The organism is Synechococcus sp. A15-60 (assembly GCF_014280095.1).
Classification (GTDB): Bacteria; Cyanobacteriota; Cyanobacteriia; order PCC-6307; family Cyanobiaceae; genus Synechococcus_C.
Map to the genome: position 1 here is coordinate 1,104,112 of NZ_CP047933.1, position 102,141 is coordinate 1,206,252.

Annotated in this window: 145 protein-coding genes (2 of these 145 cut by a window edge); 77 read left to right on the forward strand and 68 right to left on the reverse strand. The window is 55.8% G+C overall.

What is annotated here, in order from left to right; translation table 11 throughout:
- The 8 genes from katG to nth form a co-directional block, all read right to left on the reverse strand.
- A protein-coding gene (katG, locus tag SynA1560_RS05915) for a catalase/peroxidase HPI (protein WP_186501406.1) crosses the window boundary here: on the reverse strand, positions 1 to 495 show its start. The gene continues 1,701 nt to the left of window position 1, outside the view; 495 of the gene's 2,196 nt are visible here — the first part of the coding sequence; it begins with the start codon at positions 493 to 495; its stop codon lies off the left edge, out of view.
- Positions 496 to 571: 76 nt separating this feature from the next.
- Positions 572 to 1,096, reverse strand: a complete 525-nt coding sequence (locus SynA1560_RS05920) for a DUF1993 family protein (RefSeq protein ID WP_186501407.1) — start codon at positions 1,094 to 1,096, stop codon at positions 572 to 574.
- Positions 1,097 to 1,120: 24 nt separating this feature from the next.
- Positions 1,121 to 1,957 (reverse strand): PfkB family carbohydrate kinase, encoded by an 837-nt coding sequence (locus SynA1560_RS05925; protein ID WP_186501408.1) that lies wholly within the window; start codon positions 1,955 to 1,957, stop codon positions 1,121 to 1,123.
- A 2-nt stretch (positions 1,958 to 1,959) separates the two neighbouring features.
- Positions 1,960 to 2,556 (reverse strand): hypothetical protein, encoded by a 597-nt coding sequence (locus SynA1560_RS05930; RefSeq protein WP_255477088.1) that lies wholly within the window; start codon positions 2,554 to 2,556, stop codon positions 1,960 to 1,962.
- 24 nt (positions 2,557 to 2,580) lie between these two features.
- Positions 2,581 to 2,850, reverse strand: a complete 270-nt coding sequence (locus SynA1560_RS05935) for a hypothetical protein (RefSeq protein WP_186470698.1) — start codon at positions 2,848 to 2,850, stop codon at positions 2,581 to 2,583.
- Positions 2,851 to 2,908: 58 nt separating this feature from the next.
- Entirely contained in the window at positions 2,909 to 3,145 is a 237-nt protein-coding gene (locus tag SynA1560_RS05940; protein WP_186470699.1) for a chlorophyll a/b-binding protein, read from the reverse strand.
- Between the two features lie 65 nt (positions 3,146 to 3,210).
- The gene (gene thiD / locus SynA1560_RS05945; RefSeq protein WP_186470700.1) at positions 3,211 to 4,014 is read right to left on the reverse strand and encodes a bifunctional hydroxymethylpyrimidine kinase/phosphomethylpyrimidine kinase; all 804 of its coding nucleotides are present in this window, start codon (positions 4,012 to 4,014) and stop codon (positions 3,211 to 3,213) included.
- A gap of 14 nt (positions 4,015 to 4,028) precedes the next feature.
- Positions 4,029 to 4,682: an endonuclease III gene (nth, locus tag SynA1560_RS05950; RefSeq protein WP_186470701.1), complete on the reverse strand. Its 654-nt coding sequence runs from the start codon at positions 4,680 to 4,682 to the stop codon at positions 4,029 to 4,031.
- Positions 4,683 to 4,760: 78 nt separating this feature from the next.
- On the opposite strand from nth, the gene SynA1560_RS05955 reads away from it, so the two are divergent.
- Genes SynA1560_RS05955 through SynA1560_RS05965 form a run of 3 tightly spaced genes read left to right on the forward strand, consistent with a single transcriptional unit; the run spans position 4,761 to position 5,701 of the window.
- A complete protein-coding gene (locus SynA1560_RS05955) occupies positions 4,761 to 4,985 on the forward strand; it encodes a hypothetical protein (RefSeq protein WP_186470702.1) in 225 nt (74 codons plus the stop codon).
- A gap of 48 nt (positions 4,986 to 5,033) precedes the next feature.
- Positions 5,034 to 5,417 (forward strand): hypothetical protein, encoded by a 384-nt coding sequence (locus tag SynA1560_RS05960; protein ID WP_370523191.1) that lies wholly within the window; start codon positions 5,034 to 5,036, stop codon positions 5,415 to 5,417.
- A gap of 53 nt (positions 5,418 to 5,470) precedes the next feature.
- On the forward strand, positions 5,471 to 5,701 hold the full coding sequence (locus SynA1560_RS05965) for a hypothetical protein (protein WP_186501409.1): 231 nt from the start codon (positions 5,471 to 5,473) through the stop codon (positions 5,699 to 5,701).
- Here the strand turns inward: SynA1560_RS05965 and SynA1560_RS05970 are convergent.
- A complete protein-coding gene (locus SynA1560_RS05970) occupies positions 5,698 to 6,234 on the reverse strand; it encodes a rhomboid family intramembrane serine protease (protein WP_186501410.1) in 537 nt (178 codons plus the stop codon). The two genes, SynA1560_RS05965 and SynA1560_RS05970, sit on opposite strands and share 4 nt — an antisense overlap.
- Before the next feature lie 152 nt (positions 6,235 to 6,386).
- Here SynA1560_RS05970 and SynA1560_RS05975 point away from each other — a divergent pair, with 152 nt between their 5' ends.
- A complete protein-coding gene (locus tag SynA1560_RS05975; RefSeq protein WP_186501594.1) occupies positions 6,387 to 7,922 on the forward strand; it encodes an NAD(P)/FAD-dependent oxidoreductase in 1,536 nt (511 codons plus the stop codon).
- Between the two features lie 6 nt (positions 7,923 to 7,928).
- Here SynA1560_RS05975 and SynA1560_RS05980 read toward each other — a convergent pair whose 3' ends face one another.
- Positions 7,929 to 8,228: a hypothetical protein gene (locus SynA1560_RS05980; RefSeq protein ID WP_186470705.1), complete on the reverse strand. Its 300-nt coding sequence runs from the start codon at positions 8,226 to 8,228 to the stop codon at positions 7,929 to 7,931.
- A 114-nt stretch (positions 8,229 to 8,342) separates the two neighbouring features.
- Here SynA1560_RS05980 and SynA1560_RS05985 point away from each other — a divergent pair, with 114 nt between their 5' ends.
- The gene (locus SynA1560_RS05985) at positions 8,343 to 9,008 is read left to right on the forward strand and encodes a methyltransferase domain-containing protein (protein ID WP_186501411.1); all 666 of its coding nucleotides are present in this window, start codon (positions 8,343 to 8,345) and stop codon (positions 9,006 to 9,008) included.
- Here the strand turns inward: SynA1560_RS05985 and SynA1560_RS05990 are convergent.
- Positions 8,994 to 9,221: a TIGR02450 family Trp-rich protein gene (locus SynA1560_RS05990; RefSeq protein ID WP_186470707.1), complete on the reverse strand. Its 228-nt coding sequence runs from the start codon at positions 9,219 to 9,221 to the stop codon at positions 8,994 to 8,996. The genes SynA1560_RS05985 and SynA1560_RS05990 overlap by 15 nt on opposite strands.
- Before the next feature lie 103 nt (positions 9,222 to 9,324).
- Here SynA1560_RS05990 and SynA1560_RS05995 point away from each other — a divergent pair, with 103 nt between their 5' ends.
- Positions 9,325 to 9,996 carry an SDR family oxidoreductase gene (locus tag SynA1560_RS05995; RefSeq protein ID WP_186501412.1) on the forward strand — a complete coding sequence of 224 codons (672 nt, stop codon included), beginning with the start codon at positions 9,325 to 9,327 and terminating at the stop codon, positions 9,994 to 9,996.
- 34 nt (positions 9,997 to 10,030) lie between these two features.
- Here SynA1560_RS05995 and SynA1560_RS06000 read toward each other — a convergent pair whose 3' ends face one another.
- Positions 10,031 to 10,195 (reverse strand): hypothetical protein, encoded by a 165-nt coding sequence (locus SynA1560_RS06000; protein ID WP_186470709.1) that lies wholly within the window; start codon positions 10,193 to 10,195, stop codon positions 10,031 to 10,033.
- Between the two features lie 259 nt (positions 10,196 to 10,454).
- On the opposite strand from SynA1560_RS06000, the gene SynA1560_RS06005 reads away from it, so the two are divergent.
- Entirely contained in the window at positions 10,455 to 11,585 is a 1,131-nt protein-coding gene (locus SynA1560_RS06005; protein WP_370523193.1) for an NAD(P)-binding protein, read from the forward strand.
- Between the two features lie 232 nt (positions 11,586 to 11,817).
- Here the strand turns inward: SynA1560_RS06005 and SynA1560_RS06010 are convergent, their stop codons facing one another.
- Both SynA1560_RS06010 and SynA1560_RS06015 read right to left on the reverse strand, forming a co-directional pair.
- Complete coding sequence (locus tag SynA1560_RS06010; RefSeq protein ID WP_186501414.1) at positions 11,818 to 12,222, reverse strand: DUF1499 domain-containing protein; 405 nt, start codon at positions 12,220 to 12,222, stop codon at positions 11,818 to 11,820.
- A 67-nt stretch (positions 12,223 to 12,289) separates the two neighbouring features.
- The gene (locus tag SynA1560_RS06015; RefSeq protein ID WP_186470712.1) at positions 12,290 to 13,222 is read right to left on the reverse strand and encodes a bestrophin family ion channel; all 933 of its coding nucleotides are present in this window, start codon (positions 13,220 to 13,222) and stop codon (positions 12,290 to 12,292) included.
- Between the two features lie 59 nt (positions 13,223 to 13,281).
- Between SynA1560_RS06015 and SynA1560_RS06020 the strand changes: the two genes are divergently transcribed.
- Together SynA1560_RS06020 and SynA1560_RS06025 are read left to right on the forward strand one after the other, a co-directional pair.
- Entirely contained in the window at positions 13,282 to 14,604 is a 1,323-nt protein-coding gene (locus tag SynA1560_RS06020; RefSeq protein WP_186501415.1) for a Rieske 2Fe-2S domain-containing protein, read from the forward strand.
- 23 nt (positions 14,605 to 14,627) lie between these two features.
- Positions 14,628 to 14,897 (forward strand): cupin domain-containing protein, encoded by a 270-nt coding sequence (locus SynA1560_RS06025; RefSeq protein WP_186470714.1) that lies wholly within the window; start codon positions 14,628 to 14,630, stop codon positions 14,895 to 14,897.
- A 775-nt stretch (positions 14,898 to 15,672) separates the two neighbouring features.
- Here the strand turns inward: SynA1560_RS06025 and SynA1560_RS06030 are convergent.
- Positions 15,673 to 15,894, reverse strand: coding sequence for a hypothetical protein (locus SynA1560_RS06030; protein ID WP_186501708.1), 222 nt, complete (start codon positions 15,892 to 15,894; stop codon positions 15,673 to 15,675).
- Entirely contained in the window at positions 15,845 to 16,093 is a 249-nt protein-coding gene (locus tag SynA1560_RS06035; RefSeq protein ID WP_186470715.1) for a DUF1651 domain-containing protein, read from the reverse strand. Before SynA1560_RS06035 ends, SynA1560_RS06030 begins: the two co-directional genes overlap by 50 nt.
- Positions 16,094 to 16,168: 75 nt before the next feature.
- Between SynA1560_RS06035 and SynA1560_RS13755 the strand changes: the two genes are divergently transcribed.
- The 5 genes from SynA1560_RS13755 to SynA1560_RS06055 all read left to right on the forward strand — a co-directional run bounded on the left by SynA1560_RS13755 (position 16,169) and on the right by SynA1560_RS06055 (position 17,979).
- Positions 16,169 to 16,300 carry a hypothetical protein gene (locus SynA1560_RS13755; protein WP_255477090.1) on the forward strand — a complete coding sequence of 44 codons (132 nt, stop codon included), beginning with the start codon at positions 16,169 to 16,171 and terminating at the stop codon, positions 16,298 to 16,300.
- A gap of 459 nt (positions 16,301 to 16,759) precedes the next feature.
- The gene (locus SynA1560_RS06040; protein WP_186501595.1) at positions 16,760 to 17,077 is read left to right on the forward strand and encodes a DUF3303 domain-containing protein; all 318 of its coding nucleotides are present in this window, start codon (positions 16,760 to 16,762) and stop codon (positions 17,075 to 17,077) included.
- Positions 17,078 to 17,146: 69 nt separating this feature from the next.
- Entirely contained in the window at positions 17,147 to 17,338 is a 192-nt protein-coding gene (locus SynA1560_RS06045; RefSeq protein ID WP_186501416.1) for a hypothetical protein, read from the forward strand.
- A 126-nt stretch (positions 17,339 to 17,464) separates the two neighbouring features.
- A complete protein-coding gene (locus tag SynA1560_RS06050; protein WP_186470717.1) occupies positions 17,465 to 17,659 on the forward strand; it encodes a hypothetical protein in 195 nt (64 codons plus the stop codon).
- A 131-nt stretch (positions 17,660 to 17,790) separates the two neighbouring features.
- Positions 17,791 to 17,979, forward strand: a complete 189-nt coding sequence (locus tag SynA1560_RS06055; RefSeq protein ID WP_186470718.1) for a hypothetical protein — start codon at positions 17,791 to 17,793, stop codon at positions 17,977 to 17,979.
- A 412-nt stretch (positions 17,980 to 18,391) separates the two neighbouring features.
- On the opposite strand, the gene SynA1560_RS13760 is transcribed toward SynA1560_RS06055, so the two are convergent.
- The gene (locus SynA1560_RS13760) at positions 18,392 to 18,526 is read right to left on the reverse strand and encodes a hypothetical protein (RefSeq protein ID WP_255477091.1); all 135 of its coding nucleotides are present in this window, start codon (positions 18,524 to 18,526) and stop codon (positions 18,392 to 18,394) included.
- A gap of 345 nt (positions 18,527 to 18,871) precedes the next feature.
- Between SynA1560_RS13760 and SynA1560_RS06060 the strand changes: the two genes are divergently transcribed.
- Positions 18,872 to 19,168, forward strand: coding sequence for a Dabb family protein (locus tag SynA1560_RS06060; protein ID WP_186501417.1), 297 nt, complete (start codon positions 18,872 to 18,874; stop codon positions 19,166 to 19,168).
- Between the two features lie 16 nt (positions 19,169 to 19,184).
- Here SynA1560_RS06060 and SynA1560_RS06065 read toward each other — a convergent pair whose 3' ends face one another.
- From SynA1560_RS06065 to SynA1560_RS06075, 3 genes are all read right to left on the reverse strand, one after another.
- A complete protein-coding gene (locus SynA1560_RS06065) occupies positions 19,185 to 20,627 on the reverse strand; it encodes a glycoside hydrolase family 13 protein (protein ID WP_186501418.1) in 1,443 nt (480 codons plus the stop codon).
- Between the two features lie 490 nt (positions 20,628 to 21,117).
- Positions 21,118 to 21,285: a hypothetical protein gene (locus tag SynA1560_RS06070; RefSeq protein WP_186470721.1), complete on the reverse strand. Its 168-nt coding sequence runs from the start codon at positions 21,283 to 21,285 to the stop codon at positions 21,118 to 21,120.
- Positions 21,286 to 21,523: 238 nt separating this feature from the next.
- Complete coding sequence (locus tag SynA1560_RS06075; protein ID WP_186501419.1) at positions 21,524 to 21,814, reverse strand: hypothetical protein; 291 nt, start codon at positions 21,812 to 21,814, stop codon at positions 21,524 to 21,526.
- 79 nt (positions 21,815 to 21,893) lie between these two features.
- Here SynA1560_RS06075 and SynA1560_RS13765 point away from each other — a divergent pair, with 79 nt between their 5' ends.
- The 6 genes from SynA1560_RS13765 to SynA1560_RS06100 all read left to right on the forward strand — a co-directional run bounded on the left by SynA1560_RS13765 (position 21,894) and on the right by SynA1560_RS06100 (position 25,485).
- A complete protein-coding gene (locus tag SynA1560_RS13765; RefSeq protein ID WP_255477093.1) occupies positions 21,894 to 22,019 on the forward strand; it encodes a hypothetical protein in 126 nt (41 codons plus the stop codon).
- Positions 22,020 to 22,067: 48 nt separating this feature from the next.
- Positions 22,068 to 22,235, forward strand: coding sequence for a hypothetical protein (locus tag SynA1560_RS06080; protein WP_186501420.1), 168 nt, complete (start codon positions 22,068 to 22,070; stop codon positions 22,233 to 22,235).
- A 374-nt stretch (positions 22,236 to 22,609) separates the two neighbouring features.
- Entirely contained in the window at positions 22,610 to 22,837 is a 228-nt protein-coding gene (locus SynA1560_RS06085) for a zinc ribbon domain-containing protein (protein ID WP_186501421.1), read from the forward strand.
- A 666-nt stretch (positions 22,838 to 23,503) separates the two neighbouring features.
- Positions 23,504 to 23,923 carry a hypothetical protein gene (locus tag SynA1560_RS06090; protein ID WP_186501422.1) on the forward strand — a complete coding sequence of 140 codons (420 nt, stop codon included), beginning with the start codon at positions 23,504 to 23,506 and terminating at the stop codon, positions 23,921 to 23,923.
- A gap of 259 nt (positions 23,924 to 24,182) precedes the next feature.
- Positions 24,183 to 24,911 (forward strand): AhpC/TSA family protein, encoded by a 729-nt coding sequence (locus tag SynA1560_RS06095; protein WP_186501423.1) that lies wholly within the window; start codon positions 24,183 to 24,185, stop codon positions 24,909 to 24,911.
- The gene (locus SynA1560_RS06100) at positions 24,901 to 25,485 is read left to right on the forward strand and encodes a pyridoxamine 5'-phosphate oxidase family protein (protein WP_186501424.1); all 585 of its coding nucleotides are present in this window, start codon (positions 24,901 to 24,903) and stop codon (positions 25,483 to 25,485) included. The genes SynA1560_RS06095 and SynA1560_RS06100 overlap by 11 nt, the downstream gene beginning before the upstream one ends.
- Here the strand turns inward: SynA1560_RS06100 and SynA1560_RS06105 are convergent.
- Positions 25,475 to 25,945: a hypothetical protein gene (locus tag SynA1560_RS06105; protein ID WP_255477094.1), complete on the reverse strand. Its 471-nt coding sequence runs from the start codon at positions 25,943 to 25,945 to the stop codon at positions 25,475 to 25,477. The genes SynA1560_RS06100 and SynA1560_RS06105 overlap by 11 nt on opposite strands.
- A gap of 48 nt (positions 25,946 to 25,993) precedes the next feature.
- Here SynA1560_RS06105 and SynA1560_RS06110 point away from each other — a divergent pair, with 48 nt between their 5' ends.
- The 3 genes from SynA1560_RS06110 (at position 25,994) to SynA1560_RS06120 (ending at position 28,547) form a co-directional block, all read left to right on the forward strand.
- Positions 25,994 to 27,229 (forward strand): glutathione S-transferase family protein, encoded by a 1,236-nt coding sequence (locus tag SynA1560_RS06110; protein WP_186470728.1) that lies wholly within the window; start codon positions 25,994 to 25,996, stop codon positions 27,227 to 27,229.
- 158 nt (positions 27,230 to 27,387) lie between these two features.
- Positions 27,388 to 27,678, forward strand: coding sequence for a hypothetical protein (locus SynA1560_RS06115; RefSeq protein ID WP_255477095.1), 291 nt, complete (start codon positions 27,388 to 27,390; stop codon positions 27,676 to 27,678).
- The gene (locus SynA1560_RS06120; protein ID WP_186501425.1) at positions 27,678 to 28,547 is read left to right on the forward strand and encodes an NAD(P)-dependent oxidoreductase; all 870 of its coding nucleotides are present in this window, start codon (positions 27,678 to 27,680) and stop codon (positions 28,545 to 28,547) included. Before SynA1560_RS06115 ends, SynA1560_RS06120 begins: the two co-directional genes overlap by 1 nt.
- On the opposite strand, the gene SynA1560_RS06125 is transcribed toward SynA1560_RS06120, so the two are convergent.
- Positions 28,525 to 28,740 (reverse strand): chlorophyll a/b-binding protein, encoded by a 216-nt coding sequence (locus SynA1560_RS06125; RefSeq protein ID WP_186470730.1) that lies wholly within the window; start codon positions 28,738 to 28,740, stop codon positions 28,525 to 28,527. The genes SynA1560_RS06120 and SynA1560_RS06125 overlap by 23 nt on opposite strands.
- Positions 28,741 to 28,826: 86 nt before the next feature.
- Here SynA1560_RS06125 and SynA1560_RS06130 point away from each other — a divergent pair, with 86 nt between their 5' ends.
- Together SynA1560_RS06130 and SynA1560_RS06135 are read left to right on the forward strand one after the other, a co-directional pair.
- Positions 28,827 to 29,246, forward strand: a complete 420-nt coding sequence (locus SynA1560_RS06130; protein ID WP_186501426.1) for a nuclear transport factor 2 family protein — start codon at positions 28,827 to 28,829, stop codon at positions 29,244 to 29,246.
- Positions 29,247 to 29,490: 244 nt separating this feature from the next.
- Complete coding sequence (locus SynA1560_RS06135; protein ID WP_186501427.1) at positions 29,491 to 30,012, forward strand: DoxX family protein; 522 nt, start codon at positions 29,491 to 29,493, stop codon at positions 30,010 to 30,012.
- A gap of 18 nt (positions 30,013 to 30,030) precedes the next feature.
- On the opposite strand, the gene SynA1560_RS06140 is transcribed toward SynA1560_RS06135, so the two are convergent.
- On the reverse strand, positions 30,031 to 30,186 hold the full coding sequence (locus tag SynA1560_RS06140) for a hypothetical protein (RefSeq protein WP_186501428.1): 156 nt from the start codon (positions 30,184 to 30,186) through the stop codon (positions 30,031 to 30,033).
- Between the two features lie 47 nt (positions 30,187 to 30,233).
- On the opposite strand from SynA1560_RS06140, the gene SynA1560_RS06145 reads away from it, so the two are divergent.
- Positions 30,234 to 30,416 carry a hypothetical protein gene (locus tag SynA1560_RS06145; RefSeq protein WP_186470733.1) on the forward strand — a complete coding sequence of 61 codons (183 nt, stop codon included), beginning with the start codon at positions 30,234 to 30,236 and terminating at the stop codon, positions 30,414 to 30,416.
- 14 nt (positions 30,417 to 30,430) lie between these two features.
- Positions 30,431 to 31,075, forward strand: coding sequence for an SOS response-associated peptidase (locus SynA1560_RS06150; protein WP_186501429.1), 645 nt, complete (start codon positions 30,431 to 30,433; stop codon positions 31,073 to 31,075).
- 3 nt (positions 31,076 to 31,078) lie between these two features.
- On the opposite strand, the gene SynA1560_RS06155 is transcribed toward SynA1560_RS06150, so the two are convergent.
- The 3 genes from SynA1560_RS06155 to SynA1560_RS06165 are packed head-to-tail and all read right to left on the reverse strand — an operon-like array spanning position 31,079 to position 32,246.
- Positions 31,079 to 31,573: a WbuC family cupin fold metalloprotein gene (locus tag SynA1560_RS06155; protein WP_186501430.1), complete on the reverse strand. Its 495-nt coding sequence runs from the start codon at positions 31,571 to 31,573 to the stop codon at positions 31,079 to 31,081.
- Positions 31,574 to 31,578: 5 nt separating this feature from the next.
- On the reverse strand, positions 31,579 to 31,749 hold the full coding sequence (locus SynA1560_RS06160; protein WP_186470736.1) for a hypothetical protein: 171 nt from the start codon (positions 31,747 to 31,749) through the stop codon (positions 31,579 to 31,581).
- Positions 31,749 to 32,246, reverse strand: coding sequence for a hypothetical protein (locus SynA1560_RS06165; protein ID WP_255477096.1), 498 nt, complete (start codon positions 32,244 to 32,246; stop codon positions 31,749 to 31,751). Before SynA1560_RS06165 ends, SynA1560_RS06160 begins: the two co-directional genes overlap by 1 nt.
- Before the next feature lie 132 nt (positions 32,247 to 32,378).
- Here SynA1560_RS06165 and SynA1560_RS06170 point away from each other — a divergent pair, with 132 nt between their 5' ends.
- The 3 genes from SynA1560_RS06170 to SynA1560_RS06180 all read left to right on the forward strand — a co-directional run bounded on the left by SynA1560_RS06170 (position 32,379) and on the right by SynA1560_RS06180 (position 33,947).
- The gene (locus SynA1560_RS06170; protein ID WP_186501432.1) at positions 32,379 to 33,185 is read left to right on the forward strand and encodes a prohibitin family protein; all 807 of its coding nucleotides are present in this window, start codon (positions 32,379 to 32,381) and stop codon (positions 33,183 to 33,185) included.
- A 320-nt stretch (positions 33,186 to 33,505) separates the two neighbouring features.
- Positions 33,506 to 33,673: a hypothetical protein gene (locus SynA1560_RS06175; protein WP_370523194.1), complete on the forward strand. Its 168-nt coding sequence runs from the start codon at positions 33,506 to 33,508 to the stop codon at positions 33,671 to 33,673.
- Positions 33,674 to 33,788: 115 nt separating this feature from the next.
- Positions 33,789 to 33,947, forward strand: coding sequence for a hypothetical protein (locus tag SynA1560_RS06180; protein WP_186470740.1), 159 nt, complete (start codon positions 33,789 to 33,791; stop codon positions 33,945 to 33,947).
- Here the strand turns inward: SynA1560_RS06180 and SynA1560_RS06185 are convergent.
- Positions 33,938 to 34,315 (reverse strand): DCC1-like thiol-disulfide oxidoreductase family protein, encoded by a 378-nt coding sequence (locus SynA1560_RS06185; RefSeq protein ID WP_186470741.1) that lies wholly within the window; start codon positions 34,313 to 34,315, stop codon positions 33,938 to 33,940. The genes SynA1560_RS06180 and SynA1560_RS06185 overlap by 10 nt on opposite strands.
- A 140-nt stretch (positions 34,316 to 34,455) precedes the next feature.
- Here SynA1560_RS06185 and SynA1560_RS06190 point away from each other — a divergent pair, with 140 nt between their 5' ends.
- Positions 34,456 to 34,758: a TIGR03894 family protein gene (locus SynA1560_RS06190; protein ID WP_186501433.1), complete on the forward strand. Its 303-nt coding sequence runs from the start codon at positions 34,456 to 34,458 to the stop codon at positions 34,756 to 34,758.
- 2 nt (positions 34,759 to 34,760) lie between these two features.
- Here SynA1560_RS06190 and SynA1560_RS06195 read toward each other — a convergent pair whose 3' ends face one another.
- A complete protein-coding gene (locus SynA1560_RS06195) occupies positions 34,761 to 36,221 on the reverse strand; it encodes a glycosyl hydrolase family 57 (protein ID WP_186501434.1) in 1,461 nt (486 codons plus the stop codon).
- A gap of 669 nt (positions 36,222 to 36,890) precedes the next feature.
- On the opposite strand from SynA1560_RS06195, the gene SynA1560_RS13930 reads away from it, so the two are divergent.
- Both SynA1560_RS13930 and SynA1560_RS06205 read left to right on the forward strand, forming a co-directional pair.
- Entirely contained in the window at positions 36,891 to 37,103 is a 213-nt protein-coding gene (locus tag SynA1560_RS13930) for a hypothetical protein (RefSeq protein ID WP_186470744.1), read from the forward strand.
- Between the two features lie 118 nt (positions 37,104 to 37,221).
- Positions 37,222 to 37,377 carry a hypothetical protein gene (locus SynA1560_RS06205; RefSeq protein WP_186470745.1) on the forward strand — a complete coding sequence of 52 codons (156 nt, stop codon included), beginning with the start codon at positions 37,222 to 37,224 and terminating at the stop codon, positions 37,375 to 37,377.
- Here SynA1560_RS06205 and SynA1560_RS06210 read toward each other — a convergent pair.
- On the reverse strand, positions 37,374 to 37,898 hold the full coding sequence (locus tag SynA1560_RS06210) for a hypothetical protein (protein ID WP_186501436.1): 525 nt from the start codon (positions 37,896 to 37,898) through the stop codon (positions 37,374 to 37,376). The two genes, SynA1560_RS06205 and SynA1560_RS06210, sit on opposite strands and share 4 nt — an antisense overlap.
- Positions 37,895 to 38,053 carry a hypothetical protein gene (locus SynA1560_RS06215; protein WP_186470747.1) on the reverse strand — a complete coding sequence of 53 codons (159 nt, stop codon included), beginning with the start codon at positions 38,051 to 38,053 and terminating at the stop codon, positions 37,895 to 37,897. The genes SynA1560_RS06210 and SynA1560_RS06215 overlap by 4 nt, the downstream gene beginning before the upstream one ends.
- Before the next feature lie 145 nt (positions 38,054 to 38,198).
- Between SynA1560_RS06215 and SynA1560_RS06220 the strand changes: the two genes are divergently transcribed.
- Together SynA1560_RS06220 and SynA1560_RS06225 are read left to right on the forward strand one after the other, a co-directional pair.
- Positions 38,199 to 38,453: a hypothetical protein gene (locus SynA1560_RS06220; RefSeq protein WP_186470748.1), complete on the forward strand. Its 255-nt coding sequence runs from the start codon at positions 38,199 to 38,201 to the stop codon at positions 38,451 to 38,453.
- Between the two features lie 207 nt (positions 38,454 to 38,660).
- Positions 38,661 to 39,593: an N-acetylmuramoyl-L-alanine amidase-like domain-containing protein gene (locus SynA1560_RS06225; protein WP_186501437.1), complete on the forward strand. Its 933-nt coding sequence runs from the start codon at positions 38,661 to 38,663 to the stop codon at positions 39,591 to 39,593.
- A gap of 75 nt (positions 39,594 to 39,668) precedes the next feature.
- Here SynA1560_RS06225 and SynA1560_RS06230 read toward each other — a convergent pair whose 3' ends face one another.
- The 3 genes from SynA1560_RS06230 to SynA1560_RS06240 all read right to left on the reverse strand — a co-directional run bounded on the left by SynA1560_RS06230 (position 39,669) and on the right by SynA1560_RS06240 (position 40,987).
- Entirely contained in the window at positions 39,669 to 40,103 is a 435-nt protein-coding gene (locus SynA1560_RS06230; protein ID WP_186501438.1) for a secondary thiamine-phosphate synthase enzyme YjbQ, read from the reverse strand.
- A 272-nt stretch (positions 40,104 to 40,375) separates the two neighbouring features.
- The gene (locus SynA1560_RS06235) at positions 40,376 to 40,651 is read right to left on the reverse strand and encodes a Nif11-like leader peptide family natural product precursor (RefSeq protein ID WP_186501439.1); all 276 of its coding nucleotides are present in this window, start codon (positions 40,649 to 40,651) and stop codon (positions 40,376 to 40,378) included.
- Positions 40,652 to 40,840: 189 nt separating this feature from the next.
- Positions 40,841 to 40,987: a hypothetical protein gene (locus SynA1560_RS06240; RefSeq protein WP_370523195.1), complete on the reverse strand. Its 147-nt coding sequence runs from the start codon at positions 40,985 to 40,987 to the stop codon at positions 40,841 to 40,843.
- A 299-nt stretch (positions 40,988 to 41,286) separates the two neighbouring features.
- Here SynA1560_RS06240 and SynA1560_RS06245 point away from each other — a divergent pair, with 299 nt between their 5' ends.
- Genes SynA1560_RS06245 through SynA1560_RS06255 form a run of 3 tightly spaced genes read left to right on the forward strand, consistent with a single transcriptional unit; the run spans position 41,287 to position 42,747 of the window.
- Positions 41,287 to 41,463 (forward strand): hypothetical protein, encoded by a 177-nt coding sequence (locus SynA1560_RS06245; RefSeq protein WP_186470752.1) that lies wholly within the window; start codon positions 41,287 to 41,289, stop codon positions 41,461 to 41,463.
- A 22-nt stretch (positions 41,464 to 41,485) separates the two neighbouring features.
- Entirely contained in the window at positions 41,486 to 42,004 is a 519-nt protein-coding gene (locus SynA1560_RS06250; protein WP_255477097.1) for a nucleoside deaminase, read from the forward strand.
- A 5-nt stretch (positions 42,005 to 42,009) separates the two neighbouring features.
- A complete protein-coding gene (locus SynA1560_RS06255; protein ID WP_186501440.1) occupies positions 42,010 to 42,747 on the forward strand; it encodes a hypothetical protein in 738 nt (245 codons plus the stop codon).
- Between the two features lie 53 nt (positions 42,748 to 42,800).
- Here SynA1560_RS06255 and SynA1560_RS06260 read toward each other — a convergent pair whose 3' ends face one another.
- Genes SynA1560_RS06260 through SynA1560_RS06270 form a run of 3 tightly spaced genes read right to left on the reverse strand, consistent with a single transcriptional unit; the run spans position 42,801 to position 44,556 of the window.
- Positions 42,801 to 43,520 (reverse strand): alpha/beta fold hydrolase, encoded by a 720-nt coding sequence (locus tag SynA1560_RS06260; RefSeq protein WP_186501441.1) that lies wholly within the window; start codon positions 43,518 to 43,520, stop codon positions 42,801 to 42,803.
- Positions 43,521 to 43,570: 50 nt separating this feature from the next.
- The gene (locus tag SynA1560_RS06265) at positions 43,571 to 44,374 is read right to left on the reverse strand and encodes a PhzF family phenazine biosynthesis protein (protein WP_186501442.1); all 804 of its coding nucleotides are present in this window, start codon (positions 44,372 to 44,374) and stop codon (positions 43,571 to 43,573) included.
- Positions 44,371 to 44,556, reverse strand: a complete 186-nt coding sequence (locus SynA1560_RS06270; protein ID WP_186470756.1) for a hypothetical protein — start codon at positions 44,554 to 44,556, stop codon at positions 44,371 to 44,373. The genes SynA1560_RS06265 and SynA1560_RS06270 overlap by 4 nt, the downstream gene beginning before the upstream one ends.
- Before the next feature lie 88 nt (positions 44,557 to 44,644).
- Here SynA1560_RS06270 and SynA1560_RS06275 point away from each other — a divergent pair, with 88 nt between their 5' ends.
- Entirely contained in the window at positions 44,645 to 45,310 is a 666-nt protein-coding gene (locus tag SynA1560_RS06275; protein WP_186470757.1) for an SDR family oxidoreductase, read from the forward strand.
- 49 nt (positions 45,311 to 45,359) lie between these two features.
- Here SynA1560_RS06275 and SynA1560_RS06280 read toward each other — a convergent pair whose 3' ends face one another.
- Genes SynA1560_RS06280 through SynA1560_RS06295 form a run of 4 tightly spaced genes read right to left on the reverse strand, consistent with a single transcriptional unit; the run spans position 45,360 to position 52,885 of the window.
- Complete coding sequence (locus SynA1560_RS06280; protein ID WP_186501443.1) at positions 45,360 to 46,985, reverse strand: TolC family protein; 1,626 nt, start codon at positions 46,983 to 46,985, stop codon at positions 45,360 to 45,362.
- A gap of 28 nt (positions 46,986 to 47,013) precedes the next feature.
- Complete coding sequence (locus tag SynA1560_RS06285) at positions 47,014 to 49,209, reverse strand: peptidase domain-containing ABC transporter (RefSeq protein ID WP_186501444.1); 2,196 nt, start codon at positions 49,207 to 49,209, stop codon at positions 47,014 to 47,016.
- Between the two features lie 8 nt (positions 49,210 to 49,217).
- On the reverse strand, positions 49,218 to 51,446 hold the full coding sequence (locus SynA1560_RS06290; protein WP_255477098.1) for a peptidase domain-containing ABC transporter: 2,229 nt from the start codon (positions 51,444 to 51,446) through the stop codon (positions 49,218 to 49,220).
- Positions 51,443 to 52,885, reverse strand: coding sequence for a hypothetical protein (locus SynA1560_RS06295; RefSeq protein WP_186501446.1), 1,443 nt, complete (start codon positions 52,883 to 52,885; stop codon positions 51,443 to 51,445). The genes SynA1560_RS06290 and SynA1560_RS06295 overlap by 4 nt, the downstream gene beginning before the upstream one ends.
- A 351-nt stretch (positions 52,886 to 53,236) precedes the next feature.
- On the opposite strand from SynA1560_RS06295, the gene SynA1560_RS06300 reads away from it, so the two are divergent.
- The 3 genes from SynA1560_RS06300 to SynA1560_RS13940 all read left to right on the forward strand — a co-directional run bounded on the left by SynA1560_RS06300 (position 53,237) and on the right by SynA1560_RS13940 (position 54,506).
- Entirely contained in the window at positions 53,237 to 53,578 is a 342-nt protein-coding gene (locus tag SynA1560_RS06300; RefSeq protein ID WP_186470762.1) for a hypothetical protein, read from the forward strand.
- 230 nt (positions 53,579 to 53,808) lie between these two features.
- The gene (locus SynA1560_RS13935) at positions 53,809 to 53,949 is read left to right on the forward strand and encodes a hypothetical protein (protein ID WP_370523196.1); all 141 of its coding nucleotides are present in this window, start codon (positions 53,809 to 53,811) and stop codon (positions 53,947 to 53,949) included.
- A gap of 74 nt (positions 53,950 to 54,023) precedes the next feature.
- The gene (locus SynA1560_RS13940; protein WP_370523197.1) at positions 54,024 to 54,506 is read left to right on the forward strand and encodes a J domain-containing protein; all 483 of its coding nucleotides are present in this window, start codon (positions 54,024 to 54,026) and stop codon (positions 54,504 to 54,506) included.
- On the opposite strand, the gene SynA1560_RS06310 is transcribed toward SynA1560_RS13940, so the two are convergent.
- On the reverse strand, positions 54,488 to 55,327 hold the full coding sequence (locus SynA1560_RS06310) for an alpha/beta hydrolase (RefSeq protein WP_186501448.1): 840 nt from the start codon (positions 55,325 to 55,327) through the stop codon (positions 54,488 to 54,490). The genes SynA1560_RS13940 and SynA1560_RS06310 overlap by 19 nt on opposite strands.
- A gap of 75 nt (positions 55,328 to 55,402) precedes the next feature.
- Positions 55,403 to 55,591 (reverse strand): hypothetical protein, encoded by a 189-nt coding sequence (locus SynA1560_RS06315; RefSeq protein ID WP_186470765.1) that lies wholly within the window; start codon positions 55,589 to 55,591, stop codon positions 55,403 to 55,405.
- 191 nt (positions 55,592 to 55,782) lie between these two features.
- Between SynA1560_RS06315 and SynA1560_RS06320 the strand changes: the two genes are divergently transcribed.
- Positions 55,783 to 55,989 carry a hypothetical protein gene (locus SynA1560_RS06320; RefSeq protein WP_186470766.1) on the forward strand — a complete coding sequence of 69 codons (207 nt, stop codon included), beginning with the start codon at positions 55,783 to 55,785 and terminating at the stop codon, positions 55,987 to 55,989.
- Positions 55,990 to 56,225: 236 nt separating this feature from the next.
- Here SynA1560_RS06320 and SynA1560_RS06325 read toward each other — a convergent pair whose 3' ends face one another.
- Entirely contained in the window at positions 56,226 to 56,432 is a 207-nt protein-coding gene (locus tag SynA1560_RS06325; protein ID WP_186470767.1) for a chlorophyll a/b-binding protein, read from the reverse strand.
- Positions 56,433 to 57,118: 686 nt separating this feature from the next.
- Positions 57,119 to 57,757: a DUF3598 family protein gene (locus SynA1560_RS06330; RefSeq protein ID WP_255477099.1), complete on the reverse strand. Its 639-nt coding sequence runs from the start codon at positions 57,755 to 57,757 to the stop codon at positions 57,119 to 57,121.
- A gap of 116 nt (positions 57,758 to 57,873) precedes the next feature.
- Here SynA1560_RS06330 and SynA1560_RS06335 point away from each other — a divergent pair, with 116 nt between their 5' ends.
- Complete coding sequence (locus SynA1560_RS06335) at positions 57,874 to 58,284, forward strand: phage holin family protein (protein ID WP_186470768.1); 411 nt, start codon at positions 57,874 to 57,876, stop codon at positions 58,282 to 58,284.
- Positions 58,285 to 58,392: 108 nt separating this feature from the next.
- Here SynA1560_RS06335 and SynA1560_RS06340 read toward each other — a convergent pair whose 3' ends face one another.
- A complete protein-coding gene (locus SynA1560_RS06340) occupies positions 58,393 to 58,770 on the reverse strand; it encodes an AbrB family transcriptional regulator (RefSeq protein ID WP_186470769.1) in 378 nt (125 codons plus the stop codon).
- 941 nt (positions 58,771 to 59,711) lie between these two features.
- On the opposite strand from SynA1560_RS06340, the gene SynA1560_RS13690 reads away from it, so the two are divergent.
- From SynA1560_RS13690 to SynA1560_RS06360, 4 genes are all read left to right on the forward strand, one after another.
- Complete coding sequence (locus tag SynA1560_RS13690) at positions 59,712 to 60,650, forward strand: hypothetical protein (RefSeq protein ID WP_186470770.1); 939 nt, start codon at positions 59,712 to 59,714, stop codon at positions 60,648 to 60,650.
- A 44-nt stretch (positions 60,651 to 60,694) separates the two neighbouring features.
- Complete coding sequence (locus SynA1560_RS06350; RefSeq protein ID WP_186501450.1) at positions 60,695 to 60,919, forward strand: hypothetical protein; 225 nt, start codon at positions 60,695 to 60,697, stop codon at positions 60,917 to 60,919.
- 363 nt (positions 60,920 to 61,282) lie between these two features.
- The gene (locus SynA1560_RS06355; RefSeq protein ID WP_255477100.1) at positions 61,283 to 61,939 is read left to right on the forward strand and encodes a phycobilisome rod-core linker polypeptide; all 657 of its coding nucleotides are present in this window, start codon (positions 61,283 to 61,285) and stop codon (positions 61,937 to 61,939) included.
- A gap of 91 nt (positions 61,940 to 62,030) precedes the next feature.
- A complete protein-coding gene (locus SynA1560_RS06360; protein ID WP_186470773.1) occupies positions 62,031 to 62,192 on the forward strand; it encodes a hypothetical protein in 162 nt (53 codons plus the stop codon).
- A gap of 170 nt (positions 62,193 to 62,362) precedes the next feature.
- Here SynA1560_RS06360 and SynA1560_RS06365 read toward each other — a convergent pair whose 3' ends face one another.
- Both SynA1560_RS06365 and SynA1560_RS06370 read right to left on the reverse strand, forming a co-directional pair.
- The gene (locus SynA1560_RS06365; RefSeq protein ID WP_186470774.1) at positions 62,363 to 62,503 is read right to left on the reverse strand and encodes a hypothetical protein; all 141 of its coding nucleotides are present in this window, start codon (positions 62,501 to 62,503) and stop codon (positions 62,363 to 62,365) included.
- 274 nt (positions 62,504 to 62,777) lie between these two features.
- Complete coding sequence (locus SynA1560_RS06370) at positions 62,778 to 63,188, reverse strand: hypothetical protein (protein ID WP_186501451.1); 411 nt, start codon at positions 63,186 to 63,188, stop codon at positions 62,778 to 62,780.
- A gap of 417 nt (positions 63,189 to 63,605) precedes the next feature.
- Here SynA1560_RS06370 and SynA1560_RS06375 point away from each other — a divergent pair, with 417 nt between their 5' ends.
- Positions 63,606 to 64,433, forward strand: a complete 828-nt coding sequence (locus SynA1560_RS06375; protein ID WP_255477101.1) for an SdiA-regulated domain-containing protein — start codon at positions 63,606 to 63,608, stop codon at positions 64,431 to 64,433.
- Between the two features lie 207 nt (positions 64,434 to 64,640).
- Positions 64,641 to 65,600 carry an SDR family NAD(P)-dependent oxidoreductase gene (locus tag SynA1560_RS06380; protein ID WP_186501453.1) on the forward strand — a complete coding sequence of 320 codons (960 nt, stop codon included), beginning with the start codon at positions 64,641 to 64,643 and terminating at the stop codon, positions 65,598 to 65,600.
- 12 nt (positions 65,601 to 65,612) lie between these two features.
- Here the strand turns inward: SynA1560_RS06380 and SynA1560_RS06385 are convergent, their stop codons facing one another.
- Positions 65,613 to 66,164 carry a hypothetical protein gene (locus SynA1560_RS06385; protein WP_186501454.1) on the reverse strand — a complete coding sequence of 184 codons (552 nt, stop codon included), beginning with the start codon at positions 66,162 to 66,164 and terminating at the stop codon, positions 65,613 to 65,615.
- A gap of 159 nt (positions 66,165 to 66,323) precedes the next feature.
- On the opposite strand from SynA1560_RS06385, the gene SynA1560_RS06390 reads away from it, so the two are divergent.
- The gene (locus SynA1560_RS06390) at positions 66,324 to 66,617 is read left to right on the forward strand and encodes a 2Fe-2S iron-sulfur cluster-binding protein (protein ID WP_186470779.1); all 294 of its coding nucleotides are present in this window, start codon (positions 66,324 to 66,326) and stop codon (positions 66,615 to 66,617) included.
- 13 nt (positions 66,618 to 66,630) lie between these two features.
- Here SynA1560_RS06390 and SynA1560_RS06395 read toward each other — a convergent pair whose 3' ends face one another.
- The 3 genes from SynA1560_RS06395 to SynA1560_RS06405 form a co-directional block, all read right to left on the reverse strand.
- The gene (locus tag SynA1560_RS06395; protein ID WP_186470780.1) at positions 66,631 to 66,795 is read right to left on the reverse strand and encodes a hypothetical protein; all 165 of its coding nucleotides are present in this window, start codon (positions 66,793 to 66,795) and stop codon (positions 66,631 to 66,633) included.
- A 118-nt stretch (positions 66,796 to 66,913) separates the two neighbouring features.
- Positions 66,914 to 67,021, reverse strand: a complete 108-nt coding sequence (locus SynA1560_RS06400; protein WP_186470781.1) for a DUF4278 domain-containing protein — start codon at positions 67,019 to 67,021, stop codon at positions 66,914 to 66,916.
- A 171-nt stretch (positions 67,022 to 67,192) separates the two neighbouring features.
- Positions 67,193 to 67,498 (reverse strand): hypothetical protein, encoded by a 306-nt coding sequence (locus tag SynA1560_RS06405; RefSeq protein WP_186471063.1) that lies wholly within the window; start codon positions 67,496 to 67,498, stop codon positions 67,193 to 67,195.
- Between the two features lie 240 nt (positions 67,499 to 67,738).
- Here SynA1560_RS06405 and SynA1560_RS13945 point away from each other — a divergent pair, with 240 nt between their 5' ends.
- Positions 67,739 to 68,431: a hypothetical protein gene (locus tag SynA1560_RS13945; protein WP_186501455.1), complete on the forward strand. Its 693-nt coding sequence runs from the start codon at positions 67,739 to 67,741 to the stop codon at positions 68,429 to 68,431.
- Positions 68,432 to 68,483: 52 nt separating this feature from the next.
- Positions 68,484 to 68,648 carry a hypothetical protein gene (locus SynA1560_RS06415; protein ID WP_222930230.1) on the forward strand — a complete coding sequence of 55 codons (165 nt, stop codon included), beginning with the start codon at positions 68,484 to 68,486 and terminating at the stop codon, positions 68,646 to 68,648.
- Between the two features lie 61 nt (positions 68,649 to 68,709).
- Here the strand turns inward: SynA1560_RS06415 and SynA1560_RS06420 are convergent, their stop codons facing one another.
- On the reverse strand, positions 68,710 to 70,011 hold the full coding sequence (locus tag SynA1560_RS06420; protein ID WP_186501456.1) for an MSMEG_0569 family flavin-dependent oxidoreductase: 1,302 nt from the start codon (positions 70,009 to 70,011) through the stop codon (positions 68,710 to 68,712).
- Positions 70,012 to 70,191: 180 nt separating this feature from the next.
- Here SynA1560_RS06420 and SynA1560_RS06425 point away from each other — a divergent pair, with 180 nt between their 5' ends.
- The 13 genes from SynA1560_RS06425 to SynA1560_RS06485 all read left to right on the forward strand — a co-directional run bounded on the left by SynA1560_RS06425 (position 70,192) and on the right by SynA1560_RS06485 (position 79,077).
- Positions 70,192 to 70,674, forward strand: a complete 483-nt coding sequence (locus SynA1560_RS06425) for an MSMEG_0572/Sll0783 family nitrogen starvation response protein (RefSeq protein WP_186470784.1) — start codon at positions 70,192 to 70,194, stop codon at positions 70,672 to 70,674.
- Positions 70,675 to 70,696: 22 nt separating this feature from the next.
- Positions 70,697 to 71,695, forward strand: a complete 999-nt coding sequence (locus SynA1560_RS06430) for a Nit6803 family nitrilase (protein WP_186501457.1) — start codon at positions 70,697 to 70,699, stop codon at positions 71,693 to 71,695.
- Entirely contained in the window at positions 71,688 to 72,776 is a 1,089-nt protein-coding gene (locus tag SynA1560_RS06435) for an MSMEG_0568 family radical SAM protein (RefSeq protein WP_186470786.1), read from the forward strand. Before SynA1560_RS06430 ends, SynA1560_RS06435 begins: the two co-directional genes overlap by 8 nt.
- A 2-nt stretch (positions 72,777 to 72,778) precedes the next feature.
- Positions 72,779 to 73,447 carry an MSMEG_0567/Sll0786 family nitrogen starvation N-acetyltransferase gene (locus SynA1560_RS06440; protein ID WP_186501598.1) on the forward strand — a complete coding sequence of 223 codons (669 nt, stop codon included), beginning with the start codon at positions 72,779 to 72,781 and terminating at the stop codon, positions 73,445 to 73,447.
- Entirely contained in the window at positions 73,444 to 74,421 is a 978-nt protein-coding gene (locus SynA1560_RS06445; protein ID WP_186501458.1) for a sll0787 family AIR synthase-like protein, read from the forward strand. Before SynA1560_RS06440 ends, SynA1560_RS06445 begins: the two co-directional genes overlap by 4 nt.
- 52 nt (positions 74,422 to 74,473) lie before the next feature.
- A complete protein-coding gene (locus tag SynA1560_RS06450) occupies positions 74,474 to 74,755 on the forward strand; it encodes an MSMEG_0570 family nitrogen starvation response protein (RefSeq protein WP_186470788.1) in 282 nt (93 codons plus the stop codon).
- A 28-nt stretch (positions 74,756 to 74,783) separates the two neighbouring features.
- On the forward strand, positions 74,784 to 75,251 hold the full coding sequence (locus SynA1560_RS06455; RefSeq protein ID WP_186470789.1) for a nuclear transport factor 2 family protein: 468 nt from the start codon (positions 74,784 to 74,786) through the stop codon (positions 75,249 to 75,251).
- 4 nt (positions 75,252 to 75,255) lie between these two features.
- Positions 75,256 to 76,038, forward strand: a complete 783-nt coding sequence (locus tag SynA1560_RS06460) for a DUF3050 domain-containing protein (protein ID WP_186501459.1) — start codon at positions 75,256 to 75,258, stop codon at positions 76,036 to 76,038.
- A 4-nt stretch (positions 76,039 to 76,042) separates the two neighbouring features.
- A complete protein-coding gene (locus tag SynA1560_RS06465) occupies positions 76,043 to 77,692 on the forward strand; it encodes an FAD-dependent oxidoreductase (RefSeq protein ID WP_186501460.1) in 1,650 nt (549 codons plus the stop codon).
- 38 nt (positions 77,693 to 77,730) lie between these two features.
- Positions 77,731 to 78,123, forward strand: a complete 393-nt coding sequence (locus SynA1560_RS06470) for a DoxX family protein (protein WP_186501461.1) — start codon at positions 77,731 to 77,733, stop codon at positions 78,121 to 78,123.
- Positions 78,124 to 78,179: 56 nt separating this feature from the next.
- Positions 78,180 to 78,413, forward strand: coding sequence for a Nif11-like leader peptide family natural product precursor (locus SynA1560_RS06475; RefSeq protein ID WP_186501462.1), 234 nt, complete (start codon positions 78,180 to 78,182; stop codon positions 78,411 to 78,413).
- A gap of 230 nt (positions 78,414 to 78,643) precedes the next feature.
- On the forward strand, positions 78,644 to 78,874 hold the full coding sequence (locus SynA1560_RS06480) for a DUF2973 domain-containing protein (protein WP_186501463.1): 231 nt from the start codon (positions 78,644 to 78,646) through the stop codon (positions 78,872 to 78,874).
- Positions 78,875 to 78,876: 2 nt separating this feature from the next.
- Positions 78,877 to 79,077: a hypothetical protein gene (locus tag SynA1560_RS06485; protein WP_186501464.1), complete on the forward strand. Its 201-nt coding sequence runs from the start codon at positions 78,877 to 78,879 to the stop codon at positions 79,075 to 79,077.
- Between the two features lie 74 nt (positions 79,078 to 79,151).
- Here the strand turns inward: SynA1560_RS06485 and SynA1560_RS06490 are convergent, their stop codons facing one another.
- Positions 79,152 to 79,883 (reverse strand): Coq4 family protein, encoded by a 732-nt coding sequence (locus SynA1560_RS06490; RefSeq protein WP_186501465.1) that lies wholly within the window; start codon positions 79,881 to 79,883, stop codon positions 79,152 to 79,154.
- 180 nt (positions 79,884 to 80,063) lie between these two features.
- Here SynA1560_RS06490 and SynA1560_RS06495 point away from each other — a divergent pair, with 180 nt between their 5' ends.
- Positions 80,064 to 80,201 (forward strand): hypothetical protein, encoded by a 138-nt coding sequence (locus SynA1560_RS06495; RefSeq protein WP_186501710.1) that lies wholly within the window; start codon positions 80,064 to 80,066, stop codon positions 80,199 to 80,201.
- A 47-nt stretch (positions 80,202 to 80,248) separates the two neighbouring features.
- Positions 80,249 to 81,205 carry an NAD(P)-dependent oxidoreductase gene (locus SynA1560_RS06500; protein WP_186501466.1) on the forward strand — a complete coding sequence of 319 codons (957 nt, stop codon included), beginning with the start codon at positions 80,249 to 80,251 and terminating at the stop codon, positions 81,203 to 81,205.
- Here the strand turns inward: SynA1560_RS06500 and SynA1560_RS06505 are convergent.
- A complete protein-coding gene (locus tag SynA1560_RS06505) occupies positions 81,181 to 81,903 on the reverse strand; it encodes a bifunctional 2-polyprenyl-6-hydroxyphenol methylase/3-demethylubiquinol 3-O-methyltransferase UbiG (RefSeq protein ID WP_186501467.1) in 723 nt (240 codons plus the stop codon). The genes SynA1560_RS06500 and SynA1560_RS06505 overlap by 25 nt on opposite strands.
- A 203-nt stretch (positions 81,904 to 82,106) precedes the next feature.
- Here SynA1560_RS06505 and SynA1560_RS06510 point away from each other — a divergent pair, with 203 nt between their 5' ends.
- Together SynA1560_RS06510 and SynA1560_RS06515 are read left to right on the forward strand one after the other, a co-directional pair.
- A complete protein-coding gene (locus tag SynA1560_RS06510) occupies positions 82,107 to 82,382 on the forward strand; it encodes a DUF1651 domain-containing protein (RefSeq protein WP_186471066.1) in 276 nt (91 codons plus the stop codon).
- Between the two features lie 364 nt (positions 82,383 to 82,746).
- Positions 82,747 to 83,475 (forward strand): tetratricopeptide repeat protein, encoded by a 729-nt coding sequence (locus SynA1560_RS06515; protein WP_186501468.1) that lies wholly within the window; start codon positions 82,747 to 82,749, stop codon positions 83,473 to 83,475.
- A 157-nt stretch (positions 83,476 to 83,632) separates the two neighbouring features.
- Here SynA1560_RS06515 and SynA1560_RS06520 read toward each other — a convergent pair whose 3' ends face one another.
- From SynA1560_RS06520 to SynA1560_RS06530, 3 genes are all read right to left on the reverse strand, one after another.
- Positions 83,633 to 84,100 carry a hypothetical protein gene (locus tag SynA1560_RS06520; protein ID WP_186501469.1) on the reverse strand — a complete coding sequence of 156 codons (468 nt, stop codon included), beginning with the start codon at positions 84,098 to 84,100 and terminating at the stop codon, positions 83,633 to 83,635.
- 158 nt (positions 84,101 to 84,258) lie between these two features.
- Positions 84,259 to 84,597, reverse strand: coding sequence for a Nif11-like leader peptide family natural product precursor (locus SynA1560_RS06525; protein WP_186501470.1), 339 nt, complete (start codon positions 84,595 to 84,597; stop codon positions 84,259 to 84,261).
- Positions 84,598 to 85,657: 1,060 nt separating this feature from the next.
- Positions 85,658 to 86,122, reverse strand: coding sequence for a hypothetical protein (locus SynA1560_RS06530; protein ID WP_186501471.1), 465 nt, complete (start codon positions 86,120 to 86,122; stop codon positions 85,658 to 85,660).
- A 197-nt stretch (positions 86,123 to 86,319) separates the two neighbouring features.
- Here SynA1560_RS06530 and SynA1560_RS06535 point away from each other — a divergent pair, with 197 nt between their 5' ends.
- The 3 genes from SynA1560_RS06535 to SynA1560_RS06545 all read left to right on the forward strand — a co-directional run bounded on the left by SynA1560_RS06535 (position 86,320) and on the right by SynA1560_RS06545 (position 87,809).
- Positions 86,320 to 86,493 carry a hypothetical protein gene (locus SynA1560_RS06535; RefSeq protein ID WP_186470808.1) on the forward strand — a complete coding sequence of 58 codons (174 nt, stop codon included), beginning with the start codon at positions 86,320 to 86,322 and terminating at the stop codon, positions 86,491 to 86,493.
- 26 nt (positions 86,494 to 86,519) lie between these two features.
- Positions 86,520 to 87,227 (forward strand): response regulator transcription factor, encoded by a 708-nt coding sequence (locus tag SynA1560_RS06540; RefSeq protein ID WP_186501472.1) that lies wholly within the window; start codon positions 86,520 to 86,522, stop codon positions 87,225 to 87,227.
- 333 nt (positions 87,228 to 87,560) lie between these two features.
- Positions 87,561 to 87,809 carry a hypothetical protein gene (locus tag SynA1560_RS06545; protein ID WP_186501473.1) on the forward strand — a complete coding sequence of 83 codons (249 nt, stop codon included), beginning with the start codon at positions 87,561 to 87,563 and terminating at the stop codon, positions 87,807 to 87,809.
- A gap of 299 nt (positions 87,810 to 88,108) precedes the next feature.
- Here the strand turns inward: SynA1560_RS06545 and SynA1560_RS13780 are convergent, their stop codons facing one another.
- The 3 genes from SynA1560_RS13780 to SynA1560_RS06555 all read right to left on the reverse strand — a co-directional run bounded on the left by SynA1560_RS13780 (position 88,109) and on the right by SynA1560_RS06555 (position 89,596).
- The gene (locus SynA1560_RS13780) at positions 88,109 to 88,240 is read right to left on the reverse strand and encodes a hypothetical protein (RefSeq protein ID WP_255477104.1); all 132 of its coding nucleotides are present in this window, start codon (positions 88,238 to 88,240) and stop codon (positions 88,109 to 88,111) included.
- Between the two features lie 437 nt (positions 88,241 to 88,677).
- Positions 88,678 to 88,914 carry a Nif11-like leader peptide family natural product precursor gene (locus SynA1560_RS06550; RefSeq protein WP_186501474.1) on the reverse strand — a complete coding sequence of 79 codons (237 nt, stop codon included), beginning with the start codon at positions 88,912 to 88,914 and terminating at the stop codon, positions 88,678 to 88,680.
- A gap of 343 nt (positions 88,915 to 89,257) precedes the next feature.
- A complete protein-coding gene (locus SynA1560_RS06555; protein ID WP_186501475.1) occupies positions 89,258 to 89,596 on the reverse strand; it encodes a hypothetical protein in 339 nt (112 codons plus the stop codon).
- Between the two features lie 165 nt (positions 89,597 to 89,761).
- Here SynA1560_RS06555 and SynA1560_RS06560 point away from each other — a divergent pair, with 165 nt between their 5' ends.
- Entirely contained in the window at positions 89,762 to 90,076 is a 315-nt protein-coding gene (locus tag SynA1560_RS06560) for a hypothetical protein (protein WP_186501476.1), read from the forward strand.
- Positions 90,077 to 90,091: 15 nt separating this feature from the next.
- On the opposite strand, the gene SynA1560_RS06565 is transcribed toward SynA1560_RS06560, so the two are convergent.
- Genes SynA1560_RS06565 through SynA1560_RS06575 form a run of 3 tightly spaced genes read right to left on the reverse strand, consistent with a single transcriptional unit; the run spans position 90,092 to position 92,172 of the window.
- Complete coding sequence (locus tag SynA1560_RS06565) at positions 90,092 to 91,354, reverse strand: cytochrome P450 (protein ID WP_186501477.1); 1,263 nt, start codon at positions 91,352 to 91,354, stop codon at positions 90,092 to 90,094.
- Positions 91,355 to 91,393: 39 nt separating this feature from the next.
- Complete coding sequence (locus SynA1560_RS06570) at positions 91,394 to 91,921, reverse strand: YqhA family protein (RefSeq protein ID WP_186470815.1); 528 nt, start codon at positions 91,919 to 91,921, stop codon at positions 91,394 to 91,396.
- A gap of 11 nt (positions 91,922 to 91,932) precedes the next feature.
- Entirely contained in the window at positions 91,933 to 92,172 is a 240-nt protein-coding gene (locus tag SynA1560_RS06575; RefSeq protein WP_186470816.1) for a hypothetical protein, read from the reverse strand.
- A gap of 76 nt (positions 92,173 to 92,248) precedes the next feature.
- Between SynA1560_RS06575 and mfd the strand changes: the two genes are divergently transcribed.
- Together mfd and SynA1560_RS06585 are read left to right on the forward strand one after the other, a co-directional pair.
- On the forward strand, positions 92,249 to 95,791 hold the full coding sequence (gene mfd, locus SynA1560_RS06580; protein WP_186501478.1) for a transcription-repair coupling factor: 3,543 nt from the start codon (positions 92,249 to 92,251) through the stop codon (positions 95,789 to 95,791).
- Positions 95,792 to 95,886: 95 nt separating this feature from the next.
- Positions 95,887 to 96,051, forward strand: coding sequence for a hypothetical protein (locus SynA1560_RS06585; protein WP_186501479.1), 165 nt, complete (start codon positions 95,887 to 95,889; stop codon positions 96,049 to 96,051).
- 153 nt (positions 96,052 to 96,204) lie between these two features.
- Here SynA1560_RS06585 and SynA1560_RS06590 read toward each other — a convergent pair whose 3' ends face one another.
- The 5 genes from SynA1560_RS06590 to ispG form a co-directional block, all read right to left on the reverse strand.
- Positions 96,205 to 97,932 carry a glycosyltransferase gene (locus SynA1560_RS06590; protein ID WP_186501480.1) on the reverse strand — a complete coding sequence of 576 codons (1,728 nt, stop codon included), beginning with the start codon at positions 97,930 to 97,932 and terminating at the stop codon, positions 96,205 to 96,207.
- Positions 97,933 to 98,153: 221 nt separating this feature from the next.
- Positions 98,154 to 98,879: a DUF4079 domain-containing protein gene (locus SynA1560_RS06595; protein WP_186501481.1), complete on the reverse strand. Its 726-nt coding sequence runs from the start codon at positions 98,877 to 98,879 to the stop codon at positions 98,154 to 98,156.
- A 1,003-nt stretch (positions 98,880 to 99,882) separates the two neighbouring features.
- Positions 99,883 to 100,110, reverse strand: a complete 228-nt coding sequence (locus SynA1560_RS06600; RefSeq protein WP_186501482.1) for a Nif11-like leader peptide family natural product precursor — start codon at positions 100,108 to 100,110, stop codon at positions 99,883 to 99,885.
- Positions 100,111 to 100,460: 350 nt separating this feature from the next.
- Positions 100,461 to 101,813 carry a S41 family peptidase gene (locus tag SynA1560_RS06605; RefSeq protein WP_186470822.1) on the reverse strand — a complete coding sequence of 451 codons (1,353 nt, stop codon included), beginning with the start codon at positions 101,811 to 101,813 and terminating at the stop codon, positions 100,461 to 100,463.
- A 37-nt stretch (positions 101,814 to 101,850) separates the two neighbouring features.
- A protein-coding gene (ispG, locus tag SynA1560_RS06610) for a (E)-4-hydroxy-3-methylbut-2-enyl-diphosphate synthase (protein ID WP_186470823.1) crosses the window boundary here: on the reverse strand, positions 101,851 to 102,141 show its 3' portion. It continues 945 nt past the right edge of the window; the window shows 291 of its 1,236 coding nt (coding positions 946-1,236); its start codon lies off the right edge, out of view; it ends in the stop codon at positions 101,851 to 101,853.

Sequence of the window (102,141 nt, forward strand, 5' to 3'; positions counted from 1 at the left end):
GCCCATCGACTCGAGCGCCACATTGCCCGTGAGGATGATCAGATCTGCCCAGGAAATGGCGTTGCCATATTTGCGTTTGATCGGCCAGAGCAGACGTCGTGCTTTGTCGAGATTGGTGTTATCAGGCCAACTGTTCAAAGGCGCAAAACGCTGGTTGCCATGACCGGCCCCTCCGCGGCCATCGCCGCTTCGGTAGGTGCCAGCGCTGTGCCAGGCCATACGGATGAACAGAGCCCCGTAATGGCCCCAGTCAGCGGGCCACCAGTCTTGGGAATCCGTCATCAGGGCCCGAAGATCGGCCTTGAGACCCTGATAATCAAGGCTTGCGAAGGCTTGTGGATAGTCGAAGTCATCTCCAAGTGGATTGGAGGCGGGATGATGCTGATGAAGGATGCCCAGGTTGATTTGATTGGGCCACCAGTGATCGTTTCTGGTTCCTCCGGCGGGCGTTACGGCACCGGTATGACCACTGAAGGGGCATTTCATGTCAGCCATCAGACGTTTTAAATCAACGCTCTTCAGAACCGTATTCAGAGCTTCTGAACCTGGCCATTCATGGCAACGATGTTCATCACGTTGATTTCATCCCCAGGAAATCTGCTTTGCCGATCGCTGTGCCGTTGTGCCGCAAGATGGCGTATGCCATGGAGCAGTGGAAGTAGACGTTGGGGAGCAGGAAATCAGTGAAGAATTCCAGGGCTTTGAACTCCAACTGGCCGCCGCCGAAGCTGCTGGGGATCGGCATAATCACGGCGCGTTGTTCTCCGCCGAGAAAGGCTTCGGCCGGTAGAGCCCGCAAGGCGCAGAGGGTGGAGTCAACGCGGTTGATCAGGCCCATAAAGCTGGCTTCGCTGTCGGGCATTGACGACGGTTCTTCGCCGATCAGCCGCGCCGTGCCTCGGCGGGCGATGTCTGTGGCTGCCTGCACCTGTTGCTGCAGATCAAACATGTCCGGATAAAGCCTGCTCGACAGCAGAACCGACTCAGGAATCTGCCGTTGCTCGAGATCCAGGCTGGCTCGCTCCAAGATGTCGCGCAGGTTGGTGAGCACCCGTTCCAGCTGGGGGATCACGAGAGAGTGCAGATCGGTGCTCATCGCAGAACCCTGGATGGTCCGGTTCTAGCCGTAGGGGCCAAAGCGTGTGGCACAAGCTGCACCACAACGAGCCCCCAGTGCAACGGCATCGTTCACCGACCAGCCAGCAGCTAGCCCCGCTGTCACCCCTGCAGCAAAACTGTCGCCGCATCCATAAGACTCCACCATCGGAGCAGGGAGAGGTTCGGCGCTGAAACGGCCTCCAGGGATGAGCAGTCCGCCTGCGTCGCCCTCTGTGGCGATCTGCACCGTGGGGGTTGGCTCCAGGGATCCTGGCGGCAGTTGCTCACCGGGGTCGAGGCCACTGCCGATGAGGGCATCCAGTGGCAGGGAGGCTTCTTGCAGCACGGGTAAGCGCAGTCTGGGTGTCGCCGTCAGCACCTTCGCTTGACGAGCAAGCCGCAGCCCATCCGCATCGGTCGCGGACACAAACACTCCGTCGCAGTCCGCGAGCTGGTCCCAACTGAGTGCGTCATGGGCCATGGGAGTGAGGCGGTCGCCGATCACGGTGATCGCCCGGTCTCCTCCAGGATCCATCAGGCTGATCCCTCGACGGCTTGGCCCGTCCCGCCAAGCCACGACGGGTTCAACTCCTAGCTCCTTCAGGCGTTGAACGCTGCGTTCTCCAATCGCATCACGCCCCAGTGCTGTGAAAAAAAGCACCGGCCGACCGGTTAGACGCGCCAGTTGCACGGCGACCACAGCGCCCGCACCGGCTGGCTCCTCGAGGGAACGGCTTGCCCGACTGATGCAGCCAGGTTGTGGCAGGGCATCCACCTCCAGAAACGTGACCCACTCTTGATGTCCCACCACCGCCAGGCGCAGAGATTGCAGGTCAACGAAGGATGGTGTGGGAGTCATCGCTAGGGAATGGGCAGCAAAGATTTGGCGGCATCGCGGAGTTGCACGCTGATCTTGCCGCCGACCGAATCCACTTTCACGCCGCCATACACGTTCAAGCGCTCTCCATCTGGGGTCGCGACCATCAGCGCTTCACCGTCCTCACCGTGCACCATCACGGGTTGGGTGACCTCATTCACCGTGACGGGACCAGAGAGCGCGACATCCCCTTCCACCTGCACGGGCTCGCTGACCGCGACGCCCTTGGGCACAGCAACATCGCCAGCAACAGGAAGCGTTTTAGCGGCCTGGATCATCAAGGGTTCCTCACCCTTGACTCGCACGGGCGCCGTGAGCTGATCCACCGTGATGCCACCGACCAGCTGCACGGGCAGTGGCTGGCTCAGAGGCAGACCAATGGGGATGGGCTGGCGCAGGATCTGAATCGCTGCCACCGCGACGGCCCAGGCGGCCAAGGCCACGGCCAATGGCCAGCGGCTCGCCATCAGCAGAACGAACCAGCGCGGGTCTGCGCTGGATGAAGAACGGTCGCTGGGGTCGGCCATGGCGTGCTCTGGGCTAGACGGTCCGGTTTTAACGGGTTCTCGCACCAGAGCCATGGAGGAACGGCCACTTCGGCCAGCTCAGAGTTCGTATTCCTCTTCGAATTGGCTCAACAGGCCTTTGTAGAGCGCCAGGGTGCCCTCACTCTCTTCAGTGACGCCATCGGTGACGTAGAGCTGGGCGAGGTGAGTGCAGGCGGCGTGGACTCTGGAAAAAGCTTCGGCGTATTCGTTCTGGATGTCCTCTTCGCGAATGTCTCGGATCATGGCCGAGACAAATTCCACCTTTTTCTGGGCTGCTTTGATCTCACCCTCCATGTCTTTGCTGAGTTTGCGCCGCTTGCGAGCCATGTCTCCGATCTGACAGCCCTCAACCCTAGGGGTGAGGGCTGCTGAGTCTGCAAACGAATCAGAAACAGAACGGAAGGAACTTGGTGCTGCAGGCGGCGTAGCCATCCACCAGTGGACCGAGGCCGATCTGATGGATGATTCCCTGTCCGGTGATGGCTTCGGTGATCACGCCGATCACAAACCCGAGCATGGCGGCACGGCCGTTGAAGCGCTCAACACGCTCCAGCTGCTCGGCATGGATGGCATGGTTGGCGGAATCCTGAAACCACTTCTCGCTGGCTTGTTGGCTGGCCATGCATTAAACGCGAATATTTAGAAGTGTAACGGAAGGTTGTCTTTTTCTCGGTCGATCCCCTTTTGCTAGCCCGAGACCCAATGACAGATTGGTCCCTGGCCATGGCCGATGGCCAGAGGTTGCCTGAGGCCTTGTTTGACGTAGTGGCGGGCTGCGTCAATCGCATTGGCGAGCGTGTCTCCATGGGCCAGGCAAGCGGTGATCGCTGCCGAGAGCGTGCAGCCGGTGCCATGGCTGTGGGGGGTATCGATCCAGTCCCCTGCAAGCCAGTGTGGTTGTCCGTCGTACAGCAGATCGCGTCCGCCGTGGGTCCGGTTGCTTCCGCTTTTAATCAGCACCGCTGATGGCCCCTGGTCATGGATGACGGCCGCCGCTCGTTCGACGGAACTGGCGTCATTCAGCTCAAGACCGCTCAACAACCGCGCTTCATGGCGGTTGGGCGTGAGCACAGTCGCCTGAGGCAGCAGCTCGTTGCGCAGGGCTTGGATTGCCTGTTCCTCCAGAAGCACAGCCCCGGTGCGGCTCACCATCACAGGGTCGATCACTTTCGGGATCGTCAACGGCTTGAGCATCGTCGCGGTGGCCTGGATCAGCTCGATATTCAGCAGCATCCCAGTCTTGAGCGCGTCAATGCCTAGGTCTTTCTGCACGGCGTCGAATTGCGCCTTCAAGCCCACGGTTGGCAAAGCATCCACCCGCTCAACACCGCAGGTGTTCTGCGCCGTCACGCAAGTGATGGCGCAGCAGCCATGCACGTGGAAGGCCATGAAGGCACGCAGATCAGCCTGCAGCCCAGCGCCTCCACCGGAGTCGCTTCCGGCAATGGTGAGGGCGATCGGTGGTTTGAGATGGTTGGGCCGCGTGGTCATCGCTGCTGGTGGCGTCAGGGTTTGTTCCAGATCACCGGTTTGCGCCGGTTGGGGTACAGCTCCTTGCACAGAGGACACACCCTGCCGTCGCATCCTCTGGCTGTGCAGTATTCCCGTCCGTAAAAAATGATCTGGAGATGCAGTCGATTCCAGTGTTCCTCGGGGAACAACGCTTTCAAATCCCGTTCTGTTCGCGCCACGCTCTCACCGCTGCTTAGCCCCCATCGCTGGGCGAGCCTGTGGATGTGTGTGTCAACTGGAAACGCCGGAACTCCGAAGGCTTGAGCCATCACCACGCTGGCGGTTTTATGCCCCACTCCGGGCAATGCTTCCAGTTCCTCGAAGCTTGCAGGCACCTGGCTGCCGTGCACCTCCACCAAGATGTGCGCCAGTTTGTGCACGTTGCGCGCTTTGGTTTTGGCCAGTCCGAGCTGTCGGATATGGCCAAGGATGGCGTCCTCGCCGAGTGCTGCCATGGCTTCAGGGGTTGGCCCCGCTTCGAACAGTGCTGGCGTGACTTCATTCACCTTTTTGTCGGTGCACTGCGCACTGAGCAGCACCGCGATCAGCAAGGTAAAAGCATCGCTGTGATCGAGTGGAATCGGTGGTTCCGGGTAGTGCTCACTTAGTCGATCCAGCACCAGGGCAGCCCGTTCACGCTTTTTCATGACCTTCCTGATCGGGTTGCCATGATTGCAGCGTTTGAACAGGAGTGAGAGATTTGCCGCAGTCCAGGCCCTTCAGCCATGGCCTCCGCACAACGCAAGAGTCGTTCCGCATCTGAGCAGGCTTACCTGCGAGTTGTGGAGCGAGAAGAGAAGGCTGAAGGTGACGGGTCGCAAGCGCGCAAGACCGACGATCCCGGACCCAGCGACTCCAAGCCAAAACCACCGGAGCCTGCGCTGCCCGCAGACGACGTCGGCGACCTGTTTCGCCAGCACAGCCATCAACAGTCGATGGAAGGGGGCTGAGCTTGCATTCATGGGGTTACTGCTGAAACACCGCAGCACAGTGCTCTGTTGCGATTGGAAGATGGTGTGAATCACGACAACGGGGTTGCTGTGGCTGCCTACAACCCGTTCAAACGTCGTGATTTGGCCATGCTCACCACCAGCACTCGGCTGAAACTTCAAGCCATCCTCAGGCGCTTGGCCACAGGAACCAGCGTCAGCCTCGAGGAACGTGTTTACCTGCAGAAATTCGCGGACTGCGATCGCACCGTGGCGTCGTGGTTACGACAGGCCCGTCGACAACAACTCGCCGGGCACCCTTTCAGTGGCATGGATGGTTTCCTCAACGAGCTTGATCTCGGTGCTTCAGAGCCCAATCAGGAGCATCGGCCGGATCGCGATGATCTCGGCGATTGGTTCGGAGGAGCGGATCCCTGGTTGAGGCGCGACTGAAAGGTTCTGCTGCGAAGGTTCTTCTAACGTCAGGGCAAGCGGTTTTCCTTTCTGTGAACAGCACGGTGCGCGGGGTCATCTACGTCTCGGTCTGGGTGGTGGTTTGGGGCACTGCTTCGTCACTGGTGGATTGGGTGTTGCTGAATGCCGATCTTTATGAGACCGGTAGCTTTGGCCAGGCCGCCACATTCACCGGCTACGGCGCTGCTGCAGCGGTCTTGGCCGTCAAGCTCTCGCAGCGGTTTTTGGTTCAGGCCCCAGACGATGACGCGAGTGCCGATTAATCCTTGAGCTCTCCAGGTGAGCGTCTCACCGCCAGAGCAGCGATCAAACCTGCGACAAACCCTGACGCGTGGCCGATCCAGCTCACGCCGGCTGGAGAGGCCCAGGGCAGCAACCCCGGCAGAGCGCTTCCATAAAGCAAGACGGCCACCATGCTGAGAAGAATCGCGAGCGGACGTCGGTCCAGGAAACCAATCACCACAAGAAAACCCAGCAGCCCGTAGACCACGCCGGATAATCCATGGGCTCCCACAGGCCATACCAGCCAGATCGGGATCTCCAGAAGAATCACGGAGATCCAAACGGCGAGATAAGCCTGGGTGCCTCTGGCGAGCACCAGGTAGCTGAGCGGCAGGAAAACGAGGCTGTTCGCCACGAGGTGCCCCAGACCGGCATGGCTGAATGGGGCCGTGAATAAGGTCCACCATGGCGTGCCGGGACCCATGGCCAGATTCCAGCGTCCCGCGAACAGCAACTGGTCCAGCAGCTCCTGGAGCCAGGCCAATCCCAGCAAAATCAGAGGGAGTGCTATCACAGCGAGCGGACTGGCTTCTGCAAGGCGATCATGACCACAACGGACAACAACGTGAAGTGAAAGGCTATGGATCGCCATCCGTGCCAGTGCGCTGACGGCAGATGAACGGTGCGACCGGCTATGACCAGGCGAGTGCGCCAAGCGGGTCATCGATGACCACCAGAGAGCAGGTGATCGTGATCGGCAGCGGAATTGGTGGATTGTGCTGTGCGGCGCTGTGTGCGCGGTCAGGCCTCGATGTTCTTGTCTTGGAGGCCCACGGCCATGCTGGTGGCGCTGCCCATGGCTTTGACCGGCAGGGATTTCAGTTCGAATCCGGACCGTCTCTTTGGAGTGGTCTGGGCCGTTGGCCCAGCAGCAATCCCCTGGCTCAGATCCTCAGAGCGCTGGATGAACCCCTTGAGGTGATTTCCTACCGCGAATGGGACGTTCTGTTTCCAGAAGGCCACTTGAGCATTGGCGTGGGCGCAGATGGCTTCGAACAGGTGGTTGCAGATCTGCGCGGTGCAGAGGCGGTCGAGCAATGGCGTCGCTTTGCCGAGGTTCTCAAGCCGATTGCCGCTGCAGCGGATGCCTTGCCTCTTCTGGCGCTTCCTCCCGGTGGACTCGATGGTCTGGGTCCATTGCTGCGTCGCAGTGGAAAGCTGCTGCCGCACTTGCCGGCGTTACGCCATCTCAGTGGCGCCTTCGGGCCTCTAGTGGATCGTCACCTGCGGGATCCTTTCCTCCGGCACTGGGTGGATTTGCTTTGTTTCCTGATCAGCGGCATGCCAATGGCCGACACCAACGCGGCGGCGATGGCCACGTTGTTCGGCGAGTGGTTTGATCCTGAGGCCAGCCTTGACTACCCCAAGGGAGGCAGTGCCTCGGTGGTGGCCGCGCTCGTGAGAGGGCTCGAAAAGTTTGGCGGCAGCCTGCGTCGTGGTGCACGCGTGGAGCGAATTTTGGTGGATGGTGATCGTGCCGTCGGCGTTGAGCTTGTGAACGGGGAGCGGATCCATGCCGATCATGTGGTGAGCAACGCCGATGCCTGGAGCACAGCCGCTCTTCTTCCAGATTCCAGTGCACCCGCTTGGCAGAAGCAGCGCCGGCAGACACCGGCCTGCGGATCGTTCCTGCACCTTCACCTCGGTTTCGATGCGTCAGGTCTCGATGACTTGCCCATTCACACCGTTTGGGTTGGGGACTGGGAGCGGGGCATCAACGCCGAGCGCAATGCGGTGGTGGTTTCGATTCCATCGGTGCTTGACCCCTCGATGGCACCACCAGGTCATCATGTGCTGCATGCCTACACACCGGCCAATGAGCCGTGGGAGCACTGGAGCGGCTTGGAGCACAATTCAGCTGACTACGAGCGGATGCGTGAGCAACGCTGCTCGGTGTTTTGGCATGTGCTCGAGCAGCGCATTCCAGATCTGCGCAGTCGTTGCAAGCTCGTGATGGAAGGAACCCCGCTGACCCATCGGCATTTTCTTTCGGTGCATCAGGGCAGTTACGGTCCGGCGTTGTCGGCAGCCCGAGGTTTATTTCCGGGTTTTCAGACCCCGGTGAAAGGGTTGTTGCACTGTGGCGCCAGCACGTTTCCCGGGATCGGGATCCCACCGGTGGCCGCCAGCGGTGCGATGGCGGCCCACGCCATTGCCGGCACGGCAGCTCAGAAGCAGTTGCTGGAGAGCTTGTCCCTCTGAGGCTGCTCAGCCAGAGCGGCGACCGCCGGCGAGAAGTGTCAGCACGGTGAGACCACCCAGCAGCACGCCTCCGGCCGCGGCAATCGCGACAGCGATCAGAGGTTGGTCCTTCACGGGTTGCTCGAGACGGGGGCGCAAGGTCTCATCCAGTTCATGCAGCTTGGCGTCGAGCTGCTTCTGCAGAGGATCGATGGCTTGCACCACGTGCTCACGCACGGTGCGAAGTCCAGTGGTGGCGGTCAGTTCTGGCTCGGCGACGGCGGCTTGACCGTTGCTGGAGACCTCATGCTCATAGGGAGGAACCATGGCAATGACACGGTGAGGGTTCCTCCTTTCACTAGCTACGGAGTTGAGGGTGGGGACGCGCTTTGTTGATGGTTTCTTTAGGTTCCGGTTGTCTTTGAACAGCAGGCCTTTCCCATGGTCGTGCCGGTGTTGAGCGACAACGAGCGTTACAAGCTCGATGGCAGTGATGACGCGCTCTTCTACAGCGAGCCTCGATTCGTCCAGCATTTGGATGAAGGGTTTCGCTACCGATTGACCCGGCTCTACCGAGACCGCATTCCCAGCTGCGCTGTGGTGCTGGATCTGATGAGCAGCTGGGTGAGTCATCTGCCCGACGATCAGCGTTACGAGCTGGTGATCGGCCATGGGCTCAATGCCCAGGAATTGCAGGCCAATCCACGGCTGGATCGGCATTGGGTGCAAAACCTCAACCTCGACCAGAGGCTGCCGCTCGAAGATGACAGTGTTGATTACACGTTGATCGTCGCCGGCTGGCAGTATTTGCAACAGCCGGAGGCTGTGGCTGCAGAGTTGTTGCGCATCACCCGCCCCAAAGGCCAGGTCATCTGCGCGTTCAGCAACCGCATGTTCTTCACCAAGGCACCGCAGATCTGGACAGATGGCGACGACCGTGATCACCTCCGCTACGTGGCCGAGGTGCTGATGGCCCAGGGGTGGTCTCAACCTGAGCTGATCGCTGAGGAAACTCAACGGCCAGGTCCACTGGGTTGGATCGGAGGCAAGGGCGATCCGTTTTTTGCGGTGATTGCAGGAAAACCGTTGCCTTCAGTCGCTCTCTGATGGCTCCAGGGAGATGCATTGCCACCCGCTTTGCCAGAGCTTGGTGTCGCGCAATTCGCTCCAGAGCAGACGCAGACGGACTTCAGGGCTAAGAACCGACACCAGCTCCACCCAGCGTTGAGGGCCACGTCCGCCCTGGAGCACCAGTCGAAAGTGCCGTCGTCCTGACCGCGGTGCGGCGCTGGTCCAGGCCTTCGCTGGCTTCCAGGTCACTTAGCGTTCTTGCATCTTTGGGTGTTCATGATGCTGGCGCATTGACCGACAGCGTCTGCATGGCACCTGGAGACTTGTTGAGACCGATTCCAAACAGATACAGATGAGCGCTCGCACCATCGCCGTCAGCGGCGCTTCCGGCAAAACAGGTTTCAGGATTGCGGAGGAGATTCTCGCGGCCGGTGATCAAGCCAGACTGCTGCTGCGCCCCGAGTCGACGATTCCAGCTTCGCTAGAAGGTTGTGAACAGCATCGCCTCGATCTGATGGATGGTGAGGCCCTGGATGCCTCTCTACAGGGAGTGGATGCGCTGGTGATCGCGACCGGTGCACGCCCCTCCGTGGATCTGACGGGCCCCATGAAGGTGGATGCCTGGGGCGTCAAGCGACAGGTGGAGAGCTGTCAGCGGGTGGGAGTCAAGCGCGTGGTGCTGGTGTCGTCGCTGTGTGCCGGACATTGGCGACACATGCTCAATCTCTTCGGCTTGATCTTGGTGTGGAAACGCGTCGGTGAGCAATCCTTGGAAACGAGTGGTCTGGATTGGACGGTGATTCGTCCAGGAGGTCTGTCAGAACGGGAAGAAGGTTTGGAGCAAGAGGGTGTGCTCTGGACAGTGGCTGATCAGCAGACCAGCAACTCCATCCCCCGTCGTCTCGTCGCGCGCTGTTGTCTGGAGGCTCTGGACACACCCGCGTCCATTGGCAAGATTCTCGAGGTCACCAGTTCCGCAGAACAACCTGTGCTGAGCCTGAATCAGGCCATGTCTTGGTCATGAGGTGATGGAACTGCTCTCCACGGCAGTGGATCCATCAGCGCGGTTCGCCTGGTGCTGATGGCGGATTGGGGGTGGGCTGTTCGCTGTCCATTCGATCCCTGCAGGTGGAGCACAACAGATGTCCCTTGCGTTTCCAGAACACTTTCATCGAGCGTTCAATCGACTGTCCGCACATCAGGCACTGAAACAAGGGGGACATCGGCCAGGAATCATTGCCTCCAGCTTGTGTGTTGCGAAGGACCTGATCTGTTCGTGGCACACCTTTGTGCTGGAGAGCGCATGCCAGCTCAGTTGAGTATCGATTCCTAGAGCGTTGAAAGCACGCCTATGCGATGAAAGTCTCAACGGAGTTCCACTCCGGGACGCTCTTGGGAAGGAGCAAGACGGGCCGCCACCCGTCTTTTTTTGCGCCGTCCCTCAGACTCTTTTGGATCCGAGCAGGAGTCCGGGATTTGAAGGTGGTTGATCTGGCCGTAATCGGCGCTGGCCTGTCCGGCTGTGCCCTCGTGGCAGCCTTGCAGCGGCGTGGCTGGAAGGGATCGATCCTGCTCCTCGAGGCAGGTCGGGGACCCGGAGGTCGCTGTGCCACGCGACGACGTCGTGAGGACGACCGCTGGCGTCTTGATCATGGTTCTCCCACGCTGAGTTTCACGCAAGCTCCGCAGGGTGAATTGAACGACCTGATCGCGGGTCTGCAGGGAAGCGATGTCATCCGCCCCGATGACGCCCCTGTGGTTGGTGTTGATCACCTTGGGCGACAAGTGCCGTCACCAGACCATTTGCTCTTGAGCGGTCCTCGCTGGCGCGGTACTCCCACCATGGCGACCGTTGCTGAAGCGTTGCTCGCCCATGGAGGTGAGGCTGTGGAAGCCCGCTTTGGAGAGAGGATTACAACGCTCCGTCATGACGGTTCTGTCTGGCATCTCACCGGCGGTCACCACGCCAGAGCTCTTGTCCTGAGCGGCACGTTGCTGGCGCATCCCCGTTCGCTGGCCATGCTCGGTTGGCAGCATGTGCCTTTACGTGAGGCCGTTGCGGTGGGATTCGATCCCCAGCTCGACGCGGCGCTGCACCAGATCGCCGGCCTGGACGCCAGCGTGCGCTGGAATTTGATGTTGGAACTTCCAAAGGTCTCCAGCAACCACTTGCCGCGACAGATTTGGTTAACGGCTCAAGCCCAGGAGCGATTTGGTGTGGAACGTCTCGTTCTGCACACCCAACAGGACCAGCGTCTGGGTCTGGTGGTTCATGGACTCGACGATGGCGCAGTGATTACGCCGGATTCGCAGCCTGAGCTGCTTCGGCGTCATGAGCAGCAGCTGATGGAGGCGGTATCCGACCTGGTTCAGCCCTGGTCTGCACTCAGCAACGCTTTGGCTCAAGCACGATCGCTGGGGGTGATGCGCTGGGGTGCTGCTCAGCCCTTGCATCAGGGGTTGTCAGCGGATCTGCAGTGGTGTTCCGAAGCGAGAGTTGGCTTTTGTGGCGACTGGATCGCAGGTCAAGGTTTCGGAATGGCCGAAGGTGCTCTTCAGAGTGCTTTGAATCTGGCCGAACGCATTGCATGCTTTTCGATCGCAGAGACATGAACAATTCATCACAGGATTTTGAAGCTGTGGTGGTCGCCATGCCGTTCCCGCGTCAAAACAGGTCAAATGGTGTTGATCATGCAACGACGTTTTCAGCCTGTCCGGCTTCATTCCAGCGTTCATGACGACGACCCCTGTCAGTGCAACGACTGCGTGGCGCTCCGAGGCCGATTGGCCCAGATGATGGATCAACCCGGCGGCTGGAGACTTGAATCCCGTTCAGCAGCACAGATCAACGGGAAGGCAACACGTCACTGAGGCGTTGTAGTCGTTGCCCATTGACTCCCAGATCGGAGTCTCCAAGCCGTGAAATGGAGCGGGCCTCCAAGCTGTCCGTCTGGGATGCAAGCAGCTCAACGTCGTCAACAAAACCGAAGATCTTGCTGCTGAATGTGGCGTGCAGGTACGTCGCTTCGCGCTCAACAATTGTTGCGGAGGGGTCTGCCTCGATTGCTTCAGCCAAGGTGGCTAAGGATGTTTCGGCGTCGTTGACGGGCCAAATGGCGCTGGCGCAATGCGCCGGTCCAGGGCAAGGGCTGAGATGTCCGGCTTGGATGCCCAGGTCAGTGGGAACGGGGCCGACGAAATGGAAGAGGGCCAACACCAGCGGGAGCGTGATCGTTGAAAGAAACGTCATGGAAGGTCGGTGGTGGAGAAGTAGGGCACTGATGGCTCAGGAGGGATCGTTCAACAACGGCCTGTGATCAAGTCCAGCGCACCGGGTCGCTGGACTTGAGGTGTTGCACGTGCTCGGTTGCATGGTCCAGCAGATCGCGGCTGATGGTGAGACAGATGCTGTCGATCGGGAGCGAAAAGCTGCTGCCGTCGGAATCAAATGGACCCTCCACATAAGCGCCGATGCGCTCCGCCATGAGGAACATCATCACGATCACCACACCGCCAACGCGAGCGTGAATGGTGGGTTCGAGGTCATGGAAATAAACCAACAACAAAACACCAAAAAACCAGGACAGCAGTCGCACGAACACGTCGTAAGACGGAGGTAGCGGGGTGTTGCGAATCCTTTCCAGGCCTCCGATGGCATCGGTGCAAGCGTTGCCAAGGGCCATGAGCTGCATCCGTCCAAATCCATCGATCAACCCCTCGCGGTGCAGGTCACCGATCCACACGCCACGGAGCGCGCCGAGCTGACGAAGGCTGGTGCTGCTCGGCAGCTTCAGATCCTTCAACAACTGGTCTTGGAAGGCGCGCAGATCGCGATGCCAGAAATTGCGCAGTTGGAAATTCAATTGCCACACCGTGGCCACTTGTAGACGCAACAGTTTGCGTTCCAGGCGTCCAGACGGTCGGCTGCTGTCGAGGTGAGCTCGCAAGGTGTCAGCCCATTCGCGACTGACATTCACCACACTGCCCCACAGTTTGCGAGCTTCCCACCAGCGTCCAATCGCTTGGGTGTTGCGGAAACCGATGAAAATCGATGCGGCGATGCCCAGGATCCTCACCGCGCTGGCACTGCCCGTCCAGCCGCGTGGAACCAACCCGTTGGCCACCAACACGCTGATCAGCAGCAGGAGAAGGAGGTCAAATCGCATGCGCCACACCAGTGTCAGCATGACCACGCCGTAGTCCCGGCGCCGAATCGCTGGAGGGTGTCCGTAATCTCCGAGCTCAATCATGGGTTCAGTCGCGGCAACTCCCTTTCTCCGGCGATCATGACTGCCGCTGTGCTTGGCCGATGCATTCCACCTGGACAGAGCAGTGGTGGCCTGTGGCATACCTGCGCGATCTCCAGCGCCATCGCCCCAACCGGTTCACGCTGCTCGAGCGCGATCTTGTGCTCTGGTGGGATGCCCAAGCCAGTGATTGGCGGGCCTTTGAGGATGTCTGCCCACACCGCCTGGTGCCTCTGAGTGAGGGACGGATCAATGCGGCCGGTCAGCTGGAGTGCCCTTATCACGGCTGGAGTTTTGATGGAGAAGGGCATTGCTCCCGGATTCCGCAGATGCAGGAGTCCTGCTCTCCGGGTGGACGCCGTGCGAGCTGCCGAACCCTGCCGACGGCATCCGCCCAGGGACTCCTGTTTGTTTGGAGCGGTGACCCCGATGGGGCCCGCGTGGAGGATCTTCCGTTAGTTCCCTTGCTCCAGGAACAGGGAGAGGGTTGGGCTGATGGCTGGATCGTTCAGGACACCTTCCGCGATCTGCCGATGGATGCAGTCACTCTTCTTGAGAATGTTCTCGATGTGAGCCACGTTCCTTTTACCCATCACCAAACCGTCGGCCGGCGTGAGAATGCTGCTCCGGTCGAAGCGGTGATCTCGTCTGAGAGTTGGCGTGGATTTGAAGCGCTGTGGGAAGAGGGGCCAAGACGCGGAAAGCTGGGTTCACAGCTCACGCAGTTCCGGGCACCGCAATTGATGTGGCATGACCTGAATGCCAAGGGTTTCGCGCGGATTCTCACCGTGGTTTACGCCGTGCCCATCCGCCGTGGTGAATGCCGTTTGTTTGCTCGCTTCCCCTTTCAGTTTTCGTCATTGTTGCCGCGGATCCTGATCGGACTGCGGCCGCGTTGGTTGCAGCACATTGGCAACCACAAGGTGTTGGAGGATGACCAGGTGTTCCTCCATTGGCAGGAACGTGTGCTCGAGGCCGCTGGCGGGAGCTCTGAGGCCCAACGCGCCTTCTACTTGCCGACCGCTTCGGACCGTTACGTAGCCGCTTTGCATCGCTGGGTGAACACCCATGGAGGCGAGCCCTTCGCTGGACAGGCTCTCCCACCACGCCAAGCGGTGGAGAGCTTGATGGATCGATACCACAGTCACACCGTGCATTGCCGCAGCTGTTCCACAGCCTTGATCTGGGTCCGGCGACTGCAGCCTTGGTGTTGGGGACTGTTGTGGATCAGTGCTGTGTTGGTCGGTTTGGGTCAGCTGGGGTGGCTCAGCTATCTGGGGCTTGGATTGGCCTTGATCGCGTGGGTCATGGAGCAGCGCTTCAAGCGCTGGGAGCGTGGCCTGACGCTTGGTGACGGGCAGGCTCCGCGCAATCATGGTGGTTAAACGACGCGGGAGGTGCTCCAGCGATGATCCGTGTGACCGCCAACTGTCCGGAGAGCGTGATCCTGGCTCTAGGTGCACGAGATTGGCCCGTTTGGGCTTGTGAAGTCAGTGTCTTTCCATGGCATTACGATCAACGTGAAACCTGTCTGTTGCTGGAGGGAGACGTGACCGTGACTCCAGATCGAGGTGAGCCGGTGCGATTTTCTGATGGTGATCTGGTGGAGTTTCCTGCTGGACTCTCCTGCACCTGGGAGGTGCATCATCCGGTCAGGAAGCATTACCAATTCGGTTGATCGCGGCATGGTCTGGGGTCTTTGCCGCACGCTTCGATCGTGTCTACGTTGCAACAGATCCGATGGCACAGATCACGTGCTGATCACGATTGACGATGGCGATTCCTGAGCGCACGCGATTTCGGATTTTTGCTCTCGGCTTTTTGTTCTGCTGGGCATTTTGATTGCGCTTGCCTTCCCGATTGGCATCTCCGTGATCATGGGTCTGATCTATTGCTTTGACAGCAACACGCTGCGTTGCACCGATGCCTTTGTGCTGATGTTTGCTTTCTTGGGCTGCTCATTACTGAGTGCCTTGGGAGCATCCAGCATGTGGACCAAGGCCAGCCGCCTTCGAGCCAAAAGCTGATCGTTTGTATCCACGACGCTTATCAGTACAAACACCTAGTCACAGAGCTTTACAAAGTGACTAGCGTGCTTCGCATAACTTCATGGGCAATGCGATGACCGATTACACGTCTGCCATCTATGGCCTAATCGCGTTTGTCGCTGTGATCACAGCTGGAGTTGTTTACGTGCTGGCCCAGCCGACAGATTTACCCTCCCTGAAAAATTCCAAGGACCCGCGATGAGTCGTGATGCACGCATCCTGACTCCAGAGTTTCAGTTGTAAACATGGACAGTGACTTAATGGAAATTTTCACGGCAATTGCGATTCTTCCTTTTATTGCTGCCTTGGCGATTGGTGCTCGAGAGGCAGAAAAAAATGACCGCTAGCGCGCCATGTTGACGTTGCTTTTCTGTGGCGCCCTGGCGTTGTTCAACGTGGCCTTGATCAGCTTTGTTCTTTTCTTTGGCCGGCATTTTCCTTGAAACTGCGTTGCGCGTGCAGCAGTTGAAGTGCCGTCAAAGTGGAGTTCATCGCAGCTGGGTTGATTTGGTTTTGATCGGATAAATGATGGGTATTTGTTGATGCTGTGTCGTCTCTTGTTGCAGTGCGGCATGATCTAAATATCGGCGTCTGCATTCCATTGGGGGCAACATGGCTGCCAACCAACGCGCAGCAATTCGCGCCAGAGCAGGTCTGCAGTCGATTCTCGTAAGTGCAAGCGGGTGGTCAGGAGAGGATGCTGGTCTGGAAAAGGTCGCCCTGAATCCACGAACACCCTGGGGTCGCGTTTTTGGCTCTTTTCATCATCGTGGAACCGCTTCGTTTCCTGGGTGCGGGGGTCCTGGATCCAGCCGTGACGGGACATCGCTTGCGTGGGGTGATGAGGGATTCACGCATCCACTCCTCGGCCTTAAACGTTGCATAGGGCGAGCTGGGAGCCATGGATCCGCTGCTGATACACCTGTTCTATTCGGGTAGTACGCATGTGTCAATGCACATGGCTGCTCCGTTCCACGGTTGCCTCAGTTGCTCGGTGTTGGCGCTGATGGTTTGCGGGGTGGTGCAGGCCTGAATGGGCAATCCGCGCATCCGGCGCCGCAGCAGCCTCGTTGGCTTGTCTTCATCAAGTCACCCTAGAAACCAATGGGATCACAACGCCTGGCGTTTCCGCTTTTCACGGATTGGTCAACCGTGTGAGCAAGATCACAGCTGAGGTTGATCGTGATCAGGACCGGGATTCTTGATTCCTACGAGAGTCGGTGTGTACAGCACGTCTTGGCATGCAAGACCACACAGGAGCCAGAACCATGCGAGCGATCCATTGCTGGTTTTGAAGCCAGCTGCCGGGGAGCCTGACGCTCAATTGATGAGCTGAAAGTTATACAAAACCCTCTATGGGAAAGACAGGGCAGGTCGTGTGGTTTCCTGATCGATCCCCCGGCATCACTTTTCGATCAGCATCCCCATCCCGGGATGATCCGTGGCAAATCCTGCTGCTGTAGCTAAGGAGAAAACACCTGGCTTGCAAACTGTGCAGCACTATCTGATCGTCTGGACGTTTCCGACCGTGGAAGGCGCCTGGCACTCATGCCCTGGTTTTGCGGACTACATCAATGCTGGTGGTCCTGGTGACAGGTTTGATGGCTTCGAGTTGAAATATCGCGTTTGTGAGCCCATCAGCGGAAGTGGTGTTGCCATCGCCGTAGCCACTGATATCGGCAAGGTTTGGGCTCACCTGGGTCCTTGGATCAAAGGCTTCGGCATTCAGTTTGAGGTCACGGCTGTCGTTTCCGATGCCGAGTTCGCAGCTCTCTGGCCTGGTGTCGAAGCGGCGGCGGAGGTCGAGTGATCTGGCGTGCCTTGAAGCCAATCGTTTGGTTCAGGGCCACCGTTGGAGCATGATGAAGAGAATCGAAAGGTGACCGTCATGCTGACCGGTGGTCCGTCTTGCCCTCTCCATTTAGGAACCCTCGATAGTCCCGATTACTGGACTGATGATGCGTTGATGGCGGCAGTTCGCCCTTTGTCGGCGACTGAGTTGCATCGCATGGCTCTAGGTCTGCAGCAACTGAAAGAGCGTCGCGATCAGTTTGATCCAGCACAGTGCTGAGATGATCAATGCTGAAGCTCTCGTCCCTGAAGATGGCTCCAACATCTGTGAATCAAAACTCAGTATCAATAATCACCTGACGATCTTGCACATAAGGATTACCAAGAGAGCACATGCTTGATTGAGATGACGCGTTTTGTGATGCGAAACGGGGATGTCTTCGAATCATCGAAGGATCCGCGCCATTTTGATGCGTATTGCTACCGCAAGGATGGCGTCGAAGAGACGTGCATCATGTTGTCGGATCAATCGGAGATTCAATTTCTAATGCAGATGGGCAATGATGCGCATCTGAAATTTGACGCCGTCGAGTTGGGCTAACGGCTTTTGCCAGTCTGCTGCGCTGGCTTGTGTCGGTGGCGGGGGCACTTTGATGTGGGTCAAAGCACGTCTTGTGCCGTTCTTCGATGTCGTTGCTAGCAGTGAAGGTGTGAGTGATGTTGGAGTGAGTGATGTTCTGCATTCAACGGCAGGAAGCCCCCGATCAATGGGTGCAGGAGCTCTGTTTCAAGACGGAGTTCAAGGCCTACATGTGTGCTCGGACCAAGTCCTTGGCCACGATGAACACCTACCGAGTGATTGATCCTGTTCTCAACGAAGTGACAACGGTTGTGCGCGAAGGCAAGGGGTTGACTCACTAGGGCGAGCGCCATCCCTCTCCTTGGGTGGTGCTTTCAGAGCTCGACGACGTTGAATCGTCGTCATTGAACGTGCTCGTTTCGGAGGTGCATGTGATGCTGCTCCATGTCAACGCAGGTCATGGAGTGATGCTGTGGTCGATATCGACATCCCTTGCTGTGTTGAGATTGTCTGATTGATTGCAGGGAATCTTTCCGACAAGGCCTTCATTTTCGGTTGGCCATCAAGTGTGTGGAGATCCCCCAGCTTTGAAGATCTTGCGTGGTCTCTTGACGAGCAACGTCAAAGCCCTGGGTGGGGCGTCTGACTCTTCACCAGTGATCAGTCAAAGCAGTTGATGTTGTTGATTGGGGCCTCCAGCCAGGCCAATGCTTGGATCGATAATGAATTGAGTCGCCGTGCTCCTGGCTGGAATCAGTCACCTGTGACCGGAAGAGCGGCGTCCTTCGGTAAATCGCCTTGGTGGATTTCACCCAGCATGATGCCGATGCCTGCACCCGTCACGGTGATCATTGCAGCCACTAGCAAAAGCCAATGTTTCGCTTTCATCGACCATCAGAGCAGTGGTTTGTTGGGACAGCTCTCCTGAGGGCAAGAGAGCGACACATTTCGTTTTAGCCGCACTAAACGATTTTTTCTCGCCCAGACGTCTTTCAGCACACAGTTTCGCTGTGATCGTTGGCAGGCTGATGGCATGAAGAAGCCTCCGGATTCCTTGTGAAAAGGTGGATCTGATGGTTTTGCCGTCGCAACGACGGCTTGGGGTGGGTAGGACCGATCGTTCTGGCTTGCGATGCTGTGACCATTACCGTCTTGATTCATGTGGTCGTCTATTTCGCTGGATCCAGTTGTTCTTTGTGCCTACGGTGAATCAGCCTCCATCCAGGTGTCATCGTGATCAGGCATCTTTTGCTGTTGCAGTTCAAGCCCAATGCTGACCAAGATCGTATTGATGCAATGTTTGGTCAGTTTGTTCGGTTTAAGGCCAGGATTGATGGCATTGAATCGATCGAGTATGGTACCAATCAAAGTCCTGAAAATCTAAATAAAAGTTATACGCATTCTGTTGTGGTGACGTTCTCAGATTTGTCGGCTAGAGATCATTACTTGGTTCATCCAGATCACAAGGCTCTCGAGGCTGTCTTGCTCGATCTTTTGGCTGATCTGATTGTTTTTGATCTTGAAGCATGAATCCTGGGTCATTCGCTTAGGAAGGGTTTGCAAGCACGACAGCGGATTGCGGCGAAAGACAGGGCGATGCGGTGTCTTCATCACAGCTCCACAACGTCTTGGCAGTGGTTTGGGCTGCGGGTAACGCCAATGGGTGGATTCGGCTTCGATTAATCCACACCTCAAGGCCTTCAGCCTGTGCAACTAACCCATCAGTTCCGACGGCTCTCCAGCTCAGATCTCCCTGCCGCAAGACCGAATACGTTCGTCTGAGATCGGCCAATTCCTTGAGGTAAGCCCTGAAATCGGCATTCCAGGCTTGTTCCCACGGGAAAGCTTCTCGGCAGGCTGGTTCTGGCCCGCTGGAATGTTCTGAATCGGGACCGCCAGCGAGACCTGTTTCTGTGCCGTAGTAAAGGCAAGGCGCTCCGGGTTGCAGAAACAGCAATAACAGCGCCAGCTTCATCGCTTTCAGATCGCCATTGAGGCTGTGCAAGGCCCTCGGCACATCGTGACTATCGAGAAGATTCATCTGCGCGCGGTTGACCTCTGGCCTGTAGGAACGCGTTGTGTTGCTCCAGATATCGAGTAACTCCTCGCTGCTGCGGGCCTGGAGGGGATACTCCGGATTTTGGTAGCCCTGCCTTAAGGCGTTGTTCCCCGTCCAACCGAGGGTGCTCCAGCCGATTCGGTAATTCATCACTCCATCGAAATGCTGCCCTTGAAGCCACGAATGGGCATCGCCCCAGATCTCTCCGACGATCCACGCATCAGCATTCACAGCTCGTACGACGCGCCGGAACTCCACCCAGAAATCCTTGGGTACTTCATCGGGGACGTCCAGACGCCAGCCATCAATTCCCTTGTCCAGCCAATGGCGCGCGACCGACAACAGGTAGTCCTGAACCGCTGGGTTGCTGTGATTGAACTTGGGCAGGTCTGCGATGGACCACCAGCAGTCGTATCCACAGTCTTCCCCTTCTCGCGGATAGGGGTTGATGGGCCATTTTCTGATGTGAAACCAATCTCTGTAGGGCGACGCTTGACCGTTCTCCACAACGTGATGGAACGCCCAGAAGCCCCGTCCGCAGTGATTGAAAACACCGTCGAGCACAAGACGCATCCCTCTGGCATGCACTGCAGTGATCAGGGCATCGAGGGATGCATTGCCACCCAAGAGGGGATCAACTTGCATGTAGTCGTAGGCGTGATAGCGGTGATTGCTTGCTGAACTGAAGATGGGTGTCAGGTAGAGGCAGGTCACTCCCATCGACTGGATGTGATCCAGTGCATCGATCACCCCGTAGAGATCGCCACCATGGAACCCCTGTTCCGTCGGGTCGCATCCCCAAGGTTTGAAAACAAGGTTGCGCTGTTCACTGACGCGTCCACTGCGGCGGAAGCGATCGGGGAAGATCTGATAGATCACAGCTTCTTCTACCCAAACCGGTGGATTGTTGAAGGTCGCCACTGCCTGCAAAAGTTTGCGTCCTGATGAGCTTTGGTTAGCAGCTCATCCAATCGACGGCCATAGGACCTGTCGTCGATCGCCGATCGACTTGTGGAGTGGATGAAATGCTTCACCTTGGCAAGCTGCAGGTTCAGTGGACTGCATTGCGCTGAAAACATCCCACCAGCAAAAAAACCGTGCCGGACAAGCGGTTTCGCGGTGCCAATGAGCGCCGTTACCCACTCACAATGGATCGAAACCAACGTCGCTCTGAGACGCCCCGAATCGTGGGGAATGAACGGTGCAGCATCAGAATTCCTTCAGGTTGATGAATTTGTCCAAGGAGATCCGCTGTGAACCCATCAAGTTGCTTTTGGCGTTCGCAACGGTTGCTCAGGCCGTGGTCCCGTGCACCATCGGATCAGCAACGAATGCCGCTCCTCAGCCAGAAAAGGCGGAGGCCGCCCCTTCCGGTTGGAAGAGACGGCCTAGCTCGCTCGTTTGTGCATCGTTCAACCCATTACGTCGAGTGGAAGGAAAGGGTCGAAGCTTCTGGCTTGAGGCGCCCTGGGGCCATGCGCTCGCAGTGTTGGGTCGAGTTCTCCGAGGGCACCTGAAGCGATGCGAGTGGAGCGTCGATTGGCGTGGCGGACCATTGCGTGCCGACCAAAGGACCAACCCAGGTCATGGTTGAGACTGTTGGAGCAGGGGCCAGAAAGTCAGGCTGCTTCTGCAATCTGCGCCGGTGGAGTGTCGGCTGTCATCAGCACCTCCGATCTCGATGGACTTACTTTCCACCCTTACGGGCGACTTTGGCATCGGTCGAATCGCGCATTGCTTTCTGCGCGCAAACAATCAAAAGTGGGTGTGGCGTGCACAGAGATTGTCAGGCTTTGCGCGTCAGACCACATTGCAGGGCCTCGAGCTCAGCGCCTTGCGCACAGAAATCCATTGCGGCGGGCTTGGTTCAGATTCCATTCCCCCAGAACAGGAATGGCTTCGCCTGTTCCAAAGCTTCGGAACGGCCAGTTCGGCTGCGTGTTGCAACGATCCTGGTCGCAGACGCAGAGATAGGTGTTGGCAGTGTTGCCATTCCGGCGCCACTCGTTGAAGATCCACGACAGCGGCACATTGCGTTGTTGAAAGGCTTTGGTGGCCGGCTCCTGCGCCCGGGCAACCGAAACAGCGAGTCCTGAGAGTGACAATATCGCTGCCACGCTCATGACACGGACTGGCAGGAACGTTTTCTGAGGCATGACGGATGAGCAAGCGTGGAGACGACATAGGTCTTTGGTCTTGCTCGCGTCAAGGCAGGCGGAGATCAGCGATGTGCTCGGCATCAGCATGGAACTGTTCCGACGATGCATTCGCGGCGTTGCGGTTGGCGCCAGAGCTGACAGTTGGATTAACCCGGGTGGCTGAACTGTTGCCGCAACAGGGCTACAACGAGGTCACGCTGTGGTTTCCTTGATGGACAAACTCGAACGCTTCAAGCTGCTCTCCAATTCCATGCCAATCGAGAAGAAAGTCGAGCTGTATCAGCAGTTTGTTGCCACTCCAGAAGCAGGGATTGAACGCTTCAATGAATTGGCTGCTGCAGCAGGGCTTCGGTTGGATCAAGCAGAGGTCTCTGAATGAACCAAAGCGATCGACATCGAGGATGAGTTCGATGAAGTTGATTTGGATGCTGTGTCGCTAACTGCGATTCTTGGTGGACAATTTATCGATTCCAGTAACCCTTCGTCGGGTTTTATTGATCTTGCTTAATCGCGAGCATTCAGGAAACAATTGCGTCCCATGCGCAAGTGGCTCTTTGGTGGATCACTTCAGCGCGTTTGACCTTTCGATGCCGCTGTCGGCCGTTGCGTTGATCAGGCTCTAGCTTCACGCTTCAAGGAGGCAGCACCACCGACATCAGGACAGCGAAATTCAGAACGCTCAGTCAGTTGTCGAGCAATCAAGGTTGCAAGCCATGCCGATGGTGACTATAAGAAAGCATCTCCAAAAAAAGAATGACACCTTCTGTCGGATTTTCTACTGGTTACGTGTGCAGCGAGTGTGGCTGTACTTCCTACGAGACTGGCCAGATTCGTGTCTCCGGTGGATTCTGGAGCAGCTTCTTTGACATAGGTAATAGGCGCTATAACGCAGTCACATGCACCAATTGTGGTTACACTAAGTTTTATCGGAGATCGGTGAGTGGAGTGCAGAAGGTTTTTGATTTCCTTGGTAGCAACTAATAAGCGGCCGTCGACAATTCATTCGTGCTCTATCCGTCTTTGTCTCCCTTCCTTCTAGACCAACTCAAACGCAATGCCGATAGAAGTGAGAAATCCAAATGTCAGCTAGAGGAGCATCGTCCAGATGCATAATCAATGCGCAACTGGCTCTTAGGTTGATGAATTCTGGCTGTTTCAGTTGTGGATACCGACCCTTGCTATAACCAAATGAATCTTTCACGTCCTTGAATGTCAGAAGAGCAACTCAAGGCTGCTTCGAACACGTTAAAACCGTACTAACCTTCTGAAGAATCTAAAGCAGCTGCTGACGCTAACGCTGTGATGGTGATTGCAAGGGAGGCAGGATTCTTGATCTCTACCGGTGATTTGAAAAAAGCTGATTCAGCTCCTTTCAATGAGGAGCTGGAAGACGCGGCGGGTGGTGCTCAAGACTCGGTACCGGTCTGTAGGTGCTGGGGCATGCAAATTTAACTTGGCTATAGTGCAATTCTATTCAATTGTTGCAGATGCATCTGTCGAACCTTGCCTCGATCAGGCTGAAGCTCAGCGCGATTTTGCGTCAGAGATTGAAGGGAGATGCATCAAGAATACCCATGTGATCAGTTCTGGCGAAACACACATAGACTCCTAGACAAGATGACCTATCTTCGCTCTTATCTCAACGACATGCTCAAGAAGCATCCTCGAGGAGAGGACTTTAAATTGATTCGCAAGGCAGCAAGGAGAGCAGGGAATCTTCATCCTCGTGAAGCAACTGAATTGGAAACTGTGTCCCTCGGCATCTTGCAGCTTGTCTCACTATTCTTTCCATTGTTTTGGACCGCTTCTTTTTACAATTCGAATTTCAGACTTCCCGATGACAATGCCTCTCCGGCTCCTCCTGATGAAAAGAAACTGCGAGTCTTCGCGGATTTAAAAATACAAGTTTCAGAATTTATTCGATCATTGGACAACAGTGAAGAGTCGCAATGGCTTGCTCAATATATGGTGGACGAAGGGGCTGCTTGCTGTGATGTCGTTCAAGACATGTTCAAGGAATACCTGGCGAATTGCCAGATGTCTGAATCCGATGAAGGCAACAAGTAATCACCACTCATCAGCAATGCAAGTAACGTTGAAACGAGGAATTTCAGCTGATTGCTAGCAACACTTCAACGTCAGTCGGATGCTGACTTACGACTAAAACCAACACCGGCGATGGACTGCGAGATTCAGTCCCGGCCGCCGTGTCACCAGGGCTGGATCGCGTGCACGTGGAATTGGCAGTCACCCGAGTGGATGCCGATTTTTGCCACCCTGCCGTTGATAGCAGCCCTTTTTTGTTAACCGGGTTGTCAACGCACCGATGAAAGCGCCTGAAGCACTGATCAGACGAATTGGCAAAAACCCTGACGGAGCTGCTAAACGGTTAGTTGTGCTGTTAACGCAGCTGGGCGACTTCGACTCGATGGAATATGCCCAGGCGTTGGTGCCGGCGCTGCCCAGGCTCGAGCAGGCCGGCATCCGTCCTCTAGCCATCGCCATTGGTGATCAGGCAGGAGCCGATCGTTTCTGCGACTTCACGGGTTTTCCGCCAGATCTGCTGCAGATCGAGCCTGATCACCAGTTGCATCGTGCGCTGGGCCTTTCAGCGGGGCTTCAGGCACCCGGAGGTCCCTGGCCGTCGTTGCTGTTGATGTGCGCCGGCATTGGTTCTCCTGGAACCTTGAAGGAGGTGTTGCGGGGTTATACCGGTGATCGCTCTGCACCACAGCGCTTCGATGATGATGAGCAGGTGACGACCGGGGTCCTGCCATCCTTCCCCGCCGCCTTGTTTCGGCGTGCGGGGGGAGGGGGCTTCCAGCGTCCGTTTGAACTGGCCACGGTTCGTCTGCGCAACATGAACGAAGTGCTGCGGCACTGGGGCACCTATGTGCCCGATGATCGTTTCATCACGCAGCGGGGAGGAACATTCCTTCTCGATGACGACGACTCACTCCTGTACGTCTATCGCGACCGAGGCATTCTTGGATTCTCAGAGTCGATGGCGCGGCCGCTGGCCTTTCTTGACCCCTGGCTAAACGATGCCCGTTGATCAGGGTCGTGTGGACCCAATTCCTCCATGGAGACCGTTGCTGCGCGGAGCGCGCCAGCGTGAAGGACGCGCCGCAGGATCGGGCTGGCTGCAATTGGCCAGCGTCGCTCACGACGGCACACCCCGGGTGCGCACGTTGGTGTTTCGGGGTTGGAGCCCATCGGGTGATCTGGAGCTGCTCACGGATGCCCGCAGCGAGAAACCTTCTGAACTGATGCATCAGCCTCAGGTGGAGCTGTGTTGGTTGTTCCGCAAGGCACGAGAGCAATTTCGGTTGCGTGGCGCGGCGGCGTTGATCACCCCTGAGCAGGACCCCACAGGTCTGGCGGATCATTGGCAGAAACTCTCTCCCCCCGGTCGCAGTGTCTGGGCTTGGCCGAATCCTGGGGAGCTTTTGTCTGAAGCAGGGCCGTGGCCTCGGGATGTGGTCGACGGCGAAGCTGTTCCGCCACACCTGTTGCTCTTGCGTATTCACCTGTCTCAGGTGGAGCAGCTTGATCTGAAGCCTCACCCGCATTGTCGCCGCCGTTGGCAGCGTCACGACCACTGGTGTGAACAGCGGCTCAACCCTTGAGGGTCCAGAGAGCTAAGCCACCACCACGGCCACGGGCTGCCATCCATCCGTCGTTGCTGCGACTGATCAAGGCAAAAAAGGGCTCACGGCCTTGTGTGGGGCTGGGGAGCATTCGTTTCAGCAGCGTGAGCTGTCCAAGCTTCAGTTCCACCTGCTCGAACTGAAACACCAGCAGCGGGCGCCTGCCGCGCAGATGGCCAGGCCCTTGAAACTGCAGGCAGAGCGGCCCCAGGTTCACAGCATTGCGTAGCTGAAGATCAGCGTTTCGGCCTGCTGAGATGTCCAGACAGGCTCCAAGGCTGCGCAAAAACCAACCACTCAGGGCGTTGGTTTCTTGGCGACCTCTGGGCCAGATCGTCGTCAGCTGCCAGCAGCCAAGGATGTCCTCGCATTGGAGGCCAGTGCCCCGGTGACGGGCCCGATCTTCAAGGTCCTGCAGCTGGCGGTGATCGATGGTCACAGGCGATTCACTTCAGCGGTGATCATGCAGTGATGATCCGAGACTCTCATGGTTGCCCTCAATCCCGCCACGGCTCTGAGCTGGTCTGAGTTGGAGGCCATGGCACCGCCCGCTGCGGAGCGGGTCGAAGGACCTGCCAATGCGCAAGCCACTCTGCGTCTCTTTGGTCAGCCTGAATCGACGGTGCGCGTCACGCTGTTTCGGGATCACCATGCTTGGTGCCCCTACTGCCAGAAGGTTTGGCTTTGGTTGGAATTTCGCAGGATCCCCTATCGGATCCGCAAGGTCACCATGCGCTGTTATGGGCCCAAGGAGCCATGGTTCACAGCCCTAGTTCCATCGGGGATGCTTCCAGCGCTGGAACTGGATGGGCGGCTGATTACGGAAAGCGACCGGATTCTTGAGGCACTCGAGACGACTTTCGGGCCCGTTGGTGCTCCGATGGGTGATCGCCGCGTGCGCGCCTTACGTGATCTTGAACGGTTGCTGTTCCGGGCCTGGTGCCTCTGGTTGTGCACACCAGGCCTCAATGAACGCCAGGAACGTCAGGCCCGCGACCAGTTTCAGGCTGTGGCACGACAGATGGAGGACGCCCTTGCGGCCGGGGGTGGCACCTGGTTGGATCCCGATGCCCCTGAGGGATCAACCCCGGGCACGGCCGACCTGGTGTTCATCCCCTATGTCGAGCGCATGAACGCGTCGTTGGCTTATTTCAAAGGATTTGCGCTGCGCCAAGCGCATCCGGGAATCGATCGCTGGCTCTCGGCGCTTGAACAACTGGAGACCTATCGCGGTACCCAGAGTGATATGCACACGCATGCCCATGATCTGCCGCCGCAGATGGGTGGATGTTGGGCGGATGGCAGTGAGGACCAGCGCACCATGGCTGCTGCTGTGGATGCTGGGCAGGGGCTCGGTGAGCTGGAGAGTCGCTGGGCTCCGGCGCTGGCTGAAGGGCTGCCGCGAGAGCGGGCGCTGGAGCGCGTGCTGCGTCATCGGAGCACGCTCTTGGCGCGCAATCCCCTTGGCGACGGGTTTGACCAGCCCCTGCGAGCGGCACTCACGGCTTTGATGCTGGGTCGGCCGGTGTCTCCCGAGCCTGGATCGGCTGCCGCCTTGCGCTACCTGCGTGATCGCATCTCAGTGCCTCGAGACATGCCGTTGCACAGTGCCCGTGCACTCAGGCGCGCTCTGGAGTCCACCGCTGTTCTGGATGGGGATCAGCAACCGGCACCGCTCCCGTTCGAGCATCGCTTCGATCAAGACCCTCGTCCGTTTCTTTGATCAGGCTCACGCCGAGGGTGCAATTGATGGCACTTCATTGGTGAACCAACGCTGTAGGCCCAAGCTCCGTCGACCGCATCACCTTTCGTGCCGGAGGGGTGACATGCCATGGGAGGACCAGGCACCTTAACCCGGTGCTTCGATGCCACCGTTCCACCATGCGGCGCCGATCTGATAGCCGTTGCTCAATCAAGCAAGGTGGAGACTCCTCGATGGATGGGCAACGCATGCCATGTGATGGTGTCGCAACGAAGACCGCCTCGACCTCGAGTGGTGAACGCGGGCGCAGCACCAGCAAGTGCAGACCTGGTCAACAGACCTTGGCGTTGCCTCTCTCCGGACGGTTGGATGCGCAGAAGTTGAAACGGGCGCACAAGCGTCTTGCCGTTCAGCTGAACCAAGCGCGTGACGTGCTGCTGCAGGCCCAGAAGGAGGTTAGTCCTATCTGATGACAACCATCGCGCTATTGGGCACCGGTCGTCTCGGTGCCGCCATTGGTCATCGCCTCCTGGAGGTGGGGATGTGCCTCAAGGTGTGGAATCGGGATCCTGATCGCTGTCGATCGCTGGTCAGTGCCGGAGCACTGCATTGCGACAGCCCTGCTGAGACGTTGCTGGATGCCGACACCGTGGTCACCGTGCTTCGGGATGGTCCGGTGACCTCTGCGGTTGTGCAGTGTCTTGGGCCGCTGCAAGGGCGCACTGTGATCCCCATGGGCACCATGGGGATCAGTGAAAGCGTGCGCCTCTCAAAGGACGTCAAAGCGCAGGGCGGCTGCTACCTGGAAGCACCGGTGCTGGGCAGTCGCCCGGAAGCGCAGAAAGGGACGCTGCTGGTGATGGCTGGCGGTGATCCAGAGGTTTTTGAGCTTCAACGTCCCTTGTTGCAGCAGCTTGGTTCCGATCCGCTGCACATGGGCGAGGTCGGTACTGGAGCCGCCGCAAAGTTGGCGCTCAATCAACTCATCGCCAGCCTGACCCATGGGTATTCGCTGGCCCTTCGACTTGTGCAGGCATCAGGTCTGGAGGTGGAGCGTTTCATGGAGGTGCTACGTCCCTCCGCTCTGTATGCACCAACGGTGGATAAGAAGCTCGGGCGGATGCTGACGGAGCACTACGGGGATCCCAACTTCAGCACCAGCCTGTTGCGAAAAGATCTGAATCTCTTTTTGCAGGAATCCAAGCGGGCTGGCGTCGATGCGTCTGCCCTGGAGGGGTTGGCGCTGCTGCTGCAGCGCGCTGAAGGTACGGATCTGGATGCAGGCGATTATTCGGCGCTGCACGCTCTCACCAAGATCAACTCAGATACCAGCGAATGAGACCCATCACTTGACCAGCCGGCCCATGGCCGGTGGCGAGTTCACCCACCACAGCGGCTGCGAAGCCGACCATGGCCGTTCGCCCGTTAAGGCGCTCCACGAATTCCAGAGCGGAGGTGTTCCAGGGGCGTCGGGTGGTCAGGCTTTCGCCAAAAGCCTCGATTGGTTCGTAGTGATATTGCGGATCAGCCATGGGGGCAGTTGCCAGCGGAGCAGTGGAGCTTATGCAACAGAGCCGTTGATCTGAATAAGGTTTTGATCTGAGGATGTTTTTATGTTATGAACGCCGATCGTCTCCGCACTCTGTTTACCAAGCCCTACGGCATGGCTGCTCCGACCGAGGCGCAATGGCGTGAGCTTTACGACGACAACGTTCATTTCCAGGATCCCACGCAAGAGCGCACGGGCATCAAGGCCTACATCGAGGCTCAAGAGGGGCTGATCCAACGCTGTGACGACGTTTATTTGGTTCCGAGCTCTATCGCCGTGGAAGGCGACACAGCCTTCATTGAGTGGGAAATGGGGCTGAAGATCAAAGGAATCGAATTCATTTACCCCGGTGCCAGCCGCCTACGCATCAATGGCGAGGGCAAAGTCTGCGATCACCGCGACTACTTTGATTTCGTTGGGCCCACCTTTGAGCCTGTGCCGGTGATCGGCGGGTTTGTGCGTTGGCTTTACAAACGCTTTGTGGACTGACTGCGACTGAACTTCCAAAACGCCAGGGTGGTGGTCGCAGCACCGAAGCCCAAGAAGAGCGTTATGAGGACTTCACTCGTCATGTCAAGCGCCCGTTACCTAATTTCATTATGGTCGTCTGCGATCCCGAGCGTGGATCCCAGAGTTAGTAGGTAGTTTTACTCATCTTGTTCTGATCCCGCCGCGCGAGCTCGCGGAAGGGCGTGGTGAATCCTTAATTTTTCGTCATTAAGTTTTTGCTGTTGTGCTCAGAGCTGTCCTTTCAAAGCCATTTCTCGCTGACGCTGGCCTCTTGATCCTCCGCGTCTTTACCGGTGTTCTGTTGATTCACCACGGCTACGAGAAGCTCGCCAACATCGAGAACTTCGCTGATGCTTTCGTTAGGCCCTTGCATCTGCCGTTCCCGATCACCCTTTCTTACATCGCTGCCTTCTCCGAGATTGGTGGCAGCTGGCTGATCATCACCGGTTTGCTGACCCGCTTCGGAGCCTTGGCCATCTTCGGAACGATTTCCGTGGCCATCTATCACGCGATCGTGACGTCCGGATTCAATATCTATCTCCTTGAGCTGCTTGGTCTTTATGTGGGTGCAGCGGTTGCCATTTTGGCCGTTGGTCCAGGGCGTTTCGCCATCGATGAATTGATTCTCCGCCGTTTCGACCCCGATGTTCGGTCTCAGACTGATCGTCTCGAAGCTGCCTTCGCTTCCACCGAGCGTGCAACAGGTAATTCCAGCACCTCAGTTGTTCCCGATGGTGTGAGCTGAAAGTCTGCCAACCCTGCTTCAGTACACCGACTGAGGCAGGGTGAAGCCACTTTGCATGTGCTCGAAATCAAGCAAGACCCAAGTCAACCAAATCACGAGTGCAAGCACCCCTGAGACCGCAGCAAAGCGAGCCGCGTTGCGTGCGAGTAGTTCCAGCAGGCTGATCTCCTTCATGGACGATTGGTATCGATTTTCATTGTGCTCGATTTTGGGGAGTGCTGATGGCTTTTGACCTCGACACTCCTACTGCCAGCTTGCTGGTGTTTGGTGTTGCCTTCGCAGCTCTGCAGGTGTGGTGGATCGGAGCTCTGCTTCTGCGGAATCGTCGCCATCGAGGGGAGCGTCCCCTAAGCAGCGAACAGTTTCGCCGTGATCTTGAACGTATCTTTCGTCAAGAGTCCTGAAAGGTTGCTGCGACATGTGCGGCCGTTTCGCGTTGTCCAGTCCCGTTGGCGATCTTCCGCACCCCTTGCGTGAGCGACTGGATGCTGAGCATCGCCGTCATTATTCTCCGCGCCAACTGATCTCTCCAGGCGAACCCGTGTTGGCTTTGCGTCGTGATCAGGCAGGTCCTGAGGCGGCTTTGATGCTTTGGGGGTTGATCCCGAGCTGGAGCAAAGATCCCACGAGGGGCCCTAGACCCATCAATGCTCGCTCCGAAACGGTGGCGGACAAAGCCAGTTTTCGTGGTGCCTGGAGACATCGTCGCTGTCTGATTCCAGCCAGTTCCTTTCTGGAGAAAGGCCGCAGAATCCAGCGTGTCGACGGCCAGCCGTTCTGGTTGGCTGGCCTCTGGGAGCGTTGGCTGGGAAGCGATGGCAGTGAAGTCGACACCTGCACGATCCTCACCACCACTCCGAATGCCCTGGTGAAACCTTTTCACCCGCGCATGCCCGTAACGATCCCCCAAGGTCTGGAGGAGGCCTGGATGGCACCTGCTGATGGGCATCAGCTGCGTGCGCTGGAGCCATTGCTCAACCCATGGGACCCATCGGAATGGCAGTTGGTGGAACCAGAGTCTCAGCAAGGACAACTGTCGCTGCTGGGATCCATGGGGTTGTGATCATCACCGCACGTCGTTTTGAAAGAAAGCTCGCCAGTGCAGCTCCTGCTGACACGCTTCAGGGGTCCCTTCTTGGGGGAAGCTGGCGATGAAGTCTTTGTCGTGAGTGGGCTGGTAGGGGCCTTGCTTGAGTTCGAAGATCACGGAGTCAGGTTCAAGAGCCACCAGGGTGTGGAACTGATTCTCCGCCAGTTCGATGCCCTTGACAGGACCGGCGGCGCGCAGGATTTCTGTCTCGAGTAAAACTCCATCCTCATTCAGAACGAGCAGGCCGATGGCGCCCTGCAGCACAAGAAAGCACTCGAAGCCGGATCCCTGCTGCTCGCGACAATGGCGATGCGGTCGCACGTAGGTGCCTGGCTGCAGCACATTGAGAAATCGCTGGACCACATCCTTGTCCTGATGCAGGTTGTGGTTGCATCGCAGCCGATCACGCTGACGCGACTGCTCCGCCACTTGATTGAACAGCGATTGATCCAGACGCTTCAGATCAGCCATGGCCACTACCAACGTTCTTCTCTGAGACGACGCAAGGTGTTTCTGGGCATCATCCGGTTGTCGCGCAACGTGGGCTTACTGAGTTCCGATCGTCGAGCCCTTGGGTGAAAGCTCACCATCACCATGCCAATCAGCAACAGCAGAATCACTGCTCCTGCCCGGAGAGCCTGAAACATCAGCTGCTTGCGTCGGACGATCCCAAATCAGAACGCACCACACCCTGTTCAAGGGGCAGCAGCTCTTCATCGTCGGCCGCACGGCTGCGCACCGGGGCATTGAAACCACGCGCTCGCGGGTTCTTCACTTCGAAAGGCCCAGGGGTGCCGGCGGGGATGGCCAGGCGAAGGGCAAAGGGATGATCGCCAGGGTCGACGTCACCGATCGAGCCGACGCGCGTACGGTTCTGCAGCACCGGTTCACCGCTTCGATCAAGAATGCGCGCGTAGACGTCTGTATCAACGATTGGATTGCGACCTGGATTGTGGACAGTGCCGCTGAGCACATAACAGCTGGCACCTTCTGGGCTGGTGATGTTGGTGCGTCGACTGAGACTGCTGGTGCTGGGCTGAGCTCCAGGGTCAGACGCGTCGCATGGCATCAAGGCCACCGCATCGAGACGCAGGTCAGCTGCCCAGGCCGGAGGAGCGACCAGAAGAAGCGCAGCGATCAGCAAGGAGGCCAGGCTTCTCACAGCGGCAACGGAGCTTGATCTTTGGACGCTATCAGGGTTTGGGCGGCCCAGTCAGCAGTGTCGCTTCACGGTCGCTAGAAGAAGTCCACAGTCCGCGCACAGCTCTTTCTCCGCATGCAGAGTCCTTCGTCGATGCGATCGGTCAATCCTGGTGGACCTGAAGGAGGCCTGGTCGTGATTGTCGCCATTGTGCTGGCGGCACTTCTGCTCTTGGGGCAGGCGCTTTTTGTGGTCCCTGCTGGTGAGGTGGCCGTGATCACCACTCTGGGAAAAGTAAGTGGGGCTCCTCGACAGCCGGGACTCAACGCCAAGCTTCCTTTGGTGCAACAAGTGTGGCCCTTCAGCATCCGCACGCAGGTCAAGCCTGAGAACTTTGCGACCCTCACCAAGGATCTGCAGGTCATTCAGGCCACAGCAACGATCAAATATGCCCTGCGCCCTGATGAAGCAGGCCGTGTCTACAGCACCATCGCCAGCAGTGATCGCGACGTTTATCCGCGCATCATTCAGCCGTCCCTGTTGAAAGCGCTCAAGTCCGTGTTTTCGCAATACGAGCTGGTGACCATCGCCTCGGAGTGGAACGACATCTCTGCATTGGTGGCCTCCACTGTCGCCGACGAGCTGGATCAGTTCGACTACGTGAAAGTGGTTGGTCTTGATCTCACAGGCCTGGAAATCGCCGAGGAATACCGTGCCGCCATTGAGCAAAAACAGATTGCCGAGCAGCAACTGCTGAGGGCGCAGACCGAAGTGAAGATTGCTGAGCAAGAAGCGCTCCGCTACGACACGCTCAACAAGAGTCTTGATGACCAAGTGCTCTACAAGCTTTTCCTCGACAAATGGGATGGGCAGACCCAGGTGGTTCCTGGTCTGCCGGGGGTGGCTGGCGGGACGCCACCCGTGATTGTCGGCAGGCGATGACGGGCCAGATGTCGTCATGAAGCGGCGAGCCGCCACCGGGATCGCTCTCGTGTTGCTGATGGGGGTGATCACGCACTGTGCGGCTCACATGCGCGTGAGGGTTCGCCATCGCGTCCTGCCCCAGCGAGGCCCAGGTCTTTTGGGTCCACCACCAACACAGCGACTGCCAAGACAGCCATCGCGCCAACAGCGATCCCCCAGTCCACGGGGGACTCTGATTTGATTCGACAAGGTTCGGGGAAGAAAAACCGATGGAATTCCTTCTCTGCTCTCTACGGGGTTAGCCGTGGGGAACCCCCCTTTGGAGGTTCTTCATGTCCATGAAACAGCTGGAGTCATTCCTGGCCCGAGCCAACGGCAATGACGACATCCGCCGTGAAGTGGAGCGGTGCGGCGGTGACACCGCTTGCGTCGCCAAGGTTGGTTTGCGCCACGGCCACAAGTTCTCAGCAGCGAATTACACCCGCTGGCAACGAGAGCACGGATGAACCACAGGCCGCCTCCGGGTCAGGAGGCGGCCATCGTGTAACGGCACCTTCACGCAGCTCACGGCTGACCTCCTGAAGTCTCTAAAACCTGTGAGTCTTGAAATGCGAATGGTCCATGGAGAACAGTTTCAGCCGGGAATTGGCTCGTTCGCTGGCTGTGATGCTTTTGGAGATGCACGCTGAGCTCGAGGAGTTCGCTTTTCAGATGGATCGAGCACCACAAGTGATTCCCACTGGCAGCACCTTTGCGGTGGAGTCCCAGGCTCAAGCCTGATCAGGGTCGAGCGGTAGCCCTCGCCACCCCAGAGCGAGCTGTCGAGCAGCGAGGAGCCCTGGATACAGAAGATTGGCTCTTCGGGGATTCCGGAACAGGCCATGGAGCAATTGCAGCAGGGGATCACTCGGAGTCAGGTGTTGGCACAACACAGCAATGGCGTCGCTGCCATGCCAGATGCGTTCTCCTTCCATCAACACAGCTCCATTGCTGAGGTTGAAGCCTCGGCGGCGCAACATTCCTCGCAGTTCGTGGTCACTGCGTCCATCGCGGATGGTCAGATCAGGCAGCCCTCCGAGTAATTCACTGCGGCGTGCGAAATGACGGCAGAAGGGGCAGCCACCGTCGTAAACGAGTGTGATTGGCATCGCGACATCCTGGCTGCTGGAAAGCTTTTGCGTGGATGTTCTGGCCGTCTCTCAGCTTGCAGAGCCAGGCGGCGTTTCCGAACGGCTGCACCCCAAACAGTAAGTTGATCCGATCGACTTATCCGATCGCATCGGCTCGAATGGCAGACAAGGAACTCCTCAGAGAGGTAGCGCTTGAGCTCTGGGGCTCAGTCAAGAAGCTGCGTCCAGGACTGCCCAGGGAGTCACGCCTGGAACTCACGCTCAAGGCCCTGATGGTGATCGGTGATCTCCAGGATCAGGTGCAGGCCGCTGTCGTTGTGGGGGTGATCGCCGAGCAGGAACCCCCTGAAAGCGAGCCCCAGGGTCAGGATATGACTCAAACCGCTGATTCAGGCTCAGAGGTGGAGCAAACTCCGGACGGCCGTCGTGTGGTGCGTCGTCGTTCCCGTGCTGCTGGCTGAGTTCAGGCGGATCGCGCTGCTAACAGCAGAGATTCACCACGGCGGTGAATCTCTCGGGCGAAATCGGTCCAAAGCCCTTGTCCCCAGTATCGGAAACAGCTGGTCTCCAGCAGCAGCAGATGCAGCAGCGCATCTCGGTAGAGGTCTGTCGTGGTGATCGATGGCTGTTCGGAGTGCCGCGTATCGAACACCTGATGGAAGGTTGCGCTGAGCTGTTGCATCGGCTCGAGCACGTTCTCGTATCCCCTGACCCAACTGAGGTCATTGGTCCATGAGGCTCCCTCCATGGCCAGGGACTGGTCCTGCTTTTGCAGCGCGGCAATGGCGTCGTTGAGATTGCTTGGCTTCGTTGCCGCGCCGAGATGGGTCCAGAGTTTGTGTTGATGCACGGCCTGGATTTGGGGCAACGCATCCCATGACACCTGCAAGTCGTCGAGTGCCTGCAGGTATTCACTGCCATTGAGGGCCGCTGTGGCCACGCCTTGATCGCGGATGCGACGGTTTGCCTGTCGGAATGCATCCGGAAACTCATTCATCATCACGCCGCCGTTTTCGCCATCTGCGATCTGGGTGACCAGCGAAGGCACTTGCACGCCTCCGATGCTTTGACGCTCAAGCCCAAGTGCTTCTGCGCACGGTTGCATCTGGCCAACGAGTTTGGTGTCTGATCCCTGGGTCTTGATCAGGGCGATCATGCTGACTTCGTCGCCTGTGGATGAGCGAGCCATGAGCCGATTGGGCACATAAAGCTGGTGTGCGCTCAGCGTCGAGCCATCCCGTTGTTCAACGCTGTGTTCTTGAATCATTAACCACCGGTATCCCGCATCGCGCAGGGCATGGAGCAGTGCAAACAGGGTGTCGGGATGGTTGGGGAGATGCATTTCTGGCAGTGAAAAACCGCGAACGCGGCGAAGGGCATCGTTTCCGAACAGCCGGGCGAATTGGTGCTGCCAGGCCCTGATCTGCAAGCTCAGATCGGGGATGGGTGTGGATGGCGCGACGGCATGTCCCCAGAAGCTGCCGAGCCATTCCACATGCTGTTGCATTGCGTCATCACAGGCGAGAAATCGCAGAGATTGAATGATGTCTTCTCGTCCCATCTGCGCAAGCCCCCAGAGGAGATTGCCGGAGTAATCGAGCATAATTCTTGGCTCACATCCTTCCTCGATCAGTTCGGGAATCAGATCAGCCATGCGCCGATAGCAGTGCGCAAAGGCTTCAGCGTTGTGGTTATCTCCTTCGTCTGAATGATCGAACATGTATTGCAGGTGAGAGATCAACTCTCCATGAGGGCCGGCTGGCACCGTTGGCTGATGCATGTGGAGGGCGCACGCGAACGCCGAGCGCAAATGCCTTGTGTCGTGGCTCTCTGATGCCTGCCAGAAGTATTCGCGGTTCTGCATTAAGGATTGGATGGACTGTTCTCGTCCGCAGATTGATAAATAATCAGATTGTTCTGCCATGGCGGATGAGGTGTTGAGTCCTTAAATCGTGCAAATTTTGCTCATGAATAGACCCCCAGGATTCAGTGTTGGCTCTGAATCCTGGGGGTTGTTGCCAGCCAGATTGGCTGGTCTCGGATGACCGCCCCATTCCGATGAATGAAACGGCCTAGCTCGCTCGTTGATTCATTGGCTTCCTGTCTGATGCTGAGGGTGAATCCTTGGTTGAATCCGTTGCGAAGGACAGTGAATGAAGCAAAGGAAAGGGTGAGCAGAAGCGAACAATTCGGCTGTGGGCGCCTGGGGCCAGGATCCAGTGGGATCAGAACTGCATGGATCTGTGATGGTGATCCTGACTGGTGCAGTCTGGCGTTGGTTGGGGGAGCGCTGGAGCAGGGGCGAACAGTCGAAAGGCTTCTCAGGCTTGCTCAGGTGGAGTGTCAGCCGGCATGCGGTACCTCCTGTTGTCTTTATTCAGTGTTGATGCTCTGATCTGATGAGGCAATCGGTGCAATCGCGCATTGCTGTTTCACATCAGCTGGGTGATGGTGAAAATGCTGTGCTTGATGGATTCGCGGCACATCAGGCCTCTGGATTGTTGCAGGGCTTAGATGATTGAAGGCTTGGATGTGTGAGCTGGTACCGTGCCGGTGATGGTCAGCTGTATTCCGGAGCCCAGCCGGCTTCTTGATGCCACGTTGGTGTCCACAATCTGCAGCGCCTGGTCAGGTGCTCTCCATCGGCAAGACGTTGCTGACGCAGCCGACACGCCACCAGCGTGTGGCAATGGGCATCGACGCCGTGGGTGAAGTGCTGGCATGTCATGCAGGCTTCACTCCCACGGAACGACAACAGCTCATGCTCGTCCACAAAGGTCCATTCCTCCATCCCGTCGATGCATAGTACGTCTGTACTAGCCGAGGATCGGGTTTGAGGTCAAGTGCCGATGCACGAGATCCGTCTTCGTCAAGAAATGGAAAGCAAGGTTGTGAGCTACTGGGAATGATCCGAAGCTCCGTTGATGGGATTGCTTCACTGTCCGCTCTGCATGGGCCTTGCCGTTCTCTCGGCGGTTCGTTTTATGGCCCACGTCGTGCTGGCCCTGCAGCTGGAGATGCAGCGCACCCAACGAACTTCGCACCCAGCTGATCTGCTGGGCACCATTTTCGGGCTTTAGGTCTTGCTGCACTTGGCTGTTGTCTCGCCTAGAGCACTTTCGGCTTCCTTCGGGCGCACTGAAGTCAAGACGTCCTTGATGTAGTCCATCCCCCAGTCGAGTGTGTGCACCGGTAGGTCGTAGCACTCGGCAAACAGTCGACGCCGAGCGCTTTCCAGGCGTTCGTGGCCGATCGCTTCGAGATTGGCTCTGGAGGCCCGGAAAAATTCGCTGCGATTTGCGCTGTCGTTGCGTTTGATCCCGTTCACATAAAGCGTTCGGATCTCAATGAGAAGCTCCTGCGTGGTGCTGTCGAAGCGAAGAGTTTGTTGTCCTAGGGGGATTTCCATGCCTTTGATGCAACGCATTGAGAACCGCATTGCCCTGCGGGTGTCCTCGGCATTGAGCGCATCGGCATGGCCCTCCCGAAAGCGGAGCTGGATCATCCCGTTGCTGCACTCCAACACCCGGAGGATGGCCAGTTTGTCCAGTTCGGCAGTCGGGATTTGGCGAAGCAGCACCGGCCAGCGGCCCTCGCTCATCGCTCCGACACCACCCACGCCGTAGCTGCGCGTTGTCGCAAGTACAAATCAGCGAGTTCACGAGCCAGGGACTGGAGCTCGTGCACATCGGTGGTGGAATCGATCATCCGCTTGAGCGACTCGGATTCGAACTGCTGAGAGAGGTTCAGCTGCATGGCACAGCAATTTAGTTTGCGTATCTTAAAAAAACTTCATGGCCTGTCGTGTCGGCTTGGTTGTTGGGGTTTTCGGTCATTCGGCGTCGGATTCGCGGTTGGCGCGTCAGGCCGACAGGATGTAACAAGTTCGTTACAAAGAGTCATGACGTTGGGGGAGCTCTTTTTGAAAAGCCTGTCGAGTGGCGTGATCACGCAGGGTGAGGTCGACTGGCTGGCGTCTCATCAGCATGAGTTTTCACGCCACGAAGAGGCCGCGGCGATTCGTCTGGGTCGGTTGATGGATGAGGGGGTGGTGAATCTCGGGTGTCGGGTGACGCCTCAATGGCTTCATCACCGCGACGTGCTGGAGCACTGGATTGAGCCGCTTGGTCGCCGCCGCCATGCTGTTCAGAGCTGATTCAATCCTGATTCCGCTGCCGAACCCATTGCTGATGCGTGCGAACGCGTTTGCGTTTTGGGTTGTCCGATTCAGGCTCGGATGCATTTCATGAATCAGTGAAATGATGGGCAAGTTGGGTGCTGTGGTCGGAGTTTTGCCTTGGTCGTCGACTGTGTTGTTGGTTCGGTGGTCGGCAGGCCTGACTTTGCCCTATTGCTTCCTTCCATGAAACGTTCTCGGTGGCCCCTGAGCGCTCTGATCGTTGCGATCGGGATTTGGTCATCTGGGTCCGTTGATGCTGCTCAGACGCGATCGAATGCAGCAACGACATCTGCCGACGGCATCGCGTCGAACACGCTCAGCCTTCAGATCGGCAGCAATATTGAGGTGATTGGTGATACGCGCAATCGCTTCGCGACGCGACGTTCGTTGATTGCGGGTTTGTCGGTGAATCAGGCCATGGCACGCCTTGCTGAATCGTTTGTCGGCAGCCCTTATCTCGCCATGTCTCTTGATGTTGATGGTGCTGAAAAGCTGCGTCTCGATCTCACGCAATTTGATTGCATGTTGTTTGTTGAGCAGCTTCTGGCTTTGGCATGGTCGCAGTCTTTTGATCAGTTCTCTGCGCGCACGCAGAGCTTGCGCTATCGCGATGGCGATGTTTCCTATTGCAATCGTTGGCATTATTTCCAAGACTGGGTGGATTCAGCTGTCAAGCAGGGAATGCTGGAGGCTGATTTCGCGTTAGAAGGAGAGGTTTCGCGATCATTGTCCTTGAATTTCATGTCATCCAATCGCGCTCTTTATCCCAAGTTGCGATCGAATGTTTTGTTCGATTGCATCAACGCTCTGGAAAACTCCCATCGGGTTCAGCAGCGGTTCATTCCACTAAGCGCCATTGAATCCGTTCTCCCCAGTCTTCAATCCGGTGATCTGTTCGCGATCGCAACCCGCGTGGAGGGCCTCGATGTCAGTCACACCGGTGTGTTGGTCAGGTCAGGATCAAGAATGGATGCCATCCATGCTGCCCCAGGCGAGGGAGTGATGCGTTCCCCTGGGGTGGCCCGCTACCTGCGTTCGGTCCCCGACGCCATTGGTGTGGTGATTGTGAGACCCGCAGCCTCGGCAATCGGCACCCAGCATTCAGACAACGTTTGAGGTGAGTGATGCTCGCCTTGCCGTCTTCGTTCTGACATGGAGCTGGGGCCTCGGTCGAGAAGATGCTGCACAGTCTCACGCCGAAAGCCACTGCAATGACACCTTGCGTTGCCGTGGTCCATCCAGTTCCACCAGCAGCACGTCCTGATACTGGCCCAGTTGCAACTCTCCATTGCAGACATTCACGGTCACTTGGTTGCCCAGCAGCAAAGCCTGCAAGTGCGCATGGGCATTGCGTGGCTCATCGTCAGGGATGCCTGGGCGAAGATGCAGGTCGTCATGCTTCCAGTCATCGCCCGGAGGAGCCATCTGGCTGAGCCACCGTTTCAGGTCCATCAGCAGCCGTTCCTCCAGTTCGTTGATGATCACGGCAGTGGTGGTGTGCTGGCCTGACACGACCACAGCGCCATCGCGCTCACCATGCACTTGCACGAATCGACGCAGCGCTGCAGTAAGTGGCAGATACTGAAAAGGTGCCTCGGTGCTGAGGCTGAGGAGCTGGGAGGTCATGCCGTCATGCTGGCCTCTGGTCTGAATGATTGCTCCAGGAAATCCCACATGGCTCTACTTCCCCGCTGACATTGGAGGATGTGGAGCTACAGCCTGGTCATAGCAACGGTCGGTAGTGATGTCTGTATCTAATAAAAAGTCCGCTAAGAGTGCGGGCGATGGTGCTAGGTATCGGAGGCTGATTGATGGGATTATTGGCGTGATTGAAGTAATTAAAAACCCCTGTCAATGCAAGGGCTTTGAGGGCGTAGGCTCAACAACCACCCCAATCATTAACAATTGACATTCGCCTTTGTTGGGTTTGAAAAGTGACAAATTACGGCCGACCTCCGAATGCAACGTCCACCAGCTGCACCTTCCAGCTCCTCATCTGACACTTCTCCCGTTGTCGATTGCATTGATTGAATATCTTCCGCAGTAATTGCAAACCCTGCGTCATTGGCGATTTCAAGAGCAGCTTCAGGTGAGGCTGCTGCATTGAGCTCTTCCTGGAGGTTGGTGTCGACTTTGACCTTCTCTAAGAAGGCTTTGAGTTGCTCTTCTGACATAGGAGGGCGTGGAGCTACAGGCTGGTCATAGCAACGGATAGCTGCAGTGACTTTGGCTAATACTTACTGCGCTCAATCGTGCCAGGTCTAGGAGGCAGGTGAGTGGGCTTTTGGGTGTAATTGCAGAAATAAGTCGCGTCAATGTAGGAGTGTTAAGTGTGTAGACTGGTCCACAGCTAGCCTAATTGTTCACTGACACATAGAGTCACCAAACCAACACCATCTATCCCGTTGTGCATCATTACCAGCGGATGCACTTTCCAGTTCTTCATCTGAAATTTCTGATTGAGCTTTCTTCAAGTCATTAGCAGAGATGCTAAAGCCAGCCTCTGTCACAATCGCAAGAACTGCGACTGAAACCCGGCCCTCATCGGATGGCCCGCTCCAATGTCTTGAAAGCCTTTAAGTCGGTGCCGGGAGCTAATCCGCTGCCCGGCAAACGGACCCTACGCAGTTGCTGAGCTAACGCCAAGAGCTTGGGCACTGTCCGTAGTGCTCATCCACTCGCCTGCTGTTAAAAGGGGCTACGCATGTTGTTGCGTGGATTGTGCGCAGTTTCTGCGCTGCGCGTATTTGCCAGCGTATAGATGTCGTCACGGATCCTTTAATTCCTGTTCCTTACTAGGTTTTCGAGTATGGCTCTCATCCCCCGCTGGCAATACATGACAGAGGAGAGCAAGGCGTTGGTGAAGCGTGGTGTGGTGAGCCTGCTGGTGCTGCTCGTAGCCGTCTTGGTGTTGCGAGCTTTGTTGCCTTGGGTGCTGGTGGCACTGATTGTCTGGTTTGTGTGGTCGTGGGCGCGTCGGCGTTGATTGCCACCGCTTGCCGCTCTAGGTGGCCTTGGCCACTCTGTGGCGAGAGGTTGGCGACAGCATGGTCTCGGATCAGGATCAGGCGCTGATGCGTGAAGCGATCCGTCTGATGCGGGACGCTGGCGTGGTGCACAAGACAGGTGGGCCCTTCGGTGCTGTGATCGCCAAGGACGGACAGATCGTGGCCGCAGCTGGAAATAGCGTTGTGAGGGATCTCGACCCCAGTGCTCATGCTGAGGTCAACGCCATTCGGGCGGCTTGTCAAACGCTGGGGACCTGGGACCTCAGTGGTTGTGTGTTGTACACAAGTTGTGAGTGTTGTCCGATGTGTTACGCAACGGCGTATTGGGCTGGCATCCGTACTGTTTTCTATGCCGCGGCTTGGTCGGATTACAGCGATTTGTTCTCCGATCAGGAGATCAATGAGGACATGCAACGGGCCAAAGACAAGCGCGAAATCAAGCTCACGCAGATTCTTCAGGGTGAGGCGTTTGACGTCTGGAAGGAATTTCGTTTGCTCCCTGATGGGGCTCGCTACTGAAGGCGATGGCTTTCTCGAATGACTCGGAATGGCTCGATTCGGGTGATTTCGTTTACACCATCCACAGTGTGATTCCTGTTGAGAAAAAGCAATCTTTTGAGCTCTTGCAGCATCAAATGAATGAGGCGGCCTGTGGTTTTGATGGATACTGCGGACAGTCGATCTCATTTCAGGACAAAGACGATGGACAGCATGTGCTGGCCACGACACGGATCGTTTTTCAAACCCTCAATCAATGTTTGCATTGGTTGGACAGCCCAGAGCGGCGGCGTTTGCTGCACCAGGCCGAAACTCTGATGGATTACCGCTATCACGGGACGCTTGAGGCGGATTCTTTTGATCAGTGGATTCAGGCGAGACAGCTTGAAAAGGTGCCAGTCTGGAAGGTGAATCTGCTGGTCTGGCTGGCCCTCTATCCGTCAGTCATGGTGTTGATCTTGCTGGGCAATTCAACCCTTGCGACACTCCCGCTGCCGTTGAATATGTTGGTCAGCAATTTCATCACCGTGCAGCTGACTGGGCATTTTCTAGTGCCTCGGCTCAGTCGTCTGTATGAGAACTGGTTGCACACGTCTTCAACGCGCTTCACCTGGTTAGGCATTACATCTGTTCTGCTGGTGCAGCTGTTTTTGTTGACGCTGTTTTCGCAATGGCCGGGAATGCCTTGGGATGCCTCAGACCTCAGCCCCCATGGGTTTGTGCTGAGCGTTGTTCAATGCGTGTGTTCATGGAATCTCGGCTGATCACCACCTCGTCAGACCATGGAGAGAGTTGGTTGACGTGGGATGCATCGACGTCAACCTCTGCCGAGAAGAGCCATGAGCACCTGCGCGAGCATGTCGGGTTCTGACAGCATCACATCGTGACCAGCTTCAAGGATGCGCGTGGTGCCCCCCAACCGCGCCGCATACAACAGGTTGCTCTCCAGCCCTAGGGCCTGGTCGTCCCTGCAGGCGAGGTAATGCCTGGGGCAAGTGAGGGTGGACAGGTCGAATGGGCTCTCTTCCAGGTACACGCCTAGAGGCTGGGGTGTCAGTCGGGCGTGATAAGCAGCGGCTTGGCTCTCATTCAGGTCGTTGAAAAACAGCTTGCGTGTGACGTCCGCATGCAGGGAGATACTTTGATCGTCTGATGCCTCCGCAAGTTCGAAGTAGCTCGGACGACGGCTCTCCGGAATACGGTCGATGGCTCGTTCTCCGGGCTTGAGCACCAGTGCGGCCACCATGACCAGCTGATCGAGAGCGATCGGCGCTGTTGCCATGGCTTCAGCGATGCCGATGCCGGCCAGTGAATGGCCGACGAGAACTGGGGGTTGAGGTCCGCACCGCTCCAGTTGATCGCGGATTGCTTCGCCGTAAGCCTGCAAGGTCACTTGATCGCGCGGCGTTGGATCTTGCCCATGTCCTGGCAGATCGAAACTCACCGCTTGATGACCTTCACGCCGGAGTACTTCAGCACAAGCGTCCCAGCACCAACTGCCATGAGATCCACCATGCACGAGTAAGAACACAGCCATGGACTCTCAGGTCAAACGTTGCATGAAAATTCTGATGTGATCGGTTGGGATCAGCTCGTCAGTGATGCATCTGAGAGGTCAATGAAACCATTCAGAAAAGGCATCACTTCCCCTGTGATCCTCACGCGCTCGCCAGCGAGTTGGCAGTGAAGGGATCCACGCCGCTTCGACAGTTGCCGAGCATCAAGGGTGCTGCGTCCCAATCGCTCAGCCCAGTAGGGAATGAGGCTGCAGTGGGCTGATCCGGTCACGGGGTCTTCATCAATCCCAATCCCCGGTGCGAAAAATCGGCTGACAAAATCCACTTCATGGCCCTGAGCCGTCACGATCAACCCCCGACCGGGCAGTGATGCCACAACTCCAAGGTCTGGTGTCAGCCCCTGAACCGTTGATTCATCGGCGACAACAGCGATCAGGTCTTCTCCAAGCAGGCAGGCCAATGGGGTGACCCCCAGAGCGTTGCGTATCCCTTCCGGTGGATCGCAGGGCTTGGCGCGTTGGATTGGAAAGTTGAGCGTAAGACCTTCACCCTGACGCTCAACGACCAGTTCTCCGCTGTTGGAATCGAACTGAATCTGATCAGATTCATGGTCTTGCTGAAACAGCACGTAGGCGGCGCCCAGCGTGGCGTGACCGCAGAGATCCACTTCGCAGCTGGGAGTGAACCAACGAATCCTGTAGCACCCGTCAGCTTCCACCACAAAGGCTGTTTCAGAGAGGTTGATTTCCGCTGCGATCGCTTGCATCAGTGCGTCGGGTAGCCAGGCATCCAACATGCAGATGGCAGCCGGATTGCCTTCAAATGGGGCATTAGCAAAGGCAGCCACCTGCTGGATGGGAATGGCCTGGTTCATGACGTCTGCTTGCTTTGACGGCGTTCCACCTGTGTGAACACGAGCCAGGCCAGGGTGGCCAATCCACCTCCGGCCCAGTCATTGCGCAGCAGTTCCACGAGAGCAACCGTGCTCGCTGCAATGCGAAGACCGCGTAACAACAGCTGTTTGAGCGAGGGTGCTGAAGGTGTGTTCTGATCCATCCAACTGATGGCTCTTTGAGCCTTCTTTAAAACACTGGATCCTCCTTGCCTCCACCCGAGAGGATGGTTGTTTTCACCTGACGCATTCATGTCAACGTTTCTAGTCACCGGCTCTAACCGGGGGATCGGTTTCGAGTTTTGTCGACAACTGCAGCGGCGCGGGGATCAGGTGATCGCTGTGTGCCGTGAGCCCTCAGACGAGCTTCAGGCACTACCTGTACGCATTGAAGCCGGTTTGGATCAAACGTCTCGGGATGCACCCGATCAACTGGCTCGCAGGCTTGAAGGAACGGTGTTGGATGGTGTGATCCTCAATGCCGGAATTCTGGAGACCATCGCTTTCGATCAGCTGGATCCTGATGCCATTCGCCGCCAGTTCGAGGTGAATGCTTTGGCTCCGCTGATGTTGGCTCAAGCTCTATCTGAATTGATGCCGGCAGGTTCCAAGTTGTCGCTCATGAGTAGCCGGATGGCGTCGATGGATGACAACACGTCTGGTGGTTCCTATGGCTATCGGATGTCGAAAGCAGCTCTGAATAGTGCAGCAAAATCACTGGCCTTTGACCTGAAACCGCGTGGCATTGCTGTAGCAATTCTGCATCCTGGATTGGTTCGAACACGCATGATCCGCTTTAATCCCAACGGAATTTCTCCAGAGACCGCTGTTCGAGGACTGCTGCAAAGAATCGATGCGCTTTCCTTGGAAACGTCAGGAACATTTTGGCATGCCAATGGTGAGATTCTTCCCTGGTGACCCGGCTAAAAGCATCAAACGAGACCGAAGATTTTTATCTCTTCTGGACTCATTGAAGACCTGTTTGGTTCAGGAGCTGATCGGCAATTCCTTCCGCATCTTGAGGCCAAATAGCTGTTTCACGATATAACGTTGATAGACGTGTATTGTAATTCTGAATCGAAAGTATTTTTGAGGTAATTGCGTCTTGATATTGTTGAGCTAACTGATTAAGTGCTGTGATATCAGTGAGACCTGCATTCATTCGGGCCACTGCTGCAACATATGCAATTTTAGACGAATCAGCTGCTGCTTTCGCAGTCATGAACTCAAGCGTTGCAGAATCAAGAGCATTGATTGTCGTTCTCACGGTTTCAGTGGCACGATTACGAAACGATTCTGCTTCAAATTCAAACGCTTTGGATTGATTAAAGTCAAAGGATGCATTGGCATCATTGACGCCACCCTGATAAAACGTCCATCGAAATCCAATCAACGCGGAAATATCATAGTTCGAATCTCTAGACCAAACACTGGTTGTTGTGTAGCTATCTCCATTGATTCCTGCCCCAGAGCTCTCTAATTCAACGTCTTGATTGCTGTTGAGCGAGCTCTCACTCCCTAGATAATTTGCGTTGGCAGATAAATATAGCTTAGGAAGCGTACTATTTAATTGTGAAATGCCACTCCATTTTGATCCTTCGGAGAGTTCAACTGCTTGAAGGACTCGATCATTATTTAGCCTTGCCAATGCAATTGATTCATCGAGACCAAATGGCCAGTCTGCTTGAAATTTGCTTTCTCCTTTGGTGATAATAAAGGTTTCTTCGGGGAGTGAAACGAGTCTAGCCAGTGTGCTAGAAAACTCATAATAGGATTGGATAGACTGAATCAGTCGTGAGAGAGTGTTGTAATACGCTGCATAACTTTGGCCCAAATCCTGAAGGCTGACACGACCTGCATCGAATCTGGCTCTTTGGACTTCAGCGGAGAGCTTCTGCGATTTAGCAATGATCGTGTACGAGGTAATGAGATCTTTTTGGGCTAATAATTGGTAGTATGTCGTTTGTATTTGACTGACGAGGTCTCGAGAAAACAAATAAAATCCATAGCGTTGAGCGGAGTAAGACGCTGAAGCTGAATTGATGGTGGGTTGCCGGCTAAAGTCAAGAAATTGCCAAGTCACCTCCGCCTGAACCCGACTCGTTGCTCGCGAGTTGGTTGTGTCTGTCGTTCGACTCCTTCGAATGGTTCCAAGCGGATTCGATTGAGATGGATCAGTCTCCTCTCGACGGTCGTTGAATGATTCGCCTCCATTGATGGTGAAGCTTTCGCTGGAAATGGAAGCAGTTGGATTCCAGGATCTGGTCGCTGCGGTCAGTCGATCTCGGCTGGATTCCAGATCACTCAGTTGTTGTTTGATTTCTGGGTTATTCGCAAATGCAAAATCGATGCACTCCTTCAGCGTGAATGACCTCGCATCTGGATAGTTTGTGCTCTTATTTAGAAAATTTTCGACTTGTTGCCAGTGTTGGGTAGAAATTGTCTGTAAAAGCTCTTTTTTAAAGAATCCTTCTGGTGCATCACTCAGTTGATCTAGGTTTATGGATAAATCATACGCATGAGAAGTAGACGCAAGTGGGACCAAACAAAGTGCCGCTATCGAAGCTTTGAAGGCTATCTTGATCGATAACATGGTAAAGAAAAGATTTCGTCTCATTGGATTAATCCACCTCTGTTCCTTGTGAGCGGTATTTTTGCATCACCTCCTTCATATAATTGGAGTTTACAAGGCTGTTTTCGAAAGATCCTTCGAATTCGATTTTACCCTTTTGAAGAACAATAATGTGATCGCAGCTTTGGATTGCTGTGATCCTGTGTGCAACGACGATGCGACTGACGCCAATATTTTTCAAGTTTTCGACGATAACGCGTTGGGAATAATTATCAAGCGCCGATGTCGATTCGTCTTCTAATAAAACCTTGGGTTCGCGTAAGAGAGCACGGGCAATGCCTAGGCGCTGCCTCTGGCCTCCAGAAATATTACCAGCACCCTCGGACAAGATTGTCTCTAATTTCATGGGCAAAGCATTTATTTCTTCTGACAGATTAACAAGCTCAAGTGTTCTCCAGATTGTTTCATTTGATTCGCTCAAACCAGATGTTAAAGCATCTTTGATTGATGAAACTGGAAGAACAGTTGTTTGAAGGATTGTTCCCATCTGTGACCTGAGATGCTTGATATCAAGTTCTGATAATTCGTGCCCATCGATAAAGATTGATCCAGATTGAATTGGATAAAAACCTAAGATGATAAGGATAATCGTTGACTTACCACATCCGCTGGGGCCAAATAAAACATTAAATTGATTAGGGTAAAGCGTGAAACTTACTTTGTCTAAAATTATATTGTCAGACCCTGGATAAGAAAATGTGACATCTTTAAATTGAATAAGACCGTTAAGAGTGATTTGCTTTTTAATGGTATTCAAACCCTCTTCTTGTTTTTGATGAATTAGCGGCATAGCCCGCTTGAAATCGACCCAACCTTGACCCAAAACCGTATTAAATAGATCAACAAGCTGTGTAAACTTCGTTGAAAAACTAGAAAAGGCGCTCGAAAAAATAATAAAAGTGGATGCCTGTAATCCGAGTTCGTTGATATCACTTGAATTGAGTAACCGGTAAATTAAAACTGCGTAAATCAAAGACAAGCCAAAATTATTTAAAAAGCTCGATATGATTGAATTGTAGCTAGAAAGAAGATTGACATTAAAGCGAAGAGAAGTGAACGAGAATATTGATTTACTCCATCGTTCGATAATTGATCGTTCACTCCCAGAGGTTCTAATTTGTGCAATATTATTCAATGATTGCAATGTCTCATCATAGAAATTAGCTTCTTCTTCAACGAAGCTTTTTTCGTAAACAATTTGACGTCTGAAAATACCAGTTTGTATGCCTGCAATGGTGATGATCAATCCAATCGCAAAAATACTAAGTTGCCAATCATAATTAATCATCAATCCCATGAAGCCAATCAAAGATATGATATTGATGACTGTCGATAGCGCTGATGATGATAATGACCTAAGTAGGCTGTTGACTGAAGTAACACGCGATGATAAGTCGCCAATCTTATACTGATCTAAAAACGAGATGGGATAAGAAAGAATTCTTTGGTAGATTGGAATCTGAATCCTGAGACTTAATTTTTGTGTAAATCGAAGTAAAAAGAACGACTGTAGCCATGTCATCAACGATGAATAGAGAGCAATCACAACAGTGATTATGAACGTTGAAATGATCCAACCGATGTTTCCGCTTGGAACAACGTCTCCTACCACTCTGGATGTGATGATTGGTGAGAGAAGTGATAGCCCTGTGACGAAAACTGAGATTAAAGCAGCGAATATAAAATCTCTCTTGACAGCAGGGAATGAAAATTTGAGGAGTTCCCAAAAAGTATCGAGATTTTCGGGAAAGATTGGGAAAATTTCGTAAACAGTTTGATCATCTTCTTGCTCAAACTTTTTTCCGTTAATGTAGGTATTTAGTGTCGTATCGAAGATCTTTGTTTTTGATCCAATTTCATGGATAATAACGAGTGAGCCATTTTTTTTATTGATAGTAACGAGAGGAATCTGTTCATATTTACCGTAGTCAAGACTAATGTTTGAAGGGCGATAATAGAACCCATTAGACTCTAATAAATCTTCAAGAGTGTTACGCGACTGGATTATTTGCTGTTGGTCAAGACCGAATAACTCCCTGAGTTTATTAATTAAGTTGTATGCTTCATCTTCGATAGTGCTCTTATTGAACGACTCATGATCCTTTTGAGTTGACACATCCAGGCTAAGCAATGACTGAATTGCTTTTGATGATGCTTGGATCTCATTGAAATTATTATTTGCCATCATAGTGCTCAATCTTCCTGATCGATGAGTTGTTTGAAAAGTGAATTATCAACTTTCAACAACTCGTTGGGGTGACCAGATTCTTTGATGTATCCTTTGTCTAAAACAACAACCTGATCAGACAGCTTTGCAGTAAGAAGTCTGTGTGCGACTGCAATCACGGTCAAATTTAAGTTCTTGATGTTTTGTATAACCATTCGCTCAGTTGGCACGTCTAATGCACTTGTAGCCTCATCAAGAAAAAGTATATTGGGTGCGGTTAGTAACGCTCTAGTAATTGAGAGACGTTGTAATTGTCCGCCACTTAAACCGTTGCCATTATCGCCCAAATATTGAGAGTATCCTTGAGGCATATTCATCACAACGTCGTCAAAACAAGCGATTTTTGCTATTTCCCTGACATGATCAAGATCGTAGTTATCGTTATACATGGTTAAATTGTCATAGATTGTTCCGCGGAATATGTTGGTTTCTTGCGAAACATAAGCGAACGACCGCCGAATTGTCTCATCGTCATATTCCATCCAGTCATGATCACCGTAGAGAATCTGCCCTTTAGAAGGTTGATAGAGACCAACCAAATTTTTGATGAGGGTCGATTTCCCCGACCCACTTGGGCCAATGATACTAATTAACTCTCCATCCTTTATTCTTATATTGATGTCAGTTAAAACATTTGGAGACAAGGGTGAAAATGTCTGATCTACGTTAATGACGCTAATTGATTTTGGCTTGTTAATTTTAAGTTGAGTTTGCTTGTTATCAGATTCGAAATTAAGCTTCGAATCAACTAATTGTGATTTGTACTGATCAAGGGATCGCACCTTGGGGTCATTTTCAACCAATCTTAAGTCTTGAAGTCTTCCAAGCTCAGCTTCAGCTTGCTGGAGTTGATCCAAAAGATTTGAAACGCTGAGTAGAGGGCCTGTGATTTCGTTGCGTAAAACTTGGAAAGCCATAAATCCAGCCAAATTCATGCTTCCCTGCATCACCAAAAAACCTGAGAAAGCAATCGTTCCGTAGTTATAAAGTGTATTTGATAAATCTGTGAGAAAGTCAAAGGAATTCATTTTGCTCTGAACCTCTTGGCTTTTCTCTAAAATGGGACTATAAAAATCTTGATACGTCGATAAATATCTGTTTTCAAGTCCCGATGCTTTGATCGTTCTTGTATCACTCAGCATTCTCACTGTGATGCCATAGACTTTGCCTAATTCAACCTGAATTGATCGATTTGAATCAATTAACATGCTGGCAGCAATCGCTGCTAGTGTAATGTTAACCAGTACATAAATTAGAGATATGACCGTCAATTGCCATGAGATTAAAAGTAAAAAAGGGATGATTAAAGCAGCTCCGATCAGGCCCAGGACGAATATTAGGAACTGATTGATCAATGTGTTGGCAATGTTCTCAGACAGTTTAAGTCTGCTTGCGATGTCACCAATGAATCGACTCGTGTAAAATTGATAGTCGACTGATAATATTTTGAAGGATATTTCGACAGATAATCGTCTTTGAATGGAGAGAGCAAGTCGTCGGACGACATTCAATTGAACACTAGTCAGAGACGCTGCCAGAATGACCATCAACAATGACAACCACATAATGGGAAGCCCAAGTTCATACCTTTGGTCCCCTAAAAATGATTGAACAAATGCACCCGATAATCCAGGTGTTGCAAGTGATGTCACGAGCAGCGCAGTGGATATCAATAAGAGAAAATAAATCGAAACTTGATAGCCTCCTATAATCGGCAGAAAGTTGAGAATTTCCCGCTCGGGCCGCCCTGATTTCTCGAAAGTATCTTGCTTGTTAAACTGTAAGAGTAAACCTGAAAATTTATTGCTCAGCTCCGTTTCACTGACTTTGTATTTACCTCCACCAGGATCAGCAATGCGTAAAAACTTTCCATTCGTGCTTTCAAAGACGACAAAATGGTTGTAATTCCACCAAGCAATGCAGGGAAAATCTACTTTTCCATCTAGGATTTCTCTTGGTCTTTGTTTGCCTACTTTTACATTGAGGCCGTAGTGAATTGCAGCTTTCTTGAGGTTTAACATATTGCTACCATCTCGACTGACTCCGCATTGATAACGAAGATCCGATAATGGCAAATACTTACCAAAATATTGGAGAATCATTGATAATGATGCTGCTCCGCATTCAACCATCTCGTATTGAAGAACGAGTGGAACTTTCCTTCGGAAGAATGCTGGTATTAGAGTTTTTTTCATGGCTGATTAAGTTCTAAACGGATTAACTTATCCGGAGGTGCGATCCCGATTATTTCTCTGAGTGCTGGTATCAGCATTTGGATTGGCGTGCTGACTCTGGTCGTGATTTGGGTGGAGAGTAAAAACCCTTCTCTTGGAGAGATCGGAGGGTTACTTCTGTTATTCCAAACATATCGACCACTTTTGTCGCGCACGATTGAATTGGTCTCACCGTCGAGGATCGGTACCGATGCTGTTGTGCTCGCTTCCTTGCGTAGTTTTGTGAGATCTCTCGTTTTTAATCTCACATTCACCTGGTAAACACTTCCCTGTGGGCTAACCACAGTCGCCAGGCCTTGAGAATTCAACCTCGAAGCCAGTGTTGCTGTGGTGAAAGGGATTGATTCAAGTGAGTCTATTTGACCTTTGATTCCACCGATTTCGGCTGAACTAAAGCCCAAAGGCGTCAAAATGACTTCTTGGCCAATGTCCACCTGAGTTGCAGCACGCTGATCGATAAAGACAGGGATTACGGATGGCTCTGAAACATTTGACCAACTGACGGTCATAATTTCTGAACCAGGTTGAACAAAGTCCCATTGACTTGATGTAAATGATTGAACATAGGCATCATCAAATGCAAATACTACAGAATCTCTCAGGAATTGAGATAATGAATCGATTAGATTTGATTGTTTATTCTTAATTTCAAGCTCTAGACGTTGCAAATTTGATGACAAGTCAGAGACTGCAATTCTCGATTGCGTTGTTTCGGCAAGGGCTTGATTCAGCTCGAGTTGAGATACGAAACCCTCTTTTACGAGTGGTCCGAGTGGTTGTATCAGCGCGTTCTGTGACTCCTCAACTTCTTTACTGAGCGCTAAAGACTCTTGATTGATTTTGATTAGATTTTTGTAATTTGAAATCGACCTCTTAAGGCTGTGGAGATTGTTTTGAAGTTCTTGCCTTGCAGACGGTTGGTCGATGATTGCAACAATATCGCCTTCGTTCATTTTGACAGTGTAGTTGCCACCTGTTTCAAGCCCACCACTGAATAAGCTCATTGGCATACGGCTTGTTTGGAGTTGATTCAAATAGTCGAGGATCTGTTCGGTCAATACAACTGATTCTTCAAATGTTGTGGTTTTGCTGTTGGTGTTAAATGCGTAGGCTCTTTGGGACCAACTTGGAATCACATATTCAACTTCTTTGGTCTGTTTGTTTTGTGTAAACGGGAGAAGGATCCTCCCTGCTGATTGAGACTGATAAGTGAAAAGACCGTCAACTGGGGCGAGAACGCCAAGTCCATTGACCTGCACTGGGATTGGTGCTGTGAAACCCCAAACTGCAGTTATCCCTGCTAACCCTATAAAAATTCCTCCAGCAATGACATTGGGAGAATTGAGAACAGCAGTTGTCGAAATCTTCCTAGGCACTTTATTTTGCAGCTTGTTATCCATGCAGAAGACTAATTTGCGCTTGGCTGCAAAGCCATTTTTTTTATTTTAGCAGAGAATATTGCGCCTGCAAGCTTGCTTGCTCTCCTTTTTCTTTGCCGTCATTGGTTGTTGTCTCATTCATTAAGGTTGAATTTCTTGCTTGTTTTGTATTGCTGACTTTTGGCGCCTTGTTTTTAGTTGTTGCTTTCTGGAGGCACAGGCTTTGATAAGTTTGTTTTCATTCTCTAGCGATTCACTGCAACCCTGAATTTTTAATCTTTTTGGGATAGATATTATAGTATCCATATTTGCATGTGTCACTGAGCTGTTGTTCGTCCTGTCCCCTTCGTTTTTGAGTACAAAAACCCTTGCGTGCGTCTTTATATTTGGTTTAGAACTGAGACAATAACCCTAGAGGAGGAAGTGAAAATGCTTTCTCTTGCCGCATTCAGCCTTCTGGTCTTGCTGAATCTAGTAGTGCTCGATCATCTTGCCAGCAAGATGGTTCGGCGCTACGGAGAGTGGCGTCAAGCCAAGCGATTTGTTGGCGGGCATCCTGAAATGCAGGGTGTTGATCTTCAGAATGACCCCTTGGTGCATTACACAGCGGATGCCGCCCTAAAAGCTTTCGTTCTCGATAATGAAGACCCTGGCGAAGATCGTCCCTTCATGTCTGGTCTTTCTGGCGATTTTGAAGACATTGACTACGACTGAGTCGGCCTTCGTTGCGCAGTAGCTTCCACCAACGCTCTGATGAGCTTCCATGCTGTGCTGATCTTCGGCCTTTAATGCCAAGCTGGAGGCCTTCGACGCTGAATTGAGGCTTGGCCTCATCACCATGGGTTTTGATCCTCGTGATTGGTCAGCGACATCTCATGACATCCCAACCGGGAAGGCTCGCGGCGAGCGTGTAACGAGCAACGTTGAAGCCCTCCTGCGCGAAAATGATTCCCTTCGCCGTGAAGTTCATCGCCTTGAGCTGGAGCTTGATCGTTGTCGACGTCGCCAATGGCAACGACCGCGGCGAGAGCCTTTCTCACGTGAGTCATGGCAGCAGTCGTCAACCCAGTCTCCGCCGAGAGTGACAGCGACGCAGGTTCAACGTTGGGGTGCTTCTCTTGCTGATCAGAGGGGCTGGACCGAGCTGAGAGCCACTGGCTTGGTTGCACTGATCGATCAGCTCAACCGTGACAGCTTTCATGCTCAGCTGACGTTGCAGCAACGGCTTGATCGCTTGGTGACTGGATTGGGGACCGACCTTTTTGCTGCTGTTGGTTCTCGTTCCAGCAAACGTTCCATGGCCGTTCTGGCTGCGTTTGCCCTGTATGGCGTTCGAGCGAGTGAATGGTTGGATGAAGATCCTGCCCGGGTTGTGGAGGACCTGCACCAACGCCAACGACGTGAGCGAACAGCCAGGTCCGGTCGCCGAACACGCAGTGATCAACGCAGAACCGACCGCGATTGGCGCGAACGGGATCCACGAATGGACGCGTTGTCTGTTCTCGGCCTTGACGCGTCAGCGACGCAGGATGTGATCAAGCAGGCATTTCGCCAGCTTGTGAAGCAGCATCATCCGGATGTGGGTGGATCAGCTGAATCCTTCCGACGCGTGAATGATGCTTATCAACTGCTGATGTCTTGAAGCCACCTCTGCACGCAGTTCACACATTGCTTGGTTGACTCGTAGGGCAAAACGTTGCGTCCGTCGATGGTCTGAATCACAGCATTGTTCAGTTTGGAGTTGTAAATGTTCAGTCGCTCCTCAACATCGTCCCAGCTGCTCGAGCGACCAATCCCTGTCGCTGAACGGCCAAAGACCACCAGGAACGGGACGTTGACTGCTGTGAGAGCGGGTTCCCAGCCACGTCTCCAGAATCCCGCCAGAAAGGAGAAGACGGCCCAGCGGGTGTCCATCTTTTTTGAACCCTCATGGAGTGTCTCAATCCACTCCTCATCCACATCATCCTGACAAGCAAACAGATTGTTCTTTGAAAAGCTTTTTAGAAAGCTCCGTCGTCGTGCATAGCGATAGAAGAGAGTCCCAAGCGTGCCATTGAACAGAACGTTCCAGAGTTGGTTTGATCGCTGCGTTGGAAACGTGTCCCTCAGCACCCGCCATCCTGGGGGACTTATCGCAATCAACCCGCTCACCAATTGAGGAGCTTCGGCCATAACGGCCAGGGCAATTGGTAACGATGCACCTTGAGCTACGAGGATCACAGGCGGTGAATTCCGTCGCTTCAGTGGTTCCAATAATGCTGTGGCCCAGTCCTCTGGAGTCAGTGGCTGCCTGGGACATGCTGCGAAGCCGCATCCAAGCAGATCAGGCGCAATGAGCTCGCGCCCATCGCCCGTCTCAGTCCAGTGATCGATGAAGCGATGCCAAAACTGAGCTGAAAGTCCAACGCCGATGGGATGAATCAGCAACAGCGGAGACTTGGCCGAAATGTTTTGATCCGTCATCACACCTCGACATGAGGTCCATCATGTCGAGGTGATGACGCTGACCGCGTGACTTCGCTGATGGTTGCTTGATCTTCAGCAGTCTTCAGGACGAGGGCAGGGCATTAAGGGAAGGCATTCACCCGAGGGGTTTAACCACTCTTCGAACTCACGACGAATGGCTTCCGCTTCCGATGTTCGCTCCATGCTGTTGAGAAGCTTGCTGCGTTGACGGCTGTAGTCAACGGCAGCACCAATCAGTTCAATCGCCTGTTCGCTGGTCATGAGATGGGTGCTTTCTTCACAACATGGTTGGCAGACCACTCGAGTTCGGTAGTGGCAAAAGTGACCATTCCATGCATTGATTGGGTTATGGCACCGATGCCAATCGGGATGACATCCAAGACTTGCGCACGTGTCGCCATGACGACGAGACAACGATGCGTTCTTAGGCTCCGCGCAGAGCGAGTTGAATTATGAATCCCAAGCAGGTGGGCGCCCTCAGGCGAGCAGCGATCTATTTCGTTGTTGGATATGGCGGCCTGGCAGTCGTTAACAATGCCGGCATTGCTCCCGAACGGATGTGGATGGCTTATCTGCCTCTCTTCATAGGGGTCTACTTCTTCGCCCGTTGGGCTGATGCGCGTCTCGCAGCCATGGGCAACAACAAAACCGATGGCTGACCATCTCGCTGTTGCCTTGCTTTTGATGGGGGCTGTGTGCCTGCCAGTTGCCGATTAATTCCAATAAAAAACCCCCGCAACTCGTTGCGAGGGATTGATTCGTTGGCGAGAACACCCTCAGCGGTCACGCTTGAGATAAGGCAGGTCGCTGGGCCTGGACAGGGTGTAAACCACTGCGGCAGTGATGGCGGCACCGAAGGCGAGCATCGCGTAAATCCAAATGGAGTAGTCCGTCATCAGCTCAATCCAAGAACGCCAAAAGTGATCTGGCTCAGCACGCCATGACCGGTCAATGCTTCGGTGGCAACGCCAATCACGAAACCCAGCATCGCGACTCTGCCGTTAAGTAACTCAGCTCGAACGAGGCGCTCACCCTTGATTTGGGACGCCGCTGCATCCTGAAACCATTGATCCTGCGTTTGAGGTTGTGATGCGGAATTCATGAAACCCTTCTGTGTAAAGCAATGTTAAGTGCTTGTGTGAAGGAATGCAACGCTCTGTCGGGTCGCGCTTCAAGGCCTGGGGCGAAGTCGTCGCTAAGGGGGCAGGTACTCAGCGATCGACGCCTGGGGAGGCTGGTTGTTTGGTCGTTTGAGTCCGTCAACTTCGTCTTGCAGCATGCGCATGTGTGTGGCCATCTGCTGAGTCAGGGCTTCGCGCGCTCCCCGGTCTTGTGCGTCTGCGCTGTTGCTCAGTGCGGATCACCAAGGGATCGCCGCATTGCTGCTTCGACGGCTTAGCTCAGGCTCAGGCTGAAGCTCCTCGCCTTGGCGATCGCTTCAAGCTGGTCCAACAGCTCTGCGAACAGATCCAGGGTGACGGATCGAGTGAGGTGGATGTGTGTTCAAGAGAAGTGTGTGGGATTGGATGTGTGTAGTCGAAGGTCGTTTCAATGGATTGTTCGCTGCGGCCTGCCGTTGGGAAGCGGTCGACCGGTTGGCAAACTGGTCAAGAACAATTGTCACTGTGACAGTTGGCTTGCCATATTTGTTCTGTGAGGAAAAAACGCCTCACGGGGTGGAAACAAGGCAACACTCCCTTGAAGCGTTTTCAAATCCCTGCCTTCGGCGGGGATTTTTTTTGTCATTCTGCAGTCTCTTTCGTCTTTGGTTGAAGCGGTGTGCACCCTTCAAAGCCAGGATTCTGAGAGCGGCTGCAACATGCCGTTTGCGTCGTATCGACGAACGATCTGGCGTCGGTCACCTTCGATGCCGATCCAGCGGAGGCCACAGACCGTGGTGTCGCCAGTGGAGCGTTGTCTTGTGTCGAGCAGCAACTCCACATCGGGTTCCGGCCTCCAGACGCTCCAATCTCCTTGTTTCTCCATCCGGCATTGAACTGGGATTCGAGGAGGTTCTGGTGGCGTCGCCCCCTTGGCTTCAATGACATACACCACCTGATCGAGGCCGCTGGCGCCATGCCGCACGACAATCCGGCGGCGCTCTTCTCCTCGCACGACGCACATTTCCCCCACCCAGTTGAACGGTGTGATGGAGCTAGGCCCCAGTGTCCATCCCCCGGCTGGGCTCACCTGCATGGTGTAGGGAAGCTCGAGGAAATTCATCGAGCGCTGTTGGCCGCTGTTGAGATAGGTGAGCTTCGTCTGGATCACCCCGTCCACATCTTCCACACTCAGTGTGGTGTTGAATCGATCGTTTTCGCTCCCATCCGCACGCAATCGGATGAAGCATCCCTGCCAACTGCCGCTGTTGTGTTGCAGTAGAGCGGCCCTGGGGTCGTGGTTCACCATCGTTGGATCATTCCCCATGGACCGTAGAAAGCTCTGGGAGTCTGGTGCGAGTGATGCTGCTGATCCTCAGGCAGGCAGCATTGAAAAACCACCCTCGGTGACACCTAGCTTGAGATCCTCTTCAGGTTGTACCGATGGGATTGATCGGCTGGTTGTTGCAATGGCCTGTTCGGGGCTTCGTGTTGCTTCTTGTGGCGGTGATGCCGCTGGGCGTGGAACTGTCCAGTTTTCAATCGGCACTGACCTCGGCTGTCGTCATCGGTCTGCTCGGGACCTTGTTGATTGTTCCCTTGAAACTGGCACTTGCGTTGCCTTGGGCGTTGGCCAGCTTGGGTGGCTTGATCGCACCGGTGAGTTGGTTGTTCGACTGGATTATCACGGTGATGTTGTTCGCTCTTGCTTCATCACTGGTGGATGGATTCCGCCTCAAAAATGGTCTTAGCAGCGCTCTTCTCGGAGCTGTGGCTTACAGCGTGCTGAGCACTGTGTTCATCCGAGTTTTGGGACTAGGGGATGTTGGCTTGCTCAGAGCGGCTGGCGGCTGAACGCTGATGCTCGTTTTGCCTCCACACCAGTCTTCGTGGCGAGTCAGCATGAAAAAGGCCCTCCCTCGGAGAGCCTGATCAACGACCATCACCGTTGGCAGATGAGGATCAGTCTTCGCTGCCTTCTTCGTCTTCTGCACCCATGGGAACAAGGGTCACACCTTTTTTCTTAGAAAGTTTGATTGTGAACTCGTCGCCAGGCTGCAAATCAAGCATGGCTGTGTAGGCCTTGCCCACCAGGAGGTTGCCGTTGCCTTGAACAACAGCTTTGTAGGACAACTTGCGCCCACCTTTGCCGACGCCTGCAGAACCGCCACCAAGATCAACTCCCTTGGCGTTGAGCAGTGCTTCGTAAAACGCTGTGAAGTTCACACGGTCTGAACCGTCTTTCTTCTTGGAGACATAGCCACACGCTGTGGCCAAATCGGTTTTACTCACATCTCCAAGGTCTTTGACTTTGGCAAGCAGTTCAGCACCAGTGAGCATGGGAGAAGTTTGGGTCTTTCAATTGAAATTAAAGAAGAGGATGCCTCGGTGTCAATGCCCGCGATATCGAGTTGTGAGGCAGTGATCAGTCATTTTGCTGGTCTTGATCCTTGCTCAACTCTGCCCTCATTCGTCGGCGATGAAGTCTGCTCTTGCCTGCTCTTCTGGTTGGATCGGCGCTGATGGATTCTTCGTGCTCTAACTACATCAATCAACCCTGCATCCGGCTCCCCCAATCACAGGACAGTCGCCCTCAAGATCGATCAGCTGTGCTGATGGAACTCACATGGTGCATTGGACGATGCAGCCTCTCTAGACATGGCGACGTCGTGGTTTCAAGCAAGACCCGCTTGATCTGGTCATGAACTCATTATTTGAGTCTGAGCAATGTCAGACGGTATTGACTGTGAGCTTGTTTCGGATTCGGCCCAGCCTTCAGACCCCTAAGAAGGGATCAAGAGGACGGTTCGGGTAGATGCTGATGGGGAGATCGCCAAGACAGAACGTCTTCAGACCGTTTTCATCGGCCGCTCAAGGATCTGTTGTAGGACCAGCACTGCTGGAAAGCCGCTCGCTTCTTCGTTTCAAGGGTTGTTCAAGCACTTGATCAATGGTCACCAATGGGGTTTGGCTTGGTTGTTCTTGTGTTGACCATGGATGCGACGGGGATCACAGTGATGGACACTCTTCGCTGACGTCCTTCTCATCCACACGCTTCACCAGCTGTTGCACTCGCGACACTTGAATGGAGAGTGGAGATGATGTTGTTTGTCGTGAAATGTTCCACTGCTTTTTCTGTCTTGATGCAGATTCTTGATCCAGACAGATTCTTGGTGTGTTTCGACAGGTCGCCGCACCATTGAAGTGTTGAAACTGAGTTCAAAAACAACTCAACCCCAGGCCCCCTGGAGTGAAGGGGATCTGGGGAATGAGTCCTGAACATGGTGTTCAGATTTTGGAGGCCGATCGTTTCCGGGTGGAGACGACGGCCTAAATCGCTCGCTTGTGCATCGTTCAACCCGTCACGTCATCCGTCGAAGAAGGGTCGAAGCATCTGGCTGTGGCATCCCTGGGGCCATGACGTCCAAAAGTGGGGCTATGCAGCTCCGGGGCACCTGCGGCAGTACGCGGCTGCCTTGACGATGCAGTGGAGTGTCGATCGACCTGGCGCACCGGATGTTTGCCTGTCGAAGGACCAGCCTCACGGGTGGGTGGAAACTGTTGGAGCAGGGGGCCGAAAAAGTCAGAAAGCTCCTGCGATCTGGTTGGGTGGAGTGTCGGCTGTCATCAGCGCCTCCGATCTCGATGCACCCAGTTTTGGTGTTGAGGCCTGCAATAGCAATGAGCATGAAGGCGCATTGCCTGATTCAGTGCGACTCCCTGAAAGTGCAAATGGCGTGCCTGGTTCTGGAATGGAGCAATCGCACCATCAGCTTGTCCGTGCAGCGGCTGCCCTTGTGGTTCCGTTCATGCTGACGTCCTGCACCGGTGGTGAAGCGCTGAAACGTTTCTCGTTCACAGCCGAAGCCATGGGCCCCCAGGTCGCCACTATTGACCTGCCTCGGGACGGGACGTTGAGCTTCTGGAACAGTCTTGATCTCGGTTATGAAGAAGGCACCTCTGTTGCTTTCAAGCTGTCCATCCAACGTCCGGGTGACCCGCAACCTACTGAGGTGATCTGTGATGCACTTACGCCATCGATGACCCTCATGTCCTCGATGGTGCAGGTGCAAAATCGCATCAACCAATCCTGGAAACTGGCTCGGATGCGCTGTGGATTCGGTCCGGTTCCTGAGGCCCAGCAGATGCAGGTGAGCGCTGTGCCGGTTGTCTCTCGACCTGTTGAGATCAGACGGCTGGATCTTGAGTTGAAGCGCTGAGATTTACGCTCCGGCGATTCAAACCTCCTCAGGAGGCGGGGTTCATGGCACTGCAACTTCGCTCAGCTGATTTTCTGCATAACGACGGCAAGACCTATTGCATTCGTCGCGCGACCCACGAACAGGACTTCACGATCTACGAAAAACGTGAGGGGGAGTGGGTTGACAGTGGCCTGGATCAGGCTGTGAAGGACCTGAACTTTGCTGAGTTCAAGCGCCTTGGCTTGTTGATCAAAACGATTATGGATGCCGACCGTTGGATCGATTAGTTTGCCGCGGTTGCCGGTACCGCTGCTGCAGAAAGCCTTGTTGCCAGTTTCTGTGAATTAATATTTAGCGCAAGCAATGGCTCGTCTGAACTATTAATAAGTTTTTTGTGTGACGTCGCGATCGCAAATGCCTGAATCCCGATTATTTCATTAATCCACATGGCTGCTGTCAAGTACAAGCGGGACTTCACGCATCAAGACCCTGTCTCATTTGCGCATGCAAATACCAATGATGCGGCCAAAAGTGCCAGTTCCAACAAGGGCAAGGCAGCCACATCTCCCGCACAATTTAAAGAAAATCATTGCGCGTCTTTGGGCATTGATGCTGGTCCCCGTCTGCACGAGATCTGCCCCTTCTCAGCAGTGAACCACTCCTATGCAGCCACTGGGAATGGTGCACTTGAAGCCGCCATCAGTGCTGGTTACAAGCAGGTTTTTGGCAACATCGGAATCACCGGGAACCAGCGCCTGGCGTCTGAAGAGGCTTTCCTGCGAGACGGCCGCACCAGCGTTCGCGATTTCATGGCAGGGCTGGTGAAGTCAGATCTCTATAAGCAGAAGTTCTTCCATGCCGTTTCGCCGATCCGCGGCGTCGAGCTGACGATGAAGCACCTGCTGGGTCGTCCTCCGATCAGTCAGGCCGAGATCAGCGCTGCCATTCAGATCATTGCTGACCAGGGCTTTGATGCCTTTGCCGACAGCCTTGTGCATTCCGAGGAATATTTGGAAACCTTCGGTACTGACACGGTTCCTTATCTGCGCGGCTTCAAGTCCGAAGCACGGGCAGCCTGCTCCACCTTCGTTGGCATGGCCGATCTCACGCCCGCGAACGGCAGCTCCGGAAACATCATGTCTTCCGGAAGCCTGCTGATCAGGCGTTTGAACAAGGATCTCAGCATCTTTAACGTTGCTCCAGGTTCCGTTGATGGTGGCGGCTTCTGCTACACCCAGGCCGTCAAGAACGCCAGCAATGCTGCCTATCGCCGCATGTATGGCGGCAAGTTCAACTACCGCTCCTGATCCATCGGAGCGGCGAGGCCACCAAGGCAGGTTGTTTCGACTTGTTCTGGGGGCCTCGCTGGTGCAACGTTGATGTGTCGTGACAGATCCCATGGTTGATCCCGAGCCGATCACGCCGATGACCGCGTTGACGCTGGATGCCAACGGAAGGCTGTCGTATATGGCTGAAGATGGCAGTCGCAGGGTCATCGTGGCCGACCCTGATCTGTTTGATCGACTGCAGCAGCTCAGCCTCAATCCTGATCAGGAGTGAACCGCAGCAGCGTCTGAACTGTTGTTCGACAGATCATGGTTTTTGTTTGGGGATCAATCGGCGCTTGATCGATCCAGCGTCCTGCCAGCTCGATGTCTTCGTAGGGATCATGCGTTGAGAACATGATTCGATCGGCATCAAGCGTGTCGATCGAACACTTCAGGGCAGCGTTATCGCAGACGCTCGAGGTGGCGATCAAAAAGTGTCGCGAGAAGATCTCGCTCGGTGGATTGCTGGCGGCTTGGCGATCGCGCATGGGTGGCGGCGTCGATCGACCAGCCCCAGGTGGCCCCGTCCAGTTCTCTCACCATCGAAGCGGGTTGGTCGGTGGTTGAGGCTGTCTTGTGAGGGATCAATGGTGCTGGCAACTGCAAGTGCGTGCGTTGTCGTTTGCTGAGAACTAGATGGAAGGGCCATTCAGTCCACCGTTCAACGCCGGAATCTCCAAAGTTCAGGCCTGTGATTACAGGGTCTTGCCCTGGTGTTCAACGGGACGAATGGCAACCAAGTCGTCAAGATGACTGACCTGTTTCAGGCTTGATGGAGCGAACTCATGCTTGCTCGATGGAAATGATGTAAATCGGTTTATAAATAGAAAGCATTGCCACTTTCTTTGTAATAAGGAGAGTCTCTGTAGTCGATGGAATGACCTCCACAGAATTCTCGGACCATGGTGTTCAACTCACCCATGATTTCGTTGCTGGAGGTGTAGTTGGCCGGATCAACTTCGTTCCAGAATTCGTAATATCCATCCTTGCAATCAATCCAACCTGCCGAAGGCAAGGTTTTCCCGTCTGACGTTGTCGTGCTGCCTTCCAGGACGTAGCCAACAGCGAAGCGTTCAGTTGGCTTCTCGTTGACTTCGATCAATTTATAAGTGAGAAAGCCCCGTCCATTCAGGATGGTGACGACGCCTCCACGCCAATCGTTGGCTAGCGCAGGGGACGACATCGCGGCCAAAAGCAATGCGGCAACGCTGAACAAGAGACGTTTCATCGCCAAGACGGCTCCTTTTTTCGTTACTAGCCAAGGCTGAGATCATTCGCAGGTTCTGTGCCGCTGTGCAGGTTTGGCACAACGTTCACTTGCTCTGCTCGTAACCAAATGTGAAGCGATCCCGCAGTCGCCAGTCATCCATGCAGAAATGCAAAGGTGACTGATTGCAGGGCTGCAAGGTCACAGCGAAGATGGCGTCCCCCCAGACCTCCATCTTCGTGTAGATAGCGATGGCATTTGTAGCGTCTTGAACGGTTTAATGCATGCTTCCGTCGCTTTCAAGTCGTCGTGTTCAAGTTCTCGCAGTTGCGACGTCGCAACAGGCCTCGCAGGTTGTTGATGTGTGATCGGAAAGCTTGGTCTCGCTAAGACACCGAGTCAGAGCATGGTTGGAGCTGGCGGTTCAGACCAGAATTGGTGCAGTCGTCAGCAATGGTGCTGATGGGTTCAGTCCGCCTCGAGCTAATCCGCAGTTATCGCATCGGCGATCCCGGCATTGGTCTGAATGAACCCTCGGGCCTCACGCTCAATGCGGACCGCACAGCGCTCTACACCGTCTGTGACGACACCAAGGCGATCTTTTGCGTCGACCTCGAGGGTCAGGTGTTGCTGCAGCAGTCGTTCTTCATCAGCGCGGCTGGCTTGGAAGGGATCGCGCTCAGTGCCGATGGCAAGCAGCTGTTTGCGGTGCAGGAAGAGACCAATGCGGTGCTGATCATCGATATCGCAGGACGCTGTGAGCGGCACCAGCACCCCCTGGCCGCGATGGCCAATTACGACTCCGTTGCGAAGCATTTCCCGCATCGTCCCGATAACAAGGGACTGGAGGGGATCACCGTCAACACCGTGAACCAGCATGTGTTCGTGGTGAAGGAGTCCCAGCCCGGGTTGCTGATCGAGCTGGATGCGGAGTGCCGCACGATCTTGTCGTCGCGCTGTCTCAGCAAAGCCAACGGTTTCTCCCATCCGAAGGTCGGTCCAGACAAGCTGGATTTTTCTGGTCTGAGCTACGACCCCCGCAGCGACAGCCTGTGGATCGTCAGCGATCAGGGTCGGTGCCTGTTTCAGTACGACTGGGTGCAAGACGTGGTGCTTCAACGGCTTGACCTGGAGATCGGCGAGGGCAAGCGCCGGTTGGTGCGCAAGGCCGAGGGTGTCGCGATTGATCCCGAGTGTGGCCGTGTGTATGTGGTGAGTGACCGCGATGCACGGCTTTATGTGTTCAAGCTTGCTGCCGTGGGTTGAGTGGGATCACGGCCTGCTACGCAACTGTGGCTTCACGTCTGGAGAGGCCTCCACCAAGGCCAGCAAGCTCTCCACTGGTGGCGGTGTGGTCCGATCCGTGCGCTGACAGCACCAGCGTCACGAGAAGGAGCCAGCACATCGTTAGTTTCGTTGCCGCCGTCCCTTTCCCCTGCGGCGCGTCATCAGATTGTCCCTTGACTCTGCTCCATGTCTCACGCTGAACCCCGCCGGCTCCTGCTCACCGGAGCGAGTTCGGGCATCGGTCTTGAGGCGGCCAAACAGATGGCGGCGCGGGGGCATCAGCTCACGATTCTTTGCCGCAATCAGGCCCGTTCCGACCTCACCCTGCAAGCTCTCTCAGGTGCCGCGCAAACCCTGATTTGCGACTTGGCGGATCTCGATGCGGTGAGGGCAACCACGGATCAACTGCTAGCGCGCGGTTGGCCTCTGGATGCTGTGGTGCTCAATGCCGGCCTCCAGTACGCCGGTGAGCGTCAGCCCCGATGGAGCGCTCAGGGGATTGAGCTCACGTTTGCTGTGAATCAGCTGGCGCATCAGGTGTTGGCAACGGCCCTGCTGCCTCTGCTGAGGGCTGCCTCAAGGCCGCGGGTGGTGATCACTGCTTCGGAAGTGCACAACCCGGTCAGCGGTGGCGGAAAGGTGGGAAAGCCTGCTGGGCTTGGTGATCTCAGCGGCCTGCATCAGGGCGCTGGTTGCCCGATGCTGGATGGCAGCCCAGTGTTCGATGGCAACAAGGCCTACAAAGACAGCAAGCTCTGCAATGTGTTGTTGGCTCGGGAACTGAACCGGAGGCTTGAGGGCGCCATTCCGGTGATGGCCTGGAGTCCGGGGTTGGTGATTGCGCGTGACTCGGGGGGCTTTTTCCGCTACAGCCGTCAGCAAAATCCTCTGGGAATGGCAGCGTTTGCGTGGGTGGCCCGCGATCTGCTGCGCCTCACGGAATCACTGCCCCGTGCCGGTGCCTTACTGACAGCGCTGTGTCTCGACGATGGGATTGCCACGCCGGGATTCAGCTACCGCAGCAACCACTTGGTGCGTCCTGGGGTGCATCGTTTTGAGCTGGTCGACACCAGTGCTGAAGCCACTGATCTCGCCAAGGCGGCGGCGCTGTGGAATGGCTCGGAGGCTTTGCTGGCCAGTTTGTAGGGGTCTGCGCGATCAGTCCAGCTTTTGGCTCGCGAGTGGGGTGAATGCTGCGATGTCGTCCGCTGTCTCGATTCGGAGCGGATGGCTGACGGCGCCGATGCGATCAAAGCGCAGGGAGTTGGAAGGGGGTGTCAGGCTTGCGGCGCAGGCCTGTCGGGTCGGCAAGGGGTCGTTGCTGTAAAGCAGGCTCAAATGTGGGTCCAGTTGGTAGCTCAGTGCATTGGCGGAGCGGTGGCAGAGGTTTTGAGACCAGGCCTGCAGTGCGGCTTGCGCAGCCTTCTCACTCTGTTCCACGCTGAAGCGGAGCATCAGGCTTTGCGTGAATGCGGCACCAGCTTCGATCGCCTGTGGCTGAAGCTGGAGTGGTTGATGCTGTTTTGCAGCAGCGATCAGGTGTTCGATCGTCAGATCGAAGCTGTCGAGATGGTCGCTGTAAAGGGTGATGTGCGGCGGCAGCCAGCAGCCATTCAGCTGCTGCTGTGCGCAGTCAGAAATCTGCTTCAGTGCCGCTGCTGTTTGCTGATCGGGCATCAGCCAGTACGACACGACCTGTTTGATATCCAAGTGGTTTGTGTGTTCCTGCCGTCGCAATCATGACCGCGAATGTTTCGTTGCTGTTGATACATATCCTCGTTTGATGACGTGATCCCAAAGAGAATGCGCCAATTGTTCGTGATTTTGGTTGGGGTGAATGACTGTGGTGGATATCTGCGTCAAGAACCGATGGCATCATTCACAATCACGATGATCGGCAAGGAATCCGAGCAGTCTTTCACGTGTGAGGGTGATCAATACATCCTGGATGCGGCCGAAGAAGCCGGGGTTGAACTTCCCTATTCCTGCCGGGCTGGAGCCTGCTCCACCTGCGCTGGGAAGGTCATCTCTGGCGATCTCGATCAAAGCGATCAGAGCTTCCTGGATGATGAGCAAATGGAGCAGGGTTTCGGTCTGCTTTGTGTTGCCTACCCCAAAAGCGATTGCAAGATTGAGGCGGAGGCGGAGGAGCAGTTGTTCTGAGTGCGGTTGGCGCCTAGTCGCACTGCTTCACGAACACCACTTCCTCTCTGGGGGTCGCCATTGTTTTGGCGATCTTGCGGGCGGCTTCAAGGTCGAGGGCTTGGATGATGTTGCCGTTGCTGATGGCGTTGGTTCCCTGTTTGGCAAAAGCGACTCTGAACTTCCTGACCTCGTGCATGAAGTGAAGGTGAATTCCTCAGCCTAAATCTTGGCTTTGTTTTGGCTGGAGACTCTCCTGCTGGCATCAAAAAAGCCCCACCGGAGTGGGGCTTGGAGAGTTGGCGAATGCCTGAAGGTCATTTGCTGGTGAGCTTTTGACCGCGATAGACGACGTTGGCCGACTGATTGCGCTCAGCGGGGGCGTGGTTGACGACGTACTTCTGGCCGCGATAGGTCAGGGTCATGAGGGTTCCTCGAAGCAAGCTCAGGTCCCCGTTCCATGGCCTGAGTCGAACTGCGCCTCACGAAACGTGAGGTGAACGTTGTAGGTAGCGGTTGCTACAGACTTTTTATAACGCCTTGGTCAACCCCCGTGTTGTTCACGCGGATACACAGGGGAGACTTGTTACGCGGGGCTACATCACGCTCATCGACAGGAATTGATCGTCCGTTTCGGTCATGGCCTCGTTGTCGCCGTGAAACCAGCAGCCATACATCAGATGGATGATCCGGCCCACTTCGAGGTCGCGGTCGGCCACGTCTTGCCAGACGCGTTGGCTCAGCTCCTGGTCAGCCAACTGAAACTGGGCCTTCACAAGGCTTCGGGTGATCGAGAAATAGGTCTGACGATCGTTGCGTGCCTGGCATTCCATTGAGGCGCTGACGGTGTTCAGCAGCGGCTCGGTGGGCTGGACGGTGTTCTTGTGCTTGTTGATCAGCATGGTGTCTCCGGGTTCTGCGATGGCAGAGAGAGGCTCGCGCTGGGCGCCAATGAAGGACCTCCCTCTCAGATCGAGCGGCGATCTTGCTGTGGTGGAGTGGCATCCGTCATTGGACCCTCCTGTATCAATCAACACAGAGATAGATCCGCTGCCGGTGAAAAACAATCGGCATGAACACGCATTCGAGCCGGATGCCAAGCCCTTCGCTCTCGGCAAGATGGCAGCAGCGCGGAGCTGCTGATGGTGAACGCCAGTCTGAACTGGGCCTCAATCTGGGGATTGGTGCTCATGGCCCTCTGGGTTCCGGCCCTCGTGGTGTCGTTGCGCCGGTTTGATCTGTTGATGGCCCGAGATCAACCGGCCGCGACGTTTCAAGGGATCGCGTTGGTGGGGTTTCTGATCACCCTGCTTGGACGCTGTAGCGCCCTGCCGCTCGTGGGCTCGATCCTCTTTTTCCAGGGCTGGCGGTTGGATCCGATTCTTCAATTCGGAGTGGGCCTGCTGGTGATGGGCACCGTCGTTGAGGCGATCCCCTCCGTTCGTGCAGATCACCGAGCCCTGTTGCAACGTTCTGCAGAGGATGCTCAGCTCTCCAGCCGCCAGCGGGCTCTGGCGCGTCGCCTCCGCGACCGGGCCTGGCCATGGTCATTCGCCCATTGTCTGCTGCCTTTCGCTGGCATTTATTACGCCATCACCCGGCGCACCATCACACCCTTGCTCTGGGATTTGGTCGCACGTGTGGTGATGGGGTTGGTCGACTGCGGGGTGATCGTCCTGCTCGAACGGTTGTCAGATGCCGGGACGTGGCCGATTGGACTGGCTGGCTTCAGTGTGTTGGTCGTGCTGAATGTGTTCGCTGGTCTGCTGCCGGTGCGCGTTGCCATTCGCCGCATCCAGGCGGATGCCCGTCGCCGTCTGGATGCCCAATCTTGATGCCATCACCCAACCGATTCTTCTGCCTAGGGTTAAGAACCGGTGTGGATCGATGACCATTCCCTTCGGTGATCCGGAGCCGTCCGACGCTCTCCTCAACAAATCGGTGGCGTCCACTCGGCTGAAGACCTGGTTGCAGCGCCGACTGCGACAGCTGGCCTTGGAACAGCGCATTCAAGATGCCCGGGCGTTGCGCAGTGAGTTTCTGGTGGATTGATCGATCGGAGTGGTGCGAGCGCTGAAGCGCATTCCACTTGGACGGTGTTCTGCTTTCCCTCTTAAGAACCCAAGATTGCTGTGCATTCCAGGCGTTCCTGGCAGGCATCACGGCGTTGCAAACGCAGATTGATCACTTGGGCAAGATAACGAGCGTCGTCGCTGACGCCGCAGAAGCGACCGGAGCCCCAGGTGTGCAGCCATGGCAAGCCGATGAAATACAGGCCAGCACTTTGGGTGACGCCGCGATCATGGGCCGGCAATCCACTCCCATCAAAGACGGGCACCTCAATCCAGCTGAAGTCACTGCGGTAACCCGTGCACCAGATCACCGCGGCAAGGGGCTCTGAGGTCAGGTCAATGCCGGGATCATCGATCGGAGGGGGCTGCCAACAGGGGGAATAGGGCGGTTCGACTGGTGCATCAATTCCTTCCTGTTCGATCCAGCTGTCAATGCTGGTGCGGATGCGGCAATACACCGCATCGGCTTGATCGAGGTTGGTGGCCAGGTCACCAGCGAAACCAATGTGTTCGCTGGAGATGGTCGAGAGCCGGCCATGCAGGCGCATGCCTTCCTTGGCTCGTCGACGCAGATCAATCTCACGCCCACCATCTCGGCCTGTGAGGTAGTGGTTGGTCTTTGCTCGCACCGAGCGTGGATCCGTGTGATCGCTGATCGGCATGGCGTAGTAGCCCATCCGATCCAGCCAATCCACAACGTCTTTGCCGCGATAACGGCGCGGAGAACGTGGGGCACGTCCCACACTGAGGTGCACGGAACGACCTGCCAGGTGGAGGTCTTCAGCGATCTGACTGCCGGATTGACCATTGCCGACAACCAGCACTGGACCATCGGGGAGTGACGTGGGATTGCGGTAAGACCGTGCATCCAGTTGAAGAACAGCCGCTGGAATGCGTTCGGCGCATGGATGGCGTCGGGGAATGTGATAACCCCCGGTGGCAACGATGACGTGTTCGGCTTCGATGACTCCCTCGCTGGTGTCGAGCCGATATCCGTTCACGATCGGTTGCAACCGTGAGACGGCAACGCCCTCGCGAAGGTCAGCGTTGACATGTTGTGCGAAGCGTTGCAGATACTCCACAATCGACGCCTTACCCATGAAGCCGTCGGGATCATCCCCTTTGTAGGGGAAGTCAGGCAAACGGCATTGCCAATTCGGCGTGACCAGGCAAAAAGAATCCCAGCGCTGTTGGTCCCAGGCGTAGGCCACACGATTCTTTTCGAGAACCAGCGGTCGGATTCCCTGCTGCTGCAATGCGTAGGCAACGGAAAGGCCCGCCTGGCCTGCACCGATGACAACAGCTGAACGTCGCTGCGGTGGTAATTGAGGTTGCGCAACCACTGGCAGCGATGTATTGAACACAGCTTTAAAAACATCATTTCTCAGAAAACAAACAACGCTGTAGTGAAAAGCACTAAATCGCCAACCGAGCGGCGTACTTACGTCCTCGTTTTGGTTGCAATAAGCACATCGCAGATCACGGCGATGCAGCCACGATTAAGTTGCTTATGAAAACTTTACATGCCTACCGTAGATCGTCCCGCCAATCAGCCTGGCGACTTTCTCGTTGATTACGAAGAAAAGGTCTTCCCTGATGTGAAAGCTGAGCCGGGAGAAAAAGCCCTAATCACGTTCCACACCGTGGCGTTTGAGGGCTCGATTGGCTTAGTGAATCTGCTCCAAGCCAGTCGTCTGATCAACAAAGGCTTCGAAACGTCGGTTTTGCTCTATGGACCTGGTGTCACGCTGGGTGTGATGCGCGGTTTTCCTAAGCTGGGTGATGCGGCATTTGATGGTCATCTGAACTTCAATGCACGCCTCCAGAAGTTCATGGATCAAGGCGGAAAAGTGTATGCCTGTCGGTTCGCCTTGCAGGCTTTGTATGGCCATGGTGAAAAAGCATTGATGCCTGGAATTACGCCCGTGAATCCTCTTGATGTTCTCGACATCGTGTTGATGCACCGCAAGGAAGGCGCCTTCATTCTCGACACCTGGACGCTTTGATTCCTTCCTGAGGCTCTCCACTGTGACCACCGTCAAAGTTGCTGCCGCGCAGATCCGTCCCGTCCTCTTCAGCCTGGACGGATCGCTCCAAAAGGTGCTGGATGCCATGGCTGAGGCCGCGGCCCAAGGGGTGGAATTGATTGTTTTCCCTGAAACATTTCTTCCTTACTACCCCTACTTTTCATTTGTTGAGCCGCCGGTTTTGATGGGGCGATCCCATCTGGCTCTCTACGACCAGGCCGTGGTTGTTCCCGGCCCAGTAACCGATGCTGTTGCCGCTGCTGCCCGTCAGTACGGCATGCAAGTTCTGTTAGGCGTCAACGAGCGCGATGGTGGAACGCTTTACAACACGCAGCTGTTGTTCAACAGCTGCGGCGAACTGGCTCTGAAGCGGCGAAAAATCACGCCGACCTATCACGAGCGAATGGTCTGGGGTCAGGGTGATGGCTCAGGCCTCAAGGTTGTGCAGACGCCGTTGGCCCGTGTCGGCGCGCTCGCCTGTTGGGAGCACTACAACCCCCTGGCCCGTTATGCCTTGATGGCCCAGGGAGAGGAGATCCACTGTGCGCAGTTCCCCGGTTCACTGGTAGGACCAATCTTCACAGAACAGACCGCCGTGACCATGCGCCATCACGCGCTTGAAGCCGGGTGTTTCGTGATCTGCTCCACCGGGTGGTTGCACCCCGACGACTATGCGTTGATCACGTCCGAGTCGGGTCTGCACAAGGCGTTTCAAGGGGGGTGTCACACCGCTGTGATCAGCCCTGAAGGCCGTTATCTGGCGGGTCCCCTGCCGGATGGTGAGGGGTTGGCGATCGCTGATCTGGATCTTGCACTGATCACCAAGCGCAAACGGATGATGGACAGCGTCGGGCATTACAGCCGCCCTGAACTGCTCTCGTTGCTGATCAACAGCTCGCCTGCGGTTCCCGTTCAAGACATGACGACATCAACGGTTCCTTTGGAGCCGGCTACTGCTTCCGATGCCCTGTCATCGATGGAGGCACTGAATCATGTCTGAGCTTGGTCGCCTAGTGACTGAACTGCAGGTGCATGGTGTCCGGGTTGATCCCGTCCAGGGCAACCCGGGTCGACGGGGAGGTGCGGGTCCCTCCGATCACCGTGCCTTGAATCTTGATGGCACCACTGTGATGGTGCCCGTTTACAACGATGCCTCCGCATCGTCTCCTTACAAATTGGCGTCATCGGGCGCTGCTCTTGCGATTGAGGGACCTGAGCAGGACTGCTCTCCACAGATCTCCACTCCACGAGAGCCAGCGTTTTATGGGCTGAGCACAGCCGATGGAATCCCCTATCGATCGATTGCCTTGCTGCACAGCAAGGATGTGTTGGCGACCACGTTGCTGCAGACCTGCATTCGCTTCCGGGATCGATCCCAGTCGTGTCAGTTCTGCGCGATTGAACAGTCCATCGAGGATGGGGCCTTGGTTCGCAAGACTCCTGAGCAGGTTGCGGAAGTGGCGGAAGCTGCTTTTCGGCTGGATGGGGTTAAGCAACTGGTGATGACCACCGGAACCCCGAACAGCGATGATCGTGGCGCCCGTCTGATGGCTGAAACCGCTGAAGCGGTTAAACGGCGGGTGAATCTCCCGATTCAGGGTCAGTGTGAACCGCCGGAGGATCCGCGCTGGTACCGGCGCATGAAGGAGTCTGGAATCGACAGCCTCGGCATGCACTTGGAGGTGGTGGAGCCGGATGTGCGGCGTCGGATTCTTCCAGGAAAATCGGAGCTCAGTCTTGAGCGCTATTACGAGGCCTTTGCGGATGCCGTTGCGGTGTTCGGTCGGGGTGAAGTGTCGACGTATTTGTTGGCCGGCCTCGGTGATAGCAAAGAGGCCTTGCTGACCTGCAGCCGCCGTTTGATTGAGCTCGGGGTTTACCCCTTTGTGGTGCCCTTCGTACCGATCTCCGGAACACCGCTGGAGAGCCATCCATCACCCGACAGCTCCTTCATGGTCGATGTGTATCAGGGTGTTGCCGCGATGCTGAAAGCGGGTGATCTGCGATCCGATGAGATGTCTGCCGGTTGTGCCAAATGCGGAGCTTGCTCCGCACTCTCGTTGTTCGAGCAGGTGCCGTAGTCATGGTGTCTTGTCTTGATCCCAGCAGCACCGGCATTGGCCGCAGCATCAGTTCCGCTCCGCATCTGTTCATGCCGTCGGTGCGCGGCGGCATCGGCATCGACGCCGATGACTTCCGACTATCTCCCACCGCGAGTTCCGATCGGTTCACCTTTCATCTTCTGCGGGCTGACTCGTCGTTGACTCAGGGCTATTGGTCGTTGCGGCGCAACATCTTCTGCAGCGAGCAGCATGTGTTTGAAGAGTCAGATCGTGATGAGCTCGATGCCATTGCCTACCCCATTGCGGCGTTGCATCACAGCTCAAACCCCGAGCATGAGGATGGCTCTGAAACCGATGTGGTGGGTGTGGTGCGGATTGTGGAGACAGAACCACGACTTTGGTATGGAGGGCGCCTGGGAGTGCATGCCGATTTCCGCCGCCATAACCAGATCGGAAAGGGGTTGATCTGGAAGGCTGTGACCACTGCCAATGGTTGGGGATGTGATCGTTTCCTGGCCACGGTGCAGATTCAGAACGTGCGCTTCTTCCGCCGCTTGCATTGGTCCTCGATCAATGAGCTTGAGATCCGGGGAATTCGCCACCATCTGATGGAAGCGGATCTCAGCTACTACCTGCCCTCACGTGAGCGACGGCCGATCGCCTCCCATCACCTGTCAGCTGCGGCGTGAATGACGTGGGCCTTGTGAGCGCTTTGCGTAGGACCAGTGGCCTGTTGGCGAAGCGCGATATTCGCTCGGCCGCTGACACGTTTTGCCACCAGCCCTTTCCGCAACTGGGATTGGCCGGAATGCTGGGGGATGACACTGCTGTGCTGCCCGCCCAGGACGGTCAACTGTTGTTGGCCTGTGAGGGGATGCATCCCGGTCTGGTTGAAGAGGACCCTTGGTTTGCCGGCTGGAGTGGGGTCTTGGTCAACCTCAGTGACATCGCGGCCATGGGTGGCCGTCCCCTGGCGCTAGTGAACAGTGTCTGGAGCACCAGTGCTGATGACATCAGCGCCTTGATGGAGGGAATGCGATTCGCGTGCGATCGCTTCGACGTCCCCATGGTGGGTGGCCACTCCAACCAGCAGAGCTCCTATCAGGCGCTTTCGGTGTCTGTTCTGGGTGTGGCGGATGGCCCCGTCTTGTCTGCTCGCGCCGCACGACCCGGTGATGAGCTGTGGATGGTGGTGAATCAAGCCGGAGGCTTTTATCGCCACTACCCCTTTTGGGATGCTGCGACCCATGCTCCGCCCGAGCGCCTTCGTGCGCAGCTTGCTCTGCTGCCGTTGCTCGCCGCTGAGCGGCTGGTGCATGCCGCCAAAGACATCAGCATGGGAGGCATCACTGGCACGGCCGTGATGTTTGCCGAGGCGTGTGGTCATCAATTGATCCTCGACCTCGACGCCGTGGAACGTCCTGAAGGCATCCACGACGAGGCCTGGCTGACCTGTTTCCCGAGCTTTGGCTACCTATTGGCTGTGGATCCCTCGCGCACGGCCGACTTGGCGCAAGTGGCATCGCGAGATTCGACGCTGATTTGCTGCCGTATCGGACACTTTGCCTCGGGTGATTGCAGCGTGGTTGTGAACCATTCAGGTGACACCCATCATTTCTGGGATGGCACTGATGCACTGACGGGTTTTGGCTGTGTTCGATGAGACAGTCACCGGCAATCTTGCCGTGCAAGATCATTGAATTGACCATTGAGCCATGCCTGAAGTTCGCTTTCAACTGGAGTGGCCAGACGGACAATCCAGCACGTTGTATTCGCCATCGACGGTGATTCTCGATTATTTTCGTCCAGGCGATTCGCTGTTGGTTTCTGAGCTCGAAGAGCGCGGAGTTCAAGGGCTCCGTGCGGCTTCTGAACGGGTTCGTGCTCGTTATGGTTTTGCCTGTACGCGCGCAGACGAAGAAGAATCTCAGCTGCGCCAATGGGTCGCTCGCTACAGCTCCGATGACACGGTTCGTGTCACCGGTCAGCAGACCTGATTGTCATTTTTCACGGATTATTTTTTTCATGTCTGGAAAACCCCCCTTTCCCCCGTTCACCCTGGAAACAGCCAGCCAGAAAGCACGCATGGCAGAAAATGCTTGGAACAGTAAGGATCCTGACAAGGTCTCACTGGCTTACACCGAAGACAGCGTGTGGAGAAATCGCAGTGAGTTCATCCACGGACGGGCCGAAATCCTGGCGTTCCTGCAGCGCAAATGGGCCAAGGAGCTGGACTACAAACTGATCAAAGAAGTTTGGGCCTGCAGCGACAACCGGATTGCTGTTCGCTTCCAGTACGAGTGGCACGACACGGAGGGGCAATGGTTTAGGGCCCATGGCAACGAAAACTGGGAATTTGCCGAGAATGGTTTGATGCGCCGGCGTGAGGCCAGCATCAATGACGTTGCGATTGCCGAAAGCGACCGCCTGTTCACCTGGGGTGATGGCCCGCGGCCGGATGATTTTCCGGGTTTGACGGAGCTGGGTCTCTGAGTTGATGGAACGATTCCGTCATCCACTGCCGGAGGCGATCATGTCGATCGCAGACCTGCGGCTGTTCATGGAACACCACGTGTTCGCGGTGTGGGATTTCATGTTGCTGCTCAAGACCTTGCAGCAGCACCTGGCGCCATCTGGTCTCCCCTGGGTGCCGCCCAGCCACCCCGAGATCGCAGGTCTGGTGAACAACCTGGTGGCGGAAGAGGAATGTGATGTTCTGCCCGAAAGCCTCGGTGGACCCTTGCCTCTTTCGCATTTCGCGATCTACAGACGCGCGATGGTGGAGATCGGCGCAGACACTGCGGTGATCGATGCGGTGCTCGAGCAGGCCTCGGGCGGCGATCTCGCCGCTGCCCTGCACCATCCGGGGATTCCAGCGCCGGCGGCTTGCTTCCTGCGCACCACCCAGGCATTGATCGCCTCTGCTGAAGTGCATGCGCTGGCGGCGGCGTTTGCCTATGGCCGAGAGCTGTTGGTGCCTGATCTGTTTCGTGACCTGCTCGATCGTTTGGTCGTGTTGGAGCTGCCCTGCCCCACCTTGCGCTGGTACCTCGAACGCCACATCGTTCTCGACGGTGACAGCCATGGGCCGTTGGCGGAAACGATGGTGCGCACCCTGGCTGGACACGACCCAGCCGCGCATGAGTTGGTGCAGATCGTTCGCAGCCAGGTGCTTTCCGATCGTGCTGCGTTCTGGGATGCAATCGCGCTCCAGCTTCGGCTGCGCTCTCCACTGGATCGCTCGGCGGGCATGATTCACGCCATGTCTGTGCCTGCATGAGCTGATGCCAGAGAGCGCCAAGCCCGATGCGTCGGGGGCATCCCATGCGTCATCTCATGCGGTGGTGATCGGTGCTGGCTGGGCAGGTTGGGGAGCCGCCAAAGCCCTTTGTGAGGCGGGGGTGCGCGTCACCCTGCTGGATGGCATGGCCGATCCCACCGGGACCACGCCGTTGACCACATCCAGTGGCAAACCGTTTGAGGCTGGCACACGCGGCTTCTGGAAGGACTATCCCAATATCAATGCGCTCACGGCGGAGCTCGGTCTCAAGGAGGTGTTCACCGACTTCACCAGCAGTGCCTTCTGGTCGCCCGAGGGGCTTGAGGCCACAGCGCCGGTGTTCGGTGATGGGCCGCAGCTGCCCAGTCCGCTGGGGCAGGCCTTCGCCACGATCAACAACTTCAAGCGGCTGCCGGTGGCCGATCGGTTCAGCATCGCCGGGTTGCTGGTGGCGATGCTTGATCTCCACCGCAGTGAGGCGGTGTTCCGGCGCTACGACGCGATGGATGCGCTGACCCTGTTCCGCCAGCTGAAGATCAGTGAGCGGATGATCGATGAGTTCCTGCGGCCAATCCTGCTGGTGGGCTTGTTTAAGCCGCCGGAGGAACTGTCGGCGGCAGTGACCATGGAGCTGCTCTACTACTACGCCCTCGCCCATCAAGACTCCTTCGATGTGCGTTGGATCAAGGCCAAGAGCATCGCTGAGCAGCTGATCGCACCCTTGAGTGAGCGGCTGCAACGGCAGCATCAGCTGCAGGTGATGGGCGGCACGCTTGCCACGGCCATGCATCTGGAGCCAGATGGCCAGAGGCTGGCGTCGGTGAGCACGCGATCGGTGACGACAGGCCGTGATGGCGTGATCGACGCTGTGGATGCCGTGGTGCTCGCGGTGGGCTCCAAGGGCATGCGGGCGCTGATGGCCGGTTCACCGGCCTGCGCGGCGGCAGCACCGGAGCTGGTGACAGCGGGTGCTCTGGACGCAATCGATGTGGTGTCGGTGCGGTTGTGGCTGGATCGCTATGTGCCGGTTGCCGATCCCGCCAATGTGTTCTCGCGCTTCAGCGCCCTGCGCGGCTCGGGTGCGACCTTCTTCATGCTCGACCAGCTGCAGCAGGGGGATCAAGCAGCGCTGTGGGGTGATCAGCCGGTGCAAGGCTCAGTGATCGCCAGCGATTTCTACAACGCCACCGCCATCGCCGAGTTGAGCGATCAGGCGATCGTCGACTGTTTGATGCAGGAGCTGCTGCCAATGGCGGTGCCGGCCTTCAAGGCTGCTCGCGTGGTGGATCAGGAGGTGCGCCGATATCCCGCTTCAGTGTCGCTGTTTTCGCCGGGAAGTTTCCACCAGCGTCCGCCGCTGGAAACCTCACTGGCGCCGGTGGTGTGTGCCGGCGACTGGGTGCGCATGGGCTCGCGTGAATTCGGCGCCAAGGGCCTCTGTCAGGAGCGGGCCTACGTGTGCGGGCTGGAGGCAGCGAATTCGTTGCTGCGGCGCGGGATCGTGCAGAGCGGTGCTGCCGCCCGCAACCGCCGGCATCCGGTGATCCCCATCCGCGCCGATGAGCCGCAGGTGCTGCTGGGCCGGGCCCTCAACAAGGTGGTGATGGATCCGCTGGAGGGCTTTGGCATCCGTTGGCCCTGGTTGGCATCGTGACCTCGACGTTCCAACGCCTCCTGGGGCCTGCTAATCGGATGAATGCTGCGAAATGGTTTGACGCCCTGGGCCGTGTGTTGATGGCGGCGGTGTTTGTGAATGCGCTGCCGTCCAAACTGACCGACTTTGCCGGAACGGCTGCGTTCATCGCCTCCAAGGGCATCCCGGCCCCGCTGGCTGCAGTCCTGCTGGCGTCTGCGATTGCGGTGCTGATCGCCGGATCCGTGCTGCTGGTGTTTGGGCGCAACACAATCCTGGGTGCATCACTGTTGCTGGTGTTCCTGGTGCCCACCACGCTGATCTTCCACACCTTCCCAGTGGACCGCGGCTTTGTGATGAATCTGGCCCTGATCGGGGCACTGATCCTGGCGATCACCCGCGCCCGCGGCAATGCGGTGCCCAGCTTCAATCACCTGCGCAGCAAGGGCTGACGCCTGCGTCACTCACCACCATTGCTATGACCGGGATGGCGTTGCGGAGGCCTCCAATGTCCCTAGAGCAACTGAAGGCTTTTCTGGAGAAGGTGAAAGGCGACACCAGCCTTCAGGAGAAGCTCAAGGGTGCGAAATCACCTGAGCATGTTGTGGCCATCGCCAAAGATCATGGGCACGAGTTCAGCATCGATAAGTTCACCGAACTCAGCGATGAAGAGCTCGATGGTGTCGCTGCTGGAGGAATTCATATGTGCTGTAAGACCACGCACAACAACACGCACGGTTGAGCCAAAAAAAGACCCCTGGGGTCCCACCCCCAGAGGCTCCGTTCCTCTCCATGACTCGACTGGATCAGCATCCTGCGGATGTTTGCTGGCGGGGAGCAGGAGAACCGCCCTGTGGGGTTCGGTCTTGACCACTCACCCCAGAAAACCGCCCTTGGCGAAGCCGAGCGCGTCGGCACCCTCGGTTGGCAACAGCAGTGGTTAACGTTTCTTCATATTCGGCCGAGTGATCCGTGCTCTCAGGTCTTTTTCCCCTTGCCTACGCCGCTGTCGCCACCTGCTTGCTGCTGCAGGCGTTTCGGATGATGCGCCTGTCGTCGTCTGCCGCCAAGGCACCGAGCGACCGCACCGGGCTCAAAACCGTTCACCCGGAATTGCTGGATGAGAACGGCGTGATGACCAACGAGGAGCTCTGGGCTGTGCGCTTCTCGCACAAGGAAGGCGTCGTGTTCCCGGAGGGCTGAACATGACCATCGACTCCCGTTGCAAGGAGCAGCAGCACGTTGCCGACAAGATCTTCATGGACTTCAAGTACACGGCGCCGGGTTCTGCCGATCAGGTCCGCGCCCTTAAGACTTTGAACTTCCTGATCAGCATGTGGGGTGATTTCCTCTCCCATGAGGAACGGCGCATGAACTCGGCTCTGTTGCTGAAAGCCAGAAGCTGAAGAGCTCCGCTGCCTGAGCCTTGAACAGTGCAAAGCCCCACCACTGAGGCGGGGCCAACGTCTTCAGGATTCAATCATTGGAGATTGAATCCATAGACAGTTGCAAATTCATCCTGGAATGGAGACGTTTTCAGCACCTCTCTGATTCCCAATTCATCCTGCCAATCGGTGATCGGTCTTTCCCAGCCCTCCTCCCAGCGTGGCGAGAACAGTTCAGGAACCACCTGGCCCACTGCAATGCCAAAACCGATGGCATCCCAGATCAGCTTGCGCTCCTTGGGTTCGTAGGCACCCCGCAGCATCCATGAGGAAAGAATTCCGATATGAAAGGGGCTTGATCCAGTGCTTGCATAAAACGCCGTCGCAGCAGCTTCACCGGCCACGGTGATCGGAAGACCAAGAATCGTGTGGTGAATTTCATGCAGGCGTCCAAATCTGGTTGCAGCGAATTCTCGATCGGTTTGGGATTCTGGTATCTGCGATTGATCAACTAAAAAAGAAAGCCCAAGTGTCTTCAATCGTCGATGAACGCACCATCCAAGGCTGCCTTTGGGCATGGCGGACATGTCTTCAAGATCTGGCCATCGTTGTGAAGGTCGATTGGCCAGGAGTTCCTGAACTTTTGGGGTGGCGAGAATTCTTTCAACAACGTCTGTCTCCAGGTTGGTCTGTCCTGGAATTGCAAAATACCGGCCGTGTTGAAAAACTCTTTCAGGCTGCTTGGCTGTCTGCAGAATGGATATCCCGAGTTTTGCGGCACCCTTGGAAAATGATGAGCGTGCGTAGTGCTTCTGTTCTGTGGTCATCCGGTGATGATGCTTTGCAATCAATGTCGCTGGAACACCAGATGATTTGCTCCCCCGAATGGGTGATTTGTTTCTGAGACTTTGCTGAGTCACTAGGGATCTGCTTCACCAGTGGGCAGTCCTCACTCGTGGCGCTGATCACGAAGGCAACACCTGAGGTGAATCCAAGTCGGAATATCGATGCTTCGTAGTTGTTTCACTGTTGGTGCTAGCCAGCTGCCCACGCGCCACAGCGGTGGCATGTCCACCAATGAGGAGTGGATTCGAGAGCTGCTGGGAGCGATTCGGAAGAAGCTGGAAGCCGGCGAATTGGATTGAGCTGTAAGGCCAATTCCCCCAAACTCAGGCCAAGCGATCACAGGCCGATGACGGGGGATGCACAGCAGGCATCAGTGGAAAGGCAGCTCCCTCGCGCTGTCTTCCTCGATGCCCTCAGCCTCGGGCCCGTGGATCTGGCGCTGATCGAGCAGAGGTGTGAGCTGACGGCCTGGCCATCCACCGCAATCGATGAACGCCTTGAGCGGTTGCGCGACGCCGAGATCGCCATCACCAACAAGATCCCTCTGGATGGGGAGCTGTTGCGCCAGCTCCCGAAGCTGCGCCTGATCTGCGTGGCCGCCACCGGCACCGATCAGATCGACCATGCCGCCTGCAAAGAGTTGGGCATCCGCGTGCACAATGCCGGCCGCTACAGCCGCGCCTCGGTGGTGCAGATCACCTGGGCTTTGATTCTCGAGCTCTGCTGCGCCATGGATCAGCGGCGGCGGGATCTGAGCCAGGGCGTCTGGCAGCGCAGCCCGGTGTTTTCCGTGATCGAACCGGAGTTCGACGAACTGGAGGGGCAGATCCTGGTGGTGCTCGGCGCCGGAGACATCGGCCGCGGCGTGCTGGCCATCGGCGAGGCCTTCGGGATGCAGTGCATTGGTCTCACCAGCCGCAGCAGTAATGTCGAAGTGGAAGCGGCCTTGCGTCAGGCCGATGTGCTCAGCCTGCATGCGCCGCTCACACCGCAGACCCAGAACCTCATCAATGCCCAGCGGCTCAGTTGGATGAAGCCGACAGCCCGGCTGGTGAACATGGCCCGCGGCGGGCTGGTGAATTGCGACGATCTCTGCGCTGCCCTGCGCAGCGGCCAGATCGCTGCTGCCGCTCTCGATGTGCTGCCGGTGGAACCTCCCGGCTCTGAACTGGAGGCCTTGCAGGACACCCCCAATCTGTTGATCAGCCCCCACATGGGCTGGAGTTCCCGTCAGGCCCGCAACCGTCTGGTGCAGACCCTTGCGGGACATCTCCAGGCTTACGTCTTTGCTGAAGCAGCCTGATCTCCGGCTCGGCACAGCCAGAGGCGGATGAACAATCCTTGGTAGAGCTGTACGGGTGCAGGCCAACCGGCTTGCTTCAGCGCAGCAACGAGCCGACTGGGATCAAGGGAAAACACCACGCTGTTGCGGCTGGCCTTCATCGCCTCGATCTTGTCCGCGGGAACGTCGCGATCCGCCAGGCGTTGCCAGGCCACCTTGAACACGTCCTGCTGGTCCTCGCTGTTTTCCGTTTCGCTGTACGAACTCAGCAACAGCACGCCGCCATCCGCCGTGCACTGCGTCAGTTCATGCAACATCGCGGCTTGCTCTTCGCTGGGCAGCAGGTGAACCACGTTGTGGCACACCACCAGATCAAAGCGGGCGCCCTTCAGTTCGCTTTTGAGCGCCTCATCCAGCGTGGAGAGCAGCAAGCGGCAGCGGCGGCTGCCGGGGTGATTGGCAACCGTTTTGCGGCATTGCTCCAGCATCAGCTCACTGGGCTCGAGCACCGTCACTGCAGCGTCAGCGCAGGCATTCAGTAGAGCCGGAAGCGCATCGCCAGGGCCAGGGCCCACCACCAGCACCCGCTGGGCATCGCTGGCTGTGGCCTGGATTGCTGCTCGGGCGATTTCGTGCAGAACGTCGTGGCCGGGGATCGTGTGCTGAATGCTCTTGCGGTAGGTGCGTCCGTACTCGCCATCGAAATCAAGGGAGGGCATGGGCCTCTGCGTGAGCAGACCCAAGGATGGTCGCGGGAAGCTTTACAGCCCACCGCGCTGCGCCGACGCCTTCCACCGAGGTCTTCGACCTGCACTCCACGCAAGACCTTCCACGGAGTGGTACAGAGGTTTAGGCCAGCAGTCGCCTCGACTTGAGCGACGTCGACTGCCAGGAGCGTTCTCTGCTTGCCAGACTCTGTGGCATGCCGAACAAGGACCGCCCACTCGTTGATCGCCATCCGCCCAAACCCGGCGGAGAAGGTTGGCTGGTGAACGCGCAGCAGCAATTGGTGGTGCAGTTCAAACCCGACAACCCAACGGTTCACGCGGAATGGGTGTCCGTGCGGACGTACAGCTGGGTGCCACCACATCCACCAGTGCCGCAAACCCGACGGCGAATGCTCAGGCAAAACGCGATTGATGCGTGGAAGCAGATGCAGAAAACTGGCTGGCAGCAGTGTTCACCGCCGGTGCGTTGACTGATCCTTCATGCGGGCGATTGCCAGAAGCTCTCCTGAACCACATCGGATGCAAGAGCAATCCAAGGGGATGACAGCGGTTGCACACGTTGCTTCCCCCTGAGCACGCCTTCTCTGATTGACCCATGACCCACCGCCTGAACATCGGGTTCGATGAACGTCTCGATGAACCACCCTGTGACCTCCTTTGGAGTGCCAGGACATCTGAGGCAGCAATCTGCGAATGTAAAAGGGACTACCCAACGTGTCGGGTTGAACTAGTAGGAATCTCTTAGGGCTGAACATTTGGCACCCCCATACGGGTGCCTTTTTCATGTCTGATTCAGGATCCTTCCTAACCTTGTGGAAGCAAAGTAGCCATTAGATGTCTCGCAGAACAACGGCCATTGCTGCAGCACTGTCTTTGCTTGCGCTTGGTTCTCCGTTGATAACTGGTTGTACGAACATATTGTCAAACCAGTATCTTGGCCAGGGTGTTGAGAAGTATGAGGAAGGAAATTATCAGGGTGCCATCGCTGATTACACAAGGGCAATAGAGATTGATCCTCAGAATTCTGCTTCTTACTACAACCGTGGTCTTGCCAAGTATCATATCGAAGATCTTCAGGGGGCAATTGCTGATTTCACAAAGGCAATAGAGATCAACCCTCAGTATGCTGACGCATTTGTTAACCGTGGCAATAGCAAGGACGAATTAAAAGATTATCAAGGCGCCATTGCTGATTTTTCAAAAGCAATAGAGATCGATCATCAGGATGCCGTCGCCTATTACAATCGTGGCAATGCTAAGGCTGATTTGGATGATTATCAGGGAGCAATTGCTGATTACAATAAGTCAATAGAGATTGATCCTCAGAATGTTATGGCCTATTACAATCGTGGCAATGCAAAGGGTAATTTAAAAGACCTTCAGGGAGCAATTGATGATTACATGAAGGCAATAGAGATCGATCCTCAATATGCTGTTGCTTACGCCAATCGTGGTATTGCAAGAGAGTTGACCAATGATCTCAAGGGAGCCTGTCAGGATTGGAGAAAAGCAGCAGAACTTGGACTGGAGCAACCTGCCGAATGGGTGAAGGAGCAATGTTAGAGGCTGTTCCTGCAGTTACAGGATTAAGTTCTCGCTCTCAACTCACCAGAAGGCAGTTCTGAGAGGGAGCTTTTTTTGTGTCTGATCCCAGAACTTTCCTGTCCTGTTGGAAGCAGTGCACGGATTAGATCTATCGCAGGTCGTGTGCCATTGCCGACTAGAACTGGAAGGATACTTCCGCTGACAAAAATCCACTTTCTGGCCATGTAACAGTGGTGCTTACTGGTTTTCCGTCTTTCATGACTGTGTCACAAACAAATCCATCCTGAGTGGGTGTTCCACTTTTCAAGTCGTAGTGGATTTGTCCAACACATTGGTAGTTGTATCTGAAACCATATGCATCGATCTCCTTCACCGTATCATAGTAAGTGAGAGTGTTTGTGTTTGGGTTCCAGGTGGCATCATCACCAGTCGTGATTGACGGTGGTGCACTCAACAAACTAATGACTGCGGTGAACGAACCCCTTATCGTTCCATCTGCTTCTGCTGCCAGTTCTTCCGTTGGAGGTTCTGGTTCAGGCGCCAAGGTCGATGTTTCTGCCTGTGGCAATGCGTTCTTTTCGACAGCGCAGCCTGTGAAAACGAGCAGGGCACTACCCAAAACAATCAATGTGGCTTGAGTCATCAGAGATTTCCGCGTCCTTGAGTTGCTCTTCTGACATTAGAAGAACTTGAGCTACAGCCAGGTCTTAGCAACGGATGGCAGCGGTGTCTTTCAGTACAACAAGCCCGCACAATGCCGGCGATGGGGCCATGGATTGGAGGATGTCTTGATGGGACTGGTCAAGCTAACGAAGCAATCATCACTCCCTTCGGTGGCATTGGGTTTGATGAATGCGAATTCCAACGACACAAACTACTGACACGTCCGCACTGTGCATCCGACCCCAGCGCATGTGTGCATGTGTGCATGTGTGAACCTCCAGCTAATGCTTCCAGCTCATCGTCCGATAAAGATTGCATCGTCGCGATGCTTTTCATGTCGTCTTCAGTGATGGAGAATCCCGCTGCTTTTGCGATGTCGACTGTTTCCTTAAAGGAGGCTGCCCCTTTGCATTGATTTTGTAAGTCGGTATCTATTTGAACCTTTTCTAGGAACGCTTTGAGTTGCTCTTCGGACATGAGAGGGTTGGTGCTGCAGCCTTTGACCAGAGACAATCGGCATCGACAACTCAAACGGTCAGGATATGTGCATCAATGAGCCATTTCCGCATGGGTCGTTTGCCTGGGGGGCGCCTCCAGGGCATGTCATGCGCTCGCTTCGTTGGTAACTTGCATTGATCCCTGGAAGCACAGTAGTGAACGTCGTGCAATACATCAAAAACAAGTTCGATCCCACCAGGCCGATGGGTCGGAAGAATTACTTTTGGACTAATTTTATTTATCGAGCAATTGTCGTAGCGATAATATTCTTGTTTTACTTGATTGGAGCTTGGTGGGTGATAGCACATCATTTCCCACACCTTATGCTGTTGGTCGTCGACGCACCTAGCCTATTGCTCGCATTCAGAAGAGCGAGAGCCGCCAAAGTTCATTTTATTCTTGTTTACAGTGCTGGCATATTGAGCGTTGTTTATTATTTGTTGTCAACATCAATTCCCTTCGTTCCCAATTTAATAGCCGGTTATAACGTCGGTCTGTCGATTGCTCTTCTCGTTCTGGTGAACAAAGTGGAGCCAGTCACGCCTTAGACGCTCATCTTTGCAGCGGGCACCTCATCACGCAGTGTCTGGAGATCTGATCTGGCGAAGGGTTCGACCAACCAGCACTGGGTGTTGCGCTGGATGTTGAACTGCAACGAAAGGTGAAACCGGTATCGAGCGGAGCCTCTCGGTCCACCCGCCAAGGAATGAGAATCGTTCCCGCCTTCAAGCTGTCGTTGTGACTGAAGCGCTGAAATTCCCCTACTCGGTTCAAGGGCGTGGAACCGTTGAGCCCATGGGCAATCACTGGTATCGGGTTTGCGGTCCTGCGGGGTGCACGATTGTGATGGGCCTTTCCAACGCTCTTTATTTGAGCCGGAATGTTCCCGAATCAGTGACCGCAACCGACTCTTAAGCACTTCAGGCAGTCTGGTTTCGGTGATCAGCGGCCCAAGGATGGCCCAAGGATGTCCAATAAAAAGCTGTCCGCCACCCTCGGAGGACGGCTGCTCCTCGAGCAAGACGCTCTTGAGAGCTAGTTAGCTCTTGAACAATTCGTTGGTCATGGTGCGGTAGCGCTGCAGTGACGGTCCAGGCTGACGCTTGCGGCTGGGCAGGTTCTTCCCGGCAAGCAGATGCTCAGGCGCGTAATTCACCAGCAGTGCTGCAGGTCGCTGCTCGGCTTCTGCAGCCAGTTCCAGCGCAATGGCTTCGGCGGTGGTGAGCACGCTGGCTGGCTTCGCCACGTCGCTACTGGCGTCCGCAACAGCCATGTCCGTCGTCGTGGACTCCTCCGTCAGGCTGCTGGCCTCGGTTGCCGTCTCTTGCTCGAGGGGCAGAGGCCTTAGCAGAAACAAGCCCAATGAGAGGGCCAGCAATGAGGCCACGGTGCCACTCAATCCAAATTGCACGCCGTAGAAATTCCAAACCGTGCCGGAGATCGCCAGCCCGAGCACGCCCACACTTGCTGCACCAGGGCCGCTCAGTTGCTTGATCAGTTGCATGGCGTGCTGAATTGTTGTGCAAATCTTGTCGCGTTTAAGTCCCAACCGCGAGAACGAAGGGACTGGTGGTCGCCAGGGCAACGCCAGTGGCGATCACTCTTGCCAATCCATTCCTCAATCACGAGGGCCCTCCCTCGAATGAGGGATGTGGATGCGTGGACTGGCTGCCTCAATAAGAGGGGTGAACCTTTGCCGGCATGCCTCCTGCCTACGACCTCATCCTCAAGCGAGCAGATGGCTTGATCACGCGCACGATTCATGCCTCGAACGCGGCTGAGGCCTGGCGCTTGGCGCGGGAGCACTATCCCGAGAGCATTCGGGCGGTGGTCTGTCAGGACTCAGATGCGGCTGAACCGCCTGGCCACCGCTAAAACGACACCAAAGCAGACGCCCTGCCATGGAGCTACGGCTTGCGTCGCGCACGACGCATCAGGCCCTTGATGCCGTGAGTGAGTTCTTTGAGCAGGAGCAGGTGGTGGCTTGTATGGGTGACCGCTTTGCCTTGTGCTCCCTGTGCATGACCGAGCCGATTCGCCGATCGGTGGTGGGTGCCGCCACCACCGAAGACGAAGGTTTCGAGCTGGTGCAACGCCACAGGCCTTCGGTGCTGATTTGCAGTTCTGATCTCGAGAGTGGTTACGGCATCGACCTGCTGCGGCGGGTGAAGCGAGAATGGCCCAGCTGCAAGCTGATGATCCTGCTGGTGCGGGAAACCCAGGCCGTGGTGCAGGAAGCGCTGGGAGCATTTGCGGATGCGGTGATCTTCAAATCAAGCCTTGGCACTGGTCAGGGGGATTTCGTGCAAGCGTTGGCAACGCTCGCTGACGGTGGGGTGTATCTGCCGGAGCAAATCCGCAAGCTTGGCTCAGAAACACCGCGTCCGGATCTGCCGCCGTTGATTGAACAGCTCAGTGAGCGCGAACTGGAGGTGACCGCTGCTGTGGCTCGCGGCCTCACCAACAAAACCATCGCTGCCAGCCTCGGGCTCTCGGTGGAAACGGTGAAGACCCATGTGGTGAATGCCATGGGCAAGCTCGGAGCACGGGACCGCACCCAACTAGCGGTGCTGGCACTGCTCTATGGCTTGATCGACCCGATGGGATAACCGCTTGTCAATAAAAAACCACCGCGACCAATCGGTCCTGCGGTGGCCGGGTGATGGGGAGCGCACAGTGTGCCGTGCGAGATGGGTTGGGTCAACACTACATATGGTGTGACCAAGAGAGCGCAGGCACTACAAAAAGTCTTTGTATCCGACAGAACAGTGTTGTGGCGCACGCTGCCTAACCTTCTTAAGCCGAGTGATGGGGATTGCGCGGCTCAGGATCGGTCCAACCTTGATTGCACGCGGCTGAAGGGCGCATCAAAACCATCAAACGGCCACACCTCCAGGATGTTGAACCAATACGGGTTCAAGCAATGTTGATTGCATGTGCCGATGGAGTTGGCCAATCTGCTGACAAGCCAGCGGTTCCCCCTCGGAATGAGTCAATCCTTTCAGGGTCGTCCAACGCTTGTTGACCACGTTCTCGCCATCCGCGAAGAGATCAAGCTTCTCGAAACATCCGTGGAAGCACGGGAGAAGGTCCTGCGAGCGATTCAAGCGACCGATCTCTCTAAGGCGCAGACGATCGAGCAGGCCATCAGCTTGATCATTAAGACCTACTCCACGGATCCGCGTGGGTGAGCGGAGGGCCAATGTGCATCAAAAAAAGAGCGGTGTCCCACCACCGCTCTTCATGAGGTCGCGGTCTGAAAAAGACAACGACCAGTTGCAGCCTCGTTGATTGGGCTCGCCAGTGCATCCCGTCCCCGGGTGCGTTACAAACCGTAACATAACCTGTCTCAGGTTGAGACTTCCAAGGCCAGTCCCGGTTGTGTGCGCTGATCCCGATTCGGCGTGGTGGTTCCTGAAGGCGGCGTCAATATGGCTCCGTGTCACCACAGCGAGCAAGGAGGCCCAAGCAGGCTTCCTTTTTGGTGTCTTCAGCGCATGCCCATCACCTTCCTGAAAGCCACTCGTCGCTGAGTGGTGGCGATCAAGTCTTCGATGGTTGGTTGGGCGCTGAGGTTTTCGCTGGGGAAGAACAGCTTGATGGAGACGAGAGAAGCCGTCACGGCGCAGTCCGCGGCGCCCCAGCTGTTGCCCACGCGGCAACACTTACGCTTTCTGATCGGGAACAACAAAGTCGAAGCCCAGGGTGGACTTGGCGAGTGCGACCACTGACTGATGAGAGAGCGATCACCAGGCGCAATGATCTCTCCAGCGTGGTGCCCCGCCAGATGCAGCAGGATCAGGACCGCAACGGATTCGCAGATGGTGTCCGGTTGGTCGCTGCCGATCGACACCTCCACAGCTCATGGGCGATCTCTTTTCTCTCCATGGACCAACGCCACAGTGAAGGAAGGTTGACTACACCACTCTCTCGACATCTAAGTGCTAATAACAAATAGCGTCATTAATTCTTTGCAGTACTGATTCGTATACCTCTTTCAATCTCTCTTCTCGGTAGCCGGCAAGTGTCACTACCGAAGACCCACGAATCTAAACATTCTTAGCCGCCACCCACGTTCAAACAGCTCAAGTCGAATCCACCGGCCGCGCCCTCAAGCAGCTCATCTTCCGAAAGCTCATCTTGAGATGTCTGTAGCTCTTCAACAGAAATCGTGAAGCCTGCTTCCTCGGCAATGTCCACTATGGCAGCAGAGTCGGAGACGCCTTTGAGCTTTTGTTGGAGTGCTGAATCTGACTGTATTGCTTCCCAGAACGCTTTGAATTGTTCTTCTGACATGAGTGGTCTAGATGGATCCACTTCTTAGCAAGATCGGCCGTCATCGACCGTTCTTTGTGGAATTGTCAAAACACAGCTGCATCTGTTGAACCACTTCCATCACCACTCAGGCTCAAGCCGTTCAAGCAGGCTCACCGATTCAAGAAGTCCAAGTACAGGTCAAGCAGGATGGTTTGACTCGCAGCATTGCTCTGGCGAGGTGGAGGCATGCGTCTGTTCACCGCCGTCAAGCTTGATGCTCAGGAATGTCTTCGAAAGGGTTGAAGCCGGAGGTTTTAGCAACGAGCAACCTTAGGGGTTTGTTGAGACGGAAGCAATCCGCGTGAATGACAGGATTAATGCGTTAGTAGCGGTAACGCAGGTAGCAGTTATTACGCTGGGCCTGATTGTTGAACCCCCTTGCCATTTGTTGTTGTTCGCGTGAGCTGATGCCACTGCGCACAATGTCTCGCTCCAGCAGACTCAGCACTTGCTCCACCTGGGGTCTGCTATAGCCGCTATCCAGCATTGCGCAGGCGACCGATGCGGCACCCATGCCGAAATCCTCCCGGCCAGCCTGTGCTGCAGGTGCCAGCAGGCCGGATGAAGCGACGGATAACGACAACAGAAGCAGGAACGAGCGCATCACCATGAACAAGCTCACGTCACCGTAGGCAATCCGCAGCTGATCGTGCTCAGACAATCACGCCCAGTGCGTTTGGCTGAGGTCAAGACACTGCCAATGACGATTGGCACGGTGAATCGTCATGACCTTTACGTTCTTTTCTCTGAGTGATTCAGCACATTGGAAAGTCATCAGCTTGTTGATTGCCGATAGATTGCATTCGACCGATCGTTGTGAAGCACCATGTTGGCTGGTTTTCGATCGATAGCCTTAGCGGCAGCTCTCGTTAGTCCTTTGCTGCCATGGCCATCCGTTGCCAAAGCAGGGTCCGTGAGTTGCGGCGAGTTACCCCCTCATGGTGAATGGTGCGGCTATCACGTGATGACGACGGACTACGGCGATGTCTACAAAATCGACTACCGCAACGGCAATGAATCCGAAAAACTGACCATCGTTTGTGATGGGCGTTACGTGGTGGATTGGGAAAGTCGCGGCAATCTCGAGCAGGGACAGGCGGACTGGGTTGCGACCGAATTCTGTGCTCTTCCCAGCGATTGACCCCACGCTGCAAGCTCAACGTCTTGTCGCGGTTACCAACAAACCGTCGCGGGGTGTGGGGCTTGGAATGAGTTGAAGGGAGAAATCCTGATTGGGTTCCAACTCGAGCTTCAGCGTCCGCAGCAGGCCAACGGCCATTAGTCGAATCTCCAATTCCGCCAGCGCCTTTCCCAAGCAGACGCGCTCACCGCCTCCAAACGGTAAGAGGGTCTGCTTGAACGAGCCATCCAGATGGCGTTGTGGTCGGAACTGCTCCAGATCATCGGCATCGGCATGGGTCGAGCTGCTCAGCACCACTTGAATCACGCGGTCTTCCGGAACCTCGACCTCACCGAGCTGCACGGCTTGCCGATTGCGCCGGAAGAAACCACCCACCGGTGGGGTCTGCCGCATCACCTCCAGCACCGTGGCGTCAAGCCGCGGGGAACGCTGACTGGCTTCGAAAGGCCACGGTGAGGTGCGCAGTTCTTCCAGCAGCCAGGTCTCGACGGTTGGATTGAGGAGCAGGGCCCGGAACAGACAGCTCAGGGATGACGCCGTTGTTTCGTAGCCGGCAAACAGCAGCAGGAGCAGCTGTTCGGCCAGATCATCATCATCGAGGGGGATGCCGGCTTCATCCAGGCCCCCACTGAGCAGATCCAGTCCACCGCCTCTCGGTTGGTTGGATTGCAGAACGGCTGTCAGTTGTTCGAGCAGCCTTTGGCGTGCTGCCATCGCCTTGGCAAAGGGCGTGCCGGGGATCGCCATGGGAATCGAGAACAGGGCCCGCGTCCAGATTTCAAAATCGGTGAACAGAGCGTCACGGCGGTCCGCTTCTAGACCGAGCACGGTCGTGGCAATCACCGCAAACGCGAAACGGCGCATCCGAACGGCTAAGGGCACCGCTGCTTTGGCGGCACACAAGTCGTCGCCGAGCTGCTCAACCAGCGTCTGGATCGATGGGGTGTAGCGACTCAACGCTGCACTGGAGAACAGTTGCCCCACCACGCGGCGTCGCGCCTTATGGCCTTCGCCGCTGCGGTTGGCCAGAGAACGGCTGCCAAGCAACTGACGGACGCTTTCGGGCCACCAACCCTCCAAGGCTTCGCTCTGCTTGAGCAGATCGGTGATCGCCCGTTCGCCACGGATGAACACGATGCGCTGAGCCAGCAGCTTGGTTTCGAACACATCGCCGTGGGTGTCAAAGCGGCGCTGGGCAAATGCCGGATCGTTGAAGAAGTCCAGGGTTTCCTTCAACCCCGTCACGGCTCCTGTACTCGGCAACGTTGCGGCGGTCATCAGTTGTGCTGGGCCTGGCTGCTGCAAGCTATCGACGCCTCAGCGTGTTCCGCTGCGACCGATCAGATAGGCGCTGAACGCCAGCATCAGCACCCCGGCGCAGTACTGCAGCAGTTCAGTGATGGATGTCACCTGGAAACTCACCATCACCTTGAAGGCAGTAACGATGAGGGCCACGATGATGACCTTGGTGAGCTTCTGTTTCAGCGCATCGAGTGAATCAATGTTGAGCAGATTGTGGCGGCCTTGTGAGTGATCCTGCTGGCGTGGATCGATGTCGGAGATCACCAGTTCGTAGATGCCATACCCGAAGATCAACAGGGCAATTCCGATCAGGTAGTAATCAATGCCACCCACCACCTTGCCAATCAGCAGTGTGCTGTTGGCACTGGTGAACCGTCCGCGCAGGATGCTGTTCAGCACGCTCAGTTCGGCATAGGTGCCGAACACAAAGCAGCTGACGCTGCCGAGCAGGCTCATGATCACCGGAATCAGCGTGATCAATCGGAACTTCCAGATCAGCGCTTCGAAACGTCGCTCCAGTCGGTTGGCGGGCGGTTTGGCCATCGGGCGAATTCTCAAGCAGTGGTCTGCGACATCGGCGCGCGCGGTGGTGCCGGCGGTCGCAGCAGTCCGGGGAGTGACATCGTGATCAAAGCGGATCCCACCGCTAGCAACACCAGGAACGGCAGGGGTTTCACCAGCGGTTGCCGCTCCATCACCGCGCCGCAGCTGGAACAGACCGGTAGGGCGCCTTTGGGGGGATGCAGCACAATCGCTGGTCCGCAGCAGCACTCTCGACAGCGAAACCGTGGCATGGGGCGGAAAGGCGAGTGACCCGCAGCAGGGCTCAGTTGATTGCGACAATCATGCGTTGCCGCCAGTGGTCACGCCATGCCCCTCAGTTCTTTGGTGCGTCTGCTGCAGACCTCCCCACTGAGCGGTGAATTGTGTGAGCGGCAAGGCCGTGCGGATCGCTTGCTGTTACGCGGTGGAGGCCGTGGTGCTCGGGCTCTCGTGGCCAGTGCCCTGGCGCGTCATCAGGACCGGCCGTTGCTCGTGGTGGTGCCGACACTGGAGGAGGCCGGTCGCTGGACGGCGCTCCTGGAACTGATGGGTTGGCGCAGCGCCCAGCTCTATCCCACCAGCGAAGGGTCGCCCTATGAACCCTTCGACCCCACCAGTGAGATCACCTGGGGACAACTGCAGGTGCTCAGCGAGTTACAGATTGAAGGGCAGAGCAGTGATCTGGCAATCGTTGCCACCGAGCGTTGTTTACAGCCGCATCTGCCGCCGCCGCAGGCGCTGGCGGATCGTTGCCGCACCCTGCGCAAGGGAGACACCCTGGATCTCGAGGATCTGGCCACCAGCCTCACTCAGCTGGGCTACGAGCGGGTTTCGACCATTGACCAGGAAGGCACCTGGAGTCATCGCGGTGACATCGTGGATGTGTTTCCGGTCAGCAGTGAGCTGCCCGTGCGGCTGGAGTTCTTCGGTGATGAGCTCGACAAGCTGAGGGAATTCGATCCGGCCAGCCAGCGTTCACTGGATCCGATCGACAGCCTGCGCCTGACGCCCACGGGCTTCAGTCCGTTAATTGCCGAGAGTCTGCGTGACTCCGTGCCGGATGGACTGGAGCAATTGCTGAGTGAGCAGGCGATCACAGAGCTTCTGGAGGGGGGGACCCCAGAAGGCATGCGTCGCCTGTTGGGCCTGGCCTGGCAGCAGCCCGCCTCCCTGCTCGACTACCTGCCGGCCGACTGCTGCGTCGCCATTGATGAGCGCCGCCATGGCCGATCCCATGGGGAGCAATGGCTGGATCATGCCCGCGAACACCATGAGGAATTGGCGTTGCCAATTCCGCCCCTGCATCGCGATGTGGATGAGGCCATGGCCCTGGCGGAGGCGTTCACCGGTTTTGATCTGGCTGAACTCCAAGAGAGTGACGCGCATCCCAATGCCTTCGATCTCAATAGCCGTCCTGTGCCGGCCTATCCCAATCAGTTCGGCAAGCTCGGTGAGTTGATCAAGGGGTATCGCCAAGACAAACAGGCGGTGTGGTTGTTGTCGGCCCAGCCCAGTCGTGCAGTGGCGCTGCTGGAAGAGCACGACTGCATCAGCCGTTTTGTGCCCAATGCCGCGGATGCCCCGGCGATTGAGCGGTTGGTTGAACAGGCCACACCCGTGGCCTTGAAGATCCGCGGCACGGCCGATTTGGAAGGTCTGCAGCTGCCTGCCTGGCGCGTGGTGCTGATCACGGACCGCGAGTTCTTCGGGCAACAGACCCTCACGAGCACTGGTTATGTGCGTCGCCGACGCAAGGCCGCCAGCCGCACGGTGGACCCCAACAAGATGCAGCCCGGTGATTTCGTGGTGCACCGCAACCACGGCATCGGTCGCTTCCAGAAACTTGAAAAGCTCGCCATCAGTGGTGAGGTGCGCGATTACCTGGTGGTTCAATACGCCGATGGCATCCTGCGGGTTGCCGCGGATCAGCTGGGCAGCCTCGGTCGGTATCGCGCCAATAGTGACGCCCCGCCGCAGCTCAGCAAGATGGGCGGCTCGGCTTGGGTGAAGGCCAAAGAGCGCGCCAGCAAGGCCGTGCGCAAGGTGGCGCTGGATCTGGTGAAGCTCTATGCCGAGCGTCATCAAGCGCCTGGTTTTGCCTTCCCGGTGGATGGTCCCTGGCAGAACGAACTGGAGGATTCATTCCCCTACGAACCCACGCCTGATCAGTTGAAGGCCACGGCCGATGTGAAGCGCGACATGGAAAAGTCGCAACCGATGGATCGCCTGGTGTGCGGCGATGTGGGCTTTGGCAAGACCGAAGTGGCCATCCGGGCAATTTTCAAGGCGATCACCTCCGGCAAGCAAGTGGCCATGCTGGCTCCCACCACGGTGCTGGCGCAGCAGCACTGGCGCACGCTTTCAGAACGCTTTGCTCCCTATCCGATCAAGGTGGCGCTGCTCAACCGCTTTCGCACTGCCAGTGAGCGCAAGGCGATTCTCGAGGGTCTCAAGAACGGCACGATCGATGCGGTGGTAGGGACCCACCAGCTGCTGAGCAAGAACACCGTGTTCGACAAGCTCGGACTGCTGGTGGTGGATGAAGAACAGCGCTTTGGCGTGAATCAGAAAGAGAAGATCAAGGCACTCCGTAAGGACGTGGATGTTCTGACCCTCTCGGCCACGCCGATCCCCCGCACGCTCTACATGAGCTTGTCTGGGGTGCGGGAGATGAGCCTGATCACCACGCCACCACCCTTGCGTCGGCCGATCAAAACCCATCTGGCGGCGCTCGATGAGGAAGCTGTGCGCAGTGCCATTCGTCAGGAGCTCGACCGCGGAGGCCAGGTGTTTTATGTGGTGCCTCGCGTGGAGGGCATCGAGGAGGTGGCCGTTCAGTTGCGCCAGATGCTTCCCGGACTGCGCCTGCTGGTGGCCCATGGCCAGATGGCCGAGGGCGAGCTGGAGAGCGCCATGGTGGCGTTCAACGGCGGTGAAGCCGATGTGATGCTCTGCACCACGATTGTGGAGAGCGGCCTCGATATCCCCCGCGTCAACACGATTCTGATCGAGGATGCGCATCGCTTTGGCCTGGCACAGCTTTATCAGTTGCGAGGTCGGGTGGGACGCAGCGGCATTCAGGCCCATGCGTGGTTGTTCTACCCAGGCAATGCCTCGTTGAGCGAAGCGGCGCGCCAGCGATTGCGCGCGATCCAGGAATTCGCTCAGTTGGGCAGCGGCTATCAGCTGGCGATGCGCGACATGGAGATCCGGGGTGTCGGCAACCTGCTCGGTGTTGAGCAGAGCGGTCAGATGGAAGCGATCGGTTTTGACCTTTATATGGAGATGCTGCAGGAATCGCTCGCTGAGATTCAGGGGCAAGACATCCCTGCTGTGGATGACACTCAGGTGGACTTGCAGGTCACGGCGTTCATTCCGGCGGACTGGATCACCGATGCCGACGAGAAGATGGCGGCTTACCGCGCGGCCGCTGAATGCGTCAGCAGTGAGTCGCTGGTGGAGCTGGCGGCCATTTGGGCGGATCGCTACGGCGCCCTGCCGGGACCTGTTCAGTCCCTGCTGCAGTTGATGGATTTGAAACTGTTGGCCAAACGCTGTGGATTTTCTCGAATTCGTCCGGAGAAACCGAATATCGCGCTGGAAACTCCGATGGAGGAGCCCGCTTTCCGCTTGCTCCGTCAGGGATTGCCCCAACATCTGCACGGGCGCTTGGTGTATCAAGCCGGTACAGGCGCTATCGCCAAGGTGATGGCGCGCGGCCTGGGTGTGTTGCCGATGGAGAAGCAGCTGGACGAGCTCAAGACCTGGCTAGAGCAGATGGCTTCTCAGATTCCTGATGCTGATGGCTTGACGGTTGAGCAGCGCGAACAGCAGCAAAAGGACCGCAACGAGGCTGTTCTCAGCGTTTGAGCAGTCAGCTGCGGTCGTGCGCAAACGCTGAAAATGAGAAGCCAGCGACACATTGCGCAATTTTTCGTTACCGTGAGCGCAGCTTCGTTGGGCCTGTGGGCGAATTCATCGATCCAATCAGCAGCGGTTCCTTCGGATTGCTCTCCAGTGTCATCGGCGCTGCGGCCATCGGCATTTACGCCCTCTGGGATGACGATTCTCAAAATAACGACGATGACGATTCCACCCCGGGTGGTGGTTTGATGCAGCCCGTTGCTTGATCGGGTTCACCAGGCCTTGATCGTTTTTCTCTGTCGGTAACCACCACTATTACGAGTGGTGGTTTTTTTGTGGACATCCGCGGTTGGGAAGAGCCCTGGCCTGGATGAGTGCCAGCAAAGACTGACGTGGTTGATGACAACAGAGTTCTGACGTCAACCGTTCTGTGTTGATAGAAAGCAACGCATGGTGATGTTGCGAGAAACAGGAATCAAGCTGCGATGAAACCAGCGTTCACGCGGCATCGGCTTCAAGAGTCTTTGGCACAGCACCAGCAGTGCGACCGGTTCGGCTGGGGCCCGGCGCATCGGCCACTGACCAGATCGTCGGTAGAGAAGATGGTGCAGGGCGTCAATTTGAGACTCACTCAGCGGAGACCAGCATCCACCCCAAGCACGATCTGTTGCCTGTTCACAGTGCAGTGTGAAAGAGAGACCATCCTGGGTCACGAGTTGGATGTCCACTGGGGGTGGAGAAGGGAGTGCTTGATCGAACAAGAATTCCGCACCCGCTTCACTTAAGGCAGTGAGTTTGGCTCGATGCCCACTCAAGGTCACCGGTTCATTCCAGGCAAACCAGGGAATGGCATTGTCACGATCTCGGTCATGGCAACAGCGCCAAGCCGCCACCAACAACAACGTGTTCAGCAAGCTCCAGATCAAAATTGCTATCTGAGTTGAACTCGATGTGAACGCAACTGCCTCACCAGTTTGTTTCGCGAATAAGACAGATAGTAGATTCAACAAAGCTACGATTTGGAGAGTTAGAACACCCATCAATAGCTTGGGAGTTACGCTGCTACTTGTTTTAGATTGAAGAGTCTTAGGGGTGACTTGAAAAGGTTTCGGTCGTCCTAATAACGTTGTAAAAACCGACCCAAAGAGAGGTAGCAACACCATCCAACGATACAATTCAGGTAACAGTGCCGTGCGGCTATGTCCAGTGATCCATCGCGTTAGCAGTAATTGAGCGATCACGAGTGGTCCTGCTGATTGCAACAGTCCATCGCTACTGATACGCACAGGTGTCACACCAAAAATTCCCACAGCGAGAGGCACGATCATCAAGATCATTTGTGGGAAGACATTGAGCCAATGCAAAATTCCTTCCAAATAGGCCACTCTCTGCCAGAAGGTCAGTCCAGGAATCTTCAGTGGGCTGGCTCCGGTTCGCAGAGTTTGCAAGGTTCCGCTGGCCCAGCGACAACGCTGACGAACGAGCGCTTCTGAGGTGAGGGGTGCAAGTCCTGCGCTGAGCTTTTCGCGCAAAAAAAGGCAGCGCCATCCTTGCGCTGTAAGCCGGATACCTGTCGCTAAATCCTCGGAGGGGGTAGCGGTTTCGAACTTGCCAACGCTCATCAATGCCTTGCGTCTGACCACAAATGAGGTGCCAGCGCAAACCACAGCATTCACCCCTTGTCGAGCAGGTTCGATCCATCGGTAGAAGCTTTCCTCATCGGGAAGCATCCAACGTTCAAGCCCCAAATTGCGGATGATTGGATCAGCATTCATGTAGGTCTGTGGTGTTTGCACAAGCCCAACATCAGACGTCTCGAAACAGCTCACTGTGCGTCTTAGAAATGATTCCACGGGCACGACATCAGCATCGAAAACGGCAATCAGGTCCCGTTTGAGTTCAGGTAAGACATGATTGAGGTTTCCAGCCTTGGCATGATCATGCTGTGTTCGACTTCTGTAGACGCAGCCAAGACGCATGCAGAGTTGTTGCAGTTCTGATCGATTGGTCTCATCGAGGAGCCAAATAACAACGTGTGGGTAGTCAAGGGCGATGCAACCACGTAGGCAACGCTCGATGACGTCAAGAGGTTCTCCGCAAGTGGGTACGAGGACATCAACAGATGGGTTGTCACCGTCATTGAGCACCTCTGGTCTGTTTCCCAGATTGAGTGGCGATGACCTCTGTGGCGCCAAGCTCAAGAACAGCAGCAAAAGCCAGTGACCTAGAAGCCAGAGTTCTGCGACGAACACCACAACACTGAATGTGCTGATCCAAGGCCCGCTGAGGTTGAGTGTTGCAGTGATCCTCCAATGCAGATAATGAAGGATCAACAATGCAAGCACCATGACAAGCCAAAAACGGCGTTTCATGGTGTTTGTGGTAACGGTGATGCCTGATCGGAGGGTTGGGGGCAGGTTCGGTTGTCAAAGTTACAGCTGTAAATCGTGGATTTCTGCCAACTCAGCGGGATTTCGAGTAAATCACGTGGACCGCTGATCCCCTGTACGACAAAGATCAGTGCTGCGAAAATATTGAGGCTTAAATGGAGGCGACGCCAGCGTATGTTTCTGTAAATTGCATAGCGCATCGCCAGTGATATCAGCATCAAGCCGGTGAGTACGATTCCACTCCAGTAATGGGACTGCCAGAACTCAGGATCCAGTGGATTATCACTGCGACGAAACACTTCCGGTTGCATTCCAAGCGTCAGGATTCCGATCCAGCACAACAGTGCGAAGGTAGAGCGATAGATGAGTTTACGAACGTTTAGGAGGGCAAGGAAAGCGACGATGCTACCGACCAAGACCAGGAATAATTGAAAAAGACGTCCTGGTCCGCCGGAAAATTCGGCCAAGGGATTGACTGTGGTGATCACGACGACTTCAGCAAAAAGAACGATTCCTGTCACGGTCGTGGTTAGCCATGTTCCAAGATCGGCGTGATTTTTTCCGACTGCTGCTGGGAATGTCTGTTTCAACACCCGTTGGTCACGTGTTTGTCGCGCTGCCCGCAACACCATGCCAAGAAGGGGATACACAACCACAACAGCGAGTGCTGGGTGAATCAGCCAGAGCCAGTCAACGAATTGCATTGGATGTTGCAGATGAACAATGGAACCGAATCGCCGTCATGGTCAAGGGAACGATGAAGACCATTCAGACCTTGATTCACTGTTGAATTCATCGTACAAATTGAGATCACCAAGCGAGGTTGTGTGAGCAGTCACCACTTGAGCGTTCTGGTGACTTCGGACGTGCCATCCGCACATCACGGATTGTTGATTCAGAATCCAGGGCAGTCGAGTAGGAAAGAATGCGCCTTGTCGTCGTTGCAGTGCTCTCTTTTGCAGCCTTTGCACTCGCATTCGCCATCCATGCTCGAGGCTCGGCCGCTGTCCCTCAGGACTACACCACCCACATTGGAGTACGAGTCCCGCCTCCTGAGGCTGGTTGCCTTTTTGTTGGCGGAATCACCACCGACGCCGGCAAGCCTCTCAACGTCTATGCCTGCCCGCCCAAGGTGTCGGATAGGCGGAGTCGCTAGTCCGTTATCCGTTCAGCTTTCTGTGGTGTCTGACGGGCCTTCCTCCCCGTTGCATTGATTCCAGCATCCCTTTTTCGAGAGCAGTCAATTTGGGGATCTTGTCGTCTAACGCAGCATGCGCCCGGGCTCTTGCTGCTGCAATGAATCTTTCTGTCTTGTCACCACCTTCAGAGGCCATGGTTGTGCCGTAATCAATGCCTAAGGTATGCATCTCAAATGCGAACAGTCCGCAGCTACAGAAAAAATGTATATCTGCGACGGGATTGGTTCGCTGTTGACTTGCCCGGAAGTCAAACGGTCCGGCCAGGCTTTGACGAAAGGATTTTTTGACCCGGCCCAATCGGTCGTGTCGTGTTTCGAAGAAGTTTCGAATTCGTTGAGTGATTTTATTGCTTAGAGCTACAAGTATGATCAATTTCGATTGACGAGGAATTTCCGTGTGGATATCTCTAATTGTCTGTGGCTTGTACTCGGAAAGGATGTTTTATCAAGGCCGATAATGGTTCTGTTTCTTGATGATGATTTGAGCCCCTTCACTGTTGATATTACGATCAGATATTGAACCAGGTTGGTGTCACGCAGTTGCCACCATCAATGCCTTCCAATTCTTCATCGGAGAGGGATGATTGTGTTGCCATACAATCAGCTTCAATCGTGAAACCAGCCTTTCGGGCCAGTGTGATCACCTCCTCGCTCTTGGTGGCTGCTTTGAGTGCTTTTTGAAGATTTGGATCAGATTTCGCTGCTTGAAGGAATGCTTGGAATTGTTCGTTAGGCATACTGCGTGGCGACCACTCCATGCATTGCTAGCAGTGATGCGCTCGTTTGTCATTTTCAAGGGATTCACGACCTATATCTGCTTAAGCTTGGCATCGATGTCGGTTCTCAGTGTGCGGTTTTTCTGTTGCGAATGGAACTGAGATCCAGTTTTGATGCAGAAGGGTGATGCACCATTCCTCCTGTGGAGGATCGCTGATTCATAGAGCGCAAACATGCACAACTTGTCGGCATGCTTGGCTCATGGTGGTTTTGTGGATCCAATGGTCCGCTCCGTGGGAGGTCGCAGGGTCATCGGTGTGATCTCCCCGGCTGTGCCTTGAACAAACAGGAAGGGTTGGGCTTGTCTCCCCTATGGCTGAAGCGCCGACTGCAGGTTGGCTGAGCCAGGCTGATAGGCCTGGCCGCGTTCCGGGGATCGCAGGGCTTTCAGCAAGGTCGTTTCTGCCGCGCGGTATTGGCTGTCTTTGCTGGTGCCGAGCTGTTCAAGGGTGAGCGTGCGGATTTCCCTTTCGCTCAGTTCGACGGGCACATCCGGGAGGATGCCGTTCTTGTGAATATCGGTGCCCTTGGGGGTCAAATACTGCGCGATGGTCACGGTCAGGCCGGAGCCATCGGAAAGCCCACGCACGGATTGCACGAGTCCCTTGCCAAAGGTCTTCTGACCCACCAGCACGGCGCGCTCATTGTCCTGCAGGGCCCCGGACAGGATCTCACTGGCACTGGCTGACCCTTCATTCACCAGCACCACAACGGGGCGATCCGTCAGTGCACTGCCCGTGGCCCGGCGCACATCCTGAATGCCATCGCGCGTTTTGGTGCTGACGATGGTGCCCTCATTTAGCCACTGGCGCGCAATGTCGATGCTGGCTTCCAGCAGACCTCCAGGGTTGCTGCGCAGGTCGAGCACATAGCCCTGAGCACCTTCGGCCTCGAGTTCGCGGATGGCCATCCGCATCTCTCTGGAGGCATTGGCGTTGAACTGCTTCAGCCGGATGTAACCGATCTTGAAGCCGTTCTTGGACGTGTTTAGTCGACTGTCAACAGCCTGGATCTCAATCCGCGCCCGCTCGAGGGGCACGTTCACCACTTCCCCCTTGCGGCGTAGACCGAGGATCACCTCGGTGCCTTCCTGGCCCCGGATCAACTTCACCGCATCCTCGGTGGTCATCCCTCTGGTGGACTCACCATCGATCGTGACGATCACATCTTTGGGCTGAACGCCAGCCCTCGACGCCGGCGTGCCTTCAATCGGCGACACCACCAGAATTTCCTTGGTGTCTTCGTCAAGGGAGATTTGTATGCCGACACCGCTGAGTTCTCCAGAGGTGTCGATCTGCATCTCCTTGAACTCTTTCGGGTCGAGGAAACGGGTGTAAGGGTCATCGAGGCTGGCGAGCATGCCTCGGATCGCTTCATAGGATTCATCTGGTCCGGCATAGCTCCTGGAGAGCAGGTCCTTGCGCAGACGGGTCCAGCTCTCGACGGAATACTTGCCGGTTGAATCGAGGTAATCGCGGTAAACGATCTGCCAAACCTGATCAATCACCTCCTTGGGACTGTTGGTGATCGACGAATTGGAGGTGCTGGGCAACCCAAGACCAGGGGCTGCCACGGCCACGGCTGCCGTCAGTCCTCCCGCCCCAAGGATCATCAGCAGCCCCCGATGACGGGAACGTCCAGAGCGGGGGGTGACGGTGGGCATGGATGGCCTTCAGGACCGATGTCTCAGATTAACGAGATCAAGCGGGGTCCACCCAGCGTCCGTCGTCCTTAATCAGCTGAACCAAGGCGTTGACCCCTTCGGCTTCAGGCACTTTGCGAATCTCTTCCCGACCTCGGTAAAGAGCGATGGTCCCAGGGCCCTTGCCCACGTAACCGTAGTCGGCATCAGCCATTTCGCCGGGGCCGTTGACGATGCAGCCCATCACGGCGATGTCCAAACCGGAGAGATGCGAGGTGGCGTTTCGAACCTGATTCAGCACCTCCTCAAGATTAAACAAAGTGCGACCGCAGCTCGGACAGGCCACGTA

Bases quoted from the DNA above. Each gene is read 5' to 3' on its own strand.
- SynA1560_RS06290 (WP_255477098.1), bottom strand. From the start codon at position 51,446: ATGAAAAAAACTCTAATACCAGCATTCTTCCGAAGGAAAGTTCCACTC.
- SynA1560_RS06595 (WP_186501481.1), bottom strand. From the start codon at position 98,879: ATGCAATTCGTTGACTGGCTCTGGCTGATTCACCCAGCACTCGCTGTT.
- SynA1560_RS06130 (WP_186501426.1), top strand. From the start codon at position 28,827: ATGAACGCCGATCGTCTCCGCACTCTGTTTACCAAGCCCTACGGCATG.
- SynA1560_RS13945 (WP_186501455.1), top strand. From the start codon at position 67,739: ATGGTGAACGCCAGTCTGAACTGGGCCTCAATCTGGGGATTGGTGCTC.
- SynA1560_RS06575 (WP_186470816.1), bottom strand. From the start codon at position 92,172: ATGCCACGGTTTCGCTGTCGAGAGTGCTGCTGCGGACCAGCGATTGTG.
- SynA1560_RS06225 (WP_186501437.1), top strand. From the start codon at position 38,661: ATGAAACGTTCTCGGTGGCCCCTGAGCGCTCTGATCGTTGCGATCGGG.
- SynA1560_RS06390 (WP_186470779.1), top strand. From the start codon at position 66,324: ATGGCATCATTCACAATCACGATGATCGGCAAGGAATCCGAGCAGTCT.
- SynA1560_RS06560 (WP_186501476.1), top strand. From the start codon at position 89,762: ATGTTGGCTGGTTTTCGATCGATAGCCTTAGCGGCAGCTCTCGTTAGT.
- SynA1560_RS05985 (WP_186501411.1), top strand. From the start codon at position 8,343: ATGGTCGTGCCGGTGTTGAGCGACAACGAGCGTTACAAGCTCGATGGC.
- SynA1560_RS06315 (WP_186470765.1), bottom strand. From the start codon at position 55,591: ATGACCAGCGAACAGGCGATTGAACTGATTGGTGCTGCCGTTGACTAC.
- SynA1560_RS05925 (WP_186501408.1), bottom strand. From the start codon at position 1,957: ATGACTCCCACACCATCCTTCGTTGACCTGCAATCTCTGCGCCTGGCG.
- SynA1560_RS06110 (WP_186470728.1), top strand. From the start codon at position 25,994: ATGGTTGCCCTCAATCCCGCCACGGCTCTGAGCTGGTCTGAGTTGGAG.
- SynA1560_RS05940 (WP_186470699.1), bottom strand. From the start codon at position 3,145: ATGGCCAGCCAACAAGCCAGCGAGAAGTGGTTTCAGGATTCCGCCAAC.
- SynA1560_RS05935 (WP_186470698.1), bottom strand. From the start codon at position 2,850: ATGGCTCGCAAGCGGCGCAAACTCAGCAAAGACATGGAGGGTGAGATC.
- mfd (WP_186501478.1), top strand. From the start codon at position 92,249: ATGCCCCTCAGTTCTTTGGTGCGTCTGCTGCAGACCTCCCCACTGAGC.
- SynA1560_RS06090 (WP_186501422.1), top strand. From the start codon at position 23,504: ATGCTCAAGAAGCATCCTCGAGGAGAGGACTTTAAATTGATTCGCAAG.
- SynA1560_RS06540 (WP_186501472.1), top strand. From the start codon at position 86,520: ATGGAGCTACGGCTTGCGTCGCGCACGACGCATCAGGCCCTTGATGCC.
- SynA1560_RS06330 (WP_255477099.1), bottom strand. From the start codon at position 57,757: ATGGGGAATGATCCAACGATGGTGAACCACGACCCCAGGGCCGCTCTA.
- SynA1560_RS06500 (WP_186501466.1), top strand. From the start codon at position 80,249: ATGACGGGGGATGCACAGCAGGCATCAGTGGAAAGGCAGCTCCCTCGC.
- SynA1560_RS06195 (WP_186501434.1), bottom strand. From the start codon at position 36,221: ATGGCAGAACAATCTGATTATTTATCAATCTGCGGACGAGAACAGTCC.
- SynA1560_RS06525 (WP_186501470.1), bottom strand. From the start codon at position 84,597: ATGTCCGAAGAGCAACTCAAAGCGTTCCTAGAAAAGGTTCAAATAGAT.
- SynA1560_RS06025 (WP_186470714.1), top strand. From the start codon at position 14,628: ATGATCCGTGTGACCGCCAACTGTCCGGAGAGCGTGATCCTGGCTCTA.
- SynA1560_RS06285 (WP_186501444.1), bottom strand. From the start codon at position 49,209: ATGGCAAATAATAATTTCAATGAGATCCAAGCATCATCAAAAGCAATT.
- SynA1560_RS06115 (WP_255477095.1), top strand. From the start codon at position 27,388: ATGCGGCGCCGATCTGATAGCCGTTGCTCAATCAAGCAAGGTGGAGAC.
- SynA1560_RS06340 (WP_186470769.1), bottom strand. From the start codon at position 58,770: ATGCTCACTGGTGCTGAACTGCTTGCCAAAGTCAAAGACCTTGGAGAT.
- SynA1560_RS06185 (WP_186470741.1), bottom strand. From the start codon at position 34,315: ATGCCAATCACACTCGTTTACGACGGTGGCTGCCCCTTCTGCCGTCAT.
- SynA1560_RS06310 (WP_186501448.1), bottom strand. From the start codon at position 55,327: ATGACGGATCAAAACATTTCGGCCAAGTCTCCGCTGTTGCTGATTCAT.
- SynA1560_RS06265 (WP_186501442.1), bottom strand. From the start codon at position 44,374: ATGAACCAGGCCATTCCCATCCAGCAGGTGGCTGCCTTTGCTAATGCC.
- SynA1560_RS06520 (WP_186501469.1), bottom strand. From the start codon at position 84,100: ATGACTCAAGCCACATTGATTGTTTTGGGTAGTGCCCTGCTCGTTTTC.
- SynA1560_RS06415 (WP_222930230.1), top strand. From the start codon at position 68,484: ATGACCATTCCCTTCGGTGATCCGGAGCCGTCCGACGCTCTCCTCAAC.
- nth (WP_186470701.1), bottom strand. From the start codon at position 4,682: ATGAAAAAGCGTGAACGGGCTGCCCTGGTGCTGGATCGACTAAGTGAG.
- SynA1560_RS05975 (WP_186501594.1), top strand. From the start codon at position 6,387: ATGACCACCAGAGAGCAGGTGATCGTGATCGGCAGCGGAATTGGTGGA.
- SynA1560_RS13930 (WP_186470744.1), top strand. From the start codon at position 36,891: ATGCCACGTTGGTGTCCACAATCTGCAGCGCCTGGTCAGGTGCTCTCC.
- SynA1560_RS06255 (WP_186501440.1), top strand. From the start codon at position 42,010: ATGGCTTTCTCGAATGACTCGGAATGGCTCGATTCGGGTGATTTCGTT.
- SynA1560_RS05980 (WP_186470705.1), bottom strand. From the start codon at position 8,228: ATGGTTCCTCCCTATGAGCATGAGGTCTCCAGCAACGGTCAAGCCGCC.
- SynA1560_RS06325 (WP_186470767.1), bottom strand. From the start codon at position 56,432: ATGAATTCCGCATCACAACCTCAAACGCAGGATCAATGGTTTCAGGAT.
- SynA1560_RS13690 (WP_186470770.1), top strand. From the start codon at position 59,712: ATGGTGTTCAGATTTTGGAGGCCGATCGTTTCCGGGTGGAGACGACGG.
- SynA1560_RS06270 (WP_186470756.1), bottom strand. From the start codon at position 44,556: ATGGATCAGAACACACCTTCAGCACCCTCGCTCAAACAGCTGTTGTTA.
- SynA1560_RS06350 (WP_186501450.1), top strand. From the start codon at position 60,695: ATGGCACTGCAACTTCGCTCAGCTGATTTTCTGCATAACGACGGCAAG.
- SynA1560_RS06205 (WP_186470745.1), top strand. From the start codon at position 37,222: ATGGGATTGCTTCACTGTCCGCTCTGCATGGGCCTTGCCGTTCTCTCG.
- SynA1560_RS06515 (WP_186501468.1), top strand. From the start codon at position 82,747: ATGTCTCGCAGAACAACGGCCATTGCTGCAGCACTGTCTTTGCTTGCG.
- SynA1560_RS06125 (WP_186470730.1), bottom strand. From the start codon at position 28,740: ATGGCTGATCCGCAATATCACTACGAACCAATCGAGGCTTTTGGCGAA.
- SynA1560_RS06145 (WP_186470733.1), top strand. From the start codon at position 30,234: ATGGCTTTTGACCTCGACACTCCTACTGCCAGCTTGCTGGTGTTTGGT.
- SynA1560_RS06550 (WP_186501474.1), bottom strand. From the start codon at position 88,914: ATGTCAGAAGAACAATTCAAAGCGTTCTGGGAAGCAATACAGTCAGAT.
- SynA1560_RS06360 (WP_186470773.1), top strand. From the start codon at position 62,031: ATGGTTGATCCCGAGCCGATCACGCCGATGACCGCGTTGACGCTGGAT.
- SynA1560_RS06605 (WP_186470822.1), bottom strand. From the start codon at position 101,813: ATGCCCACCGTCACCCCCCGCTCTGGACGTTCCCGTCATCGGGGGCTG.
- SynA1560_RS06490 (WP_186501465.1), bottom strand. From the start codon at position 79,883: ATGACCACAGAACAGAAGCACTACGCACGCTCATCATTTTCCAAGGGT.
- SynA1560_RS06370 (WP_186501451.1), bottom strand. From the start codon at position 63,188: ATGAAACGTCTCTTGTTCAGCGTTGCCGCATTGCTTTTGGCCGCGATG.
- SynA1560_RS13755 (WP_255477090.1), top strand. From the start codon at position 16,169: ATGGATCCGCTGCTGATACACCTGTTCTATTCGGGTAGTACGCATGTG.
- SynA1560_RS06475 (WP_186501462.1), top strand. From the start codon at position 78,180: ATGTCCCTAGAGCAACTGAAGGCTTTTCTGGAGAAGGTGAAAGGCGAC.
- SynA1560_RS06435 (WP_186470786.1), top strand. From the start codon at position 71,688: ATGTCTGAGCTTGGTCGCCTAGTGACTGAACTGCAGGTGCATGGTGTC.
- SynA1560_RS06280 (WP_186501443.1), bottom strand. From the start codon at position 46,985: ATGTTATCGATCAAGATAGCCTTCAAAGCTTCGATAGCGGCACTTTGT.
- SynA1560_RS06155 (WP_186501430.1), bottom strand. From the start codon at position 31,573: ATGGCTGATCTGAAGCGTCTGGATCAATCGCTGTTCAATCAAGTGGCG.
- SynA1560_RS06380 (WP_186501453.1), top strand. From the start codon at position 64,641: ATGTCTCACGCTGAACCCCGCCGGCTCCTGCTCACCGGAGCGAGTTCG.
- thiD (WP_186470700.1), bottom strand. From the start codon at position 4,014: ATGACCACGCGGCCCAACCATCTCAAACCACCGATCGCCCTCACCATT.
- SynA1560_RS06505 (WP_186501467.1), bottom strand. From the start codon at position 81,903: ATGCCCTCCCTTGATTTCGATGGCGAGTACGGACGCACCTACCGCAAG.
- SynA1560_RS06070 (WP_186470721.1), bottom strand. From the start codon at position 21,285: ATGACCTGGGTTGGTCCTTTGGTCGGCACGCAATGGTCCGCCACGCCA.
- SynA1560_RS06320 (WP_186470766.1), top strand. From the start codon at position 55,783: ATGAATCCCAAGCAGGTGGGCGCCCTCAGGCGAGCAGCGATCTATTTC.
- SynA1560_RS06275 (WP_186470757.1), top strand. From the start codon at position 44,645: ATGTCAACGTTTCTAGTCACCGGCTCTAACCGGGGGATCGGTTTCGAG.
- SynA1560_RS06120 (WP_186501425.1), top strand. From the start codon at position 27,678: ATGACAACCATCGCGCTATTGGGCACCGGTCGTCTCGGTGCCGCCATT.
- SynA1560_RS05930 (WP_255477088.1), bottom strand. From the start codon at position 2,556: ATGGCTCTGGTGCGAGAACCCGTTAAAACCGGACCGTCTAGCCCAGAG.
- SynA1560_RS05920 (WP_186501407.1), bottom strand. From the start codon at position 1,096: ATGAGCACCGATCTGCACTCTCTCGTGATCCCCCAGCTGGAACGGGTG.
- SynA1560_RS06215 (WP_186470747.1), bottom strand. From the start codon at position 38,053: ATGCAGCTGAACCTCTCTCAGCAGTTCGAATCCGAGTCGCTCAAGCGG.
- SynA1560_RS06010 (WP_186501414.1), bottom strand. From the start codon at position 12,222: ATGACGTTTCTTTCAACGATCACGCTCCCGCTGGTGTTGGCCCTCTTC.
- SynA1560_RS06190 (WP_186501433.1), top strand. From the start codon at position 34,456: ATGGCAGACAAGGAACTCCTCAGAGAGGTAGCGCTTGAGCTCTGGGGC.
- SynA1560_RS06405 (WP_186471063.1), bottom strand. From the start codon at position 67,498: ATGCTGATCAACAAGCACAAGAACACCGTCCAGCCCACCGAGCCGCTG.
- SynA1560_RS06545 (WP_186501473.1), top strand. From the start codon at position 87,561: ATGGAGTTGGCCAATCTGCTGACAAGCCAGCGGTTCCCCCTCGGAATG.
- SynA1560_RS06230 (WP_186501438.1), bottom strand. From the start codon at position 40,103: ATGACCTCCCAGCTCCTCAGCCTCAGCACCGAGGCACCTTTTCAGTAT.
- SynA1560_RS13760 (WP_255477091.1), bottom strand. From the start codon at position 18,526: ATGAAAGCGAAACATTGGCTTTTGCTAGTGGCTGCAATGATCACCGTG.
- SynA1560_RS06395 (WP_186470780.1), bottom strand. From the start codon at position 66,795: ATGCACGAGGTCAGGAAGTTCAGAGTCGCTTTTGCCAAACAGGGAACC.
- SynA1560_RS05995 (WP_186501412.1), top strand. From the start codon at position 9,325: ATGAGCGCTCGCACCATCGCCGTCAGCGGCGCTTCCGGCAAAACAGGT.
- SynA1560_RS06220 (WP_186470748.1), top strand. From the start codon at position 38,199: ATGACGTTGGGGGAGCTCTTTTTGAAAAGCCTGTCGAGTGGCGTGATC.
- SynA1560_RS06050 (WP_186470717.1), top strand. From the start codon at position 17,465: ATGACGCGTTTTGTGATGCGAAACGGGGATGTCTTCGAATCATCGAAG.
- SynA1560_RS06485 (WP_186501464.1), top strand. From the start codon at position 78,877: ATGACCATCGACTCCCGTTGCAAGGAGCAGCAGCACGTTGCCGACAAG.
- SynA1560_RS06400 (WP_186470781.1), bottom strand. From the start codon at position 67,021: ATGACCCTGACCTATCGCGGCCAGAAGTACGTCGTCAACCACGCCCCC.
- SynA1560_RS06035 (WP_186470715.1), bottom strand. From the start codon at position 16,093: ATGTCCCGTCACGGCTGGATCCAGGACCCCCGCACCCAGGAAACGAAG.
- SynA1560_RS06465 (WP_186501460.1), top strand. From the start codon at position 76,043: ATGCCAGAGAGCGCCAAGCCCGATGCGTCGGGGGCATCCCATGCGTCA.
- SynA1560_RS06335 (WP_186470768.1), top strand. From the start codon at position 57,874: ATGGGATTGATCGGCTGGTTGTTGCAATGGCCTGTTCGGGGCTTCGTG.
- SynA1560_RS06260 (WP_186501441.1), bottom strand. From the start codon at position 43,520: ATGGCTGTGTTCTTACTCGTGCATGGTGGATCTCATGGCAGTTGGTGC.
- SynA1560_RS06425 (WP_186470784.1), top strand. From the start codon at position 70,192: ATGCCTACCGTAGATCGTCCCGCCAATCAGCCTGGCGACTTTCTCGTT.
- SynA1560_RS06055 (WP_186470718.1), top strand. From the start codon at position 17,791: ATGTTCTGCATTCAACGGCAGGAAGCCCCCGATCAATGGGTGCAGGAG.
- SynA1560_RS06570 (WP_186470815.1), bottom strand. From the start codon at position 91,921: ATGGCCAAACCGCCCGCCAACCGACTGGAGCGACGTTTCGAAGCGCTG.
- SynA1560_RS06510 (WP_186471066.1), top strand. From the start codon at position 82,107: ATGCCGAACAAGGACCGCCCACTCGTTGATCGCCATCCGCCCAAACCC.
- SynA1560_RS06180 (WP_186470740.1), top strand. From the start codon at position 33,789: ATGGAGAACAGTTTCAGCCGGGAATTGGCTCGTTCGCTGGCTGTGATG.
- SynA1560_RS06095 (WP_186501423.1), top strand. From the start codon at position 24,183: ATGAAAGCGCCTGAAGCACTGATCAGACGAATTGGCAAAAACCCTGAC.
- SynA1560_RS06495 (WP_186501710.1), top strand. From the start codon at position 80,064: ATGCTTCGTAGTTGTTTCACTGTTGGTGCTAGCCAGCTGCCCACGCGC.
- SynA1560_RS06080 (WP_186501420.1), top strand. From the start codon at position 22,068: ATGGACAAACTCGAACGCTTCAAGCTGCTCTCCAATTCCATGCCAATC.
- SynA1560_RS06160 (WP_186470736.1), bottom strand. From the start codon at position 31,749: ATGTTTCAGGCTCTCCGGGCAGGAGCAGTGATTCTGCTGTTGCTGATT.
- SynA1560_RS06450 (WP_186470788.1), top strand. From the start codon at position 74,474: ATGCCTGAAGTTCGCTTTCAACTGGAGTGGCCAGACGGACAATCCAGC.
- SynA1560_RS06100 (WP_186501424.1), top strand. From the start codon at position 24,901: ATGCCCGTTGATCAGGGTCGTGTGGACCCAATTCCTCCATGGAGACCG.
- SynA1560_RS06295 (WP_186501446.1), bottom strand. From the start codon at position 52,885: ATGGATAACAAGCTGCAAAATAAAGTGCCTAGGAAGATTTCGACAACT.
- SynA1560_RS06170 (WP_186501432.1), top strand. From the start codon at position 32,379: ATGCAGAGTCCTTCGTCGATGCGATCGGTCAATCCTGGTGGACCTGAA.
- SynA1560_RS06460 (WP_186501459.1), top strand. From the start codon at position 75,256: ATGGAACGATTCCGTCATCCACTGCCGGAGGCGATCATGTCGATCGCA.
- SynA1560_RS06020 (WP_186501415.1), top strand. From the start codon at position 13,282: ATGCATTCCACCTGGACAGAGCAGTGGTGGCCTGTGGCATACCTGCGC.
- SynA1560_RS06015 (WP_186470712.1), bottom strand. From the start codon at position 13,222: ATGATTGAGCTCGGAGATTACGGACACCCTCCAGCGATTCGGCGCCGG.
- SynA1560_RS06365 (WP_186470774.1), bottom strand. From the start codon at position 62,503: ATGGTGAGAGAACTGGACGGGGCCACCTGGGGCTGGTCGATCGACGCC.
- SynA1560_RS05955 (WP_186470702.1), top strand. From the start codon at position 4,761: ATGGCCTCCGCACAACGCAAGAGTCGTTCCGCATCTGAGCAGGCTTAC.
- SynA1560_RS06175 (WP_370523194.1), top strand. From the start codon at position 33,506: ATGAAACAGCTGGAGTCATTCCTGGCCCGAGCCAACGGCAATGACGAC.
- SynA1560_RS06530 (WP_186501471.1), bottom strand. From the start codon at position 86,122: ATGCAACTGATCAAGCAACTGAGCGGCCCTGGTGCAGCAAGTGTGGGC.
- SynA1560_RS06245 (WP_186470752.1), top strand. From the start codon at position 41,287: ATGGCTCTCATCCCCCGCTGGCAATACATGACAGAGGAGAGCAAGGCG.
- SynA1560_RS06235 (WP_186501439.1), bottom strand. From the start codon at position 40,651: ATGTCAGAAGAGCAACTCAAAGCCTTCTTAGAGAAGGTCAAAGTCGAC.
- SynA1560_RS06000 (WP_186470709.1), bottom strand. From the start codon at position 10,195: ATGTCCCCCTTGTTTCAGTGCCTGATGTGCGGACAGTCGATTGAACGC.
- SynA1560_RS13935 (WP_370523196.1), top strand. From the start codon at position 53,809: ATGATTCCCTTCGCCGTGAAGTTCATCGCCTTGAGCTGGAGCTTGATC.
- SynA1560_RS06600 (WP_186501482.1), bottom strand. From the start codon at position 100,110: ATGCCTAACGAACAATTCCAAGCATTCCTTCAAGCAGCGAAATCTGAT.
- SynA1560_RS06085 (WP_186501421.1), top strand. From the start codon at position 22,610: ATGACACCTTCTGTCGGATTTTCTACTGGTTACGTGTGCAGCGAGTGT.
- SynA1560_RS06535 (WP_186470808.1), top strand. From the start codon at position 86,320: ATGCCTCCTGCCTACGACCTCATCCTCAAGCGAGCAGATGGCTTGATC.
- SynA1560_RS06210 (WP_186501436.1), bottom strand. From the start codon at position 37,898: ATGAGCGAGGGCCGCTGGCCGGTGCTGCTTCGCCAAATCCCGACTGCC.
- SynA1560_RS06140 (WP_186501428.1), bottom strand. From the start codon at position 30,186: ATGAAGGAGATCAGCCTGCTGGAACTACTCGCACGCAACGCGGCTCGC.
- SynA1560_RS06150 (WP_186501429.1), top strand. From the start codon at position 30,431: ATGTGCGGCCGTTTCGCGTTGTCCAGTCCCGTTGGCGATCTTCCGCAC.
- SynA1560_RS06455 (WP_186470789.1), top strand. From the start codon at position 74,784: ATGTCTGGAAAACCCCCCTTTCCCCCGTTCACCCTGGAAACAGCCAGC.
- SynA1560_RS06565 (WP_186501477.1), bottom strand. From the start codon at position 91,354: ATGACCGCCGCAACGTTGCCGAGTACAGGAGCCGTGACGGGGTTGAAG.
- SynA1560_RS06440 (WP_186501598.1), top strand. From the start codon at position 72,779: ATGGTGTCTTGTCTTGATCCCAGCAGCACCGGCATTGGCCGCAGCATC.
- SynA1560_RS06470 (WP_186501461.1), top strand. From the start codon at position 77,731: ATGAATGCTGCGAAATGGTTTGACGCCCTGGGCCGTGTGTTGATGGCG.